Here is a 112,788-nt window from a genome sequence, read left to right as displayed (position 1 = left end):
GTTCTGTCAACACCGAACTCTGGGACACAGAAACTGTCCGCGTCAAACTTGACCGCACAAATATGTTAACCCCAGAAATCGTGGCTCAATCGATTCTTCACACAGCACTTTTACCACAACAAGCTGTTATTGACGAATTGATTCTTATGCCCAGCAAAGGCGTTTTGTAAGTGCATCTATTGAGTTATAAATTAGAAGTTAGGAAGCATGAAGTTAAGAATTACGAGTTAGTAATTAACTTATAACTCATAACTTATAATTAATAACTCATAATTAAATACGTTTCAGTTAAATTCAAATTTCTTGTTAGAGACTTCGTTTAATCGCGTCTCTACAGGTCTAAAATCATTACCAAAAATCCTTAACTGAACCGTATTGACTCATAACCCAAAAGTAATTCAAACTCTAACAAAGACTTACCCTATGACTACTGCTCGTTCCAACGGTTCCAATACCTCTCAATCTCCTTTAATTCCCGACTTGTCAGAAGCTATCAATCCCAGACCCGATCGCAATACTCGCTACGGACGAAAACCTGATTTGCATGAACCCTCAGAGGAACACATGGAGCAAATGAAGGATGCCGTGCGGTCTATTATAGTAGGTGTCGGAGAAGATCCTGAACGTGAAGGACTTTTGAAAACACCCAAGCGTGTTGCAGAAGCAATGCGGTTTCTTACCAGCGGTTACAACCAATCTCTAGAAGAGCTTGTGAATGATGCCATCTTTGATGAAGGGCATAATGAGATGGTGTTAGTCCGCGATATTAATTTCTTCAGCTTGTGCGAACACCACATGCTGCCGTTTATGGGTAGAGCGCATGTTGCTTATATCCCCAACCAAAAAGTGGTAGGACTAAGTAAGCTTGCCCGGATTGTAGAAATGTATTCCCGACGCTTGCAAGTACAAGAAAGACTAACTCGCCAAATTGCCGAAGCCGTTCAAACAATTTTACAACCTAAAGGCGTTGCTGTTGTCATGGAAGCTAGCCATATGTGCATGGTAATGAGGGGTGTGCAGAAACCCGGTTCTTGGACAGTCACCAGTGCGATGGTCGGTGTATTCCAAGATGAACAAAAACCCCGCGAAGAATTCTTTAATTTAATTCGCCATCAACCAGCGTTCTTTTAAGGTTAGTTGATGGTGGTTAGTTGATGGTGGTTAGTTGTTTTATTATCCACTAACCACTAACCACTAACCCTTACTTGTCAAGAATCAATTACTCTAATTACTTTGTCAGTATACAGGTTGCCATTTGGTAACTTGATAATTAGCTGATTTTTATTTAAGTCAAGGGTGTAAGTATACTCACCATTTTCGGCAAGATATACATTTTTTGCCTTGTTATAAGAGACGGGAATAACTAAGCGATCGCCTGTTTTCTTGGTTCTGCCAACGTAAAAGCTACCTTTATTTGTGTAGCAGATACCTACGTAATAATTTGTAGTTTCCACAGAGAAACCTTCTGAGATATCATTGACACAATCATTTAGAGCGGCTATTTGCACCGCTTGAGGTCTAGTTGAAGCCGAAACTACTGTTGGAAAAGAAAGCAAGGGTATCAAGCACAGTAATGCACCTGCACTGAACAAACCTAGCTTTAACATATAATATTGGTGATTATAATTAGATTTCATGGCAGTTATTTTTACTTTCCGATAAGGCATTGATAGCAGGCGATTAAATCACCTTCTAATTCTAGACTTCCCAAAAAGTAAGGACTGTTCCAGAAATAGGGAAAAATTTTTGTATTCAGCGCTGCCAATTAAGGTTCCGGTTTTTTCCAGAATTCCATCAGTGTTACACTTATAGCCTTTCCCACTCTGGTGAGGTACGAAATGACCCCTCCCCAACCCTCCCCTTGGCAAGGGGAGGGTGCGCGATAGTGCGGGTGGGGTGTACTTCATTTGCTTGGGAAACGCTATAGCAGATCCAAAATTTACCAGAAGTAGTTGGCGATCGCTCAATACGGTTCAGATAAGCTTTTTTCTCCCCCCCTGCTTCCCCTGCATCCCCTGCTCAAGAACAGCCTGCCTCAACGGATAAATTTCTTAACTGAACCGTATTGGGCGATCGCTTGGTAAGAAAAGGCTATTTGTCTTGAATACTAAGAAAGACCTTTACCAAAAGTGCGATCGTTGCAGCGGATGCTGGACACACAGAAGAAAGTCGAGCCACTGCGAAGAACGCAACTAGAAGCGACGAAATCGCATGTGGCGTGGGAAACCTTGACAGTGCAGGTCTCTCACTCTTTGTGGAGTCCAATTAAAATGGGCAGCATTTACGTACCAACCATGTGCATTTAATCGAATGACTTGTGCTCGGTCTTAATTTACCTTTTGTAGCACTGAGGTTGTACTGAGGTCAAATAGGCTACAGTGTTGTTCAGGACTGAGGAATACTGGTAGTTGCGTTCTACGCGTTTACTTATCTTTATATAAGTTTTTTGCACCGACCTCCAACGTTATCTTCAAAGACATTGACATATTCAACTGAGTTGGAGAATCATCAAGGGGACATCGGCTAGTGGATGTAGAGGAGACTATGCATATTGACACAGTTATTCTCGTTTTGATTGAGGTGCTAATTGTAATTGGAATGTCACGCTTAATCGGATTGGCATTAGAGTGGCTTAAGCAACCCCTGGTAATTGGTGAAATTGTTGCCGGCATTATGCTTGGACCATCATTATTTGGTTGGGTTGCTCCAAATCTAGCCGCTACCCTGTTCCCACCGGAAACTGTTCCCTTTCTAAATGTTTTATCTCAGGTGGGACTGATATTTTTCATGTTTCTGATTGGTCTAGAGTTAGATCCCAAGTATCTCAAAGGTAAAATAGATGTAGCAATTTTTACTGGTTTCATCTCAGTTTTAGTACCATTTGCCTTAGCAACTTTATTAGCTTTGTTACTGTATCCATTGCTTTCTCATGGCAATGTTTCATTTACCGCTTTTACACTATTTTTGGCATCGGCAACATCAATGACAGCATTTCCAGTACTTGCCAGAATAATTACCGAGAAAAACTTACAGGCAACGTACTTGGGAACTTTGGCATTAACTTCTGCCGCTGTGAATGATTTGGTCGCTTGGTGTTTGTTAGCAGTAGCAATTGCTGTCGCTAGAGAAGGTACTATTGGTGGGGCTTGGCATACAATTATCGCTCTTTTGCTTTATATCGGGTTTATGATGACGGTGGGACGAACTTTTTTGCAACGTCTTGCTATTTACTACCGTCGCACCAAACGCCTTAACCAATTACTCCTAGCTTTAATTTACATGGGAGTAGTTGCTTCCGCTCTGATTACCGAACTAATTGGTATTGATTTGATTTTTGGAGCATTTTTGCTAGGGACGATAATGCCCAAGAATGCTGGTTTAGTGCGGGAAATAGCGGGAAAAACTAAAGATTTCGTGTTGATATTTCTGCTACCAGTATTTTTTGCTTATAGTGGTCTGCGGACGCAAATCGGCTTAGTTAACCGTCCGGAATTGTGGTTGTTATGTGGATTGGTGTTATTCGTAGCGATCGCCGGAAAATACACAGGCACTTATGTAGCAGCTCGCTTCTCAGGAATTGAAAAACGCGAAGCTTCAGCACTCGCTTGGTTGATGAATACTCGCGGTTTAACCGAACTGATAGTATTAAATATTGGTTTGTCGTTGGGAGTAATTACGCCTTTACTTTTCACCATGCTGGTGATTGTGGCGTTAGTAACCACATTTATGACCTCGCCTTTGTTAGAGTGGACATATCCGAAACGGCTAATCAAACTAGATGTGGTTGAAAAAGAAGATGCACCAGAAGCTAGTAGAGATATTGCGACGGTCGATTCTTACGGTCAAATTTACCGGATTTTAGTACCAGTAGCGAATCCGAGTACACAAAAAGGCTTAGTACAGTTAGCAGTAGCGATCGCACTCAACTACCAACAACCTACAGCTGTTCATCCTCTCAGTTTGATTGAACTTTCAGAAGATTATCCCTTTGAAAGTACCCCAATTGAAGCAAACCGATTAATCGAAGAACGTCGGCAACAGCTAGAAGAATTAATTGATACCTTAGAGCCGCCTTCTACACGCTCTTACGTACATCCGATAATTCGCATATGCAGTAACGTTGCACAAGAAACAGCAGAGATAGCCGAACTCAAACCAGCTGATTTAATTTTAGTCGGATGGCATCGCCCAGCTTTTAGTAATAATCGCTTAGGGGGGAGAGTTGGTCAAATTCTGAATACAGCGCCGGTTGATGTAGCAGTGTTTATAGACAGAGGCAAAAAGCGCTTAGAAAATTTGTTGGTGCCGTATTCTGCAAATATCCACGATGATTTAGCACTGATACTTGCGTTGAGACTGCTCATAAATCGTGATACTTGCCTGTTAAAGATTTTACAGGTAGTCTCAGAAAATCGCGTTAAAAATGAAATGAGCCACGAGTTGCACAAAATGATGCAGCAATTGCCTCAAAGTGTACGCGATCGCATTGACATTCAAACCATTGAAGCCTCTGAGCCAATCCAAGCTGTAGTCAAAGCTTCAGAAAGGGTAGACCTGACTATTGCAGGTACTAGCCGTGCTTGGGGCATTGAACGTCAAACCCTCGGACGTTATACAGACGAACTAGCGATTCAGTGTCGTTCCTCACTTTTAATTACCCGTCGTTACAGTCAAGTCACCTCTCACTTAGCCTCAGTCCTTGCTGATGCTAACACTCACGAATCAGCACTTAGAGGATAGGAGGGTGGGATGAGGGAGATGGGGGAGATGAGGGAGATGGGGGAGAAATTTTTCTTTGTCTCCTTGTCTTCGAGTCAAATAACCGTGAAAGATATTCCTATAGGACTTACGCAGTAATAACGGAATAACGAACCGCAGAGGACGCAGAGAAAACAGAGGAATAAGGGTTTGAGAGGTATTTTGCGTAAGTCTTGTCCTAAAACGATTAAAATTACAAAGAAAGGCAGAGGGTCGAGGGCAGAAGGCAGAAGGTTAAGAGTATTAATAAAAACTTTAGCTCTGGGTTTAAAGCCCAGTCCAAATCAATAATTATACACAAGATGGCTTGCACTTCCGGTATAAAACGTCCTTGTTACAATCCCACTCTTTTAATGGTGGGTTCTATAAGTGCCTTCTGCCTCCTGCCTTCTGCCTTCTGCCTTCTGCCTTCTGAAAGTTACACCGCAAACAAAAGCCAAAGGACACAAATAATGGTAATGGTGTTGAGGATTAGGCAATTTTTTCTTTATGTGAGTTTGTTTGGCTTATTTACAGCAATTACTCTCGAAACTAATAGCAGTATTGCAGCCCCAGCAGCAAGGCTAGAAGATTGGCGTTTTTACCCAGAAGCTTTTCAACTAGAAATTAATCTCTCAGGAGGTACAACACCGCGTTACTTTTATCTTGCCCAACCCCCGCGCATGGTTATAGATTTGCCTGATACCAAATTAGGCTATGTTGCCACACAACAAAATTATTCTGGAGCAATTCAAAGAATTCGCGTTTCCCAATTAAACGAAAACGTAACTCGCATTGTTTTAGATTTAGCACCAGGGACTTCTTTAGATCCAAATCAGGTACAACTGCAACCCGTTTCCGCGCAAAATAACACTCGCTGGGTTTTACGTCCTTTAATTGCTGGTGGCACATATTCTCAACAGGGAAACTATCCACCACCAAGCAACTTACCACCAAGTAATTATAACTATCCAGCGCCTACCAACTTACCACCAAGCAACTTACCACCGAGTAATTATAACTATCCACCGCCTAGCAACTTACCACCGAGCAACTTACCACCGAGTAATTATAACTATCCACCGCCTAGCAACTTACCACCGAGCAACTTACCACCGAGTAATTATAACTATCCACCGCCTAGCAACTTACCGCCCAGTAACTTACCGCCAAGTAATTATAACTATCCACCGCCTAGCAACTTACCGCCCAGTAACTATAACAACTCACAGATACCTTTAGTAACAGTACCGGCGCTGAATTCTAATAACCCTACTCAACAACCTGGTTCTGTTCTTCCCCCACCGAGTTTCCCAAATCAGCCTGGTAATTTTAATACTGCTCCTCTTAGTGTCGGTGCCCCTGGTTTTCCTGTTCAAACCGTCCCTAACTATCCAGTTAATGTTCCTAATTCTGGGGTATTTGAGTTTGGTCAACCCTTTCCCAACTCCAATAGGTAAGCGACTTCTGTGTGAAGATGCGTTTAATTAGCCCACGCAGGTAAGCTCTGTTAAAATGATATCTTGCATCAGTTGCAACAACCGCCTTAGAATGAATTCTAAGGCTAATAGCTAAAGTCGTCTAAAGACGACTGAGTAAGGCTTATGGTGCTAATTGAGAATGGCGCAAGATGTCAGCCCCTCACTAGCGGCGATCGCCACTAGCAATATATGAAAGAAACACATTTTTGTAGATTTCCTAAAAGCCTTGCTGTATAAGGGTTATAAAATGTGTTCTTAGGAGTGGAATCTATCTTATCAAATAGGTGTATTTTTAGTCCTCTTTTAGAGGACTTTAGCTATTAGACTAGGGTTTACAACCCTAGTCGGGGTATGGATTGAACGACAATTTAACTGCGACAAAAATGCTGGTAATGAAATGACAAGCCCTTCTCAGAGATAATTGAGCGCTTTCTTCTTTTTATTTTTAGAATCTGTCCGTTTCCTGTGGTTGTGAGACTGCTCCTGGTTGATTGATAAAGAAGTTTTGAGCAGCTTCGTTTTGATAAATACACCTAATATCAGGTTTTTCACTATCCAAATTACCCGTAAAACCAAAAGTGTTCAGGCGATTTTTGCATTCGTTCACCTGCTGCGATGATACGAGCTTTCGCTGCTCTAAAAGTGCCCAGTTATTTTGGCGAATAACGCATCCAGGACGCATACTCGGTTGAGCAACGTAGACATTAAACGGGTTGAGTGTCACAAAAAGTCTGGCGTCCATCACCATAGCGCTAGCTCCATACTGCACGCAAATCTCAGGGTTCGGTGCTTTGGTGTCAATAAATTCGCGGGAAGCCACGTTTGATGGAGTCAAGGTGGTTGTAGAGCTAAAAGCAATACCAATCCCAATTCCCAAAATAAACACCCCCGCCAAAATCGCCGTAGTGGTGAAATTAAACGCAGGAGATTGAATACCAGGGGGTTTAGAATTGGTAACTGTTCTACCAGTAGATTTACGTCTCATTGTTGCTTAATCAACTTCACGCCTTAAATAGCCGGGAGTAGTTCAACAATTCTCCCTCTTTAAGTATGACGAGTCTTAGCTCAAATTGGTCAATAGTCAAGGGTCAATAGTTAATTGTCAAACCGCACATCCTTTTCAAAACAGTCTCCCATAGCTTCGGCATCTATAGCTTAAGAACCCGACGAGTGAACTCGCGGCTACACGAACAAAGCCTGCCTACGCAGGCTAATTAAGCGCATCTTCATACAGAAATGGTATCAAAAGCTATTTCGGCGATCGCAAAAGCTATTTCGGCGACAGCAAAAGCTATTTCGGCGATCGCAAAAGCTATTTCGGAGATCGCAAAAGCTATTTCGGCGATCGCAAAAGCTATTTCGGAGATCGCAAAAGCTATTTCGGAGATCGCAAAAGCTATTTCGGAGATCGCAAAAGCTATTTCGGAGATCGCAAAAGCTATTTCATAGTTTGGTGTAGTTTAGGTGCTGAAGATTGTTGTAGTGGTTAATGGCGATCGCGCCCAATTTTTAGCCATTTCTGGGTTGGTGTTGACTGATTTGTTCTTCCTACTACTGAATAATAGTAATGTAGTCTCATACAATTGAACTAAAAAGTTGCCGAACTAAAAGCCAGAACAGCGGTGCTGTAAGCTTTAGTAAAAGCGAGTTAAATCAGAAATAATTTAAATAATTAAATTTATGTCAGCAGAAAATTCCACCCCAAAAGCTATCTGGATTATTACCGAAGAAACGGCTGAAGCCTCAAGTACAACTACTGAAACATTCACAGATAATGTAACTAGAAGCAGTGGAGCAAGAAGCAGTGGAGATAGAGGAGGACTACTTGGTGGTGTCCAAACCACTGAAGAAATAGTTGTGAGCCGAAAAAAAGACGAAATAGTCATTACCAGACGCAAAGTAGAGGTAACTAAACTCAAGCAAGAAATGAAGGGGTTTCTGCAAGCAATGCGGGAAATGCTTGATGAAGCTGACCTACCCGATTCTAAGATCCAGCTTAATGAGGTCGAACTCTCAGTAGAAGTCAATGGTGAAGGACAAATCAGTTTGTTTGGGATTGGTGGTGGTAAAGCCGGGGGAAAAGGAGCGATGACTTTTAAATTTAAGCGGAAATAATTGGTACTTGAATATGGGTAGGAATTGGGCGATTGTTGTTGGGATTAATCACTATGAAAACCTGCGATCGCTAAACTTTGCCAAGCGAGATGCTTCTGTGATGGCAACTTGGTTTGAACAAGATGCCAGATTTGATCAAGTTTTCCTCTTCACTGACGATTCTGCGCCAATTGCAGCCAATCCGCCAATTCCTACTCAACCTACTTTTGGTCATTTGCGGCGATTTTTACGCGCACAGTTTGAGAATATTCAAACTCCTTTATTAAAGCCAGAAGATAATTTATGGTTTTTCTTTGCAGGTCATGGCAATCGATATAAAGATCAAGATTATTTAATGTTCTCAGATAGTGACCCAGGAGACATAGAACATACTGCTATTTCTGTTGATTTTGTAACCCAAAGACTGCGGCGCAGCGGGGCTGATAATGTAGTATTGTTTTTGGATGCTTGCCGAGATGAAAGTAGTAGAGCCGGATTGGGAATTGGTGAACAAAGGCATCAAGGAGTTATCACCTTTTATTCCTGCACAGCTAACAAACAATCTTGGGAGATTGAGGAATTAGAACATGGCTCATTTACCTATTCACTGTTAGAGGGATTGCGACTACAGGGAGAGGCTAATTGTGCCACAGTAGAGCGTTTAGAACAATATTTACGTTACCAAGTTCCCGCTTTGAATGCTCGTTATGGAAAGGAAGCACAAAATCCTTATCTCCAGGCAGAACCGCCTTACAAAATGTATTTTATTTTATTAGAGCAAACTGCCACACTTAGAGATGTAGAGCCATTAAAATATCAAGCCTCTCAAGCTGAAAACAGAGGTAATTTATCATTAGCAAAACAATTATGGGTGAGAGTTTTAGCTGTATCCCGTATTGATTCGGATGCAATTGACGCTATTGGCAGAATTGCGCTGCGTCAGCAAGGAAGTTTTAAATTTACAATCGCACCTGACGAGTCTGTTACTTCATCAAGTGGAGGTAGATCAGCAAGTGCTGAACTGTTGACTCAAAAGCAAGAAGAACATCGACAGAATTTAGTTCCTTATCAGCAAGCTTTCTCGGAAGCAATTGAGCGAGAATATCCCATTAGTCGAGCAAGTCGTAATAAATTGAAGCAATTGCAGCAATCTTTGCAACTTAAAGAAGAAGAAGTATTGCAGATTGAACAGCCAATTATTGCCCAGAAGGAAGCAGAATATCGAAAACAACAAGAGGCAGAAAAACAACGACAACAAGAAGAAGCAGCAAGACTGAAGCAGCAGGAGGCAGAAACAAAACAGCAGCGAGAGGAAGCAGAATATCGCCAAAAATTACAGCAGTATGAGCAAGAATTAATTAAAACAATTAATGCCGGAAATTCCCTTAAGAGTCATGTTATTCGGTTGAGGTTAAACATACTTCAATTGAGTTTAGGACTTAAGCAAACGGACATCACTGCAATTGAAGGCAGAGTTGTAGCAAGCCAAGAATTGATTAAATCTCCGATTCAGCAGCCAAGCGTTGCTCAACCCACTCAACTGACTCAAGAGCGAATTAGCCGACAAAAATTTTTGAAGTGGGCTGGCTTGGGAAGTGTAGGTTTAGTGACAGCAGTAGTAGGTCGTGAAATTTTTAAGGTTCAATCACCGACACCAATTTCTGTAGCAAAACCTAAATACACACTCTCAACAACCGAGAAAGCATTCGGATTACCCTTGTGGAATGTTGAGTTTGAAACGGTAACGGTAGATGAAAAGGGACAGGTAATTAAACGAGATTCTAACAAGCAAGCCAAGTTTTTTAAGGAGGACTTGGGTAATGGTGTAACTCTAGAAATGGTCTCTATTCCTGGTGGTTCTTTTAAGATGGGTTCACCATCAAGGGAGAAAAGTCGAAACCCAAATGAAAGTCCGCAGCACGATGTAAATGTGCCTGCTTTTTTTATGGGCAGGTTTGAAGTCACCCAGGAACAGTATCAACAAGTGATGGGTACAAATCCATCCAATTTCAAGGGAAAAAAACTTCTTGTTGAGTCAGTTTCCTGGAATGATGCAGTAGAATTTTGCAACAAACTCAGTCAAAAGACTGGGCGGAAATATCGCCTACCCTCGGAAGCAGAATGGGAATATGCTTGTCGTGCAGGAACAAATACACCATTTCATTTTGGCGAGACGATTACAACTGAGTTAGTTAACTACGATGGAAATAGGACTTACGCTTCTGAGCCAAAAGGAAAATATCGTCAAGAAACACCAGAAGTAGGCAGTTTTCCACCAAACGGCTCTGGATTATATGACATGCACGGAAACGTTTGGGAGTGGTGTCAAGATACTTGGCATGATAGCTATAAAGGAGCGCCTAGTAATGGAAGTGCATGGATAAATAATGATAATCAGTCTCATGTGCTGCGGGGCGGTTCCTGGTTCTACGATCCTAAAGACTGCCGTTCCGCGTCTCGCACCTACTACACTTGGGCGGGGCGCGTCGACATCTACATCAATATCGGTTTTCGTGTTGTCTGCGCCGTTGGGAGGATTCTTAAGTAGCCCTTTATACTTTAGTTCTTTTCCCCTCTACCCTTCTTTTCTTTACCCTTATAAAGTGTAGCGGAGCGGAACGATCTAATTTTTTTTCAACAGTCCTCGTCCCCCCCATCTGGACTTTTAATACTTTGGATAGTTAAACCATCAAAAAATATAAAATATTAATTAAGAAAAAATTGATACATAACTTAAAAAAAGTGACATCTACAAGACCGCGACTCTTAAGCAAAAGCTTCAAAACCTCACAAATTCAAATCTTTATAGCTGATAGTCTGACTATTTTTTGGGGTGAATGGCTGGATTTACGTGTCAGAATTCCACAACTAGCTACATCAGGCTTAATCTCTCCACTGGTATACATTCTCGCTTTTGGCTTTGGTTTGGGAGGTTCAATTAAACCAGGGGTAGGAATTAGTGGTGATTATAAGAGCTACTTAGAATTCATTTTGCCAGGGATGGTGGCGCTGTCGTCGATGACAGTCAGTTTTGTGGGGACGACGTTTTCGATTTGTGGTGAGAGACTGTTTACCAAAAGCTTTGAGGAATTGTTGCTTGTCCCTGTGCATCCTTTAGCTTTGCATATTGGTAAAATGCTAGCGGGAGTAATGCGGGGGTTGTTGACTTCGCTGGGTGTAATTTTGGTAGCGCTACTGTTTACTGGTAACTGGCGTTTTCTGCACCCGTTGTTTTTGTTATTGTTAGTGCTGAGTTGTGCCGTTTTTTCTGGCTTGGGGGTAATTGTCGGGTTAACTGTGCGATCGCTTGAAGCTGTCGGACTCTACAACAACTTTATCATCATCCCCATGTCCTTTCTCGGAGGAACTTTCTTTGACCCAAATACATTACCCGCAGCTTTAAAAGTTGTAGTTTATTTGTTACCCCTTACTTATGCCACCTTAGGACTGCGTGCAGCTGCTTATTTGCCATTGTCCCAGTTTCCTTGGTACAGCATACCGATTTTGTTAGTGATGGCGATCGCTCTTTCTCTGTGGGGTGCTTACATTTTTGCCCACCAACAAGATTAACATTTGCAAAAAGCCAATTATCCAAAATGCTAATTCGCAGTGCCACATCAGACGATGTACCCAAAGTTTTACCAATGGTTGCTAAAATTTGTGAATTGCACGAAAATTGGGATACAGCCAAATATGGATTTTTACCTTATCCAGAACAGCGTTATGAAAAATGGTTGACGCGGTTAGCGAATAGTAGCGATCGCAATGTCTTCCTAGTAGCCGAAGATGAAGGTAAATTGGGGGGGTTTCTAGTAGCGACAGTTGAGCGAGAAATTCCCATTTACCGTTTACAGGAATATGCTTTTATTCACGATATCTGGGTTGAACCAGAATATCGGCAAAACCGAGTAGCGCAAAAAATGGTCATGTTGTGTGTCGAACGCTTCCAAGAAATGGAAATTCAGCAAATTCGGCTTGATACCACAGCTGTCAACGAAGCAGCACGACGATTATTTGCATCCTGCGGTTTTCGCATCAGTACCATAGAAATGCTCAAAGAGTTAGGAGTCAAAAGTCCATAGTCAAAAGTCATTAGTTATTGGACTGTTGACTATTGACTGTTGACTCTTAACTGTTAACTAGCAACTAAAAGTGTTTTCTCCAGAGGTGTCCAACGGAAGAAGCGATCGCCTCCTCTTTCGAGAACTACTTTTACTCGTGGATCTATACTAGGCAAAGACGCTAAATATTCAACTTCCTGATTGGAAAGAATATGCCCTTCAATAATCCACAACACTAGACCCTTTGACTTTGGTGGTAGATGTTCTAGCTGATAATTGATAATCGGTGGTACATAGTAGACAAAGCCGACTGCTGCACCATTAGGGGTAGTTTTTTTACCCAGGTGAGGAGGTCTGATTCCATGAACTCCCGTCAAATAAGCAGCTAAATCGCCCAGTCCTCTTGCGGTAATGTGCAAAGTGACATAACCAGCCGCACGCAGTCGGCGTTGATACCGACCTTCAAAACCCCCTTCCAGAGGTGCGTACACCCCAAGAGTGCCAAATTTTTCCAGGTCGCGAATGAAAGGTTTGCCAGTGGTTATTAGTGCCATAGATTTTCGTATTATCCCACTTATATATCTCTATTATTCACTGTTAATCGATATATTTAGTTAGATAACAAACTTATAAGTTAGATTAGCTCCACCCGCTCTTATTACTTAAGCTGAATATAATATAGGTTTTCTTAATATTTAGTCATTCACCAAGAGTTTTCAGACCTGATTAGCTCTGTTGACTTTAGCCTGGAGCGTTGTGCGTACAAAGCCCACCTTCGTGTATATATAACTCTTAGCCCACGAAGGTGGGCTTCGTTTGTATAGCCGCACCCTTCAGGGTGTCGGTGAAAAACGAAAAATTATAGACAAACGTAAATAGATGATCTATATTATTAGATTGTGAGCAAAATATAAAATTAGTTTACCTTCTAATTAGATTCCTAGCTAGTTTTAGCATTTAAGGTTGATAATTAAATCCAAAATGTGATATAATCGCTCGGATGGGTAAGAAGCTGATAAACTAATAGAGCCTTGAGTAAACTTAGGAGCATTGGAATAAAACCCAAAGCACAACCTAAGGAAAAAAGCGCATTCACTCATGCGTCTCTCTTGAAACTAGGCAAAACATTAAGCGATCGCTTGATGTTTTTAGTGAAGTAAAAACTGAGCATTCATCATGGTTTGATGACATTGCATCAGTCTCAGTCAAGGGATACTGAGCAGCGATTGTATGCTTAAGTCCCACTGCAACACGGACACATGAAGTGTGACGCAAGTCGTTTTCATTTCTTCGTCAAAAGCAGTGTCCGCCAGAAAGTGCCATAGCGATCGCTTAAGGGACGAAGCATTGCTGCACAAAGCGCAAAGCTATAAAGTAAGCGCAAAGTTAATTTCACTCACTGAAGATTTCCAATCGGGAAGATGATTTTAGCTGCAAAGAGTGAAAATAAACGGATTCAGCAACCCTAGAAGGATACCCTTGTTGCAGCCAGAAGCGTCCGCTTGCTGCGAAATGCCCTAGTTTGGGCATTGAAACGAGTGTTTGATGAATCCGATTTTAAAAGTAAGTAGATAAGGAGAGCCAGTAACTGTGTCTGTAGGCATTCTCGGCACCAAACTGGGCATGACCCAAATCTTTGACGAAGCAGGAGTATCCATTCCTATCACTATCGTCCAAGCGGGACCATGCACAGTAACACAAGTAAAAACAAAACAGACCGACGGTTACTCTGCCATTCAAGTTGGCTATCGTGAAGTGAAGCCAAAGGCTTTAAACAAGCCTTTACTGGGACATCTGGCAAAATCAGAGGCTCCAGCATTGCGTCACTTACGGGAATATCACATTGAGAACGCTAGTGAGTATTCTTTAGGTCAACAAATTACGGCAGATATTTTTAGTGCAGGTCAAATTGTAGATATAAGCGGTAAAAGTATCGGTCGCGGTTTCGCAGGGAACCAGAAACGAAACAACTTTGGTCGTGGACCCATGTCACACGGTTCAAAAAACCATAGAGCACCCGGTTCGATTGGTGCGGGTACAACACCCGGTCGTGTCTATCCAGGTAAGCGGATGGCAGGACGTTTGGGTGGGAAGCGCATCACAATTCGCAAGCTGACTGTAGTGCGAGTAGACCTAGAACGTAACTTATTGCTAATTAAGGGAGCTATTCCTGGTAAACCCGGAGCATTGATAAGTATTATTCCAACCAATAAAGTTGGTAAGTAGTTAGTGGTTAGTGGTTAGTGGGAATTTGAAGAGGGGGAAAGGGACTCGTGGGAAAGGGGAAAGAATTATTACCAATGCCCATTGCCCAACGCCCAATGCCCATTGCCCAATAAATAACAACTAACAACTAACAAAGAACAAAGGACAAAAAAATGACATTTGAGTGTGTAGTTAAAAATTGGCAAGGAGAACAAGTCGGAGAGAAAAGCTTCGATTTGCGAGTTGCCAAAGAAACAACGGCGTCTCATATTGTGCATAGAGCCTTAGTGAGACAAATGACCAATGCTCGCCAGGGAACTGCCAGTACAAAGACCCGTGCAGAAGTTAGAGGTGGTGGTCGCAAACCGTGGCGGCAAAAAGGTACAGGAAGAGCGCGTGCCGGATCAATTCGTTCACCCCTGTGGCGTGGTGGTGGTGTGATCTTTGGACCAAAGCCCAGAGATTATGACCTGAAGATGAACCGTAAAGAGCGGCGTTTAGCATTGCGGACAGCATTTGCTAGTCGCATTGACGATTTGATTGTAGTGGAAGAATTTAGCAACGAGTTTCAACGCCCGAAAACCAAAGAATTGGTACAAGCGATCGCCCGTTGGGGTTCACAACCAGAAAGCAATACACTTTTAATTTTGTCCGATCGCACCGAAAACGTTTATCTCTCAGCTCGCAACATCGAAAAATTAAAGTTAATTGCCGCTAACCAACTAAACGTTTACGACTTGCTGCGGGCTGACAAAATTGTTATTACAGCAGCAGCCTTAGAAAAAATTCAGGAGGTCTACAGTGCCTAACTTTGACCCCCGTTATTTGCCCGATTTAGTGCGTCGCCCAATTGTCACCGAGAAAGCGACCATTGCAATGGAGCAGAATAAATACACTTTTGAAGTAATTCCTAAAGCAACCAAGCCAGAAATCAAAGCCGCAATTGAAACCTTGTTTGATGTCAAGGTTGTTAAAGTGAATACCTCAAGACCTCCTCGCAAAAAGCGGCGCGTTGGTAAATTTCTTGGTTACAAACCCCAATACAAGAAAGCCATTGTCACAGTGGCACCTGGGGACGAAGACAAGATTAGACAAGTTCTATTCCCAGACGTGTAATTAGTTAGTAGTTAGTAGAACTAACTACTAACTACTAACTACTAACTACTAACAACTAACAACTCTAATTATGGGTACTCGTTCTTATCGCCCTTATACCCCCAGTACTCGCCAAGTTACTATCTCCGACTTTGCGGAAATTACCAAAACCGAGCCGGAAAAGTCTTTAACGACAAACAAGCATCGTCCTAAAGGTAGAAATAACCAAGGGCGGATTACTAGTCGTCGGCGCGGTGGCGGACATAAACAACTTTACCGGATTATCGACTTTAAACGCGATAAACGGAATATTCCCGCGAAAGTAGAAGCGATTGAATACGATCCAAACCGCAACGCCCGGATCGCCCTTTTATTTTACCAAGATGGCGAAAAACGCTATATTCTTCATCCCAACGGCTTGAAAGTCGGGACAACAGTTATTGCTGGACCTGATGCGCCCTTTGAAGATGGTAACGCCTTACCTTTGTCGAATATTCCCTTGGGTACTAGCGTTCACAACGTAGAATTGACCCCAGGAAAAGGCGGTCAAATCGTTCGTTCCGCCGGTGCTACCGCGCAAGTTGTGGCGAAAGAAGGAAATTACGTTACCATCAAACTGCCTTCTGGCGAAGTCCGACTGATTCGGCGCGAATGCTACGCCACCATCGGACAAGTTGGGAACACCGACGCGAGAAACCTCAGTGCAGGTAAAGCAGGAAGAAATCGCTGGAAAGGTCGCCGTCCTAAGGTCAGAGGTAGCGTCATGAACCCAGTGGATCACCCACATGGTGGTGGTGAAGGTCGCGCTCCCATTGGTAGATCCGGTCCTGTGACACCTTGGGGTAAACCTACCTTGGGTATGAAGACACGCAAGCGTAAGAAACCAAGCAGCAAATTTATTGTACGTCGTCGTCGTAAGTCTTCTAAACGCGGACGCGGCGGACGCGAGTCTTAAAAAGTAAATGGTTAGTGGTGAGCCAGTGCGTTGGGCGGCTCTGCCGACTTGAAGCAACTGGCGAACCCGAAGGGTTAATGGTTAGTTGTTAGTAGTAAACAACTAACCACCAACAACTAACAACTAACAACTAACAACTAACAAATTATGGGTCGTTCTCTAAAAAAAGGTCCCTTCGTTGCGGATCATTTACTCAAGAAAATTGAAAAGCTCGACGCAATCAACAGAAAAGAAGTTATTAAAACTTGGTCGAGAGCTTCAACAATTTTGCCCCTAATGGTAGGACATACCATCGCTGTTCACAACGGACGCCAACACGTACCAGTTTTTGTGAATGAGCAAATGGTAGGACACAAATTAGGTGAATTTGCCCCGACGCGCACATACAGGGGTCATGGAAAAAGTGATAAAAAAGCAGGGAGATAGAGTTATTGGTTAGTGGTTAGTGGCTAGTGGTTAGCGGCTAGTGGTTAGTAGATAGTGGTTAGTAGATCATAAAACAATTAACAACTATCAATTAACAACTATCAATTAACAACTATCAATTAACAACTATCAATTAACAAAAAAGGAGAAACTTATGGCAACTGATACTAAAGAAGTAAAAGCGATCGCCCGTTTTGTACGCATGTCTCCCTTTAAAGTGCGTCGCGTACTCGATCAAATTCGCGGTAGATCCTATCGAGAAGCGCTAATTATCCTGGAATTCATGCCCTATCGTGCTTGCGAACCAGTATTAAAGCTAATTAGAAGCGCGGCAGCGAATGCCGAGCATAACGATGGGTTAGATCGCGCTCAATTAGTGATTACTCAAGCATACGCCGATCAAGGTCCAGTCCTAAAACGGTTCCAACCAAGAGCGCAAGGTCGAGCTTACCAAATTCGCAAACCGACATGTCACATCACAGTAGCAGTTGCAACTGGTGCGGCTGAAGAATAAGCTTCTCTCGGTAAAAAAATTGCGTAAAGTCAGAAATTTTAGAGGAACTATTTGTGGGACAAAAAATTCATCCAGTCGGTTTTCGACTGGGTATTACTCAAGAACACCAATCACGTTGGTTTGCCGTTCCTGACCGTTATCCAGAACTTCTTCAAGAAGACTACAAACTCCGTAACTACATAGAACAAAAGCTGGGTAGATACGCTCAAAACAACGCCGGCATCTCGGAAGTGCGAATTGAGCGCAAAGCAGACCAAATCGACTTAGAAGTACGCACGGCTCGACCGGGTGTAGTTGTAGGTCGAGGTGGACAAGGTATTGAAGCATTGCGTACCGGACTGCAAGATTTGTTAGGCGGCAATCGGCAAATTCGCATTAACGTAGTTGAAGTACAACGAGTTGATGCCGATGCTTATTTGATTGCCGAATACATCGCTCAACAATTGGAACGCCGCGTTTCCTTCCGTCGGGTAGTGCGTCAATCCATCCAACGTGCTCAACGCGCTGGTGTGCAAGGCATTAAAATTCAAGTTGGTGGTCGGCTCAACGGTGCAGAAATTGCCCGGACAGAGTGGACTCGTGAAGGTAGAGTACCTCTACATACCTTACGGGCTGATATTGACTACTCTTGCTGTACCGCAAAAACCATTTACGGCATTCTCGGTATCAAAGTGTGGGTGTTTAAAGGAGAAATTATTCCCGGACAGGAAGAAACTCCAGCACAACCAACAACACGCGATCGCGAACCTCGTCGTCGTCAACAACAACGTCGTCGCCAACAATTTGAAGATCGTTCAAATGAAGGATAAAGCGGGAATGGGGCATGGGGGAGGCAGTGCGTTGCGGAGGTTCCCTCCGTTGTAGCACCTGCCGTCATGGGGCATGGGGCACGGAAAGAATTTATCATAACTAATTCTAAATTTCCATTGCCCATTACCCATTACCCATTGCCCATTGCCCATTGCCCATTGCCCATTGCCCATTGCCCAAATCATGTTAAGTCCTAGAAGAACTAAATTCCGCAAACAACAACGCGGACGGATGAGCGGTGTAGCTACCCGTGGTAGCAGCCTGAATTTTGGCGATTTTGCCCTCCAAGCACAAGAACCAGCTTGGATCACTTCCCGGCAAATAGAGGCTTCGCGTCGAGCAATGACTCGTTATATCCGCCGGGGTGGTAAAATCTGGATTCGTATTTTCCCAGACAAACCTGTAACCATGCGTCCCGCAGAAACCCGGATGGGTTCCGGTAAAGGTTCACCGGAATTTTGGGTAGCAGTCGTCAAGCCAGGACGGATTTTATTTGAAATTGCTGGCGTTACTGAAGAAATCGCTCGCGAGGCAATGCGCTTGGCAGCTTTTAAGTTACCAATTAAAACTAAGTTCATTACACGCTCCGAATCGGAGCCGCAGGAGTAAATCATGCCTCTGCCTAAAGTTTCAGAAGCAAGAGAATTAAGTGACGAAAAATTGTCTGATGAAATTCTTGCTGTGAAAAAGCAACTATTTCAATTGCGTTTGCAAAAAGCAACCAGACAATTAGAAAAACCCCATCAATTCAAACATGCTCGACACCGTTTAGCCCAGTTGCTGACAGTAGAAACAGAGCGCAAACAACAAGCAACTGAATTGGTTAAAGAAGAAAAGTAGGAGATTATGGCAGTCAAAGAAAGAGTTGGTTTGGTAGTGAGCGACAAAATGCAGAAAACGGTGGTAGTCGCCATTGAAAACCGCGCTCCTCACCCCAAGTACGGCAAGATTGTAGTGAATACCCAGCGCTATAAAGTCCACGACGAAGAAAACAAATGTAAAGTGGGCGATCGCGTTCGGATTCAGGAAACTCGACCCCTGAGCAAAACCAAGCGCTGGCAAGTCACAGAAATCCTCAACACTAAAGCTACAACGTAATAGTTGTTAGTTTTCGCTCCAACCTCACAAGGAAGAAAAATTGTGATTCAATCCCAGACCTACCTCAATGTCGCAGATAATAGCGGCGCCCGCAAATTAATGTGTATCCGCGTTTTAGGCGGAGGCGGAGGAAACCGTCGTTATGGCGGTGTTGGTGATAAAATTATCGCCGTTGTTAAAGATGCTATTCCTAACATGGCAGTAAAAAAATCTGATGTAGTGGAAGCGGTTATTGTCCGCACCCGCAAAGCCATGAATCGTGATAGCGGTATGAGCATCCGCTTTGACGACAACGCCGCAGTAATCATCAACAAAGATGGTAATCCTAGAGGTACGCGTGTTTTCGGACCAGTGGCACGGGAATTGCGCGAGAAAAACTTTACCAAAATCGTATCTTTGGCTCCGGAGGTGTTGTAATGGCAAAACAGCCGAAACCTAAAGTTTTCCATAAAATGCACATCAAAACTGGCGACACCGTGCAAGTCATTGCCGGCAAAGACAAAGGCAAAGTTGGTGAAATAGTCAAAGCACTTCCCCAAGTTAGTCAAGTCATTGTTAAAGGCGTCAACATTAAAACTAAGCACGTCAAACCCCAAGCCGAAGGTGAATCGGGACGCATTGTTACCCAAGAATTCCCAATTCATAGTTCCAACGTAATGGTTTATTCAACCAAGCAAAACGTTGCGAGTCGCATCTGTTACACCACAACCCAAGAAGGGAAGAAGGTACGGATGTTAAAGAAAACCGGCGAGATACTTGATAAATAATCATTGGTCATTAGTCATTGGTCATTAGTAAAAGACTTTTGACAAAGGACTTTTGACAAATGACAAAAGATTTTCCCTGACCAAGACCAGGGATAAACAGGAAAAAAAATATGGCGACAACAAGACTCAAAAATTTATACCAAGAGACAATCGTCCCCAAACTGATGAATCAGTTTCAATACACCAACATTCATCAGGTGCCGAAGTTACTAAAAATTACGGTGAACCGGGGATTGGGGGAAGCAGCTTCCAACGCGAAAGCATTAGAAGCCTCATTAAGTGAAATTGCCGTGATTACAGGTCAAAAACCGGTAGTCACGCGGGCGAAAAAGGCGATCGCTGGCTTCAAAATTCGTCAAGGAATGCCTGTTGGGATCATGGTGACACTTAGAGGCGAACGAATGTACGCCTTTATCGACCGACTGATCAGCCTTTCTTTGCCTAGAATTAGAGACTTTCGCGGCATTAGTCCCAAAAGCTTTGATGGTCGGGGAAATTATACTCTTGGCGTTAGAGAACAATTAATTTTTCCAGAAGTCGAGTACGACAGCATCGATCAAGTACGTGGTATGGATATTTCCATCATCACCAGCGCAAAAAATGACGAAGAGGGACGCGCGTTACTCAAAGAAATGGGAATGCCTTTTCGCGATCAATAAGTTCAGTTATACGAGGGAACGATGGCGGCTAACGACACAATTGCAGATATGCTGACGCGCATCCGCAATGCTACTATGGCAAGGCATCAAACAACACTAGTGCCGGCAACAAAAACGACCCGTAGTATTGCTAAAGTGCTTCGTGAAGAAGGTTTTATTTCCGAATACGAAGAAGCAGAAGATGGAGTAAAGCGTAACTTGGTGATTGCCCTGAAATACAAGGGTAAAAATCGCCAGCCTTTAATTACCGCTTTAAAGCGAGTGAGCAAACCAGGTTTGCGAGTTTACTCCAACAAAAAAGAATTACCACGGGTATTAGGTGGTATTGGCATTGCCATTATTTCTACATCCAGTGGCATTATGACCGATCGCGAAGCGCGACGTCAGAACTTGGGTGGTGAAGTGCTTTGCTACGTTTGGTAAGAAAGTTAGTGGTTAGTGGTTAGTGGTGAGTAGGAATTTGAAGAGGGGGAAAGGGGTTCATGGGAAAGAATTATTACCATTACCCAATGCCCATTGCCCATTGCCCAATAAATAACAACCAACTACCAACAACTAACAAATAACAAAGGATAAAATTTATGTCTCGAATTGGTAAACGTCCAATTACAGTCCCCGCTAAAGTACAAATAACAATTGACGGCACAAAAGTTGTGGTGAAAGGTCCCAAAGGTGAACTTTCTCGCGACTTGCCGCCGAATGTGATTGTCTCTCAAGAAGGGGAAATCTTACAAGTAAATCGACGCGATGATTCCCGCACATCTCGGCAGCTACACGGTTTATGCCGTACCTTAGTTGCCAACATGGTAGAAGGAGTTTCCACAGGTTTTCAACGTCGGTTGGAAATTCAAGGGGTAGGTTATAGGGCACAAGTTCAAGGTCGTAACCTCATCTTGAATATGGGTTATAGCCATCAAGTGCAAATTCTCCCACCAGACGGAATTCAGTTTGCAGTTGAAGGTACCACTAACGTCATCGTTAGCGGGTATGACAAAGAAATAGTAGGCAACACGGCAGCGAAAATTCGCGAAGTTCGCCGACCAGAACCTTATAAAGGTAAAGGTATTCGCTACGCCGGTGAAGTGGTTAGACGTAAAGCTGGTAAGACTGGTAAAGGTAAGAAGTAAAAATGAAACTTACTCGCAAAGAATCTAAACAGCGTCGCCATCGACGCGTCCGTGGTAAAGTAAGCGGTTCTGAAGAACGTCCACGGTTAGCTGTATTTCGCTCGAACGAGCATATTTATGCTCAGGTAATTGATGATACCAAACATCACACAATTGTGGCAGCCTCGAGTGTAGAGCCAGATTTGAAATCTAATTTGGCTTCAGGTTCTAACAAAGAAGCTAGTGTCCAAGTTGGCAAATTGATTGCAGTGCGATCGCTCGAAAAAGGCATAACTCAAGTAGTTTTTGATCGCGGTGGTAATTTATATCACGGTCGCATCAAAGCTTTAGCTGACGCAGCACGAGAAGCCGGCTTAAATTTCTAAAATTAGTAATTGGTTAGTTGATAGTGGATAGTGGTTAGTGGATAGTAAAGCAACCAACAAATAACAACTAACAAATAACAACCTACAACCAACAACCTACATAGCATTAATTATGGCAACCGAGCGTAAAAACAAAACAAAACGCGCTAAAAAAGAAGACACAACCTGGCAAGAACGGGTGATTCAGATCCGACGCGTTAGTAAGGTCGTTAAGGGAGGTAAAAAACTCAGCTTCCGAGCGATCGTTGTCGTTGGTAACGAACGCGGTCAAGTTGGTGTGGGAGTTGGTAAAGCTTCAGATGTAATTGGTGCCGTTAAAAAAGGCGTAGCCGACGGCAAAAAGCATTTGATCGAAATCCCCATGACCAAATCCAATTCCATTCCCCATCCGATTGATGGTACTGGTGGTGGCGCAAAAGTCATGATGCGACCAGCATCTCCAGGAACTGGGGTAATTGCCGGTGGTGCTGTCCGTACCGTATTGGAGTTAGCCGGAGTTCGCAACATTTTGGCGAAACAACTTGGCTCCAACAATCCACTCAATAATGCTAGAGCCGCAGTTAATGCCCTATCTACCTTACGTACCTTCGCCGAAGTTGCCGAAGATAGAGGCGTTCCTATTGAGAATCTCTACATTTAACAAGTCAAAAGTCAAGAGTCAGGAGTCAAGAGTCAAAAGTTCATTGACCATTGACCATTGACCATTGACCATTAACCATTGACCATTGACAAAATTATGAGACTAAATGATGTTCGTCCTCAAAAAGGCTCGAAAAAACGCAAGAAGCGTGTAGGTAGGGGTATTTCTGCCGGTCAAGGTGCCAGTGCTGGTTTAGGTATGCGGGGTCAAAAATCTCGCTCTGGTAGCAGCACCCGACCTGGTTTTGAAGGTGGTCAACAGCCGTTGTATCGCCGTATCCCTAAGTTAAAGGGCTTTCCAATTATTAATCGTAAAAATTATACTACGATTAATGTAGAGAAACTTGCCTCCCTTCCTGCTAATACAGAAGTTACTTTGGAATCTTTAAAGGCATCAGGTATTCTTACTAGTGCCAAAGCACCATTGAAAATTTTGGGCAATGGGGAATTAAGCGTTGCGCTCAATGTCAAAGCGGCAGCTTTCACAGGTCAAGCTCGAAGCAAAATTGAGGCAGCTGGTGGGAGTTGTGAAGTTATATGAAGGATGAAGGGTGAAGGAGAAGGATGAAAAATATATACTTCACATTTTATACTTTTGACTTTGTACTTCACACTTCACACTTCACAGTTCATACTTCAAAGGTAGCCCTTTATGATTAGTCGAGACAAAGCCCCAACGGCTCAAGAAACTTTTATGCAGATGGCGCAAGCAGCTGGACTAAGAGGTCGGCTGCTTGTCACCGTCGGTATTTTAATTTTGATTCGCCTGGGCATCTATTTGCCGATACCTGGAATAAATCGCGAGTTATTTCACCAAGCGATTCAGGGTAATAGCGCTATATTCGGCTTGTTAGACATATTCTCAGGACGCGGACTTTCTACTTTGGGAGTCTTTGCCTTGGGCATTTTGCCTTACATTAACGCTTCCATTATTATCCAATTGCTCACAACTGCGATTCCAGCTTTAGAAAATTTACAGAAAAATGAAGGTGAAGCCGGACGGCGAAAAATTTCCCAAATTACGCGCTATGTGTCTTTAGGTTGGGCGATTATTCAAAGTACTGCGTTCTCAGCATTTTTCTTACAGCAATTTGCTAAAGAACCTGGTCCGGTTTTCGTAGCGGAAACAGCGATCGCTCTCACCGCTGGTTCTATGTTTGTCATGTGGGCATCAGAACTAATCACCGAACGAGGGATTGGTAACGGAGCATCTTTGTTGATTTTTGTCAACATTGTCGCCTCATTACCAAAATCTTTGGGCGATACCATCGACTTGGTGCAAGTCGGGGGTCGGGAAATTGTCGGGCGTGTAATTGTACTAGTTTTAGTGTTCTTAGTAACAATTGTTGGGATTGTCTTTGTTCAAGAAGGAACGCGACGCATCCCCATTATTTCCGCTCGTCGTCAAGTTGGTCGGCGTGTTTTGGCAGAGCAGCGTAGTTATCTACCCCTGCGGCTAAATCAAGGCGGTGTCATGCCGATTATTTTTGCGGCTGCCATCTTGAGTTTGCCACTTTTGCTCGCTAATTTCACCAAAAATCCTGACTTGATTAATATTGTTAACAATTATTTGAGTCCGGGTGGTTCTGCGCCTTGGGCATACTCGCTGATTTACCTCGTTTCTATTGTTTTCTTCAGCTACTTCTACTCTTCGTTGATTCTTAACCCAGTAGATGTGGCGCAGAACTTGAAAAAAATGGGTTCTAGCATTCCTGGTGTTCGTCCGGGTAAAACAACGAGTGAGTATATTGAGCGCGTGACGAATCGACTAACTTTTTTAGGTGCTATTTTTTTGGGCTTAGTTGCGATTATTCCCACTGCGGTAGAAAGCTCTTTAGGTGTGCCAACCTTTAAAGGACTTGGTGCAACTAGTTTGCTAATTCTGGTTGGTGTGGCAATTGACACAGCTAAACAAGTCCAAACTTACGTCATATCTCAGCGCTATGAAGGAATGGTGAAACAATAGTGACGCGATTAATCTTCTTGGGACCACCTGGAGCTGGTAAGGGAACTCAAGCTCAAAACTTAGCTTACGAGTGCAATATTCCCCATATTTCCACGGGTGATATATTGCGTCAAGCAATGAAAGAGCAAACCCTTTTAGGAATTAAAGCTCAAAATTACGTTGATAGTGGCGAGTTGGTTCCCGACCAGCTCATGCAGGAGCTAGTGCAGGAGCGTCTTAGTCAACCAGATATTAAGTCTGGATGGATTTTAGATGGCTTTCCTCGCAAAGTAACGCAAGCAGTTTTTTTGCAGGAATTGCTGCTTCATATGGGTCTTTCTAGCGGTGAAAAGGTGGTCAATCTGGATGTGCCAGATGATGTAGTAGTAGAACGTTTACTTGCTCGCGGACGAAAAGATGATACCGAAGAGGTGATTCGTCGTCGCTTAGAAGTTTACCGCAATGAAACTGCACCTTTGATTGATTATTACGGATCGAAGCAACAACTTCTCACCGTCAATGGTAATCAATCCCAAGAAGAAGTCACTAATGAACTTAAGAAGGTAATCGCTTTTTAGTTTCACTCATGGGGACAAAAAGGACAAGGGAGACAAGGACACAAGGGGACAAGGGGACAAAAATAAGAATTCTTCTTTGCCCATCCCCCACTCCTCCACTCCCCCACTCCCCCTGAGGGTAGGATGAATTGAAAATTTCGCTAAAATATATTAAGAAACTGTTGATATAATCGCCAAATTGTGTTCTCTTGCAGATGTAATTACTGCAACTGTCGGGGGAAACTGTTGAATTGAGGAAAAAATAAATTGTCTAAACAAGATTTGATTGAAATGGAAGGCACTGTCACAGAGTCCCTACCAAATGCGATGTTTCGGGTTGACTTGGATAATGGCTTTAATGTTCTAGCTCATATTTCTGGTAAGATTCGCCGGAACTATATCAAGATTTTACCTGGCGATCGCGTCAAAGTAGAATTAACTCCCTACGACCTGACAAAGGGTAGAATAACTTATCGACTGCGGAAGAAGTAGGTAAATGTCTAACTTGATGTTTGAAGGTATTATCACCCAAGTTTTATTACCTGAAAATGTTGAATTAGAAAATGGCTCTACTGTCAAAGCTCACAAGTTCCAGGTTGAACTTGACAATGCGTCTAACATCTTGGCTTACCTTCCCTTGCATCGTCACTATATCAAAATTTTAGCCGGCGATCGCATCAAAATGAAGTTGGATAATAACGACCATGAAAAAGGCAGAATCACTTATAGAATGCGGAAAAAGTAAGTATATGTAGATAATTTTACCAGAAATCACCATATTTGGTGTTAAGCAAAAAAATAACTGACTAAATTCCCAATAAATGCTATAATCTACTATTTGGAGTCAATTAAGAACGGCATGAAAGTCAGAGCTTCAGTCAAGAAAATTTGTGAAAAGTGTAACGTTATCAAACGTCGCGGGCGCGTGATGGTTATTTGTGTTAATCCCAAGCACAAGCAACGTCAGGGATAGCATCGATACTGCTAGGAATGACGTTAATCGGGTGAAGCGAAAAAAATCACCGTCACGCAGATAGTAACAGTACTGGCAAGAATAATAGGGAGAAAGTAAGAAATGGCACGTATTGCCGGAGTAGACCTTCCACGCGACAAACGTGTAGAAATTGGTCTAACTTATATCTACGGAATTGGATTATCTAGATCGCAAGAAATATTAGCTAATACTGGTGTAAATCCAGATATTCGTGTAAAAGACTTAAGTGATGCGGATGTAGCAGCGCTACGGGGAATCATTGAGAGCGACTATCAAGTAGAAGGTGACTTGCGGCGTTTAGAGGGACTGAACATCAAGCGTCTGATTGATATTGGTTCCTACAGAGGTCGTCGTCATCGCATGGGCTTGCCAGTCAGAGGACAAAGAACTCGTACCAACGCCAGAACTCGTCGAGGCAGACGGCAGACAGTGGCAGGTAAGAAGAAAGCTCCCGGCAAATAAATTTTCAACGCTGTCTGACAACAACTATTACCATTATTCAACTACACCGATATTATGGCGCGACAACCAACTAAAAAAAGTGGCAGCAAAAAGCAAAAACGCAACGTTCCTAATGGAATGGCATATATCCAGTCTACTTTCAACAATAGCATTGTCACCATTACCGATCAAAACGGAGATGTGATTTCTTGGGCAAGTGCTGGTTCTAGCGGTTTTAAAGGAGCAAAAAAAGGAACTCCCTTCGCAGCCCAAACCGCCGCAGAAAGTGCAGCACGCCGAGCGATGGACTCTGGAATGCGCCAAATAGAGGTAATGGTTTCAGGTCCGGGAGCGGGCAGAGAAACCGCTATTCGGGCACTGCAAGGAGCCGGATTGGAAATTACACTGATTCGGGATATTACCCCAATTCCTCACAATGGTTGCCGTCCCCCGAAGCGCCGTCGAGTTTAGACATTGTAGCTGTTGGGCGATCGCGTTTAAACTGCATCGTCCACAACCTATGAATAAAGCTTCAAATACCAACATTGGCAGGTATGAAAAAGCTTCCTTGAAGTTCCAAAGCATTAAGTAAATAAAGACGAGGCAATTGATTTGCCTTTTAGCAGCACCTTAAAAGAAGGGAGGCTACTCCGTGCCGCAGTTTCAAATTGAATGTGTAGAATCTAATACCGAGGAAAGTCGGAACCATTACAGTAAATTTGTCTTAGAACCACTAGAGCGCGGTCAGGGAACAACAGTAGGTAACGCCCTGAGAAGAGTTTTACTATCTAATCTAGAGGGTACAGCAGTTACCGCAGTGCGGATTGCAGGCGTTTCCCACGAGTTTGCCACAGTTCCGGGTGTGCGAGAAGACGTACTGGAAATCCTCATGAAAATGAAGGAAGTTATCCTGAAAAACTATTCTTCTCAACCCCAGATTGGTCGTTTACTGGTTACAGGTCCAGCCACAATCACTGCGGCACATTTTGACTTGCCTAGTGAAGTAGAAGTGATCGACCAAACTCAGTATGTAGCGACCATCGCTGAGGGAGCAAAGCTGGAAATGGAATTCCGCATTGAGAAAGGCAAAGGATATCGCACCGTAGAGCGAGGACGTGAGGAAGCCACATCTTTAGACTTTCTCCAAATCGACTCCGTGTTTATGCCTGTGCGGAAAGTTAATTATAGTGTTGAGGACTTCCGTGGAGATAACTCCATACCCAAAGACCGACTACTGTTGGAAGTTTGGACAAATGGCAGTATCTCACCTCAAGAAGCACTTTCCTCTGCCGCTGCTATCTTGGTAGATTTATTCAATCCTTTGAAGGATATCTCCCTCGATCCAGTCGATACAAACTCAGATATCCCAGACGATCCAACCGCTCAAATTCCCATCGAAGAATTACAGCTTTCTGTACGAGCCTATAACTGTCTCAAACGAGCACAAGTAAACTCTGTAGCAGATTTGTTGGATTTTACCCAAGAAGACCTCTTAGAAATCAAAAACTTCGGTCAGAAGTCGGCAGAAGAAGTAGTAGAAGCTTTACAGCGACGCTTAGGCATTACTCTGCCACAGGAAAGAGGCTCCAAACACGCATAGTTGGTTGTTAGTAGTTAGTAGTTATTACTTATTGGCTGATAAACAACTAACAACTAACAATCAACAACTAACAACTAGCAACTAACAACTAACAACTAACAACTAACAAAAAGATTATGCGTCACCGTTGTCGCGTCAAAAAACTTGGTAAACCAGCCGACCAGCGTCGTGCTTTATTGCGATCGCTCACCACCGAGCTGATTCGTCATGGTCGGATCACCACTACTTTAATTCGCGCTAAAGTTTTGCGAAGCGAAGTGGACAAAATGATTACCCTAGCTAAAAATGGTTCATTGACAGCACGTCGTGAAGCCCTTGGCTATATATTCGACAAACAACTAGTTCATGCTTTGTTTGAACAAGCCCCCACCAGGTATGGTAATCGTCAAGGTGGTTATACTCGCATTCTGCATACCGTCCCGCGTCGGGGTGACAATGCGGAAATGGCAATAATTGAATTAGTTTGAGTCATTAGTCATTGGTCATTATTTAAGAATCTTAAACAAATGACTTTTAACTATTGACAATTGACCAAATTCCTATGTTAGAAAGCCACCCTACACCGACTTATAGAGTAGCCCTAGTAATTCAATACCTGGGCACTCATTTTCATGGGTGGCAACGACAACTACAACAACGCACCGTGCAAGAAGAGATAGAAAAAGCTATCTCAGTTATACTGGGGTATCATGTGACACTACACGGCGCAGGGCGAACCGACTCCGGAGTTCACGCAGCTGCTCAAGTAGCCCATTTTGATGCCACAGGTAGAATCCCCGCCGAAAAGTGGGCTACAGTTCTTAATAGCTATTTGCCCAAAGATATATTGATTCGGGCTTCGGCAGGTGTAAGTAACAGTTGGCACGCTCGCTTTGGTGCAGCTTATCGACGTTATCGTTACACGCTTTACACCGAAGACCGACCGAACTTGTTCGTTAGACCCTTTAGTTGGCATTATTATTATGCACCCCTGGATGAAGCTTTAATTCAGGCTGCCCTTAAACCCTTGATGGGAAAGCATCATTTAGCTGCTTTTCACCGTGCGGGTTCAAAGCGCAAGCATTCCTGGGTAGAAGTGCAAGCAGCGGAGTGTTATCGTACAGGATCATTTCTTCATATTGAAATTCAGGCAGATGGATTTTTGTATGGCATGGTGCGGCTGTTGGTAGGAATGTTAGTAGAAGTAGGTTCACAAGAGCGATCGCTTTCTAACTTTACAGAAATCTGGACATATCAACACCGGGAAAAAGTCAAATATGCCGCACCCCCCCAAGGATTATGCTTGTTGCGAGTCGGTTATCCAGATTTTCCTTTTCCCCAAGAAGTTTGGTACGACACCTTACCAAAATTAGTTTTTGGTTAGTGGTTAGTAGTTAGGAGGAGCGCAGTTATTGAGGTTGCACCTGATCGCCCTCAGGCTGGAAGCCTGGGGCTACACGAACAAAGCCCACCTGCGTGGGCTAAACTAGGCGCATCTTCATATAAAAACGGTATTAGTAGAACAACTATCAACCATCAACTAACCACTATCAACTATCAACTAACCATTAACAAACAAAGGACACATGACAAATGACAACAAACAAAACCTACCTTCCTCCCGTAGCATCCATTGAGCGTGAGTGGTACATAGTAGATGCCACCGACAAACGCTTAGGTCGCCTCGCAACCGAAATCGCCATGATTTTGCGCGGCAAAAATAAACCAGAATATACCCCTCACATGGACACAGGCGGCTTCGTCATTGTCGTCAATGCTGAGAAAGTCACAGTCACAGGCAAAAAGCGGACTCAAAAAATCTACCGTCGCCACTCCGGTCGTCCTGGTGGGATGAAAACCGAAACCTTCGCCAAGCTGCAAGACCGCTTACCAGAAAGGATTATCGAAGTCGCCGTCAAAGGTATGCTACCGAAAAATAGCCTTGGCAGGCAGCTATTTACCAAACTGAAAGTTTACGCTGGTGCAGATCATCCCCACGCAGCGCAACAACCTAAAGAACTAAAAATTAATACAATTCCTGGAGCCGAAAACTAATGCAAGCACTAGACACCAACAGTGGTCGCGCCGTTTACTGGGGTACTGGTCGCCGGAAATCAGCAGTCGCACGGGTACGCCTAGTTCCAGGTACCGGTCAGATGACCGTAAATGGCAAACCTGGAGATTTATATTTCCAATTCAATGCCAACTATTTAGGAGTCATCAAAGCACCCCTAGAAACTTTGGGATTGGAAAACGAATATGACATTTTGGTGAAAGCTGAAGGTGGTGGCTTAACCGGACAAGCTGACTCTGTTCGCTTAGGAGTCGCCCGTGCGCTATGTCAACTAGATCCAGAAAACCGCCCACCTTTGAAAACCGAAGGCTACCTCACCCGCGATCCACGGGCGAAAGAGCGCAAAAAATACGGTTTGCACAAAGCCCGCAAAGCACCTCAATACTCGAAACGATAAGGAATTGGGCATGGGGCATTGGGCATGGGGCATGGGGCATTGGGCATTGGGCAATCTGAGGAGGGGGAAAGGGGAAAGGGAAAGGGGGAAAAAAATATCATGAGTGATTTAAATAACTCTTTATTTCTATACCTTTACCCTTTACCCTTTTCCCCTCTTTAAATCTCCCCAGTCCCCAGTCCCCAGTCCCTAGCCCCCAGTCCCTAGCCCCCAGTCCTCGTCCCAAGTTATAATTTATATAGATTAACCACGAAAGGAAAATGGCTAAACCTGATATTCATCCTAAGTGGTATCCAGATGCGAAAGTTTACTGCAACGGTCAAGTCGTAATGACCATTGGCTCAACCAAGCCAGAATTGCATGTAGATGTTTGGTCTGGAAACCACCCATTCTATACCGGCACCCAGAAGATGATTGACACCGAAGGTCGAGTAGAACGCTTCCTTCGCAAGTACGGTATGTCCTCATCGTCAGGTGAAGAAGGCGCAGGCGGCAAAAAGAAAAAGTAGCAAAAAGGCTTGGGCAGTGTTAACGACGACCCTGTACTTTTCGGGGTCGGTTGTATTTTTTCCTAAGCCAATTTGTTATTTAAAGGAGCGCAAAGACTCATCATGGCTGAATCATACCTGCTGGATAAATTAAAATCCGTTGAACAAACTTTTAATGAATTAACCCGTCGGCTTGGCGATCCGGATACTGCCAAAAATCCGGATGAGTATCAACAAATTGCCAAGTCACGCTCTTCTTTAGAAGAGGTAGTAGATACTTATGAAATTTGGAAAACTGCTACTGAAGACTTGATTGGGGCACGTCAAGTTTACAAAGAAGCAAGCAGCGATCCAGAAATGCAAGAAATGGCAGGACTGGAAGTCGATGAACTTGAGCAGAAAATCGAATATTTAGAAACTCGCTTGAAGGTATTGCTGTTACCCCGCGATCCGAATGATGATAAAAATATCATGCTGGAAATTCGCGCCGGTACTGGTGGTGATGAGGCAAGTATCTGGGCTGGGGATTTGCTGCGAATGTATTCGCGTTATGCTGATAGTCAAAGTTGGAAAGTGAAGCTGGTAAGTGAGTCTCTCGGTGAGATGGGCGGCTTCAAAGAAGTAATTCTCGAAATTCAGGGTGAGAGCGTTTACAGCAAGCTGAAGTTTGAAGCTGGAGTGCATCGCGTGCAGCGGGTGCCGGCAACCGAAGCTGGAGGACGAGTTCACACCTCGACAGCGACTGTAGCGATCATGCCAGAGGTGGATGAGGTGGAAATTCACATCGACCCGAAGGATATTGAGATGACTACAGCTCGTTCTGGTGGTGCTGGTGGGCAAAACGTCAACAAGGTAGAAACAGCGGCTGACTTGATGCACAAACCCACCGGAATTCGGATTTTCTGTACCGAAGAACGCAGCCAGTTACAAAATAAAGAACGGGCTATGCAAATTCTGCGGGCAAAGCTGTATGAAATCAAGTTGCGCGAACAACAAGAAGAAGTAACTTCCATGAGGCGATCGCAAGTTGGGACAGGTTCACGTTCTGAAAAGATTCGCACCTACAACTACAAAGATAACCGTGCCACCGACCACCGTCTTGGTCAAAATTATTCCCTTAACCCCGTCTTGGAAGGCGATTTAGAGCCACTGATTCAATCTTGTATCTCCCAAGACCAGCAGGAAAGGTTAGCCGAACTCGCCACTTCCGGCGCTAGTAATTAATTATTATGCGCGGTAGAGACATTCTGCCGGAACGTCTCTACGTAATTATCTGTAAAAACCGCTTGTAGTGTTGTTGTTTTCAAGACACACAAGCGGTTTTCTAATGCCGTGTAAAGTGCATCTTCAATTTCTCGGAAATAATTGTAATAAGCGAATTCATACCGCATGATGCGTTGTAATTTTGTCCATTCCTTCACCGTAGGGCAGGTATAAATTACCTTTTCTACTTCATTTTGCCAACGCGCAAAAATTCGGTAGCTGAAAAAGCTGCTGCATACACCACCTTGCTCATTCCAATAAGAAATACAAACTTGATGCTTCAGGCAGCGGATTTTCTTGATTTTCTGGACATGCTCACCTTGGGCTACAAGTGCTTCTTTGGCTTCGGCTTCCGAAATGTGCCAGAATTGTGGTTTAATTTTATTAGCGGCAATTAAACTTTGACCTTTGCGGCGATATTGTGTTTTCTTGCGTGTCCAACTAACCATGATGCACCCCCGTCTGTTATTGGCAGCAATGCCCAAAAACTAAGTAGCCTCGTTACCTGAATAACTAAAGGAAGATTGGCTACCTACAACCTTACTTTTAAGAATACCAGCTACAAGTTTCCATGTCAATATAAAAGTAACGTTGTAGGTCTTGCTCTCTAAACTTATAAGTAAAGTTGAGTAGCTACATCAGCAGTGAACATAGAAAGCAGAGAAAAACTGATTGAAATTATCAAACTAGCTCGTGGTTCAATGAGTCAAAGAGCTTTTGGCAAGCTTTTGGGTGTTTCTGCTACTGCTGTACAGTTGTGGGAAAAGGGTGTGAATGTACCAGACACCGAATATTTGGCTCAGATAGCAGCTCGTGCAGGCTACACGTTGGAAGAGTTACTCTGTTGTTTGGAAGGCAGAGCAGTACCAGAAATATCAGATTTGAGTGTGATTTTAAGACAAATCAAATATATGCCTTTGTCTCAAGTCGCTCAGATAGCTCAAGCAACTGCGGAGAGATTTGCTTCTGTTGCTGAAGCTTCACAAGATGAAGTCAAAGCCAGTTGAGCGACTAAAAATGAAGCACTTCAAGCGCAGCAAGATAAATACTAAACTTGTAAATAAAGTTGACTAGCTATAAAAGCAGTGAACATTGAAAGTAGACAAAAACTGATTGAAATTATCAAACTAGCTCGTGGTTCAACAAGTCAAAGAGCTTTTGGCAAGCTTTTGGGAGTTTCTGCTACTGCTGTTCAAATGTGGGAAAAGGGTGTGAAGGTTCCAGATACTGAAAATCTGGCTCAGATAGCAACCAGAGCTGGGTACACAATGGAAGAGTTACTCTGCTGTTTGGAAGGTAAACCAGTACCAGAAACTTCAGATGTCAGCGCGATTCTCAGACAAATTAATCATATGCCTTTGTCTCAAGTGGCTCAGATAGTTCAAGCTGCTGCTGCGAGATTGGCTGCTGTGGCTGAGTCTGCGGGAGATGAAGCGAAAGTTAGTTGAATTTTGAGCGTTGCTGAATCCAAATATGAAAATTAAAAATCAAGCATCTCAAACTCTTACTCTCTGCGACTCTGCGGCTCTGCGTGAGACAAATTCATATTCGCATAGCAGCAACACCGAATTTTGAGCTAATAGCGATCGCCCATCCCAATACAATTCTGCCCTGAGGGAGGAGGGAGTGCAAATTTCCCAAATATAAAATACCATTTGGATTGATGAATTTATCACAAAGGAATAGTTAAAAATACTGATTATTCCCCAAGTATCAAAATCCAAAATGGTAGCAGCTACACTTGAAAGTCTCCACAAATTTGTTAATTTTTGCCATTCTCACATCAAAGGTGAAGAAAGAAAAGAAGCGCAAACCTTTCTAGATAGGTTTTTTCGAGCGTTTGGACATGAGGGAGCGCTAGAAGCGGGAGCGAGTTACGAAGAAGCGATTAAAAAAAGCAGCAAGAAGGGTAAAACCGGCTTTGCTGATTTGGTGTGGAAACCCCGCGTATTGATTGAGATGAAGAAGCGCGGGGAAGATTTAAGTAAGCATTATTCTCAGGCTTTTGATTATTGGACGCGGTTAGTACCAAATCGTCCGCGTTATGTGTTGTTGTGCAATTTTGACGAATTCTGGATTTTTGACTTTGATATTCAACTAGATACACCCGTAGATGTAATTCCCCTAGAGCAACTGCCAGAAAGGGCAGGAGCCTTTGCGTTTATGGAATTAGGGGAAAAACCTCCTGTATTTAGAAATAACCAGCTCGTAGTCACAGAACGCGCTGCACGTCGGATGGGTGAATTGCTACTGGAGTTGGAAAAACGCAAAATTGAGAAGTTGACAGCGCAGCGGTTTATTTTGCAATGCGTGCTAGCGATGTTTGCTGAAGATAGGCAATTATTACCCCGTGATATGTTTATTTCCTGCGTTCAGGATTGCATGAAAGGGGCAAGTTCTTATGATGTTTTGGGTGGTTTATTTCGGGAAATGAATCAGCCAGGAATTACGCCAGCGGGACGTTATCAAGGTGTAGATTATTTTAACGGCGGTTTATTTTCGCTAATTCATGGAATTGATTTAACGCGGGAAGAATTGAACTTTTTGGATGTATCAGCGCGGGAAGATTGGAGTAAAGTACGTCCGGCAATTTTCGGTAATTTGTTTGAAGGAACGGTGGATAAAAAAGAGCGTCATGCACGCGGAATTCATTTTACTTCAGAAGCGGACATTATGAAAATTGTCCGTCCAACTATTAGTAGATATTGGGAAGAAAGAATTGAAGAGGCTACGACTATAGGTGAACTTTCGGCTTTGCAATTGGAATTACAAAGTTATCGGGTGTTAGATCCGGCTTGTGGTTCGGGGAATTTTCTCTACATGGCATATCAGGAGTTAAAGCGAATTGAAATGCTTTTGTTAGATAAGATTGCCCAGCGTCGGAAGTCGGCTAATGAGCAAATGCAAATGGGTTTTGTAACACCACAGCAATTTTATGGGATGGATACAAATCCCTTTGCGGTGGAGTTAGCGCGAGTGACTTTGATGATTGCGCGGAAGATTGCAATTGATAATTTGAAGTTGACTGAACCGGCTTTGCCTTTGGATACGTTGGATAAAAATATTGTTTGTCAGGATGCGCTTTTTAGTGAATGGCAGAAAGCGGATGCAATTATCGGCAATCCTCCCTTTTTAGGTGGAAAGCATATGAGAATAGCTTTGGGAGATGAATATATAGATAAGGTTTTTCAACACTTTCCAGATGTCAAAGATTCTGTAGATTTTTGTGCTTATTGGTTTCGGCTAGCTCATAATCATATTGACGAAAAAGGTAGAGCCGGATTAGTTGGGACTAATTCAGTTAGTCAAGGTAAAAGTAGAATTGCTGCTTTAGATTATATTACTCAAAATGGTGGCTATATTCATGAAGCTGTTTCTACACAACCTTGGTCGGGTGAAGCAAAGGTTCATGTTAGTATTGTTAATTGGAGTAAGGAACTACCTAACAAATATTATTTAGATAATGAAGTAGTTTCAAGAATAAGTTCTTCACTTAAAACAACAATTGATGTTTCACAGGCTGTTAGATTAAAAGCGAATCTAAATAAATGCTTTCAGGGTGTAATTCCTGTTGGGGAAGGATTTATAGTTACTGAGCAGCAAGTTAACGAATGGATTAAAACTGATTCAAAAAATCAAGATGTTCTAAAGCTTTTTTCAATGGGTGCAAATCTGGCTAAAAATCCTCACGGGAAGCCTGAACGCTGGATTATTGATTTTAGTAATATGAGTATTGAAGAAGCAAGTGATTACGAGTTACCTTTTGAGCATATTAGAATTTATGTTAAGCCAGAACGAGAAAAAAATCGCGAAGCAGTCATGAGGGAAAAATGGTGGAGATTTAAGCGTACTAATGAGGGAATGAGAAAAGCTATAAAACCTCTATCTTACTACTTCGCAGTTCCCGAAGTATCTAAATGGGCTATTTTTATTCCTTGTCCTCTTGAATGGCTTCCAGGTAATAAGACTAAAGCTGTTGCATCGGATGATTTTTATATTTTTGGTGTTCTTTCATCTCAAGTTCATCGTATTTGGATGCACGCTCAAAAGTCTACTTTAAAAGCTGATATTGCTTACACTCACAATACATGCTTTGAAACCTTCCCCTTTCCCCAAACACCTGATGCTAAATTAGTTAATCAAATTCGCGCTAAAGCTGAAGAACTTCATCAATATCGCACTCAACAAATGGAAGCGAAACAGTGGGGAATTACGACGCTGTATAATAACTTTTTTAATGAACCAACGAGCCAACTTTATAAATTGCATGAACAACTTGATAAACTAGTGATGCAAGCTTACGATTTTAACTCTAGCGACGACATTTTAGAGAAGCTGTTGGAATTGAATTTAGAATTAGCCGAAAAAGAAAAGCGGGGTGAAACTATTATAGGTTGTTCAGCACCCAGCTAAACCACAATAACCTCAGCGTACCTTTGCGCTTAACTTAGCGTACCTTTGCGTTTAAACTCAATATTATGCAATATAATACTCAATCGTGAAAACCGACAGCATCTTTTATCGCTTATTCCAAGAATTCCCCAGCATCTTCTTTGAACTCATCGGGGAACCTCCAGAAGAAGCCAACTTGTATCAATTTTCATCAGTTGAAGTTAAACAAACAGCATTTAGAATTGATGGGGTTTTTCTTCCTACACAAACAGAGGAAAACCCAATTTACTTTGTGGAAGTACAATTTCAGCCAGATTCAGAAATTTACTCTCGATTGTTTGCAGAAATATGTTTATATCTTCGTCAGAATAAACCCCAAAACGATTGGGTTGCTGCTGTTATCTATCCAACCCGGAGTGTAGACACAGGAGATATAAAACATTACCGCGAGTTCTTCACAAGTCAGCGAGTTAGTCGCATTTATCTAGATGAATTAGGTGAAGCTACATCGCTACCAATTGGCATTGCTACTATCAAGTTAATCATTGAAGATGAAGAGAGAGCGATCGCACTCTTCAGAGAATTAATAGACAGAGTTACGCAAAATGTCAGCGGTGGAATTCCTCAACAGCAATTATTACAATTAATAGAGACAATCATCGTCTACAAGTTTCCAAGGATGACTAGGGAGGAAATACAAGCAATGTTTAGTTTAAGTGAGTTAAAGCAAACCAGATTTTATCAGGATGCCTTCACCGAAGGCAAGCTTGAAGGTAAGGAAGAAGGCAAGCTTGAAGGTAGGGAAGAAGGCAGAGAAGAAGGCAAACGTGAACTAACTTTAAACGCTGTACGCCAATTTTTGGCTTTAGGGCTTAGTTTAGAGCAGATAGCACAAGGCTTAAGTCTAAGTCTTGAGGAAGTAAGACAAATGGCACAACAACAGTCTTCAAACGAGCAAGGTAATAGTTGAAATCATAACTTGACAACAAGCCTTAGGAGGAAATACAGCCAATGTTTAGTTTAAGTGAGTTAAAGCAAACAAGGTTTTACCAGGAAGCCTTTGAGGAAGGTAGACAAATAGGTAGGGAAATAGGTAGGGAACAAGGCAAACGCGAATTTTATTCAAGCGCTGTACGTCGCTTTCTGGCATTAGGATTAAGTTTAGAGCAGATAGCAGAAGGTTTAGGCTTGAGTATTGAAGAGGTGAGGCAAATAGCACCATAGTAGTATTCTCGTGAAACCTTTGAAAATCTTCTGTTTATGCCAATAATCAATACGAAATATGTAGTTAAATTTTGTTAATATTTGGACACGGCGTAAGCTTCTGCGCCTCTGTTACCCATACCCTACCCCTAGAGACACCGAATGCTGCGACTTGAACATATAAGTAAAATTTATCCTACAGGCGAAATTCTCAAAGATGTCAACTGGGAAGTCAAAGTTGGCGATCGCATCGGCTTGGTGGGTGTCAACGGTGCCGGAAAATCCACCCAATTGAAAATCATCGCCGGCGAAATCGAACCCACTGCTGGCGAAATTATTCGTCCTTCTAGCTTACACATAGCTTACCTCAACCAAGAATTTGAAGTAGACCCCAGCCGTACTGTTAAAGAAGAATTTTGGCGTGCCTTTGTCGAAGCAAACAAAGTTAATGAAGCTTTGTCACAGGTACATCGGGAAATGGAAACGGCAACTCCAGAGGAGTTAAACAAACTGATCGACAAAATGGATCGTCTCCAAAGGCAGTTTGAAGCGCTTGATGGCTATGGATTAGAGGCAAAAATTGATAAGATTTTGCCAGAAATGGGTTTTGATGGTGCTGATGGCGATCGCTTAGTAAGTGCTTTCAGTGGCGGTTGGCAAATGCGGATGAGTTTGGGTAAAATCCTGCTGCAAAAACCCGACTTATTGCTACTGGACGAACCTACCAACCACCTTGACTTAGAAACTATCGAATGGTTAGAAAATTACCTCAAAGGGCTGACTACCCCGATGGTAATAGTATCTCATGACCGGGAATTTTTAGATCGCCTCTGCACCCAAGTTGTGGAAACAGAACGCGGTGTTTCCAGCACTTATCTCGGTAATTACTCAGCCTACCTGTTACAAAAATCTGAAAGTCAACAAGCGCAACTTAGCGCTTACGAACGTCAGCAGAAAGAACTAGAAAAACAGCAAACCTTTGTTGACAGATTCCGCGCTAGTGCTACCCGCAGTACCCAAGCAAAAAGCCGGGAAAAACAACTTGATAAAATCGAACGCATCGAAGCACCCGTAGGTGGGATGAGAACTTTGCACTTCCGCTTTCCCCCCGCACCCCGCAGCGGACGCGAAGTAGTGGAAATTAAAGATTTAACTCATATTTACGATGATAAAATTCTCTTTCTGGGCGCAAATCTCCTAATTGAAAAAGGCGATCGCGTTGCTTTTCTAGGTCCCAACGGTGCCGGCAAATCTACTTTGTTACGTTTGATTACAGGTAGTGAAAAACCTACAGAGGGTACTGTTGGGTTAGGCGAACACAACGTTATTCCCGGTTACTTTGAACAAAATCAAGCTGAAGCTTTGGATTTAACGAAAACTGTCATGGAAACCATCCATGATGAAGTACCCGATTGGAAAAATGAAGAAGTCCGCACGCTGTTGGGACGATTTTTGTTTTCTGGGGACACAGTATTGAAATCTGTGGCTGCATTAAGTGGGGGAGAAAAAGCGCGTTTAGCGTTAGCGAAAATGCTTTTACGTCCCGCAAATTTACTCATTTTAGATGAGCCGACAAACCATCTAGATATCCCAGCAAAAGAAATGCTGGAAGAAGCAATTCAAAATTATGATGGCACTGTAATTGTCGTTTCTCACGACCGTTATTTTATTTCTCAGGTAGCAAATAAAATCGTCGAAATCCGCAATGGTGAATTCCGCGTTTATCTAGGGGATTATCATTACTATCTCGACAAAATCGCCGAAGAAAAAGAACAAGCAAAGTTAGCTGCAATAGAGGCTGAGAAAGCTGCAAAAAAAGCCGCTAAAGCTGCAAAAACCGGCGGCAAAAGCAAATAACGGGTTGGGAGTTGATGGTGGATAGTGGTTAGTGGAAGCCTAGTTATAGTTTTTACAACCAACAACCACTATTACCACAAAAAATCAGGAAAAATTATTCAACTTGAAAAAATGTTTAAAAAAATCGTAATTACATCATAAATAAAGTTATTAAGCAGAAATTCACTTGCGGGGGTGAATAGCAGTGGTATCATTCGGATATTACAAAAAGTAAAGGGCAATTTTATTATGACCAAGGCACCTGTTGCTCCCGTGGTGCTTGTCATTTTAGACGGATGGGGCTACTGCGAGGAAACACGAGGAAACGCGATCGCCGCTGCTAAAACTCCCGTAATGCAAAGCTTATGGGCAGCTTATCCGCATACCCTCATCCGCACATCCGGAAAAGCCGTGGGATTGCCAGAGGGACAAATGGGCAACTCAGAAGTTGGTCATTTGAACATCGGCGCTGGACGAGTTGTACCGCAAGAATTAGTCCGCATCTCAGATGCTGTGGAAGACGGTTCGATCCAACGCAACCCCGCACTGGTCAAAACTTGCCAGGAAGTCCGCAGTCGAAATGGCAAGCTGCATATAGTAGGGCTTTGTTCCGAGGGTGGGGTACACTCGCACCTGTCGCATTTGTTTGGGTTACTTGACTTAGCCAAAGGTCAAGGACTTTCCGAAATTTGCATCCACGCCATCACCGACGGTCGTGACACCACACCAAAAGATGCTGTACAAGCAATCGGGTTGCTGCAAAATTACATTGACCGCATCGGAGTAGGACGCATAGCTACCATTAGCGGTCGCTATTACGCAATGGATCGCGATCGCCGTTGGGATCGAGTCAAACGCGCCTACGACATCATGACACAAGATGGCGCGGGTGATGGTCGTAAGGCTGTGGAAGTCATACAAGCATCTTACGCCGAAGGTGTTAACGACGAATTCATTTTACCAATACGCATTGCTCCTGGGGCAGTAGCGGAAGGCGATGGAATAATATTTTTTAACTTCCGCCCCGATCGCGCCAGACAATTGACGCAAGCTTTTGTCAATCCTGATTTTAACGGCTTTGAAAGACAGCAAATCACGCCGCTGTCGTTTGCTACTTTTACTCAGTACGATCCAGAATTACCAGTTGCTGTAGCCTTTGAACCTCAGAATCTCAGTAATATTCTGGGGGAAGTAATTGCCAATCATGATTTAAAGCAGTTTCGCACCTCCGAAACCGAAAAATACGCTCACGTCACCTACTTCTTTAACGGCGGTTTGGAAGAACCTTTTGCTGGAGAAGACCGGGAACTGGTCAGCAGTCCAATGGTCGCGACCTACGATAAAGCACCGGCGATGTCAGCAGCACCATTAACAGAGGTAGCGATCGCTGGCATCGAAAAGAAAATTTACTCCTTAATTGTAATTAATTATGCCAACCCAGACATGGTAGGGCATACTGGTCAAATAGACGCTACGATTAAAGCACTGGAAACCGTTGACCGATGTTTGGGACGCCTTCTAGAGAGCATCACCAAAGCCGGAGGTACAGCAATTATTACCGCCGACCACGGCAACGCCGAGCATATGCTAGATGATGCGGGCAATCCTTGGACAGCTCACACCACCAATCCAGTCCCCTTAATTGTGGTCGAAGGAGAAGGTGTAAAAATCCCCGGACATGGTACAGATGTTAGCCTGCGAAACGATGGTAAGCTAGCCGACATTGCCCCCACAATTCTGGAGATTTTACAACTGCCGATTCCACCAGAAATGACAGGGCGATCGCTCCTCCAAAATGCTGAGTATGAAGTGCAATTAAAACGCACTCCCGCACCAGTTGGATTGTAAAAAAGTTAGCACCTTTCGTACAGACGTTCCGCCGGAACGTCTCTACCTAATTTATTAAATTCCTACCATGACTGTTACTAATATTGTGCAAGGCATTTGGGCATTTTCCGCCGTTGGTTTGATTGTTTTAGTATTACTGCATAGTCCGAAAGGCGATGGCGTTGCTGCCATTGGCGGACAGGCTCAATTGTTTAGCAGCACCAAAAGTGCCGAAACCACACTCAACCGAGTTACGTGGACGCTGACGGTAATTTTTCTCGGCTTAACCGTAGTTTTAAGCGCTGGTTGGCTACCTAAGTAAGGATGAAGTTCGTAGTAAGGGCTTCAGCCCTTAAAAGGGAAGATATGAGCGGTAAACCGCTCACTACGAAGAAAAGTATTTTACGTTTAATTGCAGCCCTTGCCTTAGCTATTGGTACAGGGTTATTAGTCATTTTTATTAACTTCCAGAACAACCCCACTCTTGCACAAAATAGCATCTTGACAAAAATGCAGAAAGATGCATCAGAGTTAAGAACAATTTCCCCTACTTCCCCAAGACCCCATGCCTTACCGCCGACGCTGGTAAAGTGGAAAGACAGCACTAACAGCGGTGACTACTTTTCTCAAGTTAAATTAACTGAAGTCGGTTATTTAGTTTGGTCGCAGTTTCCCATTCGTATTTACGTAGAAACACCGAAAGAAATTAGCCGCGAACAAGCTCAAATATGGGTTAATACTGTCCTACAAGCAGTGCAAGAGTGGAATGTTTATTTACCTTTTGAGGTAGTCAAACAGCCGGAAGTTGCGAATATTACAATTGTGCGAAAAGCCCCACCTCTTCAGAAGTCGCCTAATAGTAACATTCCCCGTGCGCGATCGGCACAAGCTACTTACGAGTTATACACAAATCACAAAGTTTTATCTCACCGCTTCACGATATTGCTGAGTCCTAGCCAGACTGGTAATTATCTTACCGCAGCCGCCCGCCATGAATTCGGTCATGCGCTGGGAATTTGGGGTCATAGTCCGATGCCAAGTGATGCTTTATACTTTTCCCAAGTTCCCAACCCGCCGCCTATTTCTACCAGAGATGTAAATACTTTGAAGCGCGTTTACGAACAGCCTACTAGTTTGGGTTGGTGCAATTCTAAATTAAAAATAAAACTCAAGACGTGTTTTGAAATAGAAAAACATGACTTTAATCATGTTTAGATCATGACCTTCGATTGATGTGCTGATGCAACTCTGATTTCTACAATTTGGGTGGCTTCAATTCAGCAAGCCTCAACTCAAAGTGGGTTATCAGACAATACGCTTGGTGTTAAGCCTGATCGGACGAGCGTAGAGACGCGAAATTTCGCGTCTCTACAGATCAAAAATCATTACCAAAAAGTCTCAACACCAAGTGTATTGAGTTATCAGATATTTTTAATTTCAATTTCAGCTTTTCAATCGATATAAAACCATGAAACGTACAAAACTTTTATTGACTGCCGCTGTTCTCTGTTTAGGTATGATACCTACATTCCCCGCTCAGGCTGCAAATGGCGAGATTACTTGCGATAGACTTATCAACGATAGTGGTTATTCGGTAGTTGGTAGGCGAGGTGGCGAACCTGTTTACCAAAATGGGCGACTTGTCAGTTATCGTTATGTCTACAGCATTCGGAATCGCGGTAATCAAGGAGGCGATCGCTATGGAAGAGGCGATCGCTATGGAAGAGGCGATCGCTATGGAAGGGGCGATCGCTATGGAAGAGGAAACGGTAATATAATTTGCGTCTGGAACGCAAGACGCGATTCAGCCAGACTCATTGAGCGCTAAAAAAGTTACTTTTTTTGAATTCCCCCGAATATAATTGACCGTTTTTTCTGCGGTTCAAAACCAAGGGTGGGCATTATTGCCCACCCTAAATTTATTTCTAAACAGGGCGTAGGTTCATGAGTTCTTGAGGAGATGCTAGCATATCGATCGCCACAAAGAAAATCTTACCTTGAGGATTGATTAAGAACCGCCAAGCAATATTCATACCCACAGTGACGCCAAACCAAGGAGTTTGTACTACACCTGTGATTTTCAGTTGCTTAGAACCATCTGGCAGAACTTCGCTGATACCTTGCTTTGGCATCATGTTCAGTCCTTGGGCTTCTTCCCGCATGTATTTAGCGATCGCCTCATGACCGACTATCGGCTTTTGGAATGGGGGTTGCAGCGCACCATCGGTAGTAAATAAGTTGATAGCTGCATCAAAGTTATCCGAGTTCATCGCTTCGATGTAGCCAAGTACAGCAGGCTCTGTGATACCCTCAATCTTGACTGAAGTAATAGGAGGAACACTACGTTTAAACGCAGGTTCCGCAGCAGGTTTGGAAGTACTTGGACCAAGAGCAGATGTATCAAATCCCATATCTACTACAGTGTTACGCAGTACGGTGATTTGCTGACCTGCATCAAGCTTTTGAGTAGCTTCTAATACTACTTTCACACCAGGGGACATTTGGTAACCGCTGGGAATCGGAGTTACAACACCTTGTTTCATCAACTCACCTAACTCATACCAAAAAGCCAGCTTGGTGTTAACACTGAAGAAACCATAAGAGCGGCTAATTGGACTGTCAGCACGGCTAGCAAGTTCCCGCATGACTTGGGTTTGCTCTTCTTGAGACATCTCCTTAATTTGATTGAGCAAACCTTCTGCTAGTTGCAAGCGTGCTACTCCAGGAGCTGCGGGAGTAATTGTCTTACCCATTTCGGTGTAAGCATACCAGAGATAAGCCAGTTGATCGTCAACGCCTAGTTGATCGAATAGCGCTATGGTAGCTGGAATAGGGCTAGGAACTTGAGTCTTAGAGAAAATATTTTGAGCGGACTCGATACTTAAAACCATGTTCGTAATCTCCAATGTTATTTGTTAACTAGCTGATAAGCATTCATTCAAAAAAAGCGAATCTTCTTTTTTGAGATCAAGTGGCAATAAACGCGCTCTAATCGAGACTTTTAGCGTCCTAAAAGCCAGACAGAATAAACAATCACCCTTGCAGGTGTTCTATTTTTTCGTAGTTAATCAAGACAGTCAAGAGACTATCTTCTCAGTAAATCTTTAATTCAATAACAAAGGTGCGGTTTAACCTTTGCACCACAACAACGTAACTGCTCACAGTCACGAAAGTTTCCTCAGGGGAGGTTTGGTTACGTAAACAAGTTTATCAAACTTAATGAACTTTTGTAAATTTTTTTAACAAATCAGTGACAAAACTTGCTTATCGCTCATATGAGATATCTAAATTTATGTAATACCAATTCTATGTAAGGTTGCGTTTTATTCGCCCTCACCCTGTAAGGGTGGGGCATTGCGCGTACAGAGCTTAACTGCGTAGGCTAGTAAGTAATGTAGGGGTACTCTTTGTCAACTTTGAGAAGCGTTCACGAAGTGACTCCGATAGGAGTATCGCATCTTTAATAGTCTTTAGCGCGATCGCCATCCAATCAGACGTGTAACATCAAGGTAAAAGGTAAAAATATTTTTTCCCACTCTTTCCCTTATCCCCTTATCTTGCCTACGCTCCGCGACTAAATTGCACGCGGGGCTGTATTAAAACATTTGTATAAAGTTCTTCCAGTCGAGTAATATTATTACTGAGAGTATATCGCTCTAATACTCGCTTTCTAGCTTTCTGCCCTAACAGTGTTGTTAATTCGGGGTGGTCTTGGAAGAGTGGCAAAAAAGTTTTTAATTGCGATCGCACTGTTTTAGTATTAAGAATCACACCCGCACCCTTTTCCAATACTTCGCCATCTGCGCCGACATCAGTTGCTAAACAAGCGCTTCCCACTGCCATTGCTTCTAACAAAGATAGTGACAATCCCTCAACTAATGAAGGCAAAATAAATACATCTGCACCGCGTAAAATTTCGATGCGTCGGTTTTCGTTGGCAATAAACCCTAACCAGAAGATGCCATATTCTGAACCATAAAAGGTTTCTAAAGAAGATTTCCCTGGACCATCACCGACAATCAGCAATTTACTATCAAAGCGCATTTCGGCTTGTTTCCAAGCGCGAAGCAGGGCTTCGACGTTTTTCTCAGGAGCGATGCGACCTTGATAAACAAACAAGCGTTCTGCTTTAAATTCTGCTTTAATTTTAGAAGTTCCTGGAGAATACTTGCTAGTATCCACACCGTTGGGAATTACGGCAATATTTTCTTCTGGCACACCCATGCGTGCTAGCAGTTCTCGCTGTATTTGAGAAAATACAATCACGCGATCGTAGTTACCCAAAAAAGGCGCATAAAGTTGATACGCCAAAAGTTGTGTTCCAGAAATTAGTTTTGCCCCTTTGCCAGCAAATGGTGTGTGAAAAGTGGCAATTAAGGGCAAATTTAGTTCTTCACAGATTTCTGGCAAAATAAAGTCAAGAGGAGATAAAGTCAGCGAAGCATGAACTACATCCGGCTTAATGCGCTTTAACGACTGAGTTAAAACCTTGGTCGCTTTAAAAGTCGGAATTGTGTAAACCTGAGACTTGTAAATGAAGGGTAGAGAAACCTCTGGGCAATTGGGCCAGTTGTCGGGTTCAGATTCTTCTTGGGCGAAGTGAAGGAAACTAACTTGATGTCCCCTGTCTAGCAAGGCATTTGTAATTTCCCGACTGTAGGTGACATTGCCACAAAAGGGTGATTTTTTTCCAATCCAGGCTATACGCATTCTTTATTAGCTATCAGAAAAGCGGTTTAATTTATCAGCTTTTTGTGCTTTCTTTCTTTTTCGTGTTTTGTACTTGCTAGGTTTTTAGTTCTTATCAAATCCCGCGATTAACCAATTCCGAGGGCAAAATTTGAGGTTGCTCTACGAAAGTGCTTTTTGTGGATTTTTTACTTTACTTCTAATAAGTTGCTAATTCCTAATAAGTTCATAACAACTTACATAGATGCGATATATCGTCTCTGGTTAATGTTAGGTTTATTCCCAGCAAGTACGTGATAAATCATTATTGACATCAGTTTAGCACGAAAACAAAAGCTTTCAGTAAATAATTGATAATGTCAGAAGAGTGAACAATAACTCCTTTTTTTGATAACTAGTCAGTGAATTTATACCAGGTTAATATACTACCTGAAAAGACGATCGCCGCCAATCCCAAAAATACAGCTTGTAATCCAACGAATGTTTCTGCGACACCTGCCAATGCTAAGGGTAAGGTGAGGGCAATATTAATTACATTGTTTTGCAGACCAAAAACTTTACCACGCATTTCGGGTGGAGTTTCGCTTTGGATCGCTGTTTGCATGGGGATACCGACTAACGCTCCACACACACCCAAGAAGGCTACCAACAAAAGGATAATCCATAACTGTGTTGTGAAGATCGACAAACCAATCAAGGATGCTGTCATACCCATACATCCAAATACACTTAATTGGTTATAAGAAAAGCGTTGACCAAATTGACCAAGAATGGTTGCCCCAAGAGCGATGCCAACACCACCAGATGCGAGTAAAAAACCGAATTGGGAGGCTTTTAAGTTGGGAATTATTTCTGCCATGCGAACGGCGAGAACAGTTAAGGCGGCAAAGACAGAAAATAAGATAATAAGTTGGATTAAAGCATTGCGAAGGCGATGATTTTCTCCTAGATACTTAAAACCATCACGCAGGTCAGCAAAAACGTGGGGGTATTCTGCTTGATTTGAGTGAGATTTTTCATTAGTTGACAAAAGTAACAATATTATGCTGGCGATCGCATAACTACCACCCACCAAAAGTTCTTTACCCAATCCCCCACTACCACCAACAATTAGCTGCCAAATATGATCCGCAATAGCTAACAGCGGTTCCCCGACTGCAAACCCGACAATTACCGATGCCATCATCGTTGTTGTATACAGCGAGTTAGCCGAGAGTAAATCTTGCTCTTTCACTACCAAAGGAATCGCTGCCTGTTCTGCTGGTGCAAAAAACTGGGTCAGCGTCGAAACCAAAAAAGTTACAACTAAAATCATGCAAAAGCCCACTGGCAAAACTCCGATTGGTTTCCAATCATGAGTTAACCACAGCAGCATGGGAATTGCCAAAACCAAAATACCACGCCAAAAGTTTGTTGCTACTAGCACTGCCTTTTTTGACCAGCGATCTACAAATACACCCGCAACAGAACCAAATAACACCGCAGGAATGGTAAAAGTCATCATCAGCGCTGATACCCAACCGCTAATACTTTGATCGCTTGCCTGAAACTGAGTATTTATCAGGGCAATCATCAGCACCAAATATATTTTATCTGCCAATTGGCAGAAGACTTGACCACCCCAAAGAGCTAAAAAATTAGGATTTTTGAATACAGGCAAAAAACCCTGTTGAACATGACTTGATACTGCTTCACCTTTATCTGGCGGTTCTTTGCCATTTATAGAAGTTAATGGCAAATTATGTTCAGAAGCAGAAATTTTGCGATTTTCACTTGTGTTTTTTTCGCCTAAGTTTGTGAGATCGCTTTTTGGTATTTCCGACTTAGACGAATTTTTCTCATTTTGAGAAACGTCTGGAGACATTTCTTGTGTATACATGCGATCGCCCCTCAAGTCAGGAACAACACTAAGATGTGGTGTTTCTTTTGGCGATAAGTTAGGTGTCCTATTATGTTTTTTGCCGTGACTGGGTGACATCGGCAAGTTTTTTGGTTCTAAATCAGACGGTTGCATCATAGTTGGCAGCAAAATAAGAATCGATCAAAGCAGCAGAGCGAATAGGACGACCAAGATGATATTGAGCATATAATCGCAGAATTTGCTCAACAGATGACCAGCCATCATTGGCAGCATCAATAGGCATTATCTCTGGTTGCGACAACTGCTGGAGCATAGCCAGTTCTGTCGCATTTAAACGGCTAGAAAGCACTGGTATTTCTTGGCGATGGACAATCGTTTCGTAGCCTGAGGAAGATGGCAAGGATGGGGGGATAGGGGAAAAGAATTGTTCTCCTTGTCTCCCTTGTCCCCCTTGTCTCTCTTGTCTCCCTTGTCCCCCTTGTCCCCTTGTCCCCTTGTCCCCTTGTCCCCCCCTCTCCCTCTCCCCCTCTTTCCGCAAGCGCTCCAAAGCTTGTAAACTAATTATTCCACCAGATGAGACACTAAATCCTACCTGAGGATTGGGGTCTGAAAAGTCTGGTGTTAAGGGACTCTGAGTTAAACAACAAACTTGCACTTGAGGCGTCAGTCCTGAATTCGCTAAAAGGTGAAATACAGCATGTGCCAGATGAGCGAAAATATTTTTTACTTTTGTGGTGGGTATCGCTTCCAACCTACCCAGATGTTCATTGAGTAATTCATACAATTCCTCTTGGGGTTGTTCGCTTAGAGCTTGACATAATACAATTTCTGCTAAATACTGACTAGCAGCTAGTTTTGCCAAGTCTTTACCAAGACCTGGATAAGTTTTTATAGTTTCTGCTTGTGTAATTTTGTCAAGCGATCGCCCTTGGGCAATCAGTAGCTCATTTACAACAAACATCCCACTCCTACCACCAAGGCTTGACTTGTGCTTGCGTGCCCCTGGAGCAATTGCTCGAATCAAACCAAACTCTCGTGTCAAAATTGTCACTAGCCTATCGGCTTCGCCAAACGCCTGGGTTTTCAGATTAATCCCAGTTGCTTTATAGGTTCTACTCATTTAGTCATTGGTCAAGTGTTAGTAGTTAGTGGTTTTTTGTTACTGGTTAGTAGTTAGTAGTCAAGAAAATCGACTAACTACTAACAATCAACGACTAACAAAAAACAAATGACTACTCTCTATGATTCCAGGGTATCGCGCTGGCGGATCAAATCGATACCGCGAGACGTGCCTAATCTAGTTGCACCCGCTACAATTAAGTCTAAAGCTTGCTCGGCGGTGCGAATTCCTCCGGAAGCTTTAATTCCCACCCTTTCTCGTGCCACTTCTTTCAAAAATCGTACATCCGCTACTGTGACACCACCATTCCAACCTGTACAGGTTTTGATAAATGCTGCACCTGCATCCATAGCTATTTCTGCTGCCACACTTTTCTCGGTATCCGTCAGCAGGTTGGTTTCCAATATTACCTTTACATTTTGATCGGCGGCTTCGCAAATTTCGGCAATTTCCCGATGTATTTCCTCAGTTTTCCCAGCTTTGAGCCAGCCCAAATTAATTACCACATCCAACTCAAAAGCACCATTTTCTAGTGCTTCTTGAGCTTCAAACAGCTTTACGGCTGAAGTTGTAGCCCCTGAGGGAAAGCCAATCACCGTACACACTTTAGGACTTTTGCCGTGGAGGAGTTCCGCCGCTTGCTTGACATGCACGGGGTAGATGCAAACCGCCGCAAACCCAAATCTGTCTGCTTCTTCACACCATTGCTTAACGTGCTCTGAGGTAGCCGTAGGCATCAGCAGGGCATGATCGATGTATGGCGCAATATCAATGTCTGGATAATCTGCTGCCATTGTTAGTTTTACCAGTAATTGATTATTAAACTTTATTTAGATTAATAAAGGCATTTTTATTAAATTAAACCATAATTCATGACATTTTTCCTGAGTATGTGGCAGATGATTCGGTATTGGTTATCAAGCTAGGAAGGTAAAAAGCGTTGCGATCGCTCACCTCCCGTGCCGTAAGTATCGCCCATTATAGAGCTTTCTTTTCCAGCATCCCCTGTTGCTAAAAAGTCAAGGATAGTTTGAGCCAATCCCTTTGAAGCTAGATATGGTACACCATTACCAATAGTTTTAAACATATTCGTCAACGTCATATTCTCTGGAAGCACAAAATTTGCAGGCAAAGATTGTATCGCTAAAGCTTCCGCTACAGAAATTCTTCTAACTTTGTAAGGATGTAAATGTACTTCATTATTGCCATAACAAGCTGTGGGAGAATAACGCCATCGGTGAAGACGTTTGTAAGACTTTTTGGAATCATCTCCTTCATCAACAACAGCAAATTTTTTTCTACCAGCCCTTGGTTGAAAATAGTGTTGTGAATTGGCATGATTTAACACATCATTCTTTCTAAACCAATATTCAACTGTTAATTCTTGAGGAATTCCATCAGGACATAACACTATAGAATCTTCTTTGAATGCTTCACGCATCCCCCAATGGTAAGAAAAGACTTTATCTTGAGGATATATAATGTGTTTTTCCCAAGGAAAAGTACCTTCAGGAAGAATATTTTCACTCGGAAGTATTATTCCCATATCTTGAATAAGTTTTTTTGGGAAACCTATCAGAATAATTCTTTCTCTATCTTGAGGTACACCGTATTCAATCGCATTAATCAAACGCTCTGTTAATACATAACCCGCTTGCTGCAATTGTTGTTTCAGCGCTTCAAAGAATAAACGATGTTTTGTAGTTTTCCACAAACCTTTGACGTTTTCAAACAAAAAGAAATCAGGCTGTTGTTGGCAAATTAATTCAACATAGGCAGCTGAAAGTTTACCATTATCTCCTAAACGTCCTTTGTTTTTACCACCAACAGAAAAATCAGGACAGGGAGGACCACCAATAAAGCCAATTATATTATTAGACTTGCGGCAGTCTTTGACTAATTCTTGCAGACGTTGTGCTGGTAATTCTTCAATAAGTTTGGTTACATCTGCTTCTTCCCCATAATGATATCCGTATTTTGGTAATGGCAAATTGAGAGCCTGCCGTGAATAGCGGTATGCTGACATAAAAGGGGAAAAAAGTTCATTCACATAAACAATATTAAAACCGCTATTTTCAAAACCTAAATCAAGGAAACCAGAGCCGGCAAAAAAGGAGAAAATAGAAAGGCGATCGCTTGTCATCACATTAACGTTGCTTACTTTAAACTAAAGTATATTAGCGCCATATTTGCTAATTACAAGTTTTATGCCAAAAGAAGATAAATTCGACTTACCACAAGCTAGCAATTCTGATATCCTTGGTTATGATCACTTTCTCAGCTAACTGAAAACACGGATTTCTTATACCAATTCTTTATGAGGCTGCGCTTAATAACCCGACGAGTAAACTCGCGGCTAAACGAACGAAGCCCACCTGCGTGGGCTAAATTAGGCGCATCTTCACACAGAAATGGTATTACGCTCAATTACGAGCGGCTGTTGCTGTCAACAAAAAGTTAGTATTACTTTACTGGCAAATTGGGCGAGATATTCTTCACAGACAACAGCAGCAACGTTGGGGAGCAAAAGTAATCAACCGTCTTGCAACCGACTTGCAGCAAGCTTTTCCAGAAATAAAGGGCTTTTCATCTCGCAATCTTAAGTATATGCGAGCATTTGCCCAAGTTTACCCTGATGAGCTATTTGTGCAAGAGGTGCTTGCACAAATTACTTGGTATCACAATTGTAAGGTAAATTTTAAATATATAGAATGTGTTGCGCTTTTTTAACGCACCCTACTGTTAAATAATCTATTAATTTACGGTAATTTATCTTGTATTGAAAGCCAAGCAGCGATTTCTTTATCTGGACTAAATTTATTACTCTCTGATAAAAGCTTAAATAGTGTTAAGCGATTCTTGATTCGCCTTAATATTCGGAATTCTTCGAGTTCCGCATCTAACTTTTTCTGGATATCTTTCTTATTCTTTGATGCCAACATTTTTTTCCAAGCATCTGCTTTGATTAATGCATCTTTGTCGGATATTTTTAAGTCGTTAAAAAACCAATTAACAAGATACTTTATATCAAGAATCTCATCACCAGCAGTAGCGCCAAGTTTTGAAATCATATATGCTCTTAGCGTCATTGCTGAAGACATAAATGATTCTTTAGCAGTAGCATTAGGCTGGTTTACCGCCAAAAAATTGTAAACATAAATTGCCACTTTTGCCCATTCTAGGTTTAAATTCTCGCTTGCCCTCGAAGCTGCTACCTGGGCTAAACCATGCCAGTTGAAGTTATTTGATATATGCTCTTTTCCTGTCCAAATAGTTTTTAACCAAGCTTGTACTTGAATTGCATCTTTTTGGAGTAGGGATTTTAATAACTTTGTAACGTCATCTTGACTCATAAAAGTTACTTTATGCTGCTCAATCTGGAATATTGATACCGTTAGCTTTAAAAGCTTCTTTGCCAATATCTAAACTACTTAAACTTGGTTGATAGTGTCCGCTGTAATTGTTGATATTGAGCAAGTAGTAGTAATCATCAAAGCCAGTAATATCTGCCTCACCCGCAGCCCATTAGTTAAAACAGTGTGGGATATTTCTTGCCCTTGTACATATTTTGGAACTATAAATAAGTCTCTTTGTTCCCTAACTGCCCATTTGACTGTTCCTGCATTGACTGTTGTCTCAAATTCACGATCGCTTACCGTCAGTGGTCTGACATTGAGTTTTCTCGCTGCTACCAGTTCTTCAGATAAGCGATCGCTTAATTGATTTATAAAAAGTTGCACAAGACGTAACTAACCTTTAAGCAACTGTTTCAGACGCGATTATTTTACCTTGAGATGCTTCAGGTAATAAACGCTTCACACCTTGCTTAACAAACCCCTGCAAATAACCAATTTGCTGATTTTGCACAAAGACATTTTGCAAAGTTTGCCGCAATTTATCCAAATTGAAACCACCTTCAGAATTTAGGGCTATTTCCTGCTGCTCGAAATACTCTACCAAGGTAAGACCTGCTACCCTAGTAAGATACGCAGCACTCACACCCTGCACCACGCCACCAGCAACAAAGGTGACAGCGTTACTCTTGAGGACAGTGCTAACAGCCTTCGTAGAAAGTTCCACCAAACCGAGTTTCAGCATCAAACTTCCCATTGCACCAGCTACAGTTTGCGCTTGTTCTAGGGAAAATTTCTGCTGATAAATACCACCTAAATCGATTACCATTTGGGCATTAATTGCCGCTGTTGCCAAGATATCCAGCGCTGGTACTGGGTTAGCGAATGCGGCTGCCGCAGCGATCCACTGATATTGTTCTATTATCGGAGTTGCGCGATCGCATCTCACTCCATTTAACAATTTCTTCGCATCAGCTTTCAGCGAAAAAGCTTTTCTCATGGTTGTTGTCCACACCAACTGTTGTCTTTGCTGTGCGACAATCTCATTTAACTGCTGCGTTAACTGTTGAATATCTGGTGCAGGTTGTTCCATCCATTCTTGTACAGAACCGTCCTCTTGATGTTTCCGCACCTTGATGGGCAAAGGAGATACCGCAGTTGCTACCACATTTCCTTGCATCCGCTGTTTCAACGACAGTAACACGCTTTGCCGTTCGTCTGGTAAATACTGGTCTTGTTTATTAAAAACCAGCATTGCAGGTTGATTTGCTGCCTTTAGCTGCTGTAAGCTTTGAAATTCTGAATCTGTTAAATCGCCGTTTGTCAAAAACAGCACAAAATCAGATTGATTAACTTCTGACTTTTCACCCGTTTCTAGAAATAAAGGTGCTGTTTCCTTGAATTCTAGAGATGCAAAATTTTGCTGTAGAACTTTAATTAAGGTGCTTTTACCCACCGACTTTCCGCCGGTAACAGCTAGTTTAATTTCTTGTCTATCTAATTCAAAGAATAATTGATTAACTTGTTCTCGCAGTGTCCCTAAAGCTGCATGATTCTCTACTTCACTTGCAAGTTGGTTAATTACAACTTCAGTAAGTGCGATCGCTTCTTCTACTTTAGCCCGATTTACAGGCATACTATCAAAGATATCAGAAGGATTTTTGCCGCGATTTGGCTTAAATAACCACAAACCACCACCGACTGCTACCAGACTCAATAAACCAAACTCTCCTATCTGCACCATCGAATGATGCATATTTTCTAAAATCCATAGAGAAAAGGATAATCCCAATCCTCCCACTAAAATCGGTCGCTGCAACTTCACAAATATGATTCTCCGCGCTTCTTTGATCCCTTCTCTTCCACAATAGATCAAAAATTCGCTTCTCCAAGTTGCACAGGCAACTCCGGATAATTTTCTTTACTTTCTTTACTTATACCAATTTTTTATGAGGCTGCGCTTAATAACCCGACGAGTAAACTCGCGGCTAAACGAACGAAGCCCACCTGCGTGGGCTAAATTAGGCGCATCTTCACACAGAAATGGTATTACTAGCCTTTGTAAGATTAACTCCCAACCATCATGATATTTGGCTGAACGTGGTTTACGCTGCCGCTTGTCTGTTTCAACCAAGTGTATTTCGCTACGACAGCATAAAACAAAACCCTGTAACTTTTGAGTGTTACAGGGTTTGTTTCTTAAGTTGGTGGCGGGAAGTGGATTTGAACCACTGACCTTCGGGTTATGCTTACCATCTACAGTTTTCACTGCCTGGATTAACCAGTTTGTGGTCTGGACTGTCCCTTTACCCTCAGCTTTACTGTTAGGGTACCTGCCTTCCAGTCTCTACACCTTCTCCATTTCTGGAGCTTGGTTCGGGATTACCGCGCTATTGGCTTCCCCGAGTTTGACAGGTAAACATACGTAAGTTTCTTTACGTACCGCCCATAGTAAGAATAACTTTTAAGCGTTTAGTCAATCTTACTCGTTGAGCCCGACGAGCTACCAGGCTGCTCTATCCCGCGTCGTCTTTATTTAATATAACCCAAGCTTTTAAATTTGGCAACTACAAAAGTGATAATTCTCCAACAACTTCTAAACGCTTGTATTTTCCGAAGCTCATAAACTTTTCTGACAGGCTTTGAGCGACGCTGGGGCTAATCCAACCCATCTGCTGAAGTACGTGAATGGCAACGGCGTATTTTGCTCGCTTTCCTCCATCTATGACTTTAATTGCCAATCCCATGCCTTCACCAAGTCGAGAAATGCACTGTACTCCTTCGGCACCCGATTTACTTACCAGTTCTCCTGGAGCCAAGCGCATTAGTTCTGTGTCAAATTCTCCGTCTCCTGCGACCAAATTGGGATGATGAGTCATGGCACGGACAATGCGCTCCATATCCAAGTTGTTACCAGAGGCTAGCAGAGCATATAAAGACGCTATTTGAGCAAGTTGCATGAAATAAGTAGGTACGCCACAATCATCACGAGCGCTGATAAATTCTTCTGCCGGCATTCGTAGCAATTCTGCTATTTTGCTGACAATCAACTGCTGGATGGGGTGTTTGCGTTCCAGGTAGTTATTTAAAGGAAAATGGCGCTGTTGACAAACGGCTAACATTCCCGCATGTTTACCAGAGCAGTTGTATTCCAAAGGACTTTTTTTTCCTTCGGGAATCGGACATTGAAGTGCGCTCGGATCTAGATCGGTACGCCAAAGAATATTAAATACTTGTCGTACCTGCTCGATTGTACCTTTGTGAGAAGATACGATAATTGCTAAATCGCGATCGCTCAAATCATAACGTTCCAGTGTGCCTGTGCTGGTGACTGCGAGTGCCTGAAATGGTTTGAGGGCTGAACGCACAAAAGTAGCAGTTTCGGCATTTCCCGCAACGGATAGAACCCGTCCCCGTTCATCGCAGACAACAGCTTGGACTATGTGCCTCGATTCAATAATCCCTTCCCGCAGCAACCTAACTTCTAGTGCTGCCGCTTGAGTTCGTTTTCCCCTGGTCATGGGTGAGAATATATCATTGTTTTGTCCTTTGTCAAAAATCCAGAGTCACACATTCCATAGTCAAGAGTTGATTGACCGTTGACTGAAGACTTGTGACTATTTAAAGTAAGTGCCAAATTATCGTACCAGCAACTAACAATCCCGCCAAGCAAAGACTAGTTATTTGTAAGCGACGGATAATTGGTTTGATTTCATAGCTGACGATTAAGCGATCGCGCATGAGGACGGATTCGGGTTTTGTCCAAGTTTGTCCGTCGTACCAACCTGATTCTTCATAAAATATGACTGGACTGAACAGGCGATCGCGTACATAAGACCACCCCAAATACAGCCTTGTCAGTCCTAGAATTACCCCTACACTCGCTCCTCCAGATCCACACAGCAGAAACTGGGCAATATATTTATTTGGCGTAAAACTTGCTGCCGCAACTGGTGCTGCCACCACCCAAGATAAACCCCAAATCCAAACCATTTTTATGATATAATCACGCCAACTTAAGGTGCAATCACGAAATAGCCAAGAAATTTTTAATTCTTCATATTCATTTAGCGGTTGCTGTTCAGCAGGAACTGGGCAATTGGAAACTGAGGAATTAATCATATTCGTTACCCCCACCTTCATCCGGTTTTGGATACTCTATCCGTTCTGCATGACCCCAAAACGCTTCTAAATTATAAAATTCTCGTTCTTTCGGCATCATCACATGAACAATTATGTCGCCGTAGTCGTGCAAAACCCAACTTCCCTCAGTTTTTCCTGCTGTCCGCAAGGGGTTCCGTTGTAACTCTGTTTTGACTTTTTCTTCTATTGCGTCGGCGATCGCTCTTACTTGTACCCTTGAATAACCAGTCATCATCACAAAGTAATCCGCCAAGTAAGATACCGATGCTACATGAAGCAATACAATATCACCTGCTTTGCGATCTGATGCTGCATCAACGATAGTTTCCGCTAACTTTCTGCTCACCTGGTCGTCATTTGATGAGCTTTCTACCGCTTTCTTGGTTAAAAATACAGATTGTAATGGAATTCCTTGGAAATAATCAGACATTAAACCTCAGGTGCTTTCTGTTTTTTGGCAACTATTTTTTACAATTCTTCATCAATGAAAATTAATGGAATTGTAAATGTGCGAACTGCTTTTTTTTGAATACTAACAAAAAATCGATGTCTATGAAGTTGCGTTGATAGTTCGTGTGATGAAGTTACCATCAGCCGAAGCTGACAAAGGGACGGATTGTGGTTTGCTTTTCGATTTTTGCAAGAACCAATTCCGGGTAGCGATCGTGCGAGGATGAATCAAGCAATAACTTTCAATTAAGAATTTTAAAGAATAATCGCTAGTTTTCCAAACAGCCCTGTCTATATTTTCTCGGCTAATAACTCGTAAATTTTCTAATTCTGGGGTATCGCCGCGTCCTGGTTCCAGAGTGTCTGCTAAAAACACGATACAACTTAGCAGACTCATACCCGGTCTACCTAAAGTGTGATTGGCGATCGCTTGTAATACTTCTTCATCTTCTACGCCAAATGTATCTCTAGCGATAATAGCACTTACGTCTGCATGTAACAGATGGGGTGCCGCTTCCATCACATAATCAACTTCCAACTTTTCTTTACGTGCCATCTCCAAGAGTTTTTGTGGCGGAAAATATTTTGCCAAATCGTGCATCAACCCTGATGTAGCAGCTTTTGTTACATCTTGTTGATAATGAACAGCTAGCTCCGTTGCCATCTGTTCAACTCTGAGAATATGGTTGACTCTAGAAGGAGGCACATTTTCTGCTAACCAGGCGAGGACTTGTTCGCGCATAATAGCTACTACCACAAATTGAGGCTTTTGGCAAAAAGAAGCTACTGATGAATGAGAAATTTATACTTTTTATTTATTTTAACCGAGTTCTGACTTTGAATTGGTGAACTGAAAAAGGTCGCCTAAATTTTTGCCATATAGCGAGCGATCGCCTCTTCAACCCCTACAGTCGCAGTCCTAACAAACGGCAATCCCTCAGCCTGAGTTTGGGACTTTATATGTGTCGGCAACTTATCACCGCTCATGATGGTGAGAAAAGTACCTTCAGAGGTACTGCCAAAGCGCGATCGCATTGCCGACAATTTTATGACTTACGCACTTTACAAATCGATTATTGTGTGCCTAACAATACACTGCCAACTTATATGCGGTCAGATTGAGCAAAAACTTTCGATTTCTATCTCAGTCATTGCATAAGTTAATTTTGCTTGCATTTAATTAAAAAAAGGAAAGAAGGCAAATAAGTCTGATTCACATAATCAAGTTTTTGTCAATTCCTAAGTCCTGAATTTAATTAACAAGCTAACAACTCACCATCAAGGATGTCATACCATGTCTAATCTTTTCTCTCGCAATCAAATTATCAAAGCAGTTGGAACATTCATTGCTGGAGCCGCAGCCGCAAAGAGCCTTCCCCTTGTAATTGGTAATGAGCCAGCACAAGCGCAGTCAAGCATCGGCACATTTAGTCAGGTTATTGGAGCTTCGACTAATGGTTCCGATAAACCTCAGATTATATCCATACAGAATAATAATCAAGATTTCGCCCGGTTGCGGTTCTTGGTCTTTGGTCGATCCCCTTGGGATATCGCCACTGGTAGTTCCAACAACGTGATGAATTTCTTCAACAATGTAGGTGGTAATGTGATGACCTTGAGTCCCACTGGCAACCTCTCAATTCAAGGTGCATTAACCCAGGGATCATCTAGAACCTTGAAAGAAAATATTACTGAGCTTTCCAGCAAAGAAGCACTAGAGACTCTAGCTGACTTAAGCCCTGTGAAGTTTAAATATAAAGCTGACACAGACAAGGTGATCCATATTGGATTCATTGCCGAAGATGTTCCAGAACTCGTCGCAACCCCCGATCGCAAAAGACTCAGTGCAATGGATATCGTTGGGGTGCTAACTAAAGCTGTCCAGGAACAGCAGCAGACGATTTTCGCATTAACGGAGAAAGTAACGGCTTTAGAGGCAGCAAATCGGGTGAGCTAATTGAAGTAAAAAGTGGCGATAAGCTGAAGGCATTGCTCTTCAATAGACATAGTACGTGAGAATGAACTATGCGTTGTCCACAACCCTTGATTAGACGTAGCAGTGCTACGTCTCTACATTCTTTTCCACTCCTATGTCTATTAGACTTCCTGTTTTGACACTACAGTAGAGTTAATGACTGGAGTCTGTGCCTTGACTGAGTAACACAACGATTCATAATTATTCAAGGCTTGGTCAAAGGAATATTGCTCAATCGCAAATTGGCGACTGTTATAACCAAGAGTTTTAACTTTTTCTGGATGTTGGTACAAATCTAAAACTGCCCCTGCTAAAGCTTGCGAGTCTTCTGGAGTGACGACAACACCCCCGCCACTTTGTTTAATCGCTCTTGCTGCTGTACCATTATCAGGTACAGATGCGACTAACGCCCGACCGCTGGCAAGTAGCACTTGAATTTTTGATGGCATATTGAAGGATATAACATTTTTCTTTTGTACCACCAAACCGACATCAGCAGCTGCTAACATTTCTGGCAGCTTTTCGCGGGGTTGAAAAGGTAGTAGCAAAACGTTATCTGCACCGATATCTTGACATTCTTTTTGCAATCGCTGCAAACCTTTTGCCTCACCCACAATTACAAAAGCAATATCTGGAACATCGCGCAAAATCGCAGCAGCTTTCACAACAGTTTCTAAGCCTTGGGTGAGGGCAATATTTCCAGAATACAGAACGACAAATTTGCCATCTAGGTTATGTGCGAGACGAAAAGGATTATTTTCTTTAGGCAAAGGGCGGATAAAATTAACATCAACCCAGTTAGGAATTTGCACAATTTTGTTAGCATCTACGCCTTTAGAACGCAAATTATCTACAAATCCATCGGCGATGACGCTAATTTTTGTTGCAGTGCGATAAGCAAATTTTTCTAAAGTGGCAAAAACCTGGATGAGAAATTTATTTTTGAGTAAACCGACGTGAACAGCGGCTTCTGGCAATATATCTTGAAGATTTAACACTACCGGACAATCATGCAGCCATCCTAAAAGGGCAGTTGGGATGCAAACCGGTAAAGATGGTGAGGTGGAGAGAATTACATCTGGACGCCAGCCAAACAGCGCGGGCAAAAAACTGGAGACAACGAAGCTAGCATCTAGCAACACTCGATCTAGTAAGTTGGGTTGGGGACGAATCCAAACATAACTGCGTTGGATTTGAACGCCATTTTTATATTCATTTGTATATAGCTTGCCCCGATAGCCTTCGTATATTTGACGTTCAGGGTAGTTAGGCATAGCAGTAACTACGCGTACTTCATGCCCGCGTTTGACTAGTCCCTCTGCTAATTCAGTCATTAGAGGGGCAATACCAATTGGTTCTGGATAGTAGTTGTAGGAGTAAATTAAAATTCGCATAAAAAGTTATTCAGAATGACCCTAGTTTTTTGTTTAATCAATGACAACACTTGCGAGCAAAGTCCTTCCACACAAGTGCAGCGCCTATGTTTTCATTTTGGCTTTAAAATCTCTTTATGTCAGTGATTATTCGTTGAAGATTGAGTAAAATTTGATATCATGTGCTGAGTTAGTAGATGATATTTTTTTTACTCTTTGTTTAATTTTGGTAGTATATATTATTATTCTCGACTACCGTAAAATACGTACAATTATTAGTTGATCCCATTTCTATATGAAGATGCGCCTAATTAGCCTACGTTCGCGATTAGGCAAACTCATAATTGAGACGCTTCATCCTTAATACTTCATCTTTCTCCCTTGGCGTTAGCCTCTCCCTTTGGGAGAAGGGGAGACGCTACGCGAACATACTTTAGTTGACCGCTCCTTTGTCTACGCACTCCTATAATTACAAAAATTTATGTAAATATTTAAAAAAGTTTTAAAATCTTTCTTTTGGCACATCTTTTGCGTTTATACCGTTAAAATCGAGAATCCCGGTTTCTCAAAGAAACCGGGATTCAGAATATACCCTGTTTTATATGCATTGAAGAACAACTCTGTTGTATCCAGTTTTTACCGAATTTAATCAAGCGATGATGTTCTTCTAATCAAAAGTCAAAAGTCATATTGCTCTAGGTTAAGGAGACAAAGATATGACACTGGCGTGCTTTAATTAAAACTCCCTTTGCCCCTTTTTTGATTTTAAGCAAGCTAAACAGCACCACTATTTCTATTAAATAGGATGGCTACCGTTTTGAAAATCAGTTTTAAATCGTACACTAAGCTCCAGTTTTTTTGATACTGCAAATCTAAGCGAATTACATCCTCAAAACTACGTACAGCAGAGCGCCCATTTACTTGCCATTCTCCTGTCATACCGGGTTTAACATCCAAACGTTGCCATTCCGGTACTTCATAGCGTTCGACCTCATCCGGTGTGGGTGGTCTGGTGCCAACTAAACTCATTTCTCCGATTAATACGTTCCAAAATTGGGGGAGTTCATCCAAACTGGTTCGCCGCAAAAAGCGCCCTACCGATGTAATTCTAGGGTCGTTGTCATTTTTAAAGAAAGCACCTTCAACTTGATTTTTGACAGATGCCTTCTTTGCTTCTGCATCGACACACATCGAGCGGAATTTCCAAATCTGAAAACGTTTACCCATCCAACCACAGCGGGTTTGCTTAAAGAAAATCGGACCGGGATCGTTGATTTGAATTGCGATCGCTATAGGAATAAATAAAACTCCCGTAATTACCAAACCTACCAATGACCCGATAACATCTATAACCCGTTTCATCCAAGAGCGCACGCTCAGATGAGTAGTAGGTAACTGCTCACCCAACTTTTGGGGTTCTCTTGGGGGTGTGTTTCCAAGAGATTCAATCGAAAAAACCTGATCCAGTCCTGTGAGGTTAAGCACTGCCATTACCTGAGGGGTAACATTTTGCAGTGTAAAAGTGATTCCTTTTTCCTGAGCAGTTTTCAAATTACTGACGAGGGCACCTAAACCACTACTGTCCATAAAAGTAGTTTGGTGGAAGTCAATAATTATTTGCTTGGGATGGGAATTTACCTTGATTAACTCTTGACAGGTTTGCTTAAAGGTTACAGCCTCAAGCACGCTCAACCGTGCGGGTATCTGCACTATAGCCGTGTCGTTTAGGGAAGTAACCGGAAAATCCACCTCTTTGGGTTGGCTAGTCATGAAGCTCTGCACTTTCGTTGCCTTATAAATGTAATCTGCCAAACACTGTTTTTTCAAGAGCAAATAACTTAACTATTGTGTTTAAGCAATAGGAATTAAAGTTAATTGCTAGTAGCAGGAGTGTGAAATTGAATATCGTCTACGAGGATTCACAATATAACAAGAAGCTAAAAAACATCCTTGTTGTTGTGTCGGCGCGACAAGTACGCATTGCTATCATCGAATGACTATTAATACTGTTACACCAACCGCACGCCTGGTCGAGGTCATTTGGTGCCATTCAAAGAGAAGGACTGAATGTGGGAATACCTCAAATTTTTATTTGAATAAAGTTTTTGTGACTTGCGCTGTCACTTGACATGCACCCGACCGTTGTAGGATAGAGCGATCGCCTGGATTAAGTGATGAGTGAATTCACTCAAATCGTGTCTCACTAACCATTTTAATAGAATGGCTTGAATAGAAACGATATTAGTTGTCAAAAATTACTCCTAACCCTTGGAGTTCGACAGTCGCTCAAGTTGCACTGCCGCGTGGAAACCCCCTGTTCTGCGCGCTGCCTCACTCCTATCCACTATCCACTAACTTCAAAGAATTTTATAAAGTTATCATCAAGCAAAAAAATAATTTTGATGAATTTATTGCGTAAAAATCAGTACGTAGTTTTACGGTTAACCTATACTTAATACCAAAATCAGATGCTGAGAAAGGTGATTATAGCGGTTCTCGCTTGGGTGCAGTACAGTTTTGACCTCTGGAGGTAAACCAATAATATTGAGTCAAAAGTCACGCATTCACCCATTCGGTGATTTATTGGATTGTTGAATGCGTGAAGATCGACAACCTCTAACTGTCTCCCCTACATTCCCCCATCATCAATAGTCTTAGATTTAGTTTTTGCCTTATTAGCGCTGCGTTTGAGTGCAGAGAGGCGTCCTTCGTATTTAGAGCGATCGCGCTTGTTGGGAGTGCTGTCAATCAAGGTTTTTAAAGCGCTACCGAGACTTTTGTAAGCGTTGGGGAGACTATAACCAAAGCGAGTTGCGAGTGCGATCGCTTTTTCATCGGCGTCAATCAGTTGTCTTATTTGCTTTTCGCCATTATTCTTTTGATATAATCGCCAGCCAGAAACGCCACACAAAGCCATAGCTAACACCAGCAGCAATCCATCCTGCACCCACAATTCACCGACAGCACCTCCTAAACCAATCGCTAGAGCCGCCATTTCCCATCCATCTTTGGGAATCGTGTCATTCTGCACGCGGGCGACTTCGTGCCAAAAAAGTAGGTTACGCTGATCCATTGCGAGCGCATCCCATTTCACCAGGTCAATTTGGATTTCTACCTGGTCTTTGCCAATTTCTTCGCAGCGGACCAGCGGTGGATTAACCTCAGTTGTGCCTTCAACCGTTACCCAGCTCTGCAATTCTGGCGGTAGTAAGTTTTTCAACCGCCGAAGTTCACTCATTTCCGCTTTGGCAGAGGAGGTTGCATAGGATGTCATAAAATCCAGCCCTAGAAAAATTCAGTATATAGTGAGGGTATCATTTTGGAGTATAGCTATAAAGAGTGATAATTCGCCTCACTCGTTAGGAAAACTTCCGCGTTTTTTCCGTGCTTCCATTGCTTTCTCCAGAAGCTCTAGTAATCCTGGAGCTTCTTCTTGAATACTCAGCAATAGTCTTTCCCCAAGTTCCACATTTCCAGGGTCTTCCCCTGTTACCATCACCTCTTGCAAACGCGGGATGGCAACGCTATCGACAATTTGAATTAAACCTGAAAGACAACGGTTAAATTGTTTTTCGGTAAGAATCGAGTCTTCTAGGGGAAACTCAATAATCGCCCTGATTTCGCCATCAGATGGATCATACTCCCATTGAAGCATTTTTGTTTCCCAAGAAATGGCAAGCATCGTTTGGAGGATAGCTCCTTTATAAGGATGGTCTTTCACTCCCTGAAGAACTTGAGGGGCAAATACCCGGAAAAATTTTCCCTCTTCATCCAACTGGACAACAATCAGAAAATCCTCTAAATTTTCAGCTTCCACACCTGTGATAATACGGTCTTCTTCGCCATCAAAACGGTAATCCCAACCAAGTTTGTCTAGGTATTTGGCAATCTGTTGCAGATTAGCTCCCATAAAAGCCTCACAACGAACGGTGGAGCGGCTGTCACCAGACCTAGTTTAACTTGGCTTTGGTAACGCTATAACATCATAGGGGGAAGGCGGAAGGGGAAAACGCTGTTTTTTACTCTTTGCTAGGAATATTTGAGATAATCTGATTACAATTATCCGTCTAACAACAGATTTAAGTAAGTTGTGGTTGTTACTTAAAATAGAACGACTTCTGTATAAATAAATATGTCTAACTATTCGACCATAATAGCAGCCATCATCCAGCAAGCTAAAAAGCTTGAGAATACTTTACCAATAAAAAACGAAGCTTGCCGCCCAAAATTCTTTTTTCACCCCGAACCTACTTCAAAAGTTTGCCTTTTCTTCCACGGATTTACTGCGGGACCTTATCAGTTTGAACCGCTAGGAAAAGCGTTATTTGAAGCCGGTTATAATGTTTTAGTTCCATTGCAGCCCGGTCATGGAGTCGCGGGAAAATGGGACAAGGATAATCCACCTCCTCTGCCAAGTGAAATTGAAATTTATCAACAATTTGCTTTATCTTGGTTGGAAGTTGCCCAAAAGTTAGGAGATAAAGTAATAGTTGGCGGATTATCTAGTGGAGGAAATTTAGCAGCTTGGTTAGCATTAGAACGTCCTCAAAAAATTGAACGAAGTTTATTATTTGCGCCATCTCTTAGAAGTAATAATGCGATAGTAGATTTTTTAGTAGAAGTATTGCCTATTTATTACGAATGGCTAAATAAAGATAATTCCGGTAACTTTGGTTATGATGGCTTTTTGATTCCATCATTTAGAATATTTTTAGAAATGGGGAAAGAGATTCTTGAGCGCGTGGAAAAAGAGCCAACAGTGCCGATGTTTGTGACTTATAGTGAAAGCGATCGCGCTATCAATCACCATGAAATAGAGATTTTATTTGAAGCTGTATTAAAACAGCAACCAAAGTCATGGTATCACCGCTTTGATAAAAGTCTAGAAATTCCCCATACGATGATGACTAAAGATGAGGGAAATAAATATCAAGACTTGCTGATTACTTTGGCTAAAGCTTATGTGGAAAGCGATATAACTTGGGATGAGGTGATAAAAGTGGGATATCAGATACTTCAAGGAAAAACTTTTGAAGCTGCTGTCAATGAATTATATTTAGTTGATAGAGTTACTCCCGATTTGTCAGTTTTGCTGGCAGTAATGGATGATAAAATGATTATTGATAGTTATAAGTGAAGTTAAGATATAAGTTTTTCAACGCAGAGGAGCGCAGAGTTATAGCCTATTCTCTTATTCTGTTCGTACTCTAAGGTAGTAAGTTGTGATACAAACAGATTTACTGTGATAAAAGGAACATAACCGAGACAAGCGAAGTAATTAAGAAATAAAAATAAACAGTAGTTTTACTGAAAAATCTTAGTAAATGCTTGATAATACTTCCATCTGCTAGTAAATATACAGTCATGCTCTGTTGCTTCAACCTTAATTTAAGAAAAATATTTCTGCTGGGTGCTGCTATTACAGTAGTTGGAACTCAAATATATGGCTATGTTCGTTATAGCTTTTTTCCAACTAATCCAATATCTATGATTGCCAGCATACCAAGCGGAGTTTTATTACAAAGAACCCTCACAGGGCATTCTAGCGGGGTTTATTCCATTGCCATAAGCCCAGATGGCACAACCCTTGCCAGTGGTAGTAATGACAACACTATCAAACTGTGGAATCTGGCAACAGGAGAGCAAATCCGCACCCTTACCGGGCATTCTAGCGGGGTTTATTCGATTGCCATAAGCCCAGATGGCACAACCCTTGCCAGTGGTAGTGATGACGGCACCATCAAACTGTGGGATATCGCAACAGGAGAGCAAATTTCCACCCTCACAGGGTTTTCTTTCGCGGTTATTTCTGTTGCCTTCAGCCTAGATGGCAAAACCCTTGCTAGTGCTAATTCTGACCACACTATCCTACTGTGGAATCTGGCAACAGGAGAGCAAATCCGCACCTTCACTGGGCATTCTAACGCGGTTACTTCCGTCGCCATCAGTCCAAATGGCACAACCCTTGCAAGTGGTAGTGCTGATAACACGCTCAAACTGTGGAATCCGACAACCGGAGAGCAAATCCGCACCCTCACTGGGCATTCTGGCTGGGTTCATTCCGTCGCCATCAGTCCAAATAGCACAACCCTTGCAAGTGGTAGTGTTGATAACACGATCAAACTATGGAATCCGACAACCGGAGAGGAAATCCGCACCCTTGCAGGGCATTCCGGCAGAGTTATTTCCGTCAGTTTTAGCCCAGATGGCAAAACCCTTGTTAGTGCTAGTACTGATAAGACAATCAAACTATGGAATGTAGCAACGGGAGAAGAAATAGGCACTCTTAGAGGTCATTCCCTTCCAGTTATTTCCGTCAATTTTAGCCCAGATGGTAAAACTCTTGTTAGTGCTAGCGATGACAAGACTATCAAAATTTGGCGATTGAAATAAGAATTACACTTTTAAATATTAATAATCGTAGGTTGGGTGAAGCGAAACGGAACCCAACATTTATACTTTGAAATCACCCGAAATATCTAAACGTTGGGTGGAGACGCAAAACATATTATTCGTTAAACTTCGATACATTTTGTGCCCCTCCACCCAACCTACATTAAATTTTGCTTTTTATCACAGCGAAATTATAGTTTCATTAACGCGATCGCAATCCAACACCCACCATCAAGGCTGCGATCGCCATAAAACACGATAAAATTAAGTAAAGTCTATTTTAGATAGACTAATTGCCAAAGCTGAAGCCGATATTGCAACTCATGATGAGTATGACGCATTATTGAATTAATTTTGATTTATTTACGTTTGGTAACACGAACGCACCAATTTTAAAGGAGGATAAAATACTTGAGTAACCTAGATAAAGTTTTAGATGCTGCTATGAGTCTTCCTGTAGAACAGCAAGAAATGTTGATACAAATCTTAAAAAATAGACTTTCTGAAGCTCATCGCAATGAAATAGCAAAAGACGCAAAAGACTCGATTGCTGAATTTAAATCGGGAGAATATAAAACACAAACCGCAGAGGAAGCAATTCAAGAACTGCGGGAATATCTAAATAGTTAAAGTTGTTTCCATGCACAAAATTGTCCTGAGTAAAAAGTTTAAAAAATCTTTCCGAAAATTTGCTCGTCGAAATGCAGATTTGCAAGCCAGGATTGAAGAAACAATTGTTGCGATGGAAAATGATGTCTTTAGCGCTGGCTTAGGTACACATAAGCTAGAGGGTAAATTATCGGGACTATTATCATGTTCTTGTGGATATGATTGTCGGATTGTTTTTTGTTTGGAAACAGATGAAGAAACAGGGGAAGAGATTATTCTACTGTTGGATGTTGGTACTCATGACGATGTTTATTAGTCGTCAATGCAAATTATTACAATGCTTCGTTTGAACCGCAAGTAAGATATTCATCCAATGACCATTCAGGGTTAACTTTAACTCTTATAAAATAGTCTAAATCTTTTAAAGGTTCAAAAACTCCCGTAAACTCGATGAATTGGTTAACATTAACAATACCTTTTTGTCCATCTTCAAACTTTAGATAGAGTTGATAGTTATCTTGGGGGATAACTTCTATAATGTCTTTTAATATAATTTACTCTAATGGTTCAAATTTTTATAAGGGATTATTTTTTATTGCCACTTGCGATTTTTGTAGAAGTATAGAGCGCTCTTTTCTCTCTGAGTCCTCTGCGGTTCGTACAAAAAAGGCGAACCCAAAGTTCGCCTAACTTAACATAATCTCGCTCAATAAAAACCCTAAACCTTAGCGTCTTCTCTCACCAACTTATCCCAACCCAAATCTTTCAAATTGTTATTTCGACGCAACGGACGAGTCACCAACTCCAAAATATCCCGCGCATTCGTAAAGCCGTGAATTTGAGCAAAAGTGAATTCCACAGACCACTTAGTATTAATCCCGCGTGCTTCCAACGGATTAGCATGAGCCATCCCAGTAATCACCAAATCAGGCTTCAACTCATAAATCCGCTGAAGTTGATTGTAATTATCCGGCTTCTCGACAATAGAAGGCAGGGGTGAACCCATTTCTTGACAAGTTTTCTCCAACAAAATCAACTCAGCAGCTTGATAGCGCTTATCCATGTAGGGGATACCAATTTCCTGAACAGTCATCCCACAGCGCACCAGGAACCGCGCTAAAGAGACTTCCAGCAAGTTATCACCCATGAAGAATACAGACTTGCCGCGAATCAATTTTACATAATCTTCTAAACCTTCCCAGATTTGCGCTTCCCGCTCATCCAAACCTTTCGGAGTAATACCAAACACCGAGCAGATTTTCTCAATCCAAGCGCGGGTGCCATCGGGTCCAATGGGGAAAGGTGAGCCAATTAGCTTACATTTGCGGCGACGCATTAAAGTGGTAGCTGTACGGCTGAGAAAAGGGTTGACACCAGAGACATAATACCCTTCTTCGAGTACAGGCAATTCAGTAAAGCGCTTGGCGGGCAACCAACCAGAAACTTTTATACCTTGTCTCTTCAGTTCTAAAGTTAACTGAGTGACAACCGGATCGGGGAGAGAACCAAATAAAACCAAAGGCGGATGATCTACGTACTCAGATTCATCTTGGGCTACTTCTTCTTTCTTTTTACCAAAGTTGAGTAATTTAGCGATCGCATTCCGCTCGTTTTTCTCTGTTTCCGCTACCGGAGACTTATCAGGACAGCGATTAGCCATCGCAGCTAATACGGTGTCTTCTCCTTGAGTAAAGGCGTAATCTAGACCGTTAGCACGCGCTACTACTATAGGGATACCAATTTCCGATTCTAGCTTGGGTGCCAAACCTTCCAAGTCAGTTTTGATGATTTCCGTGGTGCAAGTGCCAATCCAGACAATTACACTGGGGTTGCGATCGCGTTTAATTTGCAAGCACAACCGCTTTAACTCTTCATAATCATTCAACTGTGCGGAAATATCTCCTTCTTCCAACTCAGCCATTGCATAGCGGGGTTCAGCAAAAATCATCACCCCCATCGCGTTTTGTAAGAAGTAGCCACAAGTCTTTGTCCCAATCACCAAAAAGAAACTATCTTCAATTTTTTGGTATAGCCACGCTACGCAGCTAATCGGGCAGAACGTATGATAATTACCAGTTTCACACTCAAAATTTAAAGCTGATGGTTCTTGAGTAGCAGTCATTTTATTATTTTCTCCCCGTGGTATTTAAAGTTGTAGAGACGCGACATATCGCGTCTTTACAACTTTGTAATTACGTGTTGGGGAAAAGGCGGGCAATTTCCGAGTCGTCAAAAATGCCAGATGGCAAATCTTCTCCTGAAGCTGATTTTTCTTCACTCCAGACATCAGACAACACGTCGCCAAAAGCATTTTCGTCTGGTGTATCCAAATCATCCAGCATGTTTTGCTCCAAGTTAGGTTCTGGTGCAGTTCCTGCGGAGATTTTGCTGTCGCTATCCTTCAAGTCATCAAAGGAAATATCGCCAAAATCATCAACAGATTCGATGCTGGGTGTTTGGTTTGAGTTCTGCCCGTTACTGAAGGAAATATCGCCAAATCCAGTTTCAGTTACATTATGCACTGGTACTTCAGCGATTTTACCTATGGACATTTGGCTAAACTCATCTGGGATCAGCATTTCTTGATGAGAATCTACCATCACGAACTCGTGAATTATCGCCTCTTCCCCAAAGCCATTTTCATTGGGAATCGTGAAGGTTTCATCATGGGACTTTCCCTGCGTGACTCCTTCTGATTCCATATATTCTTCTACTTTGGGCATCCCGCTGTTGCCCAAAGCCATATCAGGATCGAAATGTAAATCCAGCACTTCGACCAAAGTATCTGCGTCTGGATTCAATTTCGCAAACGGCAGCATTAATTGGGCTAGCTTCGGTTCTAGTGCGTTAACGACTCCCAGGATGAGGTAAGACGAGGGTCGCTTTCCACCATCGGGGGTGTAAACCGACTCCACCTGCATGTGGAGAGTAATCCAGTCACGATTCACCTGGAAAAATTGCAACCACTTTTGTTTTAAAGAATCTGTAAAGCTGTAAAAGAAAGCCATGTTGTCCCTCATCCTGAGAAAATAGATGATTTATACAATCATCAAGTCTAATTGCTCTTCCGGATTAGTAACCTGGGGTTTACTCGGATTTAAGTAAAAATCAGACAACAAAGAGAACAATTCTCGGTCTGGGGTGTCGTTAGGTACAACACCTTCTGGACGCGCTAAAATTTGGTCGGCGATGCTGAGGTAGTAATCGCAAACGTAGTTCAGAGAAGGATCGTTCTCTGCCATTTCAAATAAAGTCTTGCCTTTAACGCGAGAAACACGGATGTCTTCTATCAAAGGTAATACTTCCAGTACTGGCATAGGTACTGCTTCTATGTATTTCTCGATCAAGTCGCGTTTGGAAGTGCGATTACCGATTAAACCAGCTAAACGCAATGGGTGAGTACGTGCTTTTTCGCGTACTGAAGCGGCAATCCGATTTGCAGCAAATAAAGCATCAAAGCCGTTGTCGGTAACAATCAAGCAGTAATCAGCATAGTTGAGAGGTGCTGCAAAACCACCACATACAACGTCACCGAGAACGTCAAATAAAATCACATCGTACTCATCAAAAGCGTTGAGTTCTTTGAGTAATTTTACGGTTTCGCCAACGACGTAACCGCCACATCCAGCACCAGCAGGCGGACCACCGGCTTCAACACAATCGACACCGCCGTAGCCTTTATAGATTACATCTTCGGGCCAGACATCTTCGTAGTGATAGTCTTTTTCTTGCAGGGTGTCGATAATTGTCGGAATCAAAAACCCGGTCAAGGTAAAAGTACTATCGTGTTTTGGGTCACACCCTATTTGGAGAACTTTCTTTCCGCGTCTGGCTAGGGCTACGGAGATGTTACAGCTGGTTGTGGATTTACCGATACCACCTTTTCCGTAAACTGCTAATTTCACTTTTGTTTGCCTCTTTTATAGTTTCTTTTCAAACTCTTGGCTGAAACATTTGCCTTCACCTAGCCGCACAAGGCGCGATGTGTGAGGTCTTCGTCATTATTGTCTAAATCGAATGTAAAAGAAAGTGGCGGTTAATCTGTCATAGGGTTATATTATGCATATTTTGTCTTAAGTAATCATATTTTTGGTTTAAATCCGCTATGAAACTATATAAAGGTTTAAAAAAGTCAAAATTCAGATTTTTTCTATTTAATTAATTAAAATTAGTTACAAAAGACAAAAAGCTGAATTGCCTATTTCAATGATTTTCATAGAAGTAACTGATTGTTCATGGCAATTTCAGCTAGGAGTGGTTTATCAGATAGGCTGGAGTACTGACAGTAAAGGCTGTGTAAGTTAGATTGGTTAGGATAAGCTCAGTTTTCAGCCTTGGAAATCCAGGTTTTGATGGCGAAAATGCAAATAAAGTTGCTTTTGTCAATGATAATAATTGGGTAATTGGGTAGTAAAGCGAGATTAGGCGATCGCTATTTTTGACTGATTTCTAGTTATTTGTAAAAAATTATTAATTTCCGGAATATTGGTTAAATTTTATTAAATACCTTGGAACAACCGCCCACAGGCTATAAGCCTGGGGCTAAATTTACAAAGTCCACCTACGTGGACTAACACAAAATCAAAGATTTTTAAGGCTTAAGATACATCGTCTTCTACTGCCCTGATTTCTTGTAATGTTTGCCAGCCGGCTTGCCATTGAGAATTATCTTGTAGTAATTTGGCATTGAGCCAGAAACGAACGTTAGGGTCACAAGCAGCAACCATCTCAGCATAAACCCACTTAGCTTGATTTTTGCGGTTGACGACTTGGAAGTGTCGCCAACCATCTACTTTTTGCTGCGCTGTCCATTTGGAACCGACTAAGTAAGGAAATTTTGGTTTTTTAGGCATTTTTTAAGGGTCAATGGTAGAGACGTTCCGTCGGAACGTCTGTACAAGGGTCAATATAAATTCCGGAATTGTGTGATAAAACGGTGAAGGTGATTGTGGAATGTACTGATTCAAGTTATGGCTGTAACCTTCACTTTTGCCCTTAGTCAACAGCAAACTTTTGAATTGCGCTGTGATTATGGGTCACGTCGCTTAGATAAAGTAGAGTTATTAGCACTAATTGAGCAGTGCGAGGAAAATTACTACTCTAAGGAAAGCGATCGCCTATCCTATCTTACCGAAATTGGACGCCAGCTTTATTCTTGGTTGGATGGCAAGGAAGGATGGCTGAGAAAGTCGCTGGATGAGACGGATGAACAAACGATTTATCTAGATTTAATCCAAACTAGTGAAGCGCACGGATTGAACCGAGAAACGGAACGTGTCGCTTTGGGATTGGCACATTTGCCTTGGGAATTGCTACGCGTGTCTAATACCTGACGTGCTTCGATTTCCCCTGGTGTAGTGAATATGTATGGTAAAGAGCAGAAAGACTGTCTGGCACTTTCACTAAATTGATAATATATACATTTCCCAAAAATATTCTTCTTCTAAAAGACAAATGGCTTTATTCTTTTGATCGTTTAAAACAATGATTTCGTGATTTCCGTGTTCCCAAATCTGCAATAGCCAATTTTCTTCAGATAATATCTTTATCTTAGCCCAAGACAAGCCACTTAATCCTCCAATTGATATATAAATTTCTTTACTAAGATTCAGATCCCAGAGTGTTTCTTGAAACCACGCATTTACCTCCCTTAAAGGTACAGTTTCAGATATTTTTTTGTTAGGATAAATATCAAAACCTACAATCATTTTCCAGAGAGCCGTAGGGGATGGAGATTCAGAATCTGCTTGATGCTCGATAAACATTATGGAACTAGAACTAGTACAGCGCGGCGGAAATTGGGTACCTATTAAACAGCTAAAACCTTACCCTTATAAGTCCACTTAAATGGTTTTGCCATAGTGCGATTAAAATAGTCGATAAAGTCGAGGATACGAGTTTTAAGGTTATCTTTACTGGAAAAGCTTGCACGCTTGAGTAACTTACGCATTAGGATACTAAACCAAATCTCAATTTGATTCAGCCAAGAAGAATGTTTGGGGGTGTAATTGAAAACAATCTTATGTGTTGGGTCGCTTAAAAATGCTGCACGCGATCGCATTGATTTGAGAATACCACTTTCGCCTTTGACGCCGAGGTCGATATTTAACCCTTCTTTTTCTGCAACTAGACGAACTAAGGATTCAGATTGATGGGTGTTGAGACAATCCATAATTAAATGCCATTTTTTGGCATCAGGGTCGCTCTCAACTATTTTACGGATGTTTTGGGCAAAGTCTTCTTCAGTTCTGGTATCTCCGCAAGTTGGATTGATGATTTGACCAGTGACGACATTGAAATTGGCAATTAATGCTTGTGTTCCATGACGGATATACTCAAATTCTTGTCGTTTAACTTTTCCCGGTCGTAATGGTAAGTCTTTATATAAACGCTCAATTGCTTGAATACCAGTCATTTCATCAGTACACACTGTCCTTTCTCCAACAACGTCACGTTCCATAGCAGTTAGATATAGATTAGTAATGTTGTGGACTTTGGCATCAAATTCTTCATCAAGGGGGGGGTGTCAACCAGTACCGATTCTGGTGTGGTTTGATTTGAGCTTCTTCTAATAGTCGTCCGACGTGACGTGGAGATATTCTTTCGACGATGCCCTGTTTTACCATTTCGTCCGCAAGTTCTCCTCCAGTCCAATGGCTGATAGGTCGTCCATAATCCTCTGGTTGTGAACACGCCAAGGCGAATAAATCGACTACTTGCTCCATACTAAATTTCGTAGGCGCACCAGTACGTTCTGAGTCTTGTAATCTCTCAATTACCGGTAAGGAGCGCTCGCTTAACTCTAACCATCGATCTCGCCATCTACGAGCCATGACTCGGTTGATGTTTAATTGTCGTGCAATTTCTCGGTTATTTTTTCCTTCATCTGCCAGCAAGATAATTTTGGCTCTCAGTACGATTTGTTGTTGTGCGCTATGACGATTTATGAATTTTTCTAGTTCTAAGCGATCGCACTCACTTAGGGTTAAGGATTTTGGAGCTAATTGTGCCACCTCTTCGTTCCTTGCATTCTGCTCTTATTACTATTTTAGGACTTACGCAAAATCATCGAAAAACGAAGCACGTTCGCGCAGCCTCTCCGACAGGAGAAGGTATAAGAGGAGCGAGAGAGTTTTTGCGTAAGTCCTGTATTTATCTTTCTTGCTTAGTATCTCATACTATGGGTCTGTTACTTACGCCGTGCTGTACTAGATAAAAGATTGTTTAGAGTTTTTAAATTGTGGTGTTGATTGAGAATATTTCTTAATTTTTCAGACATAAATTATCTCCGAAGCAAATCACGATAAAATTCTAGCTGAAGAAGCATCGAATAAATTACCGCCAAATATACGTTGAGAGCCATAATTGCCGACACTGAACCTTTATAGACTAACGCACGACATTAACCATAACGTGCCTAATTATAATGGTGTGTTAACGGAGTAACATGCCCTACGTAAAGCTTTTTACTCTTCACCTTCAATTTGGTGCCGGAATACTTCTTCCATTTGTTGCCAACCTTCTTCAGTATCGGGAAACTTATACTGTTTAGCGTTGGGATTGCGACGACTCATTAAAATACGCAATGCTTCAATATCTTCTCGATGTGCCAGTACATAAGCTCTCAGTTCGGCTCTAGGCATTTTCTCAAAATCCGGCTTCATTTACAAACTCCCAGATTCCCTCACGGTTGATAATAATTTCGATAGTTTCTCCAGCCAGAATATATATCTCTCCTGTTTTTTCATCAAATCGAAATAAATGAATATCCTGATACAGATTGGATAACATCTGACACACCTTGATGCATTCGATTCCTTGCTTTGCCGTGGGTAGAATAGTCTTTCCTCAATTGTGACATAGCAATTACAACGAAGCGTTACTTTTAAATTAGTTATTGACAATGCCACAAGCTTATAAATTCATTTTTTATAGGACTTACGCACTCGTTACGAGAAAACAAGACTTTGAGATTGCTTCCTTGCGTCGCAATGACGGAAATACGTAGTCCATGCGTAAGTCCTGTTTTAAATAAAGTGAATTACGCAGGTGTCGGGCAAGTGCGATCGCATCACCTTGCGTTACCCTACAATTAGTTGTTGATGGTGTCAGTAGCTTATGCAATCTATAAACATTACACTACCAGATGAGCTAGATGATGCTCTCAATTCTTATATCCGCGATCGCGAAGTTTCCTTACCAGCTAATGCGATTGTAGAAACTGCGCTCAAAGAATTTTTAACCCAACGTGGCTATTTACCCCCGCAACGACAAAGTTTACACCTGACTCCTGCACCAAAGGGAAGTGGTTTTCAAGATACCTCAGTCAATCACGATAAAATTCTCGCTGAACAAGCATCGCAGAAATTACCACCAAATATACATTGAGAGCCATAATCGCTGACACTGGACCTTTATATGCTGCTGTAGATGTAGATGACCAATATCATGAGCGATCGCAAGCTGAACTACAGCGTATAGAGCTAAAAAATTTAACAGTTGTAGTTCCATTTCCTGTATATTTGGAGACTTATAATTTGTTGCTATATCGTCTTGGAACTGCCACAGAACCTCACCCCGTCCGTTCCGGACACCCCTCTCCTTAGCAAGGAGAGGGGAAGGGGGTGAGGTTTTTTGCCGGACGGTAATCCTACTTGAGAATGACGTAAAGACCGATCTTCGTAGTTGTGCGGGTCTTTTTACAATCAGTTTATCAGAAGAAATTTTATTGTTTTTCACAGAAGCGCTGTTTAAACGGCTTCATTCGTTAGTTGAGTCAAAAGCCTATGCAACCCACTAACCCGAACCAATTTACCGAAAAAGCCTGGGAAGCGATCGCGCACACTCCAGATATTGCTAAACAATATCAACTCCAGCAGATCGAAAGCGAACATTTAATGAAAGCGCTGCTAGAACAAGAAGGACTCGCTAGCGCTGTTTTTACCAAAACGGGTGTAAATCTCCAAAAATTACGCGATCGCACTGAAGAATTTATTCAACGTCAGCCGAAAGTATCCGGTAGCAGTAGTTCCGTCTACTTAGGACGTAGCTTGGATACTCTGCTAGATCGCGCTGATGGCTATCGCAAAGAATTTCAAGACGAATACATCTCTATTGAACACTTATTACTGTCCTACGCCAAAGATGACCGTTTTGGCAAAAGTTTATTCCAAGAATTTGGATTAGACGAAGGCAAATTAAAGAATATCATTAAACAAATTCGTGGGAACCAGAAAGTGACCGACCAAAATCCAGAAGGCAAATATGAAGCACTGGAAAAATATGGGCGTGACCTCACAGAAGCTGCCCGTCAAGGTAAACTTGATCCAGTGATTGGACGAGATGATGAAATTCGCCGCACTGTGCAAATTCTCTCCCGTCGTACTAAAAATAACCCCGTACTTATTGGGGAACCTGGTGTTGGCAAAACTGCGATCGCTGAAGGATTAGCACAGCGGATTATCGCCGGTGATGTCCCTCAGTCCCTCAAAGACCGCAAGCTGATAGCTTTAGATATGGGTGCTTTGATTGCGGGGGCAAAATTCCGGGGTGAATTTGAAGAACGTCTCAAAGCAGTATTAAAAGAAGTTACTGAATCTGGCGGCAATATTGTATTATTTATCGATGAAATTCATACCGTAGTGGGCGCGGGTGCAACTCAAGGCGCGATGGACGCAGGTAACTTGTTAAAACCGATGTTAGCGCGGGGTGAATTGCGCTGTATCGGGGCGACAACTCTTGATGAATATCGGAAGTATATCGAAAAAGATGCCGCTTTGGAAAGACGTTTCCAGCAGGTTTATGTCGATCAACCGACTGTAGAAGATGCTATTTCGATTTTGCGGGGGTTGAGAGAACGTTATGAAAACCACCACGGGGTAAAGATTTCTGATAGTGCTTTAGTTGCCGCTGCTATCTTGTCGAGTCGATATATTAGCGATCGCTTTCTTCCCGATAAAGCGATCGACTTGGTAGATGAAGCCGCAGCGAGACTGAAAATGGAGATTACCTCCAAACCTGAAGAACTCGACGAAATTGACCGCAAAATTCTTCAATTAGAAATGGAAAGGCTTTCTCTCCAAAAAGAAAGCGATGCAGGTTCTCGCGAACGTTTAGAAAGACTAGAAAAAGAACTTGCGGATTTTAAAGAAGAACAAAGAACGCTCAGTACTCAATGGCAGTCTGAAAAAGATATTATCACCAAAATTCAGTCTGTTAAACAAGATATTGAACGGGTAAATCTGGAAATTCAACAAGCAGAACGCGACTACGATCTGAACCGCGCTGCTGAGTTGAAATATGGCAAATTAACAGATTTACATCGTCGATTAGAAGCGGCAGAAAGTGAACTTGCCCAAACTCAAAAAAGTGGAAAATCACTGTTGCGGGAAGAAGTAACCGAAGTTGATATTGCGGAAGTTATTTCTAAGTGGACGGGGATTCCTATCAGCAAGTTGGTGGAATCTGAGAAGGAGAAACTGTTGCAATTAGAAGACGAACTGCATCACCGGGTTGTCGGACAAAATGAAGCGGTAACAGCTGTCGCAGATGCAATTCAGCGATCGCGTGCTGGACTTGCAGATCCCAATCGTCCCATTGCTAGCTTTATTTTCCTCGGTCCTACCGGTGTGGGTAAAACTGAATTAGCGAAAGCGCTAGCAGCATATCTCTTCGACACTGAAGAAGCTTTAGTGCGAATTGATATGTCTGAATATATGGAGAAACACGCAGTTTCTCGCCTCATCGGTGCGCCTCCCGGATACGTGGGATATGATGAGGGTGGACAACTCACCGAAACTATTCGCCGTCGTCCTTATGCAGTGTTGCTATTCGACGAAATCGAAAAAGCACACCCCGATGTATTTAATATCTTCCTGCAAATTCTTGATGATGGACGTGTAACTGATGCCCAAGGTCATAAAGTTGACTTTAAAAATACGATCATCATTATGACCAGCAACATCGGTTCGCAGTATATTTTAGATGTGGCGGGGGATGATTCACGTTATGATGAAATGCAACATCGCGTGATGGAGGCGATGCGAAATAGCTTCCGTCCGGAGTTTCTCAACCGCATTGATGAAACAATTATCTTCCATGCATTGCGGAAACAAGAATTGCGGCATATTGTGCTGTTGCAAGTAGAAAGACTGCGGAAAAGATTGAGCGATCGCAAGATTTCTCTGAAACTTTCCGATTCTGCTCTTGACTTTTTGGCAGAAGTAGGATATGACCCTGTATTTGGCGCACGTCCTTTAAAGAGAGCGATTCAGCGGGAGTTAGAAACTCAAATTGCCAAAGCTATCTTGCGTGGTGAATTCAACGATGGAGACACGATTTTTGTGGATGTGCAGAATGAGCGCTTGTCTTTCAATCGCTTGCCGGCTGAGGTATTTACCGGCTAATTAGATGCAAGATTAAGACCCCTGACCTATTGTAGAGACGTTCCACCGGAACGTCTCTACGATGGTATGGTGTTTTTATTTATTCATATATCTCACTAAGTAAGTGGGCGTAATTAAAGATAAAATATACTTTTGATTCGTAGTGAGCGGTTTACCGCTCAATCGCATTCATTTTTAAGCACTGGAGTGCTTACTACGTTAAATGCTTTTATTTATACTTGAATACTTAAGTCGATTATTCAACCCGGAATTATCTAGTTAAGTAATGTAGTTTTTAATAAATGCACAAATAACAATCATTGGAGGAGAAATTTTATGTCTTTAGAACAGGTTGACGCTTTTTATAACCTTGTGAGTTCAAATCAAGTTATTTACGAGCAATATTACAATAAGTGCTGTCGTCTGGGATTTTTAGGCAGCTATCATTGGGATAAAAGCAAGATTGTTGATTTTGCGGATAATCTGGGTTACAGCTTTAGTGAAAATGATTTAGATCAAGTCTGGTTTGGAAATGAGCCAAGTTTTTCTAGTCAATCGCTAAATTTATCCCAATACGGGCATATGTCTTGAATTAATTGGCATTTTTATATCTTTTAACTGAATAATTTTAGAATATAGGTTTTGACATGACTACAAACAAAGACGCTTTCTCCAGTGGGGAAAGCGTCTTTTCTAGTAAATTACCTCTAAAAACTTGAAGCTGGTTGCTGTAAAAATTCTATTTCCTCTGGGGTGGAAGTGCGCCCTAAAATTGCATTACGATGAGGAAATCGTCCAAAACGCTCAATTATTTCCAGGTGACGATATGCATATTCGATCGCACTGGCACTGTCAGGATCGTGACTGAGTTGCTCAAATAGCTTTACACTCTGATGCTGATGATGTAGATTTTCGCTGTGTTCAAAAGGTAAGTAGACAAACCAGCGTTGTACAGGCAAAAAATGGCGATCGTAACCGAGTGCGATCGCTTGCTGCGCTGCTGAAAGTGCTTCCCAATCAGTAGCGAAGGCTTCAGGAGTATCCCGAAATATACTTCGGGGAAACTGATCTAATAACAAAATCAGCGCTAGACAAGTTTCCGGTAAATCGATCCAATCGTCTAAGTGTCCCCCTGCCGCTTTTTGGTAATCTGTGCCGAATCGAGTTCGCAGTTCCTCATCAAACTCTGGTGTTTTATTAAACCAAGTTTTTCGAGGTTTACCGTAACTCGGTTCGTCGGGATGACCAAACCAAAATTCTAAAATAGGTTTTGCCTGTGACATTGATGTGATATTATGTCAATCTAATTAATAGTAATAAAAACCTACCGTCGTAGAGACATTCCGCCGGAACGTCTTTACATGCTAGAGACGTTCCGCCGGAACGTCTTTACAAAAGTAAGTAATTTACCAGACATGCCATTACTGACCTTTACAAAGCACTTGTCGCATCTTACGCATATTTGCGGGCAATTCTAAATTCATTGCTTGTTGAATAAACATTGATGGTATGGGAATATTAGGCGTAGCTTGGACAGTATAAGCTAGCATTGTGCCGTTACCACAATCTTTTAACTCTAAATTAGCTGTAAAGTCTTCAAAAGTTCCTTTTTCCATTTTAAATTGAATTTTCTGCCCAATTTCTTCGGCGACGTTGAGGTAGATTTCTACTTGTGCCGTGAAAAATAAAAATGCTTTTTGTGCAGCTTGATACAGGCGTTTCACTTCACCTCTTTGTATAATTTCGCTCTTTGTAATATCAGGAAAATATTGCACCCAACGCGGGTAATCTGTTAATTGCTGCCAGACATGCGATCGCACTAAAGGTACATACATCCAAGCGGTGACAGTACCACCCCAAGCATTGTGCGATCGCGTTTCCACCAAAATCTCACCCTGCATCAATAATTTTTGCTTGTCTTGACTCCAAGTCATATCGTCACCTGTAGTAATATTTGGGATATAAAATGCAGACATATTGATTTTGGTTACTCCTCAAAGCCACTTACGTAGTTCAAATGTAAAGTCTTTAACTTCATCGATGACAGCCAACTAATTGTAGTTCCACTTCCATAAGTAAATTTTCCGGAAAAAAGTCCTTATAAGGTTATTATTCCCAAAATTTAGAGAAAAGTATGTAATTTTATGATGAAAATTCCCTTCATGGGAAAATACTCAACTAGCTTTAAAGTCACTCAAAGCCCCTCAGACTGGAAGTCTGGGGCTATAAAAACGAAGCCTGCCTACGCAGGCTAGAATTAGTTTTTTCTGTATTTAGCCCATGTTCGCGAAGCGTGTCCCTTAGGACAAGATGGGCTTTGTTTGTTTAGCCCCAAGCTTTAGCTTGAGGGCAAACAGGACTTGTGTGTACACCGGAGCTTTTTAAGGGGGACTTATTCTCCCCTTAAAAAGGCAGGGCTGTTTCATTCCCTAAAAGCCTTTAAAAATCAAGGGTTCAGGAGATGAAAAATAAGCAAGGCATTCAATATTAGGCTTCAACTTGGTCAACAATTCATGACTAAAGCCCAAATATTTATCGCCAATGGTCTTGACAAAATACATACCTTGTCGAATGAAACAGCCCTGTTAAAAAGGGGGATTTAGGGGGATCTTCAAGAACTGGGGTGCATAACCAGAGATTTGAAATCGCGGAACTAGTCTATGACTAGGACTTACGCACTCAGTCACGAGAAAACAAGACTTTGAGATTGCTTCCTTGCGTCGCAATGACGGAAATACGTAGTCCATGCGTAAGTCCTATATGACGTAAAATTATGAAGTTTTTGTCTTTTCGTTATGCTTTGATAAGCTGTTGCGATCAAGCGGGCAATTACGTGAGTCAAACTTCTAATAAATTAAATCGTCTATTAACCCAAACTTGCGGCTTCCTTTTTGGAATTGCGATCGCCGTTTGGGTACTCAGAGGCTTTGGTATTCTCGGTTTTATGCCGGGAGGTGTAATTTGGCTGTTATTTTTGGCGGCGATCGCTTTGGCGATTCTCAGTTACATGCAAAAAACTTGGTGGCGATTTTAGTGTAGCGCAAAAACGCAAAAACGCCCGCAGGCTGGAAGCCTGGGGCTACACAAACGAAGCCTGCCTTCGCAGGCTAAATATAGAGCCTGCGAAGGCAGGCTTTGTTCGTATAGCTTCACCCTTCTAGGGTGTAAGATATCAGAGGATACGGATGATTCAACAGAGGAGGGAAATATGCAAAAGTATGTATGTAACACCTGCGGGTATGAATACGATCCAGAAGTGGGCGATCCAGATGGCGGAATTGAACCAGGGACAGCTTTTGAAGATATACCAGAGGATTGGGTATGCCCGGTTTGCGGTGTAAGTAAAGAAGATTTTGAACCCGCATAACCGCAGAAATAAAGCTCTTAGTTTTATCCTTTAGCCTTCATACTTCTTGTACTAGCCTAGAATTAAGATGCTGTTATTTTATTAGGGAATTCAAGTCTATTGCAATTGAAAGTTGTTGTCATTGGAGGTGGGGCAGCGGGATTTTTTAGCGCGATCGCTACGAAGGAAGCGAATCGACACGCCCATGTTATTTTAATCGAAGCTAGCCAGCAAGTATTGGCGAAGGTTCGCGTTTCTGGTGGGGGACGCTGTAATGTCACTCACGCTTGTTTTGACCCAGCCATTTTAGTGCAAAATTATCCCAGAGGTGGAAAAGCCCTCCGGGGTGCTTTTTCTCGCTTTCAAACCAAAGATACGATAACTTGGTTTGCGATGCATGGAGTACCGCTGAAAACTGAAGCTGATGGACGGATGTTTCCCATTACGAATACTTCGGAAACGATTGTCAATTGTTTGCTGAATACTGCTTCGGAAACTGGAGTAGAAATTCGCACTTCTGCACCTGTTGTTGGTGTAAAACGGCTTCAAGGGGACTGGGGACTGGGGACTGGGGACTGGGGACTGGGAGAAACAACATCCCAAGAAAATTTACCTTTAAAAGCACGGAAAATAGAAAAGTTTGAAATTATTTTCAAGTCGGGAGAAATTATATTAAGCGATCGCTTGCTCTTGGCAACGGGAAGCAACCCTGTAGGCTATAAAATAGCGAAAGAATTCGGTCATAAAGTTGAAGTGCCTGTTCCTTCTTTATTTACTTTTAATATTGGTGATGAACAATTGCGCTCATTAGCCGGCATTAGTGTAGAATCGGTGCGTTTGCGCTTGTTATCTGGTGGAAAATCTCAATTAGAACAAACTGGACCTTTGCTAATTACTCATTGGGGTTTGAGTGGACCTGCGGTGTTGAAACTTTCGGCTTGGGGTGCCAGAGTGTTACGCGAAAGTCACTATCAAGCCACTTTGATGATAAATTGGTTGCCTGATTTCCAGCAAGATGAAGTGCGGCAAAAAATCTTAGCAGTTAAAAATGAATGGGGAAAGAAAGCGATCGCTTTACATCGTGGTGTTGATTTACCGCACCGTTTGTGGCAATATATCATTGCCCGTTCAGATATTACTACAGAACAACGCTGGGCAGAAATAACTAACAAACAATTAAATAAACTTGTTCAAGAACTGACTCAAGGAGAATATTTAATCAACGGTAAAGGTGTTTTCAAAGATGAATTTGTTACTTGTGGTGGTGTCAATTTAAAAGAAGTTAACTTTAAGACAATGGAAAGTCAAATAGTACCAGGACTTTATTTTGCTGGAGAAATCCTCGATATTGATGGAGTTACCGGCGGTTTTAACTTCCAAAGTGCTTGGACTACAGGATATTTAGCCGGTTTAGCAATGGCAAGTAACGATTAAAGATAATGAAAAGTTCGGGTATAATTAAAAAACTATTTCCACTGTTAAATCTTTACCCGTGGGCAATTCCAGTAATTATCATCTTAGGAATTTTAACTTCTTTATCGGAAGGCTTGGGAATTAGTTTATTTATTCCATTTCTTCAAAGTTTAGAACCAGTAAATTCTCAGTCAGGAAATGGAACATTTTTAGGAACTATTTTAAATCGATTATTTAGTGATATTCCCCCAAGTAATCGGGTAATAATTATTCCCTTAACTATTTTCGGGTGCGTTCTCCTCAAAAATCTACTTGCTTATAGTAGTTCGCTTCTTTCAGTTTGGCTTTATTGGGGTATTGGTTCTCAATTAGTATCTAAACTTTATCAGCAGATATTAACTGTTAGTTATAGTTTTTTAGACTCTAAGCAATCAGGTAAATTAGTCAATACACTGCATACTGAAAGTTGGCGTGCATGTGATGCTATATTACTTTTAATTAATTTAATCATCAATTTCTCTACAGTTATTGTTTTTGTAATCTTTTTAATGCTAACTTCTTGGCAACTGACTTTTTTAGTAGCGGTTGCTTTATTAGGCATTTCATTCATAATTCAGCAAGTAACACGAAAAACAAAGAAGTTAGGAAGAGAAGCAGTACAAGCAAACGATCGCTTGGTTAATCGGATGATCGAAGGCTTTTATGGAATGAGGGTAATTAGAGCTTTTGGTCGAGAAGCTTACGAATATAAGCGTTTTGAGAACCTAACAAATGAGGTAAGTTTTGCCGCACTAAAATTGGCTAAACTTTACACCATATCGGGACCACTTTCGGAAGTTTTATCGGTGGCTTTATTGGTGTGTATTATGATTATCGCTTTGCAAAATAAAGCGAATCTACCGACTTTGTTAACCTTTATATTTATGCTTTATCGCTTACAGCCATCGGTGAGAAAATTAGATACCGATCGCGTAAATTTAATTGGCTTATTAGCATCAGTTGAAGATGTTGTATCTCTATTAGAAATTCCCGACCAACAATTTATTCGGACAGGAAATGTTTATTGTCATGGATTAAAGCGATCGCTCACATTTCAATCTGTCGGTTTCCGCTACAATCCTACAGATAAACCTGCACTTCAAGAAGTTTCTTTTTCTATTATAAAAGGAAAAACCACAGCTATCGTTGGACCTTCAGGAGCCGGCAAATCGACACTTATCGGCTTAATTTGCCGTTTTTATGACGTTACAGAAGGGGAAATTTACGTTGACGAGCATCCTTTACGAGAATTAGATTTAGCATCTTTTAGAAGTCACATTGCAATTGTCAGCCAAGACATTTATGTTTTTAATACCACAGTGCGGGACAACATCGCTTACGGTCGTTTAGATGCTACAGAAGCCGAAATTATCAACGCGGCTAAACAAGCAAACGCTCATGAGTTTATCGCTAAATTTCCTGAAGGCTATGATACCATACTAGGCGATCGCGGCGTTCGTCTTTCTGGCGGACAAAGACAGCGCATAGCTTTAGCTCGTGCTATTATCCGAGATCCCCAAATATTTATTCTCGACGAAGCTACTAACGCACTCGATAGCGTTTCGGAAAACATAATTCAAGAGGCAATTAATACATTTGGTCAAAATCGCACAGTAATTATTATCGCCCATCGTTTATCCACAATTGAACAAGCAGATAAAATCCTTGTATTACAGGAAGGACGAGTTGTAGAACAAGGAAATTTTCAACAATTGTTAAAACTTAATGGGTTATTTACCCAGCTTTATCATTTACAATACGGTGTAGTTGAAAACTGAAAATATAAGTTTTAATTACTTTTAAATAAACAATGATTAGCTAAATAGATGAAAGACACCCTAAGCTCAATTGCCAGACGCACATTTCCAGGTTTTGTTCACCGTTGGGTAGGAATACAATTAAAAGGTGACAAATATATCCCACCGGTGGGAAAAGTAGACTTTGGTAGTCTGCGAGGATTAACACCAATTAGCCGACATTTTGGCTATGACCGGGGTTTACCCATTGACCGTTACTATATAGAAAAGTTTCTCACCAAAAATGCCGCTGATGTCAAAGGACATGTACTAGAAATTGGTGATAATTCATACACGCGGCAATTTGGAGGTAATAATGTCACCCAAAGTGATGTACTTCATATAGTTGAAGGTAATCCCCATGCAACCATCGTTGGTGATTTAACTAACGCGGAACACATAGCTTCAGATAACTTTGACTGCTTTATTCTGACGCAAACATTGCAATGTATTTACGATACCCGCGCAGCACTTAACACAATATACCGTATTCTCAAACCAGGTGGAGTAGTCCTAGCTACATTTTCCGGTATTAGTCTGACACCTCCCGACGAATGGGGAGATTACTGGTGTTGGAATTTTACCAGCCAATCAGGAAAACGGCTGTTTGCAGAGTTCTTCCCAGAAGCAAATATTCAAGTAGAGAGTTACGGAAATGTGTTAACAGCGATCGCCTTTTTGCAAGGTTTAGCAACCAAAGAATTAGATTCATCAGAATTAGATCACCGCGATCGTTCATATGAACTACTAATAACTGTCCGTGCTGTCAAACCGCAGGAAACATCATGAAGATACCTGGAAGCGGCAAATTAAAGCGAATAGCTTCTAGAGTGCGAAACCGCTTCGCACCAGGAGGATTGATTCTCATGTACCATAGGGTAACTGAAATTGAATTCGATCCTTGGAAATTGTGCGTCAGTCCATCTTATTTTGCCGAACATTTGCAAGTATTAAAAAAACTTGGTTGCACAGTCCGCTTACAACAATTAAACCAAACATTGAAAAATGGTAAGCGTCCCCATCGTCAAATAGTCATCACCTTTGATGATGGTTACAGCGATAATTTGTATAACGCTAAACCTTTATTAGAAAAGTATGAAATTCCCGCTACTATCTTTCTGACAACAGGATACATGCAACAAGAGCGGGAATTTTGGTCTGATGAATTAGAGAGGATATTGCTACAACCAGGGACTTTACCCGAAATTTTGTCTTTAAATATTAACGGCATTAGTTATGAATGGAAGACTTCAAACAACAATGAATGTTATTATCTTTACTACGCACTTTATAAAATACTTTACCCCTTACCTGCCCCAGAGCGATCGCATATTCTAGATCAACTACTTTTATGGGCAAATAAAGAACCAGAATTACGTCCAACTCACCGGATGATGACATTAAAAGAACTATCTAATTTACAACCAGGAAACATCATCGAAATTGGTGGTCATACAGTGACACATCCATTTCTTACCACAATTTCACCCCAAGCACAGCAAAAAGAAATTCAAGAAAATAAAGCTCAACTAGAAGAGATTTTCGGACATGCAATCGAAAGTTTTGCCTATCCCCACGGAAATTATAACAACGAAACCAGCGAGATAGTCCGCCAAGCTGGATTTACCTGCGCTTGCAGTACTTCTGCAAACATAGTCGATAAAAATAGCGATCGCTTTCAACTACCCCGCTTTCCCGTCGAAAATTGGAATGGAGAAGAATTTGCCAAACAATTATCAAAGTGGTTCCTTAACTAAAACTCTGCGTTACTTTGCGCTTCCCTCAGCGTACCCTTGCGTTTAAACTCTTATTATTAAAAAAAACGCCATGAATAGCAAACCATTAATTTCTGGTGTAATGATTTTCTTAAACGCTGAAAAATTCATCTCAGAAGCGATCGCAAGCGTACTTGCCCAAACATATGAAAACTGGGAACTATTATTAGTAGATGACGGTTCCACCGATAATAGCACTGCGATCGCTCAAAAATATGCAGACCAATATCCCGAAAAAGTCCGCTATTTAGAACATGCAAATCACCAAAATCTGGGAAAGAGTGTTTCCCGCAACCTGGGTATGAGCAAAGCCAAAGGAGATTATATCGCCTTTTTAGACGCTGATGATATCTGGCTACCACCAAAACTAGAAAAACAGCTCGCAATTTTGCAATCATACCCCGAAGCCGGGATGGTTTACGGAGCAACGCAGATGTGGTTTAGCTGGACTGGTAATCCAGAAGATTTGGGACGCGATCGCTACCGAAAACTTGGTGTCAAACCCGATACATTAATTCAACCACCAAATCTGCTGTCGCTTTTTTTACGCACAAAAGCAGAAACACCTGGTACTTGTGGAGTTCTGATTAAAAGCGAAGTCATAGAAGATGTTGGTGGACATGAAGAAAGCTTTGGCAGCATGTACGAAGACCAAGCTTTCTTCGCGAAAATTTGCTTGAAATACCCCGTATTTATTGAGAGTGGCTGTTGGGATAAATATCGACAGCACCCTGATTCTACTTGTTATGTAGCAGAGCGAGCCGGAGAATATCATACCATATATATCAGTCCTAGCTACGCGAATTATTTAAATTGGCTAGAGGGATATTTGGTTAAAGAAAAACTCGTAAATACCGAAGTTTGGCAAGCTTTACAAAATGTATTATTTTTCGTCCGCCATCCTCTAATTTATCACTATTATCTACGTCTGCGGCGCGTTATCTGGGATTTCAAGGCATTATTCAAGAAATGAAAAACAATGTAGAGACGTAGCACTGCTACGTCTGTTGAGTTCAGGTAACGCATCATTAAATTCGGTCGATGTCTAATGAAAGTAAAGAATTATTAAAAAAAATGCGTATTTCTCAAATTAATAAATCTTATCTGCTGATAGGGATTCTATTTGCTGCTGCAATCTTGCGCTTTGCCTAAGTATAGTACGATCGCACGGCAACCTTCATCTACAGAACACAATCATTTATATTTAGCCTTTGTAAATGACTTCTGAAAAAACAACATGAAATTTAGCGAAATCGTTGAAAAACTCAGCCACAGTGCCACAGCCAACAGCCTCACAACTAATAAAGACGAAGATATCGAAATTACAGGAGTAGCAGCAGTTGATGAAGCGATCGCAGGTCATCTGAGTTACATAGAAGGTCCCAAATTTGCTTCTTTTGTTGGCAAGACCAATGCTAGTGCTTTAATTTTACCTCAAGACGAAACATTACAAAAGCTTGCACAAGAACGTGGTATCGTTTGGATAGCCACACGAAATCCGCGCTTGATGTTTGCGGAATCCATCGCACTTTTCTATCAACCATACCGCCCATCTCCAGAAATACATCCTACCGCCATAATTCACCCCACTGCAAAAGTTGGCACTGATGTTTACATTGGTGCCCATGTAGTGATTCAGCAAGAAGCAGAAATCGGCAATCAAGTCTGCATTCATCCGAATGCAGTAGTTTATCCAAATGCGAAAATAGGCGATCGCACCATCTTACACGCTAATTGTACCATCCACGAACGCGCCCACATTGGCGCAGATTGCGTTATTCACAGTGGTGCTGTCATCGGTTCAGAAGGCTTTGGCTTTGTTCCCATTGCCACCGGTTGGTTCAAAATGGAACAATCTGGTTATGTTGTCTTAGAAGATGGCGTAGAAATTGGTTGCAACAGTGCCATAGACCGTCCATCCGTTGGCGAAACCCGCATAGGGCGCAGCACTAAAATTGACAACTTAGTGCAGATAGGACACGGTTGCCAAATAGGCGCTTATTGTGCTATAGCCGGACAATCTGGTATGGCAGGAGGCGTCAAAATTGGCAATCGGGTTATTTTGGCAGGACAATCAGGAATAGCCAATCAAGCGAAAATGGGTGATGGTGCGATCGCTACTGCCCAAGCAGGAATTCTTAGCGATGTTCCCGCAGGAGAAATCGTCTCTGGAACTCCGGCAATGCCTCACAAAATCTTTTTGAGAGTAGCTGCTATTTATAGTCGCCTACCACAAATGTATCAAACATTCAAACAATTGCAGCGTTTAGGGCAAAAATGAAAAAGAGGGGGAAAGGGGAAAGGGGAAAGGGAACCCCATACTTAAAAGCAGGGGTTTCAAGCATGGACGCTGATTTTTCTCTCTACGAGACACCAAGACAGAACGCACTACGTGTCTGGTAAAATCTTCTTTTTTGTTCTCCATGTTTAAAAACATTCTTCTTTATACCTTGTGGGGAAAAGTTCTAAATTCTGTGCCCTTTCCCCCTTTCCCCTTCCCCTTTTCCCCTTTTTGGTAACTTTTAACTTATTTCTGGGAAGCACTACTCAAGTTGTAGGGTTTCCCTCACTAATCAAACTTTGATTTGATTTTAATATAAACTCAAAGGCGATAAAGAAAGCGCCTGATAAAAACAAGATACAAGCTGATTGTTTGTTTTTTGCTAAAGCTTGAATCAACTTTTACTTCAATCACAACGCTGATTTAATGGAGGTTAGTTAAGTTATGGCATTAATACGTTGGCAACCCTTCCAAGAAATGGAAACTCTGCGGCATCAAATGGATAAAATGTTTGATGAAATAGCAGGATATAACCGAGAAGTGACAACAAAAACTTGGTCTCCTGCGGTTGAGTTGGAAGATACAAACGACAACCTAATTTTACGCGCCGAAGTTCCTGGTTTGGAAGGCAAAGATTTAGATATTCAAGTAGCACGGGAAGCAGTTTCCATTGCCGGTGAAACTCGCTATGAAAACAAATCTGAAGAACGCGGTTATTTGCGCTCAGAGTTCCGTTATGGTAAATTCCAACGGACAATCCCGCTACCGACTGCAATTAAGAATGACCAAGTTAAAGCCGAATTCAAAAATGGCATTTTAATCTTAACAATGCCTAAAGCCGAAGAAGCCAAAAACAAAGTAGTGAAAATTAACTTGGCAGATGACAAAACGGCGCTTCCTAATTCATAATTAACTAAAATGTAAGTCTGTTTAATTGCAATCTTGTAAATAATTAACTTGCCCGCGATCGCACTGCATTATAAAAGAGCGATCGCGGTTATTTTATTTAACAGTAATAAAAACATTGCAACCGTCGTAGAGACGTTCCGACGGAACGTCTCTACAGTACAATACGCTTGGTGTTAAGCGCAAAATACGAATGTAGAGACGCGAAATTTCGCGTCTCTACAGGTCTAAAATCAGTCCCAAAAATGCTTAACACCAAGCGTATTGTTTTACAGTATGTGTGATTTGCTTTCAAATTTAATGGGTATTGGTAGGGCAGTAGCCAAAGCTTGTAAACTAACCTTTTTAATCGATTGTAGAAGATTAATTAAGTAGGTAAACATAATTAATTACACAATGTCCGAAGCGAATGCAGCGTTCGCGTTGGCATTCGCGGAGCGTGTCGCAGACAAGCCTCTCGCAGAGAAGCGTCCCGTTCGCGTAGCGTCTCCGATAGGAGAAGGAGAAGGGAAGCGAAATGTTCGCGGAGCGTGTCGCAGACAAGCAATCGCAAGGGCTGGGATTGCTTCTCCTGTCGGAGACGCTTCGCGAACGCTTCATTTCATTACGCTCGCAATGACTGTAAATATTTTTGTCCACCTACTTACAATTTTTAACAACAAGTATTCGGTCAGATTGAATTGACTTTTTAAGTGCGTTTGGTAGAATATAGGTAACATTATCAATATTATTGGTCTTATTGACAAAAGTAGACCGATCTTTTATTACCATAAATTGCTACACACTTCATATAATAAGCTTTTCAGGCTATTTTCTCGCCCCGTAAGAGCCACCACACAATTTATCGCTATAATCTTGTTTGAATATCTTCATTGTTTGTTCTAATTCCAGTCTCAGCTCTTTTTTACTACTTTTTCAACCCGTCAAACTTACATAAAAGTAGAGAGGTACTTATGACTCAATTACTTACCATTGCTATTCCGACTTACAACCGTGCAAATTTACTCGATCAACAACTGGCATGGTTATCTCAATCAATTCAAGGTTTTGAATCTGTGTGTGAAATTCTTATTTCTGACAATTGTTCAACTGATGATACGTCAAAGGTTGTCGAAAAATGGCAATCTGCTTTTCAGCAAACAACATTTGAATATAAGAGGAATCAAGAAAATATCGGTGCAGTCAAAAACATCGCTTCTTGTATTCAATTTGCTAAAAGCAAATTCGTTTGGACAATTAGTGATGATGATAAAATTTTTGATAACTCCATAGCATACATAGTTAAGTCTTTAACCGAATATCCAGATTTAGGATTAATCATTTTAAACTTTTCCAAAAGTGATGCCAAAACAGGTCAAATATTGGAACAACGTTGCTTTGATATTGAGACTGATTTAATGAGTTCAAACGGTAAAGAGGTATTTGAAGTTTGTGTAAAACAAAGTACTGGAGGGGTAGGGCTGACAACAGCTTTAATATACAAAACAGATTTGGCGAAATCTGCTATAGCAAGTTGGAGTTCTGGTTTAAATAACTTGGCAGTTCAAATATATTGGACTGCTTTTTGCGCTTCCAAAGCTGGTGCTTTAGTGACTAAAGATAATTATTTGGAATGTGTTGCAGGCACTCATTATTTTATGCAAAAGCCCAAGCTTCTAGTCACATTAGAATATGCAGATATACCTGAAGTGATGCTCAAACTTAGGGAAATAGGATTTTCTAATAATTTTAGTCGGAAAATGCTTGTCACCTGCTTTGCTAAGTTTAATTGGAGAGTTTTTGTGGGAGCCTTAAGAAGATGGCCTGTTGTAGCTGTTCAAGCAATGAGTCGTTACCTAAGTTATGTGTACTTATGTACCATCAGATATTCGTCAAATTCCTTATCGGTTGTTCCTAGTACTCAGACTAGAACTGATTGATAGAGTAATCCTAAATTTCAAAACCCTAGTCCGTCGTGCCTGCCTAAAAAAAAAGCCCGCCTAATCACGGGCTTAAAAACGCTTATTTTTTGTAGTCCGCGCAGGTAGATTAACCTGAAAATAGGATTTCAAGTTTTCTCTGGCAAGTGTAATAAAACAGCGTTAAAACGCTTACTAAAAGCCCAATTTCTCCAACACTGGCTTAGTCGAAACAATGTGCCTTTCTAAACCGAGTTCTTGCGGACTAATACCTAACGCCAAAGCAATCAACTGCGGTAAATGTAACACCGGCAAACCTAATTTTTGTCCGATGACTTTTTCCACCTCAGGCTGACGAGAATCTAAATTCAAATGACATAGGGGACAAGGTGTAACAATACAATCAGCACCAGATGTTAGTGCATCTTGAATATGCATCCCCGCCATTTTAAAAGATTGGGTAGTCGCATAACTCGAAAGAGGCCATCCGCAACATTGAGTCCGACCTCGATAATAAATTGGTGTTGCACCAACTGCCCGAAAAACATTTTCCATCGCTTCCGGTTGGAAAGGGTCATCATAAGGCATGGATTTTTGAGCGCGGAGAAGATAGCAGCCATAAAAAGCCGCACATTTTAACCCACTCAACTTACGGGTGACTCGTTTTTGAATTTCCTCTAAACCGTAATCTGTCACTAAAGCATACAGGAGATGTTTAACTTCAGTAGTTCCACGATAAGGGGAACAGCTTTCTTTTTCCAAAAAGCCATTAACTTTGTCGATGTATTGGGGGTCTGTTTTTTGACATTCTTTCAAACGCTCATCAACATGACCAATGACACCTTGACAAGTGCTACAATGTGTGAGTAGGGGTAAATTTAATTCTTCTGCTAAAGCAATATTTCGGGCATTAACCGTATCTTCCAAAAGTTGGGAATCTTCCTTAAAAATGCCAGAACCGCAGCAAGCAGCCTTTTTCAATTCTACCAGTTCAATGCCCAAAGCTTTAGTTAAAGCTTTGGTAGACAAGCTTAACTCGCGGCAAGCACCTTGGGCAACACAACCAGGGAAGTAAGCGTATTTTAGCGTCTGAGATAGCATAAAGTATATTTTATGAGGGTAGTTGCCCTTAAAGAATAGCTGTTTTATGAAGAAGGGGAAGGGGGAAAGGGGAAGGGGGAAAGGTAAAAAGCGAGTGGAATTGTGGGCGAAATAATCCAAATTTTATGGGGAAGGTAAAAAGTGAGTGGAATTGTGGGCGACATGTTCATCCCTTTCCCCTTTTGTTTATTATTGCCTGTCCGTGATGCTGGCAAAGCTTTGTATCTAAATTTGGACATCGGGAAAAATGAGAGTGAGAATTGAACAAGGAAAGCATTTACACTTTTTTAGTGCGATCGCCCAATTCAATTGTGTTGCCTAACTGTTCTTGAATGAAAAACACACTTCTTGATTTTCCTAAGAAAAACCCTAATCCTGTGTGCGGGCGATCGCGCTTGACGATAAGATGTATATGCTCAAAACCACATCGCCCATAAAAGGCGGATCGTAGCAACTGGTTAAGGACTTTTATCTATGAGTGAAGCGGAAATTTTTGAAAAGGTCAAGAAAATCGTCGCCGAGCAACTTAGCGTTGCTGAGGATGATATTGACACGATTAAACCACAATCCAATTTTGCCAACGATCTACAGGCTGATTCCCTAGATACAGTCGAACTGGTAATGGCTTTAGAAGAAGAATTTGATATTGAAATTCCTGATGAAGCTGCCGAAAAAATTACCACCGTTCAAGAAGCAGTAGACTACATCAACAACAAAGTTGCCGCATCCGCCTAACTGGGGACTAGGGACTGGGGACTAGGGACTGGGGACTTGAAGAGAGGAAAGGGAAAAGGGAAAAGGGGAAAGGGGAAAGGAAAAGAATTATTACCAATACCCAATGCCCAATGCCCAATGCCCAATCCCCAGTCCCCAATGCCCAATCCCCAATCCCCAGTCCCCCTTTATGCAGCTTTCTCGCCACCCTAACTATCGTCATGACAGATTTTATACGTAAGCGCGTTGTTGTAACTGGTGTTGGCGCGCTTACACCGATTGGTAAAACACCAGCCGAATATTGGTCCGGATTAATTAGCGGACGCAATGGCATCGACTACATCACCTTATTTGATGCCCAGAGCCATGATTGCCGCATTGCTGGTGAGGTGAAAGACTTCGATCCACATGACTACATGGAGCGCAAAGAAGCCAAGCGCATGGATCGGTTTTCCCAATTTGGTGTTGCGGGTGCAAAACAGGCTCTCTTGGACTCTGGATTAGTCATCAATGACCTAAACGCTGAACAAATAGGTGTAATCATCGGTTCGGGCGTTGGCGGCATTAAAGTATTGGAAGACCAACAAACGATCTACCTCAACCGAGGTCCCGATCGCTGTAGTCCTTTCATGATTCCGATGATGATCGCTAATATGGCAGCGGGGTTGACAGCAATTCATACTGGTGCTAGAGGTCCTAATTCCTGCTCCGTCACTGCTTGCGCTGCCGGATCGAATGCCATCGGAGATGCTTTTCGCGTAATTCAAAATGGATATGCCCAAGCGATGATTTGCGGTGGATGCGAAGCGGCAGTTACACCCTTGTCTCTAGCCGGATTTGCCGCATGTAAAGCCCTTTCGTGTCGGAATGATGACCCCGCACACGCTAGCCGTCCATTTGACCGCGATCGCAACGGATTTGTCATGGGTGAAGGTGCGGGAATCTTAATTCTAGAAGAGCTGCAACACGCCTTAAGTCGCAAGGCTCGTATTTATGCGGAAATTGTCGGCTACGGCATGACTTGTGATGCGTACCATATTACTTCCCCCGTCCCAGGCGGTGAAGGAGCCGCCAGAGCCATCCAACTAGCATTGAAAGATGGCGGAATAACTCCAGATATGGTAAGTTACATCAACGCTCACGGCACCAGCACCCAGGCAAACGATTCGACAGAAACCGCCGCCATGAAAAAAGCCTTGGGAGAACACGCTTATAAAATAGCAATCAGTTCCACCAAATCCATGACCGGTCATTTGTTAGGGGGTTCTGGAGGCATTGAAGCCGTGGCAACAGTATTAGCGATCGCCAACGATAAAATTCCCCCGACAATTAATCTAGAAAACCCAGATCCAGAGTGTGACCTGGATTATGTTCCCAACACAAGCCGCAATTTGAATGTCGAGGTGGCACTTTCCAATTCTTTTGGGTTTGGCGGACACAATGTCACGCTAGCCTTTAAGAAGTACCGCTAAGATCCAAAATCTGCCGCTGGTCGGATCTCTTGTTCATGAAGAGGGGTAAAGGGGTAAAGGGGAAGAAATAGGATGGTTTTTTCCTTTCCCGTTATTTTCCTTTCTCCTTTACCGGAAGAAGTGAGAAATGGAGCAAAATGTATCAAAAATGTCATTCTGCTTTGATTTAAGAGTTCAGCTTGACCAGATTATCTGCTTGATTGATCGCTCTAATTCAAGAGATCCCGGTTGTCTGTGGTCAGCAGGCAATGGGATGATGAGGATATTGCTTGGGGTAATCATCCAAAACAACCCCAGTAATGATTAGCTTACGTGAGTGCTAAACCGTCGTTAAATATAAGAGATTATGGCTGTTGCAACCCAATCCCTCGAAGAACTTTGTATTAACTCGATTCGCTTTTTGGCTATCGATGCCGTAGAAAAAGCCAAATCGGGACACCCAGGACTGCCAATGGGTGCGGCACCAATGGCGTTTGTGCTGTGGGACCGCTTTATGCGGTACAATCCCAAAAATCCCAAGTGGTTTAATCGCGATCGCTTTGTATTGTCTGCTGGTCACGGCTCAATGTTGCTGTATGCCCTGCTATACTTGACAGGCTTCGACAGCGTAAGCATTGAAGACATTAAGCAGTTCCGTCAGTGGGAATCCAAAACCCCCGGACATCCAGAAAACTTCATGACCGAAGGTGTAGAAGTTACTACCGGACCATTGGGACAAGGAATTGCCAACGCAGTCGGTTTAGCAATGACAGAAGCGCACCTAGCCGCTAAATTCAACAAACCCGATGCCAAAATCGTTGACCACTACACCTATGTAATTTTAGGTGACGGCTGCAACATGGAAGGCATTTCCGGTGAAGCTTGTTCTTTCGCAGGACACTTGGGATTAGGCAAACTCATTGCTCTGTACGACGACAACCACATCTCTATCGATGGTTCTACAGATGTAGCATTCACCGAAGATGTTTCCAAGCGCTTTGAAGCATACGGCTGGCACGTTTTACATGTCGAAGATGGTAATACCGATTTAGTCGCAATTGAAAAGGCGATCGCCGAAGCTAAATCTGTCACCGACAAGCCAACCATGATTAAGGTGACAACCACCATCGGTTACGGTTCCCCCAACAAACAAAACACCGCAGGCATTCACGGTGCAGCGTTGGGTGGCGATGAAATCGCCCTAACCCGGAATAACTTAGAATGGACATACGAGCCTTTCGTAGTCCCAGAAGATGCCAAAAATCACATGGGTAAAGCCGTTGAGCGCGGTGCTAACTACGAAACTGAGTGGAATAACACCTTTGCCGACTACAAAGCCAAATATGCCGAAGAAGCGGCTCAATTTGAACGTTATATCAGCGGCAAACTTCCCGACGGTTGGGACAAGGTACTACCCACCTACACAAGCGAAGATAAAGGATTACCCACCCGCAAACACTCAGAAAACTGCCTTAACAAACTAGCAAAAGTTTTACCTGAGTTAATTGGTGGTTCCGCTGACTTAACCCACTCCAACCTGACCGAAATCAAAGGCACTGGCGATTTCCAAAAAGGTCAATACGAAAACCCCAACATCCACTTTGGCGTGCGGGAACACGCTATGGGCGCCATTTGTAACGGTATAGCGCTGCATCAATCGGGATTAATTCCTTACGGTGCCACCTTCCTGATTTTCACAGATTACATGCGTGCTGCCATCCGCTTATCTGCCCTCTCCAGAGCGGGTTCGATTTGGGTGATGACTCACGACTCCATTGGACAAGGTGAAGATGGTCCAACGCACCAACCAATTGAAACTCTCGCTTCTTTGAGAGCAATTCCTAATTTAACAGTGATTCGCCCCGCAGACGGAAACGAATGTTCTGGTGCTTACAAAGTAGCGATCGAGAAGTCGAAGGAAAACGCTCCCACTTTGTTAGCGTTTACCCGTCAGGCTGTCCCCAACTTAACAGGTACATCGATTGAGGGCGTGACCAAGGGTGCATACACCGTGGTAGATTCTCAGGGTACACCAGAGTTAATTTTGATTGGTACTGGTTCCGAATTGAGCCTTTGCGTCACCGCAGCTGAGAAACTCACCAGCGAAGGCAAGAAAGTCCGTGTTGTCTCGATGCCTTCTTGGGAACTGTTTGAAGCACAAGATGCGGCTTATAAAGAGTCTATTCTACCAAAAGCCGTTACCAAGCGCGTGTCTGTAGAAGCTGCCGCTAGTTTCGGCTGGCACAAGTATGTCGGTATGGAAGGCGGTTGTGTTAGTATCGATACCTTTGGTGCTTCGGCTCCCGGTGGTGTTTGTATGGAGAAATTTGGCTTTAGCGTTGAGAATGTGTTAGCAACAGCTAAGAAAGTTTTGGGCTAATTAGAAACAAATTAATCTCGTTTTTTTTGAAGGGGTGGGTGTCTTGCCTGCCTCTTTTTTTAACGCAAAGGAGCGCTGAGGTGAACGCGGAGGGACGCTGAGGAAGATTGATTATAATTAGGGCTTGCTGAAAATTAAATATGTGTTCTCCACAACCCTTGTAGAGACGCGATATATCGCGTCTCTATATGCGGATTCATACCTGAATTCAGCAACGCCCCTAAATCCCTACTAACTTGTCTAAAATAGCCCTAGCGCGAGAATCCTGTAGTCCTCCTGCTGTCCGATAAAAAACCTCCCATTCATCAGAAGTAATTTGTAAATACGATTTGTATTTATCTGCTGATGCTCTCAGCCTTTGTTTGTAATCTGGATAGGAATAGATTTTAAGGTAGCGTCCGCGATTACCTGTGCGGCGAACCTTTACTTTCCACTCACGATTATAGCTGTCACATAAAACTGTTTCTCCCAAATCATGTTTACCGCTATGGGGTGTCTTGTCGAATAATTTATTGGCATCTTGGGCGATTTCTTTACCAAGCCTATATAAATCTAATATCATTACTTTTTCCTCCAAAAATATTTCAAAACAGGGGTTTTAAATTTATTCTTTTAATCAGCTTATTTAATTTTTTGAGGTAATGCTACCCAAGAAATACGTAATTCAAATAAAGATTCATTATATATAGGACTCATATTTGATTTTTGAACAAAACTCAGTACACTTTTATTCCTTCTTCCCAGTCCCCAGTCCCTAGTCCCTTACCTCTACGAATGATTCACCAAATCAAATCGGATTGCTATAGGTTGAGGTTAAATTGAGTCTAAAGTCTCAACCCAACCTTAATTTTTTCACCAGTTTTTTCGCATTGTTAAGTGGAGCGTAACCCAACCTACGGGTTAAAATAAGTCAGTATCTAATACATAAGTAAGTTAGCGAGTCAATTATGCAAGAAATTTCCAGCTACAATCACGAACTTATCAACCGAATATCACCAATAGTAGAAAAGTTATTTAAAGCTAATAGTCTATATCTTGTAAAATTAAAAAAACAGGAGATGATTGAAATGTTGGTAGAATTATTTGCTCAATTTACTCCGGAAGAAATGAGAGCTATTAAAGATGATGACTTAACTAAGAGAATTGATAGTATCCTAATCTTAGATGCTATTTCAGGTACGTTAAATGATTTAACTCCAGAGCAAATCAAAATGTTCGATGAAGCAGTAAAGAGAAGATAGAAAGGGTGACTTATCTACTGGATACAAATATTGTTAGCTACATTTTAAAGAGAAAAAATACAACTGTAGAGAATAAACTGCGCGAAACACGCCGTTCAGGGCAAGATGTATTTATTAGCTGTATAACTTACTATGAAGTGAAAAGAGCACTTTTGTATGCCAATGCTACAAGTCAGCTAGCAGAATTTAATCTGTTTCACCAAAAATATCAAATTTTATTTATTGACGATATAGAAATTATAGAAAAAGCTTGCGAAATTCATGCAGATTTAAAGACAAAAGGTACACCAATACAAGATGCCGATATATTGATAGCAGCAACAGCAATTACACGCGGATTAATTCTGGTTTCTAATGACTCTGATATGTTGAGAATAGAGGGGCTAACTCTAGAGAATTGGTTGTGAAGTCTACTTTTTCTTTGTCTTTGGCGGTATCCTACGTCACTGGTAAGAGTTTTGGCAGTTCATTCATAGTGGAACCTTGCTTACTTCTGATGCTCAGGAGTCGCTATGAGCGATCGCCTGCAAATCAACGTGGGCATTATCCCATAGAATTGATGGGTCGCTATGAGTTAGTATGGTTCTTATCGGGCGGAAACTAAACGCCTGCTTTAGACAATAAGTCAAACAAAGCTCGTGACTTGTAGAGGCGATCGCGTTAGAATCTTGTCACGCTCTTCTCTTAAAAAAATAAGAAAAGCCCAGTTGGGGAATATAAAGCATGTTGTTCTAACGACATAGCCGGGAAATCCACCTTAAATTATGTAGCCGATCGCGGCTAAAAAATGTCAAAATAGTATATCTGTTCTACTCATTTCCAATTTAGACTCCTTAAATCCATATATTATTTAGAGGCAGGAATGGCTACTAACACCACTGATAATGCAGGGAAGCAAAAAGCCCTCAGCATGGTACTCACCCAAATTGAGCGTAGCTTTGGTAAAGGAGCAATCATGCGCCTCGGTGACGCTACCCGGATGCGTGTGGAAACGATTTCTAGTGGAGCGCTCACCCTGGATTTGGCATTAGGCGGTGGATTACCCAAGGGGCGAGTAATTGAGATTTACGGACCAGAAAGTTCTGGTAAAACCACTGTAGCCCTACACGCAGTCGCCGAAGTACAGAAAGAAGGCGGCATCGCTGCTTATGTTGATGCAGAACACGCCCTTGACCCCACTTATGCTGCGGCATTGGGTGTTGATATTGACAACTTGCTGATTTCTCAACCTGATACCGGAGAATCTGCTTTAGAAATTGTCGATCAACTCGTTCGCTCCGCTGCTGTTGATATTGTAGTTATCGACTCGGTAGCAGCATTGGTTCCCCGCGCTGAAATTGAAGGCGAAATGGGAGATGTCCACGTTGGTTTGCAAGCGAGATTGATGAGCCAAGCTCTACGTAAAATTACTGGAAATATAGGTAAGTCAGGTTGCACTGTACTTTTCATCAACCAGTTGCGGCAAAAAATAGGTGTCACTTACGGTAGCCCAGAAACTACCACTGGCGGTAATGCCTTAAAGTTTTACGCTTCTGTGCGTTTGGATATTCGTCGAATTCAAACCTTGAAAAAAGGCACAGACGAATTTGGCAACCGCGTCAAAGTCAAAGTTGCTAAAAACAAAGTAGCGCCGCCTTTTAGAATCGCGGAGTTTGACATTATTTTTGGTAAAGGCATTTCTACCATAGGTTGTATTGTTGACATAGCAGAAGAAACTGGTGTCTTGGTTCGCAAAGGAGCATGGTATAGCTACAACGGTGACAACATCTCTCAAGGTCGAGACAACGCCATCAAGTACTTAGAAGAAAAGCCGGAATTTGCTGATCAAATTAAGAAGCAGGTTCGTGAAAAATTAGAAATGGGGGCTGTCGTTTCAGCTAACTCTGTGAAGAAGGCAGAGGAAGATGAAGAGGATGAAATCGAAGAATTAGAAGGATAACACTTACAAGATTGCTAGGGCGTGTTTTGATACTCATTATGATCTCTTGTAGAGACGTAGCAGTGCTACGTCTCTACGACGATTTGGGGCTTAACTGAACGGTATTGAAATATAAACCAAAGTTGTGAAGTATGATATTGGAAAAAGCTTTTACTATTCATACTTCATTTTGTTATGAGTCCAGCAAATACACTACAACAATTGCAGACAGAATGGGTAACACCAGAAAATTTTCGTCGTTATGGGCAAGTTATTTTTGCCAGTAACGACGGGAAAACTTACGATACTGAAGATGTGGTGTTAAACCTGCAAAATGGAATTCCCCGCTTTTATATTATGCGGTTGCAACGCCGAGGGCGGAAGTTTGACAAAATTACTCGCCATATGCAATGCACTCAATGTTTGGGTTCTTTGTCAGGAAAGGATTGGTTAATTGCGGTTTGTCCTCCTGATAATAGTATTGATGAACCGGCTTTAGAAGAGATTGCAGCTTTCCGCATTCCGGGAAATTGTTTTATTAAGTTAGAGGTGGGAACTTGGCACGCAGGACCATATTTTGAGCATGAGTTTGTCGATTTTTATAATTTAGAATTGAGTGATACGAATGTGATGGATCATTTCACTCATGATTTTGTTAAGAGTCATCAATTAGAGTTTGAGATGGTGTAATAAGTGAATTTACTTTCAGGTCATTTGGCAGATTTAAAACAAAGTAATGCTTTGATGTTTTTTCTGCGTTATTCTTTGTCTCTGCGTCAAACTTCTTTTTAATAGACATATAGAACTAATATTTTATTTTTGAAAATATACGTAGGTGCGTTAGCGACGAAAGTATGGCACCCTTATTAAGGGTTTGGTGCATTACGAGAAGCGCTAACACACCCTACAAATACCTAATTTTGTTCAAAAATCAAACATGTCTATTTGATATTTTATGTTTTAGTCAACTTAATTACCTCCTTCAACACTGCTATAAACGGGAGAAACGCTGTTTTGTACCATCTTATTAGCTGCGTCTAATAAATACTCAAAATAAGTACGAGCAACGATAGATAACTGTTTGCCATTGGGGTAAACTATGTACCAACTTCGCTTAATGGGAAAGTGTTCTACATCCAAAATGGTTATTTCTGGTGTATTTGGCATTAAGGTATGGCGAGATAAAACAGAAATACCTAAACCACCAGCGATCGCTTGCTTAATCGCTTCATTACTTCCCAATTCCAGCTTGACTTTCACCTTGATGTCATGTTCCTCAAAAAGACTTTGCACAGCACGTCGCGTTCCCGAACCTGGTTCTCGCATAATAAAAGGTTCATTACTAAGACGTTGTATAGGAATATTCTTTTCCTTAGCCAGAGGATGATTTTCTGATGCAAAAACTACCAAAGGGTTATCTAAAAACGCCTGGAAATTTACATCAAGATGATCTGGCACTTGACTCATGATATACAAGTCGTCCAGATTGTTGATCATCCGTTCTAAAATACCTTCGTGATTAGTTACTTGCAAAGATATATCTATGCCAGGATAAAGTTGGCAAAATGGACCTAACAAACGCGGTACAAAATATTTTGCTGTTGTAATTGCTGCTAAACGTAATTGTCCTTGTTTTAGCCCTTTTAAATTTGCAACTTTCATTTCAAATTGGGCTATTGTCTCGAAAATTTGGCGGCAAGTTGCAAATAATTCTCTTCCCGCTTCTGTTAGAAATAAGCGCTTACCTACTTGCTCAAATAATGGCAAACCCACCGATTTTGTCAGTTGCTTGATTTGCATGGAGACAGTCGGTTGAGTGAGAAAAAGTTCTTCTGCGGCACGAGTAAAGCTACCATGCCGTGCCGCAGCCTCGAATACCTTCAACTGGTGCAGCGTCGCTTGGTTCAAGGGTAATTCTCCTGTAATAGCAATTTGTCGATATAAATTTAGTATCACGTAACACTCACAAATGATAGAGTGTCACACCCCTAAAAGCTATCAACGATAGTATATAGATTATTATCTATTATTGCTATCACAATATTTGTATTCTATTTATGTAAGTTAGAAGTTATTATCAAAATAACAAGCAAAGCGTAAGATGCCTTTCAGTCAACGTTGCACACCTTAAAGGTATGTTGCGAGGGTTATTAATTTATGTTCTATTAACATCATCACCATCGGTGTGTACAACGTTTTTTTCAACTTGAGGCATTTATTATTATTTGTTAGTTCTTGTTTGCTGCTTCGTAATATTTACTAATAACCACTAACTATTCTTCCACAATTTTTACAGGGAGTTTAGCTAAATCCGGCAAGCCGACCATTTCTATTTCGGCAACTTGTTCCTTGATATTCACTGGCAATCTTAAAGGTTCACGTTCTTCTATCCAGCAACTTGCAACTGGCAAGGTTTGCTCTAATTCATCCAGTGGTCGAGGAATCACCATCACAGCGTTTAACTCACCAATCCGTTCTGCTTCAAACATCCCAGCTTCCACTGCCACCGCAACGTTTGCCACACTGCCGCGAATAATCGCTGTACACAAACCCCCACCAATTTTTTCGTATGCGGCTAAGTCAACATTAGCAGCTTTCAACATGGCATCAGCAGCTCCCACCATTGCCGGAAAACCCCGTGTTTCTACTAAACCGATCGCTCTGTTACTCAAACGACTGTAGCCGTCTCCAGTAAATTGACTCATACGATTAGAGATGGGAAGCACTATATCTAAATTGGGGAAAGGTCGAGCAATCACTAAGCTAGAAACCAGTTGTCCAAATTGTTCAGCGGTTTGCACACCTGCTTCTACGGCAAGACGCACATCAGCGATGTTACCTCGAACGATCGCAGTACAGTGACCGCCACCGATTTTTTCATACCCAACTAAGTACACTCCAGCCGATTTCAGCATCATATCTGCCGTCCCCACTATTGCTGGAAAGCTGAGGGTTGATACTAAACCCAACGCGGTGTCTTGAAAATTATCTCGACGACGGGGTTGGCTGGTGCTAGCACGTTGATTATATGTTTCCATATGAGTCTTCCTAAATAATCGCGTATTCTGACAACTTACAATTAACACTTACTCAGAGCGATCGTCAGACTTCGGTTCACTTAATGATTGCCTATTTGGAAACAATGTGATCAATAGCCTTTGTATACTCCCTTGCCCATAAATTTGTGTACCGAAAATATTCGGGTCAGTGGAAGAAGTTTCTGAGTCTTGATTGGGATGCTCTTGAGAATTTGACTCTGTTTCCCCCGAATTTATCGGTGAAGGAATCTGACTTTCGGAATTATTTTTATCTTTCCCAGTCCCATTTTGAGACTCTAAATTAACAGAAGCAGGTTTAGTTGTGGATGGTTTTAATTCTTTTGTGCCAATCTCAGTTGGTGAAGTTAAGGCAGGACGCACAGTGGTGTCTCCCAAAACTGAACCGGGTGCAACTACTTGCCCTGGCTCCACTGAACAGTTAAAAACTGTTGTTGCTGAACCAATGCAAGCATTTACTCCTATTCTACCTGCACCAACCATTAAAAAACCGGCTCCCAGGCTTACTCCTGCTTCTATTTCTATTATTCCTGTATTGACTTGAAGAATTGACCCCATGCCAATACAGACACCAGGACCGATGACGATTTTGCTGTTTGTAGCCGCTTGGAGTATCACTCCTGGTGCGATTACCGCACTCGGATGAACAATCACCTCGCCACTAATATAAGAATCAAAGTTGGTATCTAGGCGCAGTGGCGGCACAGGCATAAAAATTGTAACCTTAGAAGCCGGAGTGGGGAGTGGAGGAGTAGGGGAGTGGGGGGAATTTAATGAGGGGAAAAGGTAAAGGTATGGAAATAAAGCGCTTTCCTCAGCGGGGTCGGTTTCCGTCCCGTTGACGTTTGTAAGAAGAGTTATTTAAACACGCTTAAAAGCATTTTCTTACCCTTTCCCCTTTCCCCTTTCCCCCTTTCCCCTCTTCAAAAAGTCCCCTTGTCCCCTTGTCTGTTTTATTACGGGCGTTGAATTACTGTTTCTAATACCCGACGCTTGTCTTTGGGATTAATGCCAATTAAGCGTACATATTCCCCTTCGTATTCTTTAAGGTATCCTTCCAAAGCGGCGATCGCTTCTCTGTCAGAATTACCCTGAATTTGACCACAGCTAGACCAAGAACCGGTGCGGAATCGGCGCTTGTCTACGTGTTCGGCGCTGATTTTGCTACCTTGAGCCATCAACTGCCGCAGTTGGTCTATCACTTCTGAGCTTAACCGACTGCTGGTCGCTGTATTTGATGTTTTAGAAGTGCTACTTGAGCTAGTTGCCACCGTCTGGTTATCGCTACCGCTAGGCTGTGCTACACTGTCATCCGGTCTTTGGATAATGCTTTCTAAAACTCGTTTTTTCGCTTTTGGTTCAATGCCAATTAAGCGTACATATTCCCCTTGGTATTCTGTAAGGTATCCTTCCAAAGCGGCGATCGCTTCTCTTTCAGAATTACCCTGAATTTGACCGCAGCTAGACCAAGAACCAGTCCGGAATCGGCGCTTGTCTACGTGTTCGGCGCTGATTTTGCTACCTTGATTGATTAGTTGCCGCAGTTGAGATACCACCTCTGAACTTAACCGGCTGTTTGCCTTAGTGGAAGTGCTGGTTGAGCTACTGCTACTTGCGACAAACTTATTACCCAAGCCTTGAGTTACATTGCCATCTGGTCTTTGGATGATGCTTTCCAAAACCCGCTTTCTGGCTTTTGGTTCAATTCCCACTAACCGGACGTATTCGCCGGTGTGTTCAGCTAGACAAGCTTCTAAAGCGGAAATTACTTCTCTTTCATTACTTGAGGCAATGGGAGTGCAACTTTGCCAAGAACCGGTACGAAACCGCCGCGCATCTACGTGTTCCATGCCAATTTTGTAGCCACCATTTAAAAGCTGGCGTACTTGCTCGATCGCTTCACCACTCAATGAAGTAGAACTCCCACTATAGCTACTACCACCAGAAGTAGTAGCACTTTTTACACCTAATTTAAGTGTTCCACCATTTTGAACAACACCATCTGGTCTTTGGATGATAGTTTCTAATACGCGGCGTTTGCCTTTGGGGTCAATACCAAATAGTCGGACAAACTCACCACTGTGTTCAGCTAGACAGCCTTCTAAGGCAGCGATCGCTTCACTGGTAGAATTAGTGGCGATCGGACTACAGCTAGCCCACGAACCAGTACGGAACCGCCGCGCATCTACGTGTTCCGTACCAATGTTATACCCTTGTTCTAAAAGATGCCGCACTTGTTGCACCGTCTCAGAACTCAAGTTAGAACTCGATACAGATCCGTTGCCAGTGTAGCTATTACTGCCGTTGGTTTTATATGAACTAGTCATTTCATTCCGAATGTTTCTAATACATTTGTTATCAGCAGCACAGAGATAACCCGATCTCAGTGCTTGATTTATACCTACTACATGATGAGAAAATTCCTTGTCCTGAACTTGCACATCTGGTAAGCGATCGGCTTGCTGCTGGTTAGTAATTATCGCTCCCGAAGGGACATATTTTCCAGGTGGAATTTCTACATCTTGAATCAAAGCGTGCATCATAACGATGCAACCATTTCCTACCCTGGCGTTAAACACCGTGGAGCGAAAACCAATAAAGCACTCATCCCCTACGTATGCAGGTCCATGAATTAAACACATGTGGGTAATGGAAGCATTTTTGCCAATCCATACCGAGTAAGAATTGTCATCATCACCAATTACTCTGCCTTGCTCTAACCCGTGAATCACAACACCATCTTGAAGATTGGTGTTCTCACTGATATGAAAAGGCGTACCTTCATCAGCTCTAATTGTAGTTCCCGGAGCGACGATTACATTCGCACCAATCCGCACGTCCCCAATAACGTCAGAAAATGGATGGATATACGCTGTTGGATCGATATTTGGCTCTGCCAAATTTCTTGACCACGGGGTTGGGGGAGCCGCTACGTTGCGGACTGCCATTCTAGATTCCTCCTAGCTTAAGCTTTTTGTCAAAAGTCAAAAGTCCATAGTCAATAGTTCAAAAGTCAAAAATATTGACTTTTGACCCTTGTACAGACGTTCCAGTGGAACGTCTCTACGACTCTTGACTCTTGACTACCGATACTGATCTTTTTTGCTATATATAAGGCGATCTTCAACGTAAACTGTATCAATTATCGCCACTACAGCTGCATCGACGGGACGCTGTTCATTGCCGAGAACTTGACGAGCGGCATTGCCACGACTGATAAGCACCCACTCATCAAATCCAGCACCGACACTATCAGCTGCCACCTCATATTCTGGCAAAATTTGCCCTTCTTCATTTATTAACTGCAACAACAGTAGTTTGAGTCCTCTAAGACTTGGATCTTTTTGTGTACTAACTACTGTGCCGCGAACCTTGGCAATTTGCATTACGCTCTTACGGTCTTCTGTTGAAAGGACGAATCGCGTTAACATCCTCCCGGAATTGCTCTACATCTTCTGTATAACGAATTGGTAGGACATATTCTAAGTTCTCGTGTGGACGAGCAATGATGTGAGTAGACAGAACTTGTCCCCCATTAACTCGCTTGACTGATTCAACTCCCGCTCCTACTGAAGCTTGCACTTCTGAAACATCTCCCCGAACAATTACGGTAACGCGACCACTACCGATTTTCTCATAGCCTACTAGGGTGACGCGGGCAGCTTTCACCATTGCGTCAGCAGCTTCCACTACTGCTGGAAAACCTAGCGTTTCTACCATTCCTACTGCAATTGACATCTTTTTTTAATCCTTAATTAAGTTTCACTTCAATGAACACAAACAGGTACTAGGCTGACAATTCGTCAATAGATGCATGATGCCTCTTTAACTAGTGCAGCGCTAGAAAAATAATTACACAGTCATAAACAGACAAAAAAGTAGTTTTTATAAGCATTTCTGCCTTGCGACTTCTGCCCTCTGACTTCACCATAGCTGCCTTCTAGCTTTTAAGTGCGAAACTGTTCTACAGCCTCGGTGTATCGAATCGGCAATACATATTCTAGGTTCTCGTGGGGACGAGCAATGATGTGAGTTGATAACACTTCACCACCATTTACTCTTCTGGCTGCTTCAACCCCAGCTGCAACCGAAGCTTGTACTTCAGACACATCTCCTCTTACAATTACGGTGACGCGAGCGCTACCGATTTTCTCATAGCCTACCAAGGTGACACGAGCGGCTTTTACCATCGCGTCGGCAGCTTCTACTAGCGCCGGAAAGCCTTTTGTTTCAATCATCCCAACTGCTATTGGCATCCCAGAATTCCTCAAAAATTAATGCAATTAGTACTGTAATCGGAAAATATTTACGGGAATACTCAGTTTGAGCTGTAAAAGCATTTCCCTTATTAAGCATAGAAAAGCTTTGCTTTTCTGGCAATATAAGTTCCTATAATAGTTTATGATAAGATAGTTTTAAAATTCTTAATATAAATTTATGTAGCGATCTCAGCAATCAAATTACACAGATTGCTAGAGCAACCACTTGTGTTTTATAATTTTTTAATTACATTTGTTCAATCTAAGTTAATAAAGACTGCTATTCCAAGTCCATGAGAATGACAAGCAGACTAAAGCTTTTGCTACGGCTGTCTTTGGTGCAATTTTGCTGTATATAAAAGTACGACAAGAAAAATAGATAAAATTATTTAATATACTATATAAATAGGCGATATGAAATAAAAAATAAAGGATAGAGAAATAAATGAAAATAATTAGATTTGATTATTAAATAAGATAATTTTAGGAAGATAAATAAAGGATATTATATTGAAAATAAAAACATTGAATGAAAAAAATCAGGAATAATAATTCGTTAAAGGAAATTTAAATGAATCAGTTTCTCTTCTCAACAAGTTGGTGTGTGCCTCTTTATGGCTTAATAGGCGCAATTTTAACTTTGCCGTGGGCAATGGGAATAATTAAGCGTACAGGACCAAGACCAGCAGCATATTTAAACATATTGACGACTGTATTCGCTTTTGTCCACACTCTATTTGTATTTATAGATATCTGGAATAGAGAACCAGAAACTTTTACCATCGCCTGGTTAAAAGTAGCAGATTTGGACTTATCCTTTGCCTTAGACATTTCACCAATAAGTATTGGGACATCATTTTTAATCACGGGATTAAGTCTGTTAGCACAGATTTATGCCTTAGGTTACATGGAAAAAGACTGGGCTCTAGCTCGTTTCTTTGCCATGATGGGATTTTTTGAAGCAGCGTTGAGTGGTTTAGCCATCAGTGACTCGTTGTTTGTCAGCTATACTTTGTTAGAAGTCTTAACCCTTTCCACTTACTTGTTGGTAGGGTTTTGGTATGCTCAACCTTTGGTAGTGACAGCAGCGCGAGATGCCTTTCTCACCAAACGGGTAGGAGATTTATTGCTGTTGATGGCAGTAGTGACGCTTTCCACAATGGCAGGTAGTTTGAACTTTTCCAATTTATATGAATGGGCGCAAACAGCAAACTTAAATCCGTTAACATCAACTTTACTGGGTTTAGCATTGATAGCAGGACCGGCTGGTAAATGCGCTCAATTTCCCTTGCATTTGTGGTTAGACGAAGCGATGGAAGGTCCCAACCCAGCTTCAGTAATGCGGAACTCATTGGTAGTAGCTGGTGGTGCGTATTTACTATTTAAATTTCAGCCAATTTTAGCGCTCTCGCCAGTTGCTTTAAATGCTTTGATAATTATGGGTACAGTTACAGCAATAGGTGCAAGCTTAGTGTCCCTTGCCCAAACAGATATTAAACGAGCATTATCCCATTCGACCAGTGCCTACATGGGATTAGTATTTTTGGCGGTAGGTTTGCAGCAAGGAGGTGTAGGCTTAATGTTGCTGTTGACTCATGCGATCGCTAAAGCACTATTATTCATGAGTTCGGGTTCAGTCATATTCACCACCCAAACCCAAGACTTGACAGAAATGGGTGGTTTGTGGTCGCGGATGCCGGCAACCACTACAGCTTACATCGTCGGTTCCGCAGGATTGGTATCGCTATTGCCATTAGGTAGTTTTTGGGCAATGCTGTCATGGGCTGATGGCTTTGTGGCGATTAGCCCTTGGGTGATTGGTGTATTGTTATTAGTTAACGGCTTAACGGCATTAAATTTGACACGAGTCTTTCGATTGGTGTTTTGGGGTGAGGCGCAACAAAAGACCCGTCGCACCCCAGAAGTCGGTTGGACAATGGCATTTCCAATGGTATCCTTAATAATACTCACGCTGTTAGTGCCTGTCATGCTACAGCAATGGTATCTCCTACCAACTTGGGAAAGTGTCAACTGGTATGTAGTATTGCTATTATTTTCATCCACCTTAGCTGGGGTCGGTACAGGATGTACAATTTATCTCCACAAAGGTTGGTCAAGATCAACAGTACTCGCTTGGAGATTTGTACAAGATTTATTGGGTTATGACTTTTATATTGACCGAGTTTACCGATTGACGGTAGTAGGTGCAGTAGCGCTACTTTCGAGGATTTCCTCTTGGAGCGATCGCTACATAGTTGATGGTTTAGTTAACCTAGTCGGCATCGCCACAATTTTTAGCGGACAAACTTTAAAATACAGCATTTCCGGTCAATCGCAAGGATATATGTTAACTATCCTTGCAGTCGTCAGCGTGCTAGGGTTTTTTATTAGCTGGTCATTAGGTCTATTAGACAAATTGCCGTTTTAAGAGTCAATAGTCAAAATTTATGGGGCATGGGGCAATGGGCATGGGGCATGGAAATTCTGAAACTTCTTTTTATTCCCCTTTCCCCTTTCCCAATGCCCGATGCCCAATGCCCTTTCCCCCTTTCCCCTTAACTAATTTGTGTCTATGCTCAGTGCTTTAATTTTGCTGCCGTTGTTAGGTGCGGCTTTAATTGGGTTTTTGCCCATAGCCATGAATGGGAAAATTTCCCGTGGGATGGCTTTAGTTTTTAGTGCGATCGCTTTCTTGTGGACAATTGTACTAGCTATTCAGTTTAATCCCGCACAAGTGACGCAACAGTTTGCAGAGATCATCCCTTGGGTAGATGTTTTAGGCTTGAATTATAACCTCGGAATAGACGGTTTGTCTATGCCCTTATTGCTGTTGAATGGACTTTTGACTTGTATTGCCATTTACAGCAGCGATGAATCTTTGCAGCGTCCTCGGTTTTATTACTCTTTGCTACTACTGTTAAATGCTGGGGTAACTGGAGCCTTTTTAGCACAGGATTTACTGCTATTTTTCCTGTTTTACGAATTAGAATTGATTCCCCTATATTTGCTAATAGCAATTTGGGGTGGACAACGACGCGGTTATGCAGCGACAAAATTCTTAATTTATACTGCTTTATCGGGAATTTTGATTTTAGCAAGTTTCCTGGGTTTGGTTTGGTTGAGTCATGCACCTAGTTTTGCTTTGGCAACCTTGAATGCGAAAGCGCTACCGTTGGGAATACAAATTTTATTGCTAGCGGGGATTTTGGTAGGTTTTGGGATTAAAATTCCTTTAGTTCCTTTCCATACTTGGTTGCCAGATGCTCACGTCGAAGCTTCTACACCGATATCTGTATTGTTAGCTGGTGTATTATTGAAGTTGGGAACTTACGGTTTACTACGGTTTGGGATGAACTTGTTACCAGAAGCTTGGAGTTATTTGGCTCCTTGGTTGGCAACTTGGGCAGTAGTGAGTGTGCTGTATGGTGCATCCTGTGCGATCGCCCAAAAAGACATGAAAAAAATGGTAGCATACAGTTCCATTGGTCACATGGGCTACGTACTGCTAGCTGCTGCTGCCGCTACACCTTTAAGCGTATTGGGAACAGTCATGCAAATGGTCAGCCACGGCTTAATTTCTGCACTGCTGTTTTTGCTGGTGGGAGTTGTGTATAAAAAAGCCGGAAGTCGGGATTTAGACGTACTCTCTGGACTCTTCAACCCAGAACGAGGAATGCCTGTAATTGGTAGCTTGATGCTTCTAGGGGTAATGGCTAGCGCAGGTATACCGGGAATGGTCGGATTTATTTCTGAGTTTATCATCTTTCGTGGCAGTTTCCCCGTTTTTCCGGTGCAAACCTTGCTATCAATGATTGGTACAGGCTTAACCGCAGTA

At 42.1% G+C, this 112,788-nt stretch carries 132 protein-coding genes and 1 pseudogene (2 of these 133 cut by a window edge); 84 read left to right on the top strand and 49 right to left on the bottom strand.

Annotation, left to right across the window (positions count from 1 at the left end; all coding sequences use genetic code 11):
- Together TOL9009_RS0124870 and folE are read left to right on the top strand one after the other, a co-directional pair.
- Positions 1–170: the 3' end of an SDR family oxidoreductase gene (locus tag TOL9009_RS0124870; protein ID WP_029635544.1), read on the top strand. It extends 556 nt beyond the left edge of the window; 170 of the gene's 726 nt are visible here — the last part of the coding sequence; its start codon lies beyond the left edge, outside the window; it ends in the stop codon at positions 168–170.
- A 253-nt stretch (positions 171–423) separates the two neighbouring features.
- Positions 424–1,131 (top strand): GTP cyclohydrolase I FolE, encoded by a 708-nt coding sequence (gene folE / locus TOL9009_RS0124865; protein WP_029635542.1) that lies wholly within the window; start codon positions 424–426, stop codon positions 1,129–1,131.
- A gap of 77 nt (positions 1,132–1,208) precedes the next feature.
- Here folE and TOL9009_RS0124860 read toward each other — a convergent pair whose 3' ends face one another.
- Positions 1,209–1,637, bottom strand: coding sequence for a hypothetical protein (locus TOL9009_RS0124860; RefSeq protein ID WP_144238332.1), 429 nt, complete (start codon positions 1,635–1,637; stop codon positions 1,209–1,211).
- Positions 1,638–2,550: 913 nt separating this feature from the next.
- Between TOL9009_RS0124860 and TOL9009_RS0124855 the strand changes: the two genes are divergently transcribed.
- Both TOL9009_RS0124855 and TOL9009_RS0124850 read left to right on the top strand, forming a co-directional pair.
- Positions 2,551–4,740 carry a cation:proton antiporter gene (locus TOL9009_RS0124855; protein WP_398344931.1) on the top strand — a complete coding sequence of 730 codons (2,190 nt, stop codon included), beginning with the start codon at positions 2,551–2,553 and terminating at the stop codon, positions 4,738–4,740.
- Between the two features lie 320 nt (positions 4,741–5,060).
- A complete protein-coding gene (locus TOL9009_RS0124850; RefSeq protein WP_260675938.1) occupies positions 5,061–6,197 on the top strand; it encodes an AMIN domain-containing protein in 1,137 nt (378 codons plus the stop codon).
- Positions 6,198–6,663: 466 nt separating this feature from the next.
- On the opposite strand, the gene TOL9009_RS0124845 is transcribed toward TOL9009_RS0124850, so the two are convergent.
- Entirely contained in the window at positions 6,664–7,203 is a 540-nt protein-coding gene (locus tag TOL9009_RS0124845; protein WP_029635534.1) for a DUF3172 domain-containing protein, read from the bottom strand.
- A 251-nt stretch (positions 7,204–7,454) separates the two neighbouring features.
- Between TOL9009_RS0124845 and TOL9009_RS47730 the strand changes: the two genes are divergently transcribed.
- The 6 genes from TOL9009_RS47730 to TOL9009_RS0124820 all read left to right on the top strand — a co-directional run bounded on the left by TOL9009_RS47730 (position 7,455) and on the right by TOL9009_RS0124820 (position 12,394).
- Positions 7,455–7,667, top strand: coding sequence for a hypothetical protein (locus tag TOL9009_RS47730; protein WP_051503021.1), 213 nt, complete (start codon positions 7,455–7,457; stop codon positions 7,665–7,667).
- A 15-nt stretch (positions 7,668–7,682) separates the two neighbouring features.
- Positions 7,683–7,805 carry a hypothetical protein gene (locus tag TOL9009_RS49640; RefSeq protein ID WP_260675937.1) on the top strand — a complete coding sequence of 41 codons (123 nt, stop codon included), beginning with the start codon at positions 7,683–7,685 and terminating at the stop codon, positions 7,803–7,805.
- A 93-nt stretch (positions 7,806–7,898) separates the two neighbouring features.
- Complete coding sequence (locus TOL9009_RS0124835; protein WP_029635532.1) at positions 7,899–8,333, top strand: Pepco domain-containing protein; 435 nt, start codon at positions 7,899–7,901, stop codon at positions 8,331–8,333.
- Between the two features lie 13 nt (positions 8,334–8,346).
- Positions 8,347–10,860 (top strand): SUMF1/EgtB/PvdO family nonheme iron enzyme, encoded by a 2,514-nt coding sequence (locus TOL9009_RS49635; RefSeq protein WP_038296571.1) that lies wholly within the window; start codon positions 8,347–8,349, stop codon positions 10,858–10,860.
- Between the two features lie 194 nt (positions 10,861–11,054).
- Positions 11,055–11,882, top strand: coding sequence for an ABC transporter permease (locus TOL9009_RS0124825; RefSeq protein WP_029635530.1), 828 nt, complete (start codon positions 11,055–11,057; stop codon positions 11,880–11,882).
- Between the two features lie 26 nt (positions 11,883–11,908).
- Positions 11,909–12,394, top strand: coding sequence for a GNAT family N-acetyltransferase (locus tag TOL9009_RS0124820; RefSeq protein WP_029635528.1), 486 nt, complete (start codon positions 11,909–11,911; stop codon positions 12,392–12,394).
- A 53-nt stretch (positions 12,395–12,447) separates the two neighbouring features.
- Here TOL9009_RS0124820 and ndhN read toward each other — a convergent pair whose 3' ends face one another.
- Entirely contained in the window at positions 12,448–12,927 is a 480-nt protein-coding gene (gene ndhN, locus TOL9009_RS0124815) for an NAD(P)H-quinone oxidoreductase subunit N (protein WP_029635526.1), read from the bottom strand.
- Positions 12,928–13,963: 1,036 nt separating this feature from the next.
- Between ndhN and rplC the strand changes: the two genes are divergently transcribed.
- The 7 genes from rplC to rpsC all read left to right on the top strand — a co-directional run bounded on the left by rplC (position 13,964) and on the right by rpsC (position 18,377).
- Positions 13,964–14,599 (top strand): 50S ribosomal protein L3, encoded by a 636-nt coding sequence (gene rplC / locus TOL9009_RS0124810; RefSeq protein ID WP_029635524.1) that lies wholly within the window; start codon positions 13,964–13,966, stop codon positions 14,597–14,599.
- A 152-nt stretch (positions 14,600–14,751) separates the two neighbouring features.
- Positions 14,752–15,387, top strand: coding sequence for a 50S ribosomal protein L4 (rplD, locus tag TOL9009_RS0124805; protein ID WP_029635522.1), 636 nt, complete (start codon positions 14,752–14,754; stop codon positions 15,385–15,387).
- A complete protein-coding gene (locus TOL9009_RS0124800) occupies positions 15,380–15,694 on the top strand; it encodes a 50S ribosomal protein L23 (RefSeq protein WP_029635520.1) in 315 nt (104 codons plus the stop codon). The genes rplD and TOL9009_RS0124800 overlap by 8 nt, the downstream gene beginning before the upstream one ends.
- Positions 15,695–15,764: 70 nt before the next feature.
- Entirely contained in the window at positions 15,765–16,628 is an 864-nt protein-coding gene (gene rplB / locus TOL9009_RS0124795) for a 50S ribosomal protein L2 (protein WP_029635518.1), read from the top strand.
- A 147-nt stretch (positions 16,629–16,775) separates the two neighbouring features.
- Complete coding sequence (gene rpsS, locus TOL9009_RS0124790; protein WP_029635516.1) at positions 16,776–17,054, top strand: 30S ribosomal protein S19; 279 nt, start codon at positions 16,776–16,778, stop codon at positions 17,052–17,054.
- Positions 17,055–17,208: 154 nt separating this feature from the next.
- Complete coding sequence (rplV, locus tag TOL9009_RS0124785; RefSeq protein ID WP_029635514.1) at positions 17,209–17,568, top strand: 50S ribosomal protein L22; 360 nt, start codon at positions 17,209–17,211, stop codon at positions 17,566–17,568.
- A 53-nt stretch (positions 17,569–17,621) separates the two neighbouring features.
- Positions 17,622–18,377, top strand: coding sequence for a 30S ribosomal protein S3 (rpsC, locus tag TOL9009_RS0124780; protein ID WP_029635512.1), 756 nt, complete (start codon positions 17,622–17,624; stop codon positions 18,375–18,377).
- On the opposite strand, the gene TOL9009_RS40370 is transcribed toward rpsC, so the two are convergent.
- Positions 18,363–18,551 carry a hypothetical protein gene (locus TOL9009_RS40370; RefSeq protein WP_186227718.1) on the bottom strand — a complete coding sequence of 63 codons (189 nt, stop codon included), beginning with the start codon at positions 18,549–18,551 and terminating at the stop codon, positions 18,363–18,365. The two genes, rpsC and TOL9009_RS40370, sit on opposite strands and share 15 nt — an antisense overlap.
- 10 nt (positions 18,552–18,561) lie before the next feature.
- Between TOL9009_RS40370 and rplP the strand changes: the two genes are divergently transcribed.
- The 25 genes from rplP (at position 18,562) to prfA (ending at position 32,732) form a co-directional block, all read left to right on the top strand.
- Positions 18,562–18,987 carry a 50S ribosomal protein L16 gene (rplP, locus tag TOL9009_RS0124770; RefSeq protein ID WP_029635510.1) on the top strand — a complete coding sequence of 142 codons (426 nt, stop codon included), beginning with the start codon at positions 18,562–18,564 and terminating at the stop codon, positions 18,985–18,987.
- A gap of 3 nt (positions 18,988–18,990) precedes the next feature.
- The gene (rpmC, locus tag TOL9009_RS44675; RefSeq protein WP_029635507.1) at positions 18,991–19,218 is read left to right on the top strand and encodes a 50S ribosomal protein L29; all 228 of its coding nucleotides are present in this window, start codon (positions 18,991–18,993) and stop codon (positions 19,216–19,218) included.
- A 6-nt stretch (positions 19,219–19,224) separates the two neighbouring features.
- Positions 19,225–19,476 carry a 30S ribosomal protein S17 gene (rpsQ, locus tag TOL9009_RS44670; RefSeq protein ID WP_029635505.1) on the top strand — a complete coding sequence of 84 codons (252 nt, stop codon included), beginning with the start codon at positions 19,225–19,227 and terminating at the stop codon, positions 19,474–19,476.
- A gap of 42 nt (positions 19,477–19,518) precedes the next feature.
- Entirely contained in the window at positions 19,519–19,893 is a 375-nt protein-coding gene (rplN, locus tag TOL9009_RS0124755; protein WP_029635504.1) for a 50S ribosomal protein L14, read from the top strand.
- The gene (rplX, locus tag TOL9009_RS0124750) at positions 19,893–20,243 is read left to right on the top strand and encodes a 50S ribosomal protein L24 (RefSeq protein WP_029635503.1); all 351 of its coding nucleotides are present in this window, start codon (positions 19,893–19,895) and stop codon (positions 20,241–20,243) included. The genes rplN and rplX overlap by 1 nt, the downstream gene beginning before the upstream one ends.
- Before the next feature lie 110 nt (positions 20,244–20,353).
- Positions 20,354–20,902, top strand: a complete 549-nt coding sequence (gene rplE, locus TOL9009_RS0124745; RefSeq protein WP_029635502.1) for a 50S ribosomal protein L5 — start codon at positions 20,354–20,356, stop codon at positions 20,900–20,902.
- 21 nt (positions 20,903–20,923) lie between these two features.
- Positions 20,924–21,325, top strand: coding sequence for a 30S ribosomal protein S8 (gene rpsH / locus TOL9009_RS0124740; protein ID WP_029635500.1), 402 nt, complete (start codon positions 20,924–20,926; stop codon positions 21,323–21,325).
- 158 nt (positions 21,326–21,483) lie between these two features.
- Complete coding sequence (gene rplF, locus TOL9009_RS0124735) at positions 21,484–22,029, top strand: 50S ribosomal protein L6 (protein ID WP_029635498.1); 546 nt, start codon at positions 21,484–21,486, stop codon at positions 22,027–22,029.
- Positions 22,030–22,031: 2 nt separating this feature from the next.
- The gene (gene rplR / locus TOL9009_RS0124730) at positions 22,032–22,394 is read left to right on the top strand and encodes a 50S ribosomal protein L18 (protein WP_029635496.1); all 363 of its coding nucleotides are present in this window, start codon (positions 22,032–22,034) and stop codon (positions 22,392–22,394) included.
- Between the two features lie 112 nt (positions 22,395–22,506).
- On the top strand, positions 22,507–23,034 hold the full coding sequence (gene rpsE, locus TOL9009_RS0124725) for a 30S ribosomal protein S5 (protein WP_029635494.1): 528 nt from the start codon (positions 22,507–22,509) through the stop codon (positions 23,032–23,034).
- A 96-nt stretch (positions 23,035–23,130) separates the two neighbouring features.
- The gene (gene rplO / locus TOL9009_RS0124720; RefSeq protein WP_029635492.1) at positions 23,131–23,574 is read left to right on the top strand and encodes a 50S ribosomal protein L15; all 444 of its coding nucleotides are present in this window, start codon (positions 23,131–23,133) and stop codon (positions 23,572–23,574) included.
- A gap of 111 nt (positions 23,575–23,685) precedes the next feature.
- Positions 23,686–24,999 carry a preprotein translocase subunit SecY gene (secY, locus tag TOL9009_RS0124715; RefSeq protein ID WP_029635490.1) on the top strand — a complete coding sequence of 438 codons (1,314 nt, stop codon included), beginning with the start codon at positions 23,686–23,688 and terminating at the stop codon, positions 24,997–24,999.
- Positions 24,999–25,556 (top strand): adenylate kinase, encoded by a 558-nt coding sequence (locus tag TOL9009_RS0124710; RefSeq protein ID WP_029635488.1) that lies wholly within the window; start codon positions 24,999–25,001, stop codon positions 25,554–25,556. The genes secY and TOL9009_RS0124710 overlap by 1 nt, the downstream gene beginning before the upstream one ends.
- A 246-nt stretch (positions 25,557–25,802) precedes the next feature.
- Complete coding sequence (gene infA, locus TOL9009_RS0124705) at positions 25,803–26,027, top strand: translation initiation factor IF-1 (RefSeq protein ID WP_006276978.1); 225 nt, start codon at positions 25,803–25,805, stop codon at positions 26,025–26,027.
- A 4-nt stretch (positions 26,028–26,031) separates the two neighbouring features.
- Positions 26,032–26,280, top strand: coding sequence for a S1 domain-containing protein (locus TOL9009_RS0124700; RefSeq protein WP_072022166.1), 249 nt, complete (start codon positions 26,032–26,034; stop codon positions 26,278–26,280).
- A 114-nt stretch (positions 26,281–26,394) separates the two neighbouring features.
- Positions 26,395–26,508, top strand: coding sequence for a 50S ribosomal protein L36 (gene rpmJ / locus TOL9009_RS43840; protein ID WP_015129703.1), 114 nt, complete (start codon positions 26,395–26,397; stop codon positions 26,506–26,508).
- A 102-nt stretch (positions 26,509–26,610) separates the two neighbouring features.
- On the top strand, positions 26,611–26,991 hold the full coding sequence (gene rpsM / locus TOL9009_RS0124695) for a 30S ribosomal protein S13 (RefSeq protein ID WP_029635483.1): 381 nt from the start codon (positions 26,611–26,613) through the stop codon (positions 26,989–26,991).
- 54 nt (positions 26,992–27,045) lie between these two features.
- On the top strand, positions 27,046–27,441 hold the full coding sequence (gene rpsK, locus TOL9009_RS0124690) for a 30S ribosomal protein S11 (RefSeq protein ID WP_029635481.1): 396 nt from the start codon (positions 27,046–27,048) through the stop codon (positions 27,439–27,441).
- Between the two features lie 181 nt (positions 27,442–27,622).
- Positions 27,623–28,570, top strand: coding sequence for a DNA-directed RNA polymerase subunit alpha (locus TOL9009_RS0124685; protein ID WP_029635479.1), 948 nt, complete (start codon positions 27,623–27,625; stop codon positions 28,568–28,570).
- Positions 28,571–28,686: 116 nt separating this feature from the next.
- The gene (gene rplQ / locus TOL9009_RS0124680) at positions 28,687–29,037 is read left to right on the top strand and encodes a 50S ribosomal protein L17 (RefSeq protein ID WP_029635477.1); all 351 of its coding nucleotides are present in this window, start codon (positions 28,687–28,689) and stop codon (positions 29,035–29,037) included.
- A gap of 74 nt (positions 29,038–29,111) precedes the next feature.
- Positions 29,112–29,933, top strand: coding sequence for a tRNA pseudouridine(38-40) synthase TruA (gene truA, locus TOL9009_RS0124675; protein ID WP_029635476.1), 822 nt, complete (start codon positions 29,112–29,114; stop codon positions 29,931–29,933).
- 209 nt (positions 29,934–30,142) lie between these two features.
- Positions 30,143–30,604: a 50S ribosomal protein L13 gene (gene rplM / locus TOL9009_RS0124670; RefSeq protein WP_029635474.1), complete on the top strand. Its 462-nt coding sequence runs from the start codon at positions 30,143–30,145 to the stop codon at positions 30,602–30,604.
- Complete coding sequence (gene rpsI / locus TOL9009_RS0124665; RefSeq protein WP_029635472.1) at positions 30,604–31,020, top strand: 30S ribosomal protein S9; 417 nt, start codon at positions 30,604–30,606, stop codon at positions 31,018–31,020. Before rplM ends, rpsI begins: the two co-directional genes overlap by 1 nt.
- Positions 31,021–31,280: 260 nt before the next feature.
- On the top strand, positions 31,281–31,529 hold the full coding sequence (rpmE, locus tag TOL9009_RS0124655) for a 50S ribosomal protein L31 (protein ID WP_029635470.1): 249 nt from the start codon (positions 31,281–31,283) through the stop codon (positions 31,527–31,529).
- A gap of 102 nt (positions 31,530–31,631) precedes the next feature.
- Positions 31,632–32,732, top strand: coding sequence for a peptide chain release factor 1 (prfA, locus tag TOL9009_RS0124650; RefSeq protein WP_029635469.1), 1,101 nt, complete (start codon positions 31,632–31,634; stop codon positions 32,730–32,732).
- Here prfA and TOL9009_RS0124645 read toward each other — a convergent pair.
- A complete protein-coding gene (locus TOL9009_RS0124645; RefSeq protein WP_029635467.1) occupies positions 32,729–33,220 on the bottom strand; it encodes a hypothetical protein in 492 nt (163 codons plus the stop codon). The genes prfA and TOL9009_RS0124645 overlap by 4 nt on opposite strands.
- Before the next feature lie 195 nt (positions 33,221–33,415).
- On the opposite strand from TOL9009_RS0124645, the gene TOL9009_RS0124640 reads away from it, so the two are divergent.
- Positions 33,416–33,778 carry a helix-turn-helix domain-containing protein gene (locus TOL9009_RS0124640; RefSeq protein WP_029635465.1) on the top strand — a complete coding sequence of 121 codons (363 nt, stop codon included), beginning with the start codon at positions 33,416–33,418 and terminating at the stop codon, positions 33,776–33,778.
- Between the two features lie 78 nt (positions 33,779–33,856).
- Positions 33,857–34,219, top strand: coding sequence for a helix-turn-helix domain-containing protein (locus TOL9009_RS0124635; RefSeq protein WP_029635463.1), 363 nt, complete (start codon positions 33,857–33,859; stop codon positions 34,217–34,219).
- A 48-nt stretch (positions 34,220–34,267) separates the two neighbouring features.
- On the opposite strand, the gene TOL9009_RS47725 is transcribed toward TOL9009_RS0124635, so the two are convergent.
- Complete coding sequence (locus TOL9009_RS47725) at positions 34,268–34,447, bottom strand: hypothetical protein (RefSeq protein WP_186227644.1); 180 nt, start codon at positions 34,445–34,447, stop codon at positions 34,268–34,270.
- 49 nt (positions 34,448–34,496) lie between these two features.
- On the opposite strand from TOL9009_RS47725, the gene TOL9009_RS0124630 reads away from it, so the two are divergent.
- From TOL9009_RS0124630 to TOL9009_RS43835, 8 genes are all read left to right on the top strand, one after another.
- Entirely contained in the window at positions 34,497–37,184 is a 2,688-nt protein-coding gene (locus TOL9009_RS0124630) for a DNA methyltransferase (protein WP_029635461.1), read from the top strand.
- 85 nt (positions 37,185–37,269) lie between these two features.
- Entirely contained in the window at positions 37,270–38,133 is an 864-nt protein-coding gene (locus tag TOL9009_RS0124625) for an Rpn family recombination-promoting nuclease/putative transposase (protein WP_029635459.1), read from the top strand.
- A 41-nt stretch (positions 38,134–38,174) separates the two neighbouring features.
- Positions 38,175–38,387 carry an RpnC/YadD family protein gene (locus TOL9009_RS0124620; RefSeq protein ID WP_029635457.1) on the top strand — a complete coding sequence of 71 codons (213 nt, stop codon included), beginning with the start codon at positions 38,175–38,177 and terminating at the stop codon, positions 38,385–38,387.
- Between the two features lie 141 nt (positions 38,388–38,528).
- The gene (locus tag TOL9009_RS0124615) at positions 38,529–40,223 is read left to right on the top strand and encodes an ABC-F family ATP-binding cassette domain-containing protein (RefSeq protein ID WP_029635455.1); all 1,695 of its coding nucleotides are present in this window, start codon (positions 38,529–38,531) and stop codon (positions 40,221–40,223) included.
- A 228-nt stretch (positions 40,224–40,451) separates the two neighbouring features.
- Positions 40,452–42,050, top strand: a complete 1,599-nt coding sequence (gene gpmI, locus TOL9009_RS0124610; protein ID WP_051503129.1) for a 2,3-bisphosphoglycerate-independent phosphoglycerate mutase — start codon at positions 40,452–40,454, stop codon at positions 42,048–42,050.
- Between the two features lie 67 nt (positions 42,051–42,117).
- Positions 42,118–42,351: a preprotein translocase subunit SecG gene (gene secG / locus TOL9009_RS0124605; protein ID WP_029635452.1), complete on the top strand. Its 234-nt coding sequence runs from the start codon at positions 42,118–42,120 to the stop codon at positions 42,349–42,351.
- 44 nt (positions 42,352–42,395) lie between these two features.
- Positions 42,396–43,244, top strand: a complete 849-nt coding sequence (locus tag TOL9009_RS40365; RefSeq protein ID WP_051503020.1) for a peptidase — start codon at positions 42,396–42,398, stop codon at positions 43,242–43,244.
- Positions 43,245–43,497: 253 nt separating this feature from the next.
- The gene (locus tag TOL9009_RS43835; RefSeq protein WP_072022165.1) at positions 43,498–43,857 is read left to right on the top strand and encodes a hypothetical protein; all 360 of its coding nucleotides are present in this window, start codon (positions 43,498–43,500) and stop codon (positions 43,855–43,857) included.
- Positions 43,858–43,954: 97 nt separating this feature from the next.
- On the opposite strand, the gene TOL9009_RS0124590 is transcribed toward TOL9009_RS43835, so the two are convergent.
- The 6 genes from TOL9009_RS0124590 to TOL9009_RS40360 all read right to left on the bottom strand — a co-directional run bounded on the left by TOL9009_RS0124590 (position 43,955) and on the right by TOL9009_RS40360 (position 51,842).
- Positions 43,955–44,920: an orange carotenoid protein N-terminal domain-containing protein gene (locus TOL9009_RS0124590; RefSeq protein ID WP_029635450.1), complete on the bottom strand. Its 966-nt coding sequence runs from the start codon at positions 44,918–44,920 to the stop codon at positions 43,955–43,957.
- A 670-nt stretch (positions 44,921–45,590) separates the two neighbouring features.
- The gene (locus tag TOL9009_RS0124585; protein ID WP_029635449.1) at positions 45,591–46,739 is read right to left on the bottom strand and encodes a glycosyltransferase family 4 protein; all 1,149 of its coding nucleotides are present in this window, start codon (positions 46,737–46,739) and stop codon (positions 45,591–45,593) included.
- Between the two features lie 373 nt (positions 46,740–47,112).
- Positions 47,113–48,735, bottom strand: a complete 1,623-nt coding sequence (locus TOL9009_RS0124580; protein ID WP_029635448.1) for an MFS transporter — start codon at positions 48,733–48,735, stop codon at positions 47,113–47,115.
- Entirely contained in the window at positions 48,719–49,699 is a 981-nt protein-coding gene (gene recO, locus TOL9009_RS0124575) for a DNA repair protein RecO (RefSeq protein ID WP_029635446.1), read from the bottom strand. Before recO ends, TOL9009_RS0124580 begins: the two co-directional genes overlap by 17 nt.
- 119 nt (positions 49,700–49,818) lie before the next feature.
- Positions 49,819–50,493: a deoxyribose-phosphate aldolase gene (gene deoC, locus TOL9009_RS0124570; protein ID WP_029635444.1), complete on the bottom strand. Its 675-nt coding sequence runs from the start codon at positions 50,491–50,493 to the stop codon at positions 49,819–49,821.
- 128 nt (positions 50,494–50,621) lie between these two features.
- Complete coding sequence (locus tag TOL9009_RS40360; protein WP_051503019.1) at positions 50,622–51,842, bottom strand: DNA cytosine methyltransferase; 1,221 nt, start codon at positions 51,840–51,842, stop codon at positions 50,622–50,624.
- Between the two features lie 245 nt (positions 51,843–52,087).
- On the opposite strand from TOL9009_RS40360, the gene TOL9009_RS43830 reads away from it, so the two are divergent.
- Positions 52,088–52,429, top strand: a complete 342-nt coding sequence (locus tag TOL9009_RS43830) for a DUF1016 N-terminal domain-containing protein (protein WP_084763297.1) — start codon at positions 52,088–52,090, stop codon at positions 52,427–52,429.
- A 29-nt stretch (positions 52,430–52,458) separates the two neighbouring features.
- Here the strand turns inward: TOL9009_RS43830 and TOL9009_RS42295 are convergent, their stop codons facing one another.
- From TOL9009_RS42295 to TOL9009_RS47715, 9 genes are all read right to left on the bottom strand, one after another.
- Complete coding sequence (locus tag TOL9009_RS42295) at positions 52,459–53,052, bottom strand: hypothetical protein (RefSeq protein ID WP_186227643.1); 594 nt, start codon at positions 53,050–53,052, stop codon at positions 52,459–52,461.
- A gap of 78 nt (positions 53,053–53,130) precedes the next feature.
- Entirely contained in the window at positions 53,131–53,439 is a 309-nt protein-coding gene (locus TOL9009_RS0124550) for a hypothetical protein (RefSeq protein WP_029635442.1), read from the bottom strand.
- A gap of 16 nt (positions 53,440–53,455) precedes the next feature.
- Entirely contained in the window at positions 53,456–54,883 is a 1,428-nt protein-coding gene (locus TOL9009_RS0124545; RefSeq protein ID WP_029635439.1) for a YcjF family protein, read from the bottom strand.
- A 99-nt stretch (positions 54,884–54,982) separates the two neighbouring features.
- On the bottom strand, positions 54,983–55,321 hold the full coding sequence (locus tag TOL9009_RS49630; protein ID WP_029635437.1) for a hypothetical protein: 339 nt from the start codon (positions 55,319–55,321) through the stop codon (positions 54,983–54,985).
- A 298-nt stretch (positions 55,322–55,619) separates the two neighbouring features.
- On the bottom strand, positions 55,620–56,573 hold the full coding sequence (locus TOL9009_RS0124535; protein WP_029635435.1) for an asparaginase: 954 nt from the start codon (positions 56,571–56,573) through the stop codon (positions 55,620–55,622).
- A 100-nt stretch (positions 56,574–56,673) separates the two neighbouring features.
- On the bottom strand, positions 56,674–57,174 hold the full coding sequence (locus tag TOL9009_RS0124530; protein ID WP_029635433.1) for a CGLD27 family protein: 501 nt from the start codon (positions 57,172–57,174) through the stop codon (positions 56,674–56,676).
- Entirely contained in the window at positions 57,167–57,625 is a 459-nt protein-coding gene (gene rsfS / locus TOL9009_RS0124525; protein ID WP_029635431.1) for a ribosome silencing factor, read from the bottom strand. Before rsfS ends, TOL9009_RS0124530 begins: the two co-directional genes overlap by 8 nt.
- A 120-nt stretch (positions 57,626–57,745) precedes the next feature.
- Entirely contained in the window at positions 57,746–58,387 is a 642-nt protein-coding gene (yqeK, locus tag TOL9009_RS40350; protein WP_038296567.1) for a bis(5'-nucleosyl)-tetraphosphatase (symmetrical) YqeK, read from the bottom strand.
- A 122-nt stretch (positions 58,388–58,509) separates the two neighbouring features.
- The gene (locus TOL9009_RS47715) at positions 58,510–58,680 is read right to left on the bottom strand and encodes a hypothetical protein (RefSeq protein WP_186227642.1); all 171 of its coding nucleotides are present in this window, start codon (positions 58,678–58,680) and stop codon (positions 58,510–58,512) included.
- 259 nt (positions 58,681–58,939) lie between these two features.
- Here TOL9009_RS47715 and TOL9009_RS0124510 point away from each other — a divergent pair, with 259 nt between their 5' ends.
- Positions 58,940–59,602 carry a tail fiber domain-containing protein gene (locus TOL9009_RS0124510; RefSeq protein WP_029635429.1) on the top strand — a complete coding sequence of 221 codons (663 nt, stop codon included), beginning with the start codon at positions 58,940–58,942 and terminating at the stop codon, positions 59,600–59,602.
- A 140-nt stretch (positions 59,603–59,742) separates the two neighbouring features.
- Here the strand turns inward: TOL9009_RS0124510 and TOL9009_RS0124505 are convergent, their stop codons facing one another.
- The 5 genes from TOL9009_RS0124505 to TOL9009_RS0124490 all read right to left on the bottom strand — a co-directional run bounded on the left by TOL9009_RS0124505 (position 59,743) and on the right by TOL9009_RS0124490 (position 64,903).
- Positions 59,743–61,014, bottom strand: coding sequence for a glycosyltransferase family 4 protein (locus tag TOL9009_RS0124505; RefSeq protein WP_029635427.1), 1,272 nt, complete (start codon positions 61,012–61,014; stop codon positions 59,743–59,745).
- A gap of 753 nt (positions 61,015–61,767) precedes the next feature.
- Entirely contained in the window at positions 61,768–62,763 is a 996-nt protein-coding gene (locus TOL9009_RS0124500; protein ID WP_029635425.1) for an anti-sigma factor antagonist, read from the bottom strand.
- Between the two features lie 350 nt (positions 62,764–63,113).
- Positions 63,114–63,245, bottom strand: coding sequence for a hypothetical protein (locus TOL9009_RS49625; RefSeq protein WP_260675936.1), 132 nt, complete (start codon positions 63,243–63,245; stop codon positions 63,114–63,116).
- Between the two features lie 377 nt (positions 63,246–63,622).
- A complete protein-coding gene (locus tag TOL9009_RS0124495) occupies positions 63,623–64,267 on the bottom strand; it encodes a DUF3318 domain-containing protein (RefSeq protein WP_029635423.1) in 645 nt (214 codons plus the stop codon).
- 78 nt (positions 64,268–64,345) lie between these two features.
- Positions 64,346–64,903 (bottom strand): type III secretion system chaperone family protein, encoded by a 558-nt coding sequence (locus TOL9009_RS0124490; RefSeq protein WP_029635421.1) that lies wholly within the window; start codon positions 64,901–64,903, stop codon positions 64,346–64,348.
- Between the two features lie 222 nt (positions 64,904–65,125).
- Here TOL9009_RS0124490 and TOL9009_RS0124485 point away from each other — a divergent pair, with 222 nt between their 5' ends.
- From TOL9009_RS0124485 to TOL9009_RS0124470, 4 genes and pseudogenes are all read left to right on the top strand, one after another.
- The gene (locus TOL9009_RS0124485; protein WP_029635419.1) at positions 65,126–66,130 is read left to right on the top strand and encodes an alpha/beta hydrolase; all 1,005 of its coding nucleotides are present in this window, start codon (positions 65,126–65,128) and stop codon (positions 66,128–66,130) included.
- A gap of 389 nt (positions 66,131–66,519) precedes the next feature.
- Positions 66,520–67,386, top strand: a pseudogene (locus tag TOL9009_RS0124480) (WD40 repeat domain-containing protein); the annotation flags it as partial.
- A 411-nt stretch (positions 67,387–67,797) separates the two neighbouring features.
- A complete protein-coding gene (locus TOL9009_RS0124475) occupies positions 67,798–68,016 on the top strand; it encodes a hypothetical protein (protein WP_029635415.1) in 219 nt (72 codons plus the stop codon).
- Positions 68,017–68,026: 10 nt separating this feature from the next.
- Positions 68,027–68,311 carry a type II toxin-antitoxin system RelE/ParE family toxin gene (locus tag TOL9009_RS0124470; RefSeq protein ID WP_029635413.1) on the top strand — a complete coding sequence of 95 codons (285 nt, stop codon included), beginning with the start codon at positions 68,027–68,029 and terminating at the stop codon, positions 68,309–68,311.
- A 16-nt stretch (positions 68,312–68,327) separates the two neighbouring features.
- Here TOL9009_RS0124470 and TOL9009_RS43820 read toward each other — a convergent pair whose 3' ends face one another.
- The 5 genes from TOL9009_RS43820 to TOL9009_RS0124450 form a co-directional block, all read right to left on the bottom strand.
- Positions 68,328–68,522, bottom strand: a complete 195-nt coding sequence (locus TOL9009_RS43820) for a DUF2442 domain-containing protein (protein ID WP_260675985.1) — start codon at positions 68,520–68,522, stop codon at positions 68,328–68,330.
- Positions 68,523–68,713: 191 nt separating this feature from the next.
- Positions 68,714–70,117 carry a ferredoxin:protochlorophyllide reductase (ATP-dependent) subunit N gene (locus tag TOL9009_RS0124465; RefSeq protein WP_029635411.1) on the bottom strand — a complete coding sequence of 468 codons (1,404 nt, stop codon included), beginning with the start codon at positions 70,115–70,117 and terminating at the stop codon, positions 68,714–68,716.
- Positions 70,118–70,187: 70 nt separating this feature from the next.
- Positions 70,188–71,003 carry a DUF5331 domain-containing protein gene (locus TOL9009_RS0124460; protein ID WP_029635409.1) on the bottom strand — a complete coding sequence of 272 codons (816 nt, stop codon included), beginning with the start codon at positions 71,001–71,003 and terminating at the stop codon, positions 70,188–70,190.
- 30 nt (positions 71,004–71,033) lie between these two features.
- On the bottom strand, positions 71,034–71,900 hold the full coding sequence (gene bchL / locus TOL9009_RS0124455) for a ferredoxin:protochlorophyllide reductase (ATP-dependent) iron-sulfur ATP-binding protein (protein WP_029635407.1): 867 nt from the start codon (positions 71,898–71,900) through the stop codon (positions 71,034–71,036).
- 693 nt (positions 71,901–72,593) lie between these two features.
- On the bottom strand, positions 72,594–72,848 hold the full coding sequence (locus tag TOL9009_RS0124450; RefSeq protein WP_029635405.1) for a TIGR02450 family Trp-rich protein: 255 nt from the start codon (positions 72,846–72,848) through the stop codon (positions 72,594–72,596).
- Positions 72,849–72,965: 117 nt separating this feature from the next.
- On the opposite strand from TOL9009_RS0124450, the gene TOL9009_RS0124445 reads away from it, so the two are divergent.
- On the top strand, positions 72,966–73,328 hold the full coding sequence (locus tag TOL9009_RS0124445) for a hypothetical protein (protein ID WP_029635403.1): 363 nt from the start codon (positions 72,966–72,968) through the stop codon (positions 73,326–73,328).
- A 69-nt stretch (positions 73,329–73,397) separates the two neighbouring features.
- Here the strand turns inward: TOL9009_RS0124445 and TOL9009_RS0124440 are convergent, their stop codons facing one another.
- The 5 genes from TOL9009_RS0124440 to TOL9009_RS0124420 form a co-directional block, all read right to left on the bottom strand.
- Entirely contained in the window at positions 73,398–73,760 is a 363-nt protein-coding gene (locus TOL9009_RS0124440) for a hypothetical protein (protein WP_029635401.1), read from the bottom strand.
- Positions 73,761–73,804: 44 nt separating this feature from the next.
- Positions 73,805–74,455: an IS630 family transposase gene (locus TOL9009_RS0124435; RefSeq protein WP_029635399.1), complete on the bottom strand. Its 651-nt coding sequence runs from the start codon at positions 74,453–74,455 to the stop codon at positions 73,805–73,807.
- 52 nt (positions 74,456–74,507) lie between these two features.
- Positions 74,508–75,008 (bottom strand): helix-turn-helix domain-containing protein, encoded by a 501-nt coding sequence (locus tag TOL9009_RS40345; protein ID WP_038296566.1) that lies wholly within the window; start codon positions 75,006–75,008, stop codon positions 74,508–74,510.
- 453 nt (positions 75,009–75,461) lie between these two features.
- Positions 75,462–75,659 (bottom strand): DUF6887 family protein, encoded by a 198-nt coding sequence (locus tag TOL9009_RS0124425; protein WP_029635397.1) that lies wholly within the window; start codon positions 75,657–75,659, stop codon positions 75,462–75,464.
- Complete coding sequence (locus tag TOL9009_RS0124420; protein ID WP_029635395.1) at positions 75,643–75,834, bottom strand: DUF6888 family protein; 192 nt, start codon at positions 75,832–75,834, stop codon at positions 75,643–75,645. The genes TOL9009_RS0124425 and TOL9009_RS0124420 overlap by 17 nt, the downstream gene beginning before the upstream one ends.
- Positions 75,835–76,113: 279 nt before the next feature.
- On the opposite strand from TOL9009_RS0124420, the gene TOL9009_RS0124415 reads away from it, so the two are divergent.
- From TOL9009_RS0124415 to TOL9009_RS0124400, 4 genes are all read left to right on the top strand, one after another.
- The gene (locus tag TOL9009_RS0124415; protein ID WP_029635393.1) at positions 76,114–76,383 is read left to right on the top strand and encodes a ribbon-helix-helix domain-containing protein; all 270 of its coding nucleotides are present in this window, start codon (positions 76,114–76,116) and stop codon (positions 76,381–76,383) included.
- Entirely contained in the window at positions 76,380–76,601 is a 222-nt protein-coding gene (locus TOL9009_RS43815) for a hypothetical protein (protein WP_072022164.1), read from the top strand. The genes TOL9009_RS0124415 and TOL9009_RS43815 overlap by 4 nt, the downstream gene beginning before the upstream one ends.
- A 180-nt stretch (positions 76,602–76,781) precedes the next feature.
- On the top strand, positions 76,782–79,400 hold the full coding sequence (clpB, locus tag TOL9009_RS0124405; protein ID WP_029635389.1) for an ATP-dependent chaperone ClpB: 2,619 nt from the start codon (positions 76,782–76,784) through the stop codon (positions 79,398–79,400).
- Positions 79,401–79,715: 315 nt separating this feature from the next.
- Positions 79,716–79,970 (top strand): Nif11-like leader peptide family natural product precursor, encoded by a 255-nt coding sequence (locus TOL9009_RS0124400; RefSeq protein WP_029635387.1) that lies wholly within the window; start codon positions 79,716–79,718, stop codon positions 79,968–79,970.
- Between the two features lie 116 nt (positions 79,971–80,086).
- Here the strand turns inward: TOL9009_RS0124400 and TOL9009_RS0124395 are convergent, their stop codons facing one another.
- Entirely contained in the window at positions 80,087–80,662 is a 576-nt protein-coding gene (locus TOL9009_RS0124395; protein ID WP_029635386.1) for a DUF924 family protein, read from the bottom strand.
- A gap of 138 nt (positions 80,663–80,800) precedes the next feature.
- Positions 80,801–81,355, bottom strand: a complete 555-nt coding sequence (locus TOL9009_RS0124390) for an SRPBCC family protein (RefSeq protein ID WP_029635385.1) — start codon at positions 81,353–81,355, stop codon at positions 80,801–80,803.
- A gap of 857 nt (positions 81,356–82,212) precedes the next feature.
- On the opposite strand from TOL9009_RS0124390, the gene TOL9009_RS0124385 reads away from it, so the two are divergent.
- From TOL9009_RS0124385 to TOL9009_RS40335, 10 genes are all read left to right on the top strand, one after another.
- Complete coding sequence (locus tag TOL9009_RS0124385; protein WP_029635384.1) at positions 82,213–82,413, top strand: hypothetical protein; 201 nt, start codon at positions 82,213–82,215, stop codon at positions 82,411–82,413.
- A 174-nt stretch (positions 82,414–82,587) separates the two neighbouring features.
- Positions 82,588–82,746 carry a rubredoxin gene (gene rd / locus TOL9009_RS42660; protein WP_063628702.1) on the top strand — a complete coding sequence of 53 codons (159 nt, stop codon included), beginning with the start codon at positions 82,588–82,590 and terminating at the stop codon, positions 82,744–82,746.
- A gap of 105 nt (positions 82,747–82,851) precedes the next feature.
- On the top strand, positions 82,852–84,159 hold the full coding sequence (locus TOL9009_RS0124375) for a BaiN/RdsA family NAD(P)/FAD-dependent oxidoreductase (protein ID WP_260675935.1): 1,308 nt from the start codon (positions 82,852–82,854) through the stop codon (positions 84,157–84,159).
- A gap of 5 nt (positions 84,160–84,164) precedes the next feature.
- Positions 84,165–85,955, top strand: coding sequence for an ABC transporter ATP-binding protein (locus TOL9009_RS0124370; protein ID WP_029635380.1), 1,791 nt, complete (start codon positions 84,165–84,167; stop codon positions 85,953–85,955).
- A gap of 48 nt (positions 85,956–86,003) precedes the next feature.
- The gene (locus tag TOL9009_RS40340; protein ID WP_038296563.1) at positions 86,004–86,762 is read left to right on the top strand and encodes a methyltransferase domain-containing protein; all 759 of its coding nucleotides are present in this window, start codon (positions 86,004–86,006) and stop codon (positions 86,760–86,762) included.
- On the top strand, positions 86,759–87,730 hold the full coding sequence (locus tag TOL9009_RS0124360) for a polysaccharide deacetylase family protein (protein ID WP_029635379.1): 972 nt from the start codon (positions 86,759–86,761) through the stop codon (positions 87,728–87,730). The genes TOL9009_RS40340 and TOL9009_RS0124360 overlap by 4 nt, the downstream gene beginning before the upstream one ends.
- Positions 87,731–87,800: 70 nt before the next feature.
- Positions 87,801–88,721 (top strand): glycosyltransferase family 2 protein, encoded by a 921-nt coding sequence (locus tag TOL9009_RS0124355; RefSeq protein WP_029635377.1) that lies wholly within the window; start codon positions 87,801–87,803, stop codon positions 88,719–88,721.
- Between the two features lie 264 nt (positions 88,722–88,985).
- On the top strand, positions 88,986–90,029 hold the full coding sequence (gene lpxD / locus TOL9009_RS0124345) for a UDP-3-O-(3-hydroxymyristoyl)glucosamine N-acyltransferase (RefSeq protein ID WP_029635375.1): 1,044 nt from the start codon (positions 88,986–88,988) through the stop codon (positions 90,027–90,029).
- 444 nt (positions 90,030–90,473) lie between these two features.
- Positions 90,474–90,938, top strand: coding sequence for an Hsp20/alpha crystallin family protein (locus tag TOL9009_RS0124335; RefSeq protein WP_029635373.1), 465 nt, complete (start codon positions 90,474–90,476; stop codon positions 90,936–90,938).
- Between the two features lie 950 nt (positions 90,939–91,888).
- Positions 91,889–92,854 carry a glycosyltransferase family 2 protein gene (locus TOL9009_RS40335; RefSeq protein WP_051503017.1) on the top strand — a complete coding sequence of 322 codons (966 nt, stop codon included), beginning with the start codon at positions 91,889–91,891 and terminating at the stop codon, positions 92,852–92,854.
- A 174-nt stretch (positions 92,855–93,028) separates the two neighbouring features.
- On the opposite strand, the gene TOL9009_RS0124320 is transcribed toward TOL9009_RS40335, so the two are convergent.
- Positions 93,029–93,934, bottom strand: a complete 906-nt coding sequence (locus tag TOL9009_RS0124320) for a CoB--CoM heterodisulfide reductase iron-sulfur subunit B family protein (protein ID WP_029635370.1) — start codon at positions 93,932–93,934, stop codon at positions 93,029–93,031.
- Between the two features lie 277 nt (positions 93,935–94,211).
- A complete protein-coding gene (locus tag TOL9009_RS47710) occupies positions 94,212–94,388 on the bottom strand; it encodes a hypothetical protein (protein WP_186227641.1) in 177 nt (58 codons plus the stop codon).
- A gap of 20 nt (positions 94,389–94,408) precedes the next feature.
- Here TOL9009_RS47710 and acpP point away from each other — a divergent pair, with 20 nt between their 5' ends.
- From acpP to tkt, 4 genes are all read left to right on the top strand, one after another.
- The gene (gene acpP, locus TOL9009_RS0124315; RefSeq protein WP_029635368.1) at positions 94,409–94,669 is read left to right on the top strand and encodes an acyl carrier protein; all 261 of its coding nucleotides are present in this window, start codon (positions 94,409–94,411) and stop codon (positions 94,667–94,669) included.
- Positions 94,670–94,869: 200 nt separating this feature from the next.
- The gene (gene fabF, locus TOL9009_RS0124310; RefSeq protein WP_029635366.1) at positions 94,870–96,120 is read left to right on the top strand and encodes a beta-ketoacyl-ACP synthase II; all 1,251 of its coding nucleotides are present in this window, start codon (positions 94,870–94,872) and stop codon (positions 96,118–96,120) included.
- 127 nt (positions 96,121–96,247) lie between these two features.
- Complete coding sequence (locus TOL9009_RS46145) at positions 96,248–96,427, top strand: hypothetical protein (protein ID WP_144238331.1); 180 nt, start codon at positions 96,248–96,250, stop codon at positions 96,425–96,427.
- 39 nt (positions 96,428–96,466) lie between these two features.
- Complete coding sequence (gene tkt, locus TOL9009_RS0124300; protein ID WP_029635364.1) at positions 96,467–98,479, top strand: transketolase; 2,013 nt, start codon at positions 96,467–96,469, stop codon at positions 98,477–98,479.
- A 220-nt stretch (positions 98,480–98,699) separates the two neighbouring features.
- Here the strand turns inward: tkt and TOL9009_RS0124295 are convergent, their stop codons facing one another.
- Positions 98,700–99,041: a hypothetical protein gene (locus tag TOL9009_RS0124295; protein WP_029635362.1), complete on the bottom strand. Its 342-nt coding sequence runs from the start codon at positions 99,039–99,041 to the stop codon at positions 98,700–98,702.
- 385 nt (positions 99,042–99,426) lie between these two features.
- Between TOL9009_RS0124295 and TOL9009_RS0124290 the strand changes: the two genes are divergently transcribed.
- From TOL9009_RS0124290 to TOL9009_RS0124275, 5 genes are all read left to right on the top strand, one after another.
- Positions 99,427–99,720 (top strand): hypothetical protein, encoded by a 294-nt coding sequence (locus TOL9009_RS0124290; RefSeq protein WP_029635360.1) that lies wholly within the window; start codon positions 99,427–99,429, stop codon positions 99,718–99,720.
- Positions 99,721–99,725: 5 nt separating this feature from the next.
- Positions 99,726–100,127, top strand: a complete 402-nt coding sequence (locus TOL9009_RS0124285; protein WP_029635358.1) for a type II toxin-antitoxin system VapC family toxin — start codon at positions 99,726–99,728, stop codon at positions 100,125–100,127.
- A complete protein-coding gene (locus tag TOL9009_RS46140) occupies positions 100,124–100,324 on the top strand; it encodes a hypothetical protein (RefSeq protein ID WP_144238330.1) in 201 nt (66 codons plus the stop codon). Before TOL9009_RS0124285 ends, TOL9009_RS46140 begins: the two co-directional genes overlap by 4 nt.
- 258 nt (positions 100,325–100,582) lie before the next feature.
- Positions 100,583–101,659 (top strand): recombinase RecA, encoded by a 1,077-nt coding sequence (recA, locus tag TOL9009_RS0124280; protein ID WP_029635356.1) that lies wholly within the window; start codon positions 100,583–100,585, stop codon positions 101,657–101,659.
- Between the two features lie 174 nt (positions 101,660–101,833).
- The gene (locus tag TOL9009_RS0124275; RefSeq protein WP_029635354.1) at positions 101,834–102,328 is read left to right on the top strand and encodes an ureidoglycolate lyase; all 495 of its coding nucleotides are present in this window, start codon (positions 101,834–101,836) and stop codon (positions 102,326–102,328) included.
- Between the two features lie 279 nt (positions 102,329–102,607).
- Here TOL9009_RS0124275 and TOL9009_RS0124270 read toward each other — a convergent pair whose 3' ends face one another.
- From TOL9009_RS0124270 to TOL9009_RS48530, 8 genes are all read right to left on the bottom strand, one after another.
- Positions 102,608–103,546, bottom strand: coding sequence for a LysR family transcriptional regulator (locus TOL9009_RS0124270; protein WP_029635352.1), 939 nt, complete (start codon positions 103,544–103,546; stop codon positions 102,608–102,610).
- A gap of 365 nt (positions 103,547–103,911) precedes the next feature.
- Positions 103,912–104,676 (bottom strand): BMC domain-containing protein, encoded by a 765-nt coding sequence (locus TOL9009_RS0124265; RefSeq protein ID WP_029635350.1) that lies wholly within the window; start codon positions 104,674–104,676, stop codon positions 103,912–103,914.
- Positions 104,677–104,724: 48 nt separating this feature from the next.
- Positions 104,725–105,405 carry an LbetaH domain-containing protein gene (locus TOL9009_RS0124260; RefSeq protein ID WP_029635348.1) on the bottom strand — a complete coding sequence of 227 codons (681 nt, stop codon included), beginning with the start codon at positions 105,403–105,405 and terminating at the stop codon, positions 104,725–104,727.
- A gap of 245 nt (positions 105,406–105,650) precedes the next feature.
- Positions 105,651–107,642, bottom strand: coding sequence for a ribulose bisphosphate carboxylase small subunit (locus tag TOL9009_RS0124255; protein WP_029635346.1), 1,992 nt, complete (start codon positions 107,640–107,642; stop codon positions 105,651–105,653).
- Positions 107,643–107,777: 135 nt separating this feature from the next.
- Positions 107,778–108,080, bottom strand: a complete 303-nt coding sequence (locus TOL9009_RS0124250; protein ID WP_029635344.1) for a EutN/CcmL family microcompartment protein — start codon at positions 108,078–108,080, stop codon at positions 107,778–107,780.
- A gap of 7 nt (positions 108,081–108,087) precedes the next feature.
- The gene (locus tag TOL9009_RS0124245; RefSeq protein WP_029635342.1) at positions 108,088–108,432 is read right to left on the bottom strand and encodes a carbon dioxide-concentrating mechanism protein CcmK; all 345 of its coding nucleotides are present in this window, start codon (positions 108,430–108,432) and stop codon (positions 108,088–108,090) included.
- Between the two features lie 209 nt (positions 108,433–108,641).
- Positions 108,642–108,950 (bottom strand): carbon dioxide-concentrating mechanism protein CcmK, encoded by a 309-nt coding sequence (locus TOL9009_RS0124240; RefSeq protein ID WP_029635340.1) that lies wholly within the window; start codon positions 108,948–108,950, stop codon positions 108,642–108,644.
- Entirely contained in the window at positions 108,925–109,074 is a 150-nt protein-coding gene (locus TOL9009_RS48530) for a hypothetical protein (protein ID WP_221928654.1), read from the bottom strand. The genes TOL9009_RS0124240 and TOL9009_RS48530 overlap by 26 nt, the downstream gene beginning before the upstream one ends.
- Positions 109,075–109,524: 450 nt before the next feature.
- Here TOL9009_RS48530 and TOL9009_RS0124230 point away from each other — a divergent pair, with 450 nt between their 5' ends.
- Together TOL9009_RS0124230 and TOL9009_RS0124225 are read left to right on the top strand one after the other, a co-directional pair.
- Entirely contained in the window at positions 109,525–111,381 is a 1,857-nt protein-coding gene (locus TOL9009_RS0124230; protein ID WP_029635338.1) for an NAD(P)H-quinone oxidoreductase subunit F, read from the top strand.
- 144 nt (positions 111,382–111,525) lie between these two features.
- Positions 111,526–112,788, top strand: the 5' portion of a protein-coding gene (locus TOL9009_RS0124225; RefSeq protein WP_029635336.1) for an NADH-quinone oxidoreductase subunit M. The gene runs 234 nt beyond the window's last position; only the first 1,263 of its 1,497 coding nucleotides appear in the window; the start codon lies at positions 111,526–111,528; its stop codon lies off the right edge, out of view.

The sequence above is a fragment of the [Scytonema hofmanni] UTEX 2349 genome (assembly GCF_000582685.1).
In the GTDB taxonomy this organism is placed as follows: domain Bacteria; phylum Cyanobacteriota; class Cyanobacteriia; order Cyanobacteriales; family Nostocaceae; genus Hassallia; species Hassallia hofmanni.
The sequence above is the reverse complement of the archived record's forward strand: the minus strand, read 5'-3'. Positions and strand labels throughout refer to the sequence as shown.

Excerpts from the sequence above, each read along its gene's own strand:
- rpsK (WP_029635481.1), top strand. The coding sequence starts at position 27,046 with ATGGCGCGACAACCAACTAAAAAAAGTGGCAGCAAAAAGCAAAAACGC.
- TOL9009_RS47730 (WP_051503021.1), top strand. The coding sequence starts at position 7,455 with ATGGTATCAAAAGCTATTTCGGCGATCGCAAAAGCTATTTCGGCGACA.
- rd (WP_063628702.1), top strand. The coding sequence starts at position 82,588 with ATGCAAAAGTATGTATGTAACACCTGCGGGTATGAATACGATCCAGAA.
- TOL9009_RS0124460 (WP_029635409.1), bottom strand. The coding sequence starts at position 71,003 with ATGGCTTTCTTTTACAGCTTTACAGATTCTTTAAAACAAAAGTGGTTG.
- fabF (WP_029635366.1), top strand. The coding sequence starts at position 94,870 with ATGACAGATTTTATACGTAAGCGCGTTGTTGTAACTGGTGTTGGCGCG.
- clpB (WP_029635389.1), top strand. The coding sequence starts at position 76,782 with ATGCAACCCACTAACCCGAACCAATTTACCGAAAAAGCCTGGGAAGCG.
- TOL9009_RS0124700 (WP_072022166.1), top strand. The coding sequence starts at position 26,032 with ATGTCTAACTTGATGTTTGAAGGTATTATCACCCAAGTTTTATTACCT.
- secY (WP_029635490.1), top strand. The coding sequence starts at position 23,686 with ATGATTAGTCGAGACAAAGCCCCAACGGCTCAAGAAACTTTTATGCAG.
- TOL9009_RS0124240 (WP_029635340.1), bottom strand. The coding sequence starts at position 108,950 with ATGCCAATAGCAGTTGGGATGATTGAAACAAAAGGCTTTCCGGCGCTA.
- rpsQ (WP_029635505.1), top strand. The coding sequence starts at position 19,225 with ATGGCAGTCAAAGAAAGAGTTGGTTTGGTAGTGAGCGACAAAATGCAG.
- lpxD (WP_029635375.1), top strand. The coding sequence starts at position 88,986 with ATGAAATTTAGCGAAATCGTTGAAAAACTCAGCCACAGTGCCACAGCC.
- TOL9009_RS0124355 (WP_029635377.1), top strand. The coding sequence starts at position 87,801 with ATGAATAGCAAACCATTAATTTCTGGTGTAATGATTTTCTTAAACGCT.
- TOL9009_RS0124230 (WP_029635338.1), top strand. The coding sequence starts at position 109,525 with ATGAATCAGTTTCTCTTCTCAACAAGTTGGTGTGTGCCTCTTTATGGC.
- TOL9009_RS0124535 (WP_029635435.1), bottom strand. The coding sequence starts at position 56,573 with ATGACCAGGGGAAAACGAACTCAAGCGGCAGCACTAGAAGTTAGGTTG.
- TOL9009_RS0124390 (WP_029635385.1), bottom strand. The coding sequence starts at position 81,355 with ATGTCTGCATTTTATATCCCAAATATTACTACAGGTGACGATATGACT.
- TOL9009_RS0124415 (WP_029635393.1), top strand. The coding sequence starts at position 76,114 with ATGCAATCTATAAACATTACACTACCAGATGAGCTAGATGATGCTCTC.
- rsfS (WP_029635431.1), bottom strand. The coding sequence starts at position 57,625 with ATGTCTGATTATTTCCAAGGAATTCCATTACAATCTGTATTTTTAACC.
- rplX (WP_029635503.1), top strand. The coding sequence starts at position 19,893 with ATGGCAAAACAGCCGAAACCTAAAGTTTTCCATAAAATGCACATCAAA.
- TOL9009_RS0124505 (WP_029635427.1), bottom strand. The coding sequence starts at position 61,014 with ATGCGAATTTTAATTTACTCCTACAACTACTATCCAGAACCAATTGGT.
- rplP (WP_029635510.1), top strand. The coding sequence starts at position 18,562 with ATGTTAAGTCCTAGAAGAACTAAATTCCGCAAACAACAACGCGGACGG.
- TOL9009_RS0124850 (WP_260675938.1), top strand. The coding sequence starts at position 5,061 with ATGGCTTGCACTTCCGGTATAAAACGTCCTTGTTACAATCCCACTCTT.
- TOL9009_RS0124580 (WP_029635448.1), bottom strand. The coding sequence starts at position 48,735 with ATGATGCAACCGTCTGATTTAGAACCAAAAAACTTGCCGATGTCACCC.
- TOL9009_RS0124320 (WP_029635370.1), bottom strand. The coding sequence starts at position 93,934 with ATGCTATCTCAGACGCTAAAATACGCTTACTTCCCTGGTTGTGTTGCC.
- TOL9009_RS0124820 (WP_029635528.1), top strand. The coding sequence starts at position 11,909 with ATGCTAATTCGCAGTGCCACATCAGACGATGTACCCAAAGTTTTACCA.
- TOL9009_RS0124470 (WP_029635413.1), top strand. The coding sequence starts at position 68,027 with ATGCACAAAATTGTCCTGAGTAAAAAGTTTAAAAAATCTTTCCGAAAA.
- TOL9009_RS0124265 (WP_029635350.1), bottom strand. The coding sequence starts at position 104,676 with ATGGAAACATATAATCAACGTGCTAGCACCAGCCAACCCCGTCGTCGA.
- rplF (WP_029635498.1), top strand. The coding sequence starts at position 21,484 with ATGTCTCGAATTGGTAAACGTCCAATTACAGTCCCCGCTAAAGTACAA.
- TOL9009_RS0124445 (WP_029635403.1), top strand. The coding sequence starts at position 72,966 with ATGGCTGTAACCTTCACTTTTGCCCTTAGTCAACAGCAAACTTTTGAA.
- TOL9009_RS0124585 (WP_029635449.1), bottom strand. The coding sequence starts at position 46,739 with ATGCGTATAGCCTGGATTGGAAAAAAATCACCCTTTTGTGGCAATGTC.
- TOL9009_RS0124260 (WP_029635348.1), bottom strand. The coding sequence starts at position 105,405 with ATGCCTGTGCCGCCACTGCGCCTAGATACCAACTTTGATTCTTATATT.
- deoC (WP_029635444.1), bottom strand. The coding sequence starts at position 50,493 with ATGGCAGCAGATTATCCAGACATTGATATTGCGCCATACATCGATCAT.
- rplD (WP_029635522.1), top strand. The coding sequence starts at position 14,752 with ATGACATTTGAGTGTGTAGTTAAAAATTGGCAAGGAGAACAAGTCGGA.
- TOL9009_RS40360 (WP_051503019.1), bottom strand. The coding sequence starts at position 51,842 with ATGACAAGCGATCGCCTTTCTATTTTCTCCTTTTTTGCCGGCTCTGGT.
- TOL9009_RS0124275 (WP_029635354.1), top strand. The coding sequence starts at position 101,834 with ATGAGTCCAGCAAATACACTACAACAATTGCAGACAGAATGGGTAACA.
- TOL9009_RS0124360 (WP_029635379.1), top strand. The coding sequence starts at position 86,759 with ATGAAGATACCTGGAAGCGGCAAATTAAAGCGAATAGCTTCTAGAGTG.
- secG (WP_029635452.1), top strand. The coding sequence starts at position 42,118 with ATGACTGTTACTAATATTGTGCAAGGCATTTGGGCATTTTCCGCCGTT.
- recO (WP_029635446.1), bottom strand. The coding sequence starts at position 49,699 with ATGAGTAGAACCTATAAAGCAACTGGGATTAATCTGAAAACCCAGGCG.
- TOL9009_RS0124835 (WP_029635532.1), top strand. The coding sequence starts at position 7,899 with ATGTCAGCAGAAAATTCCACCCCAAAAGCTATCTGGATTATTACCGAA.
- TOL9009_RS0124295 (WP_029635362.1), bottom strand. The coding sequence starts at position 99,041 with ATGATATTAGATTTATATAGGCTTGGTAAAGAAATCGCCCAAGATGCC.
- TOL9009_RS40335 (WP_051503017.1), top strand. The coding sequence starts at position 91,889 with ATGACTCAATTACTTACCATTGCTATTCCGACTTACAACCGTGCAAAT.
- TOL9009_RS42295 (WP_186227643.1), bottom strand. The coding sequence starts at position 53,052 with ATGAGTCAAGATGACGTTACAAAGTTATTAAAATCCCTACTCCAAAAA.
- rpmE (WP_029635470.1), top strand. The coding sequence starts at position 31,281 with ATGGCTAAACCTGATATTCATCCTAAGTGGTATCCAGATGCGAAAGTT.
- TOL9009_RS0124425 (WP_029635397.1), bottom strand. The coding sequence starts at position 75,659 with ATGAAGCCGGATTTTGAGAAAATGCCTAGAGCCGAACTGAGAGCTTAT.
- acpP (WP_029635368.1), top strand. The coding sequence starts at position 94,409 with ATGAGTGAAGCGGAAATTTTTGAAAAGGTCAAGAAAATCGTCGCCGAG.
- TOL9009_RS0124500 (WP_029635425.1), bottom strand. The coding sequence starts at position 62,763 with ATGACTAGCCAACCCAAAGAGGTGGATTTTCCGGTTACTTCCCTAAAC.
- TOL9009_RS40340 (WP_038296563.1), top strand. The coding sequence starts at position 86,004 with ATGAAAGACACCCTAAGCTCAATTGCCAGACGCACATTTCCAGGTTTT.
- TOL9009_RS0124620 (WP_029635457.1), top strand. The coding sequence starts at position 38,175 with ATGTTTAGTTTAAGTGAGTTAAAGCAAACAAGGTTTTACCAGGAAGCC.
- rplQ (WP_029635477.1), top strand. The coding sequence starts at position 28,687 with ATGCGTCACCGTTGTCGCGTCAAAAAACTTGGTAAACCAGCCGACCAG.
- TOL9009_RS0124615 (WP_029635455.1), top strand. The coding sequence starts at position 38,529 with ATGCTGCGACTTGAACATATAAGTAAAATTTATCCTACAGGCGAAATT.
- rpsM (WP_029635483.1), top strand. The coding sequence starts at position 26,611 with ATGGCACGTATTGCCGGAGTAGACCTTCCACGCGACAAACGTGTAGAA.
- TOL9009_RS40370 (WP_186227718.1), bottom strand. The coding sequence starts at position 18,551 with ATGGGCAATGGGCAATGGGCAATGGGCAATGGGCAATGGGTAATGGGT.
- TOL9009_RS0124440 (WP_029635401.1), bottom strand. The coding sequence starts at position 73,760 with ATGTTTATCGAGCATCAAGCAGATTCTGAATCTCCATCCCCTACGGCT.
- TOL9009_RS0124495 (WP_029635423.1), bottom strand. The coding sequence starts at position 64,267 with ATGACATCCTATGCAACCTCCTCTGCCAAAGCGGAAATGAGTGAACTT.
- TOL9009_RS0124395 (WP_029635386.1), bottom strand. The coding sequence starts at position 80,662 with ATGTCACAGGCAAAACCTATTTTAGAATTTTGGTTTGGTCATCCCGAC.
- TOL9009_RS0124335 (WP_029635373.1), top strand. The coding sequence starts at position 90,474 with ATGGCATTAATACGTTGGCAACCCTTCCAAGAAATGGAAACTCTGCGG.
- rplR (WP_029635496.1), top strand. The coding sequence starts at position 22,032 with ATGAAACTTACTCGCAAAGAATCTAAACAGCGTCGCCATCGACGCGTC.
- TOL9009_RS49635 (WP_038296571.1), top strand. The coding sequence starts at position 8,347 with ATGGGTAGGAATTGGGCGATTGTTGTTGGGATTAATCACTATGAAAAC.
- TOL9009_RS0124450 (WP_029635405.1), bottom strand. The coding sequence starts at position 72,848 with ATGCCTAAAAAACCAAAATTTCCTTACTTAGTCGGTTCCAAATGGACA.
- TOL9009_RS0124630 (WP_029635461.1), top strand. The coding sequence starts at position 34,497 with ATGGTAGCAGCTACACTTGAAAGTCTCCACAAATTTGTTAATTTTTGC.
- gpmI (WP_051503129.1), top strand. The coding sequence starts at position 40,452 with ATGACCAAGGCACCTGTTGCTCCCGTGGTGCTTGTCATTTTAGACGGA.
- prfA (WP_029635469.1), top strand. The coding sequence starts at position 31,632 with ATGGCTGAATCATACCTGCTGGATAAATTAAAATCCGTTGAACAAACT.
- tkt (WP_029635364.1), top strand. The coding sequence starts at position 96,467 with ATGGCTGTTGCAACCCAATCCCTCGAAGAACTTTGTATTAACTCGATT.
- TOL9009_RS43835 (WP_072022165.1), top strand. The coding sequence starts at position 43,498 with ATGAAACGTACAAAACTTTTATTGACTGCCGCTGTTCTCTGTTTAGGT.
- TOL9009_RS0124245 (WP_029635342.1), bottom strand. The coding sequence starts at position 108,432 with ATGTCAATTGCAGTAGGAATGGTAGAAACGCTAGGTTTTCCAGCAGTA.
- rpsH (WP_029635500.1), top strand. The coding sequence starts at position 20,924 with ATGGCGGCTAACGACACAATTGCAGATATGCTGACGCGCATCCGCAAT.
- rpsS (WP_029635516.1), top strand. The coding sequence starts at position 16,776 with ATGGGTCGTTCTCTAAAAAAAGGTCCCTTCGTTGCGGATCATTTACTC.
- TOL9009_RS47715 (WP_186227642.1), bottom strand. The coding sequence starts at position 58,680 with ATGCGATCGCGCTTTGGCAGTACCTCTGAAGGTACTTTTCTCACCATC.
- TOL9009_RS0124645 (WP_029635467.1), bottom strand. The coding sequence starts at position 33,220 with ATGGTTAGTTGGACACGCAAGAAAACACAATATCGCCGCAAAGGTCAA.
- TOL9009_RS0124370 (WP_029635380.1), top strand. The coding sequence starts at position 84,165 with ATGAAAAGTTCGGGTATAATTAAAAAACTATTTCCACTGTTAAATCTT.
- recA (WP_029635356.1), top strand. The coding sequence starts at position 100,583 with ATGGCTACTAACACCACTGATAATGCAGGGAAGCAAAAAGCCCTCAGC.
- TOL9009_RS0124860 (WP_144238332.1), bottom strand. The coding sequence starts at position 1,637 with ATGAAATCTAATTATAATCACCAATATTATATGTTAAAGCTAGGTTTG.
- rpmC (WP_029635507.1), top strand. The coding sequence starts at position 18,991 with ATGCCTCTGCCTAAAGTTTCAGAAGCAAGAGAATTAAGTGACGAAAAA.
- folE (WP_029635542.1), top strand. The coding sequence starts at position 424 with ATGACTACTGCTCGTTCCAACGGTTCCAATACCTCTCAATCTCCTTTA.
- TOL9009_RS46145 (WP_144238331.1), top strand. The coding sequence starts at position 96,248 with ATGGAGCAAAATGTATCAAAAATGTCATTCTGCTTTGATTTAAGAGTT.
- rplV (WP_029635514.1), top strand. The coding sequence starts at position 17,209 with ATGGCAACTGATACTAAAGAAGTAAAAGCGATCGCCCGTTTTGTACGC.
- rplO (WP_029635492.1), top strand. The coding sequence starts at position 23,131 with ATGAGACTAAATGATGTTCGTCCTCAAAAAGGCTCGAAAAAACGCAAG.
- TOL9009_RS0124590 (WP_029635450.1), bottom strand. The coding sequence starts at position 44,920 with ATGGTTTTAAGTATCGAGTCCGCTCAAAATATTTTCTCTAAGACTCAA.
- ndhN (WP_029635526.1), bottom strand. The coding sequence starts at position 12,927 with ATGGCACTAATAACCACTGGCAAACCTTTCATTCGCGACCTGGAAAAA.
- TOL9009_RS0124490 (WP_029635421.1), bottom strand. The coding sequence starts at position 64,903 with ATGGGAGCTAATCTGCAACAGATTGCCAAATACCTAGACAAACTTGGT.
- yqeK (WP_038296567.1), bottom strand. The coding sequence starts at position 58,387 with ATGCGCGAACAAGTCCTCGCCTGGTTAGCAGAAAATGTGCCTCCTTCT.
- TOL9009_RS0124435 (WP_029635399.1), bottom strand. The coding sequence starts at position 74,455 with ATGGAACGTGACGTTGTTGGAGAAAGGACAGTGTGTACTGATGAAATG.
- truA (WP_029635476.1), top strand. The coding sequence starts at position 29,112 with ATGTTAGAAAGCCACCCTACACCGACTTATAGAGTAGCCCTAGTAATT.
- rpsI (WP_029635472.1), top strand. The coding sequence starts at position 30,604 with ATGCAAGCACTAGACACCAACAGTGGTCGCGCCGTTTACTGGGGTACT.
- rplB (WP_029635518.1), top strand. The coding sequence starts at position 15,765 with ATGGGTACTCGTTCTTATCGCCCTTATACCCCCAGTACTCGCCAAGTT.
- TOL9009_RS0124530 (WP_029635433.1), bottom strand. The coding sequence starts at position 57,174 with ATGATTAATTCCTCAGTTTCCAATTGCCCAGTTCCTGCTGAACAGCAA.
- TOL9009_RS0124290 (WP_029635360.1), top strand. The coding sequence starts at position 99,427 with ATGCAAGAAATTTCCAGCTACAATCACGAACTTATCAACCGAATATCA.
- TOL9009_RS0124465 (WP_029635411.1), bottom strand. The coding sequence starts at position 70,117 with ATGACTGCTACTCAAGAACCATCAGCTTTAAATTTTGAGTGTGAAACT.
- rpmJ (WP_015129703.1), top strand. The coding sequence starts at position 26,395 with ATGAAAGTCAGAGCTTCAGTCAAGAAAATTTGTGAAAAGTGTAACGTT.
- rpsE (WP_029635494.1), top strand. The coding sequence starts at position 22,507 with ATGGCAACCGAGCGTAAAAACAAAACAAAACGCGCTAAAAAAGAAGAC.
- rplE (WP_029635502.1), top strand. The coding sequence starts at position 20,354 with ATGGCGACAACAAGACTCAAAAATTTATACCAAGAGACAATCGTCCCC.
- TOL9009_RS0124250 (WP_029635344.1), bottom strand. The coding sequence starts at position 108,080 with ATGCAAATTGCCAAGGTTCGCGGCACAGTAGTTAGTACACAAAAAGAT.
- TOL9009_RS0124485 (WP_029635419.1), top strand. The coding sequence starts at position 65,126 with ATGTCTAACTATTCGACCATAATAGCAGCCATCATCCAGCAAGCTAAA.
- rplM (WP_029635474.1), top strand. The coding sequence starts at position 30,143 with ATGACAACAAACAAAACCTACCTTCCTCCCGTAGCATCCATTGAGCGT.
- TOL9009_RS0124255 (WP_029635346.1), bottom strand. The coding sequence starts at position 107,642 with ATGGCAGTCCGCAACGTAGCGGCTCCCCCAACCCCGTGGTCAAGAAAT.
- TOL9009_RS0124845 (WP_029635534.1), bottom strand. The coding sequence starts at position 7,203 with ATGAGACGTAAATCTACTGGTAGAACAGTTACCAATTCTAAACCCCCT.
- TOL9009_RS40365 (WP_051503020.1), top strand. The coding sequence starts at position 42,396 with ATGAGCGGTAAACCGCTCACTACGAAGAAAAGTATTTTACGTTTAATT.
- TOL9009_RS0124400 (WP_029635387.1), top strand. The coding sequence starts at position 79,716 with ATGTCTTTAGAACAGGTTGACGCTTTTTATAACCTTGTGAGTTCAAAT.
- TOL9009_RS0124510 (WP_029635429.1), top strand. The coding sequence starts at position 58,940 with ATGTCTAATCTTTTCTCTCGCAATCAAATTATCAAAGCAGTTGGAACA.